This is a genomic window from Arthrobacter sp. StoSoilB22 (assembly GCF_019977315.1).
Taxonomy (GTDB): Bacteria; Actinomycetota; Actinomycetes; order Actinomycetales; family Micrococcaceae; genus Arthrobacter.
Genome location: NZ_AP024652.1, coordinates 1828899 through 1944241, shown reverse-complemented (window position 1 = coordinate 1944241; position 115343 = coordinate 1828899). Strand labels below are relative to the sequence as shown.

Here is a 115343-nt window from a genome sequence, read left to right as displayed (position 1 = left end):
TATTCGGCTGGCGCTGGAACTTCCTCGCAACCATCCCGGTCGCGGTTGTCTCACTCATCGTCGTCCTACTGACCCTTAAGCTGCCTGCCAGGCAAGGGGGATCCGTCGCCATCGATTACGCCGGGGCGCTGCTTATTTGCGCCGGAGTATCGGGACTACTCGTATGGGCCTCATTGGGAGGCTCCGGGTTCGAATGGATCTCCTGGACATCAGCCCTCCTGTCCGGGGGGGGTCGGCACTCATTCTGGTCCTCGCCCTACTCGTGGAAGCACGGGCGAAGGAACCGATCATTCCCCTGACACTGTTCCGGAACAAAGGATTCGTGCTCACCGTGATCGCAAGCCTCTCAGTAGGAATCGCGACCTACGGCACAGCAGTCTTCATGAGCCAGTACCTCCAGCTTGCCCGAGGTGCCTCCACCACAGAATCCGGCCTCATAGCACTCCCTCAGGTAATAGCACTAACAGTCAGTTCAACCGTTATCGGCGCCCTCATCAGCAAGTCGGGGAACTGGAAACCATGGATGGTTGGCGGCGCATCATCCCTTCTGATCGGAACCACACTTCTGGGGACGATCGGAACGGAAACACCAATGACCTTCCTTTGGGCCTACATGGCGCTGGTAAGCATAGGAATCGGATGCATCATGCAAAATCTCGTCCTCATGGCAGAGGCCAACGTCGACCCTCGCGAAGTCGGCGTGGCCACCGCCGGGGTGGCCTTCTTCCGGAGCCTCGGCGGCACCTTCGGAGTCACAGTGCTCGGAGCGGTCCTTACTTGGCAGGCGAAGTCCATCGTCCTCGACAACCGGGCACACCTGGATGCTGCTGGGATCAACGCAGCCGAGGTCGACATCACCCGTATCACCGACATCGGTTCCCTTGCAGAGCCCCCTCCGAGGAATCGTCCAAGAAGCGTACGCGGGCGGGGCCGCGAATGCCTTCATGTCCTCTGTCCCGCTGGCCATCTGCACCGTCCTCGCTATCATCTTTCTTCCGTCCAAGAAGCTGAGTGAGAAGACCCGAGGAGAACGCGTGGCGGAGATCGAAGCAAAGGCAGCCTCCCCGGAGACGACTGGCCCTGGTCCGTCAAACGGATCCCGCCGATAAGAAGGCCCATCGCCAGCAGCGGCGGCCTGCTGGATCAACCCCCAGAATCGGCGAAGCGTCACTCCCGGGATCTGGCAAAGACCAGTTGAGAACGCTCTAACTTCACCTGTCCGAGGGCAGGGCTGGCAAGCGAACTCTTCGATTGCGCTTGCGTCCGTCAATGCCCGGAAACGTTGAAAGAAGGAAACCGTTGAACGCTTCTGGCGTCCACGTTTGCGCAGCAGGACCCGTTGGCAAGGAAGGGTACGTGCCGCGCTGCGGAGAGAAGGTGATGAGGGAAGGCCGCTATATCCTCAAGGTCGAATCAGCACGGCAAGAGGTAACTTTCGCTTTAGATACCTTAAGCCCTTTAGAAAACATCAAAATGTGGGTCAGGCTTTGCAGCTGTTCACCCGGCCCAACCGATGCATGAATTGCCCTCATCCTAACCGGTTGACATTCGTTCTGGCAGGAATCGGCCTTTCGGACAGCCATCCAGGACCAGAACCATTCTGCCACCCCGACGCGACCCTGCGCCCGGGACGTGTCCACCGTGAGCTCCTCGCTGTGCCAGTCAAGGGATCGGACTGTTAAGCGCGTGCGGAACTGCCCTGTGCCGGACTTCTCGGGGAGGAACCGGATGAGTTCACGGCCATTCCCGTCGTAGGCTCCACCCCCGTTCTTGCCCGTCGAGGGTGAACGATGTGTGCAACTCGACGTCGATCAAAAGTTTCGTGCGCCGGCCCCCTCGAAGGTGAGCCTCAGCGGAATATTGACCGCGGCCGAGTCATGCAGCGCCCGATGGCTGATGCGCAGGAAACGTCAGCGACTTCGTGCGCCGAATTCGGTGCCACAGGTTCCGGCTCGGCACGGCCGGATATATACCTCCGAGAGGCACTCCTGCACTTTGTTTCAACGCCATCCTTCACCCGGAACAGAGTTGTGAGGGCGGCGTTAAGGAGATCCAAACGCCCCGCCCGTTTTGGCGTCAAGGAAGACTATTGGTCGGCGCTTGGGTCATAGCCGGGTTCGGCCTAGTCGTGGGCTGCGACGAGGTGTCTTCGTTGGGCTGCGATTGTTCGTCGGCGGCGGGGAGTTTGTCCCAGGTGTGAGCGGCGACTGCCATGGGTGAGGTGTTGCTCCAGAGGCTGTATCGGACGCTGCGGTCGTTTTTGGTGCCGCAGATCAGGTTGCCGACGGTCTCGTTGTGGAAACCACGACGGGGGACGTCATCGACCAGGGTGACGTAGAAAATTGAGCTGACCGGCGCAAGCCGGCCGGAAGCGGCCGGTCTTCAGCTCGATGACCATTTACCGGAGCCGTTCTGTGGTGAAGAGCAGGTTATGTAGGAGTCGTCTCCGTCGACGTTGAAGTGGAATTGCCAGCAGACGAAGGAGAAGCCCGGGCCAAGTTCGTGCAGGGTTTCGGTGACCCGGTGGTCAGGGCGTTTTCGAGTTTGCGTTCGGCAACCTCGCCGGAGAGCCCTAGGAATTCTCAGTTGTGGGGGTCTTTGGCCATCTCTAGTGCCAGCTCCGAGTCAGGGAACGCGAGCTGGCAGGTGAAGTTCGAAGTGCTCTGCGTGCGTTCCATCGAACGGTTTATCATCATGTTCAGCAGGGTGTTCCGCGACCATCCGCACTCACGGCTGCGGCGGCGTAACAGTCGCGTTCGTCGGCGGTGGTTGCTTCGTCGAAGATGGAGCGGATGTGTCCCCACACCAAATGTGCCACGGCTTGTGGCACATTTGCTCTGGCGTCCCAAGCACGCACTATTGCTGACATGTACTGCAGTTTCCTGGGCGAGAAGCCGTGCGTGTCGGGAAAAGCTGTTTACAAGATTCCCAACATCCGGCCCGGAAGTTCCCTCAAGTTGGCGCAGGTCTTCAATGTTGTATGCCAAGTCGAATGCAATGCTGAATAGTTCGTGCATCCGCCTGAACCAACTGTGGCCCCGGGCTGTTTGCGATATCCGCCCGGGGCCATGCGAATCTGTGTGTGTGGTTGGCCTAGAAGTCGTAGAGCTTCTCTGGGTTGTCCACCAGAATGCGTTTGCGTTCCTGCCGGGTCGGCACCCAGTTGGCGAACATGTCGAGCATGGCTGCATCGTCGGGCATCGGGACTTCTCCGCGGGATGCTGTGGGATGAGGCCAGTCACTTCCCCAGACCATGCGGTCTGGGGCGTACCGGGCGAATGCGGCGCCGATGGCCCCACGGTCGGCGTACGTGGGCGGCCCGTCCTGGGACTCGTGGTAGACCCCGGAGAGCTTGACCCACGTCTTGCCTCCATCAAGAAGTCTCGTGATGGCCTCAAAGGCGGGGTGGGATGTTCCTGCTGACCCAGGGATGCGGCCCATGTGGTCAATGACCAGGTCGGTAGGCAGATCGTTGATGCTTTTCAAGTTTTCGAGTATCCCTTCGGCGCTCATGTGGATTTGTACATGCCATCCCAGCGGGGCGATCCGGGCGGCCAAGGAGCGGATGAGTTCGGCTCCCGCGCCGCCTGGGCGGGTGAGGTTGAATCGGATGCCCCTGATGCCAGCCTGGTGCAGATCCTGGAGTTGGGCAGTGGAGAAGCTGTCGTCAATGACCGCGATCCCGCGGGCGCTGCGGAGGCCGAGCTGACCGATTGCCTCAAGAGTGCAGCGGTTGTCTGTGCCGTAGTTTGAGGGGGTCACCACTACGGTGCGCTTAGTTCCGGTTCGTTCTTGCAGGAGCCGGTAGTCTGCGACAGTTGCTCTCGGCGGTGGTGTGGCTCCCGGGAAGGGATATGGAAACCTGACCGGGTCGTAGATGTGCATATGCGCGTCCGTGGCCTGTCCGGGAACCTTGTATCGGGCCCGTCCTCTTCCGGCCGAAAACGGTGTTTCCCTGTCAGCGGATGCTTGCGCTGCCGTGGAGCCAAACGCCACTATTGCCGCTCCGGCCACGATGCCTTGGACGACGACACGGCGGGGCAACGGGGTTTTTGCTGCGGCTGTCCGCGGGGCGCGTTGGATCATGTTCTCTCTCCTTTGAGTAATGACTGGATAGTGCGCAGGCAGTGAAGGCGGTTCTGGCTATGGACGTGCTGAAACGGTCCCAATCGGGGCCGGGCCGTTGATGATGCAGCTGAAGCGATACGGCCGCCGATGTGGTCAGTCCACTCGCCAGCCTGCTTTGACCGCCATGACCGGGCAAGAGGCTTCAAGAAGGATGCGCTGAGCAGTGCTGCCCATGATGAGTTTGCCCACGGGCGTGCGCTGCGAATGCCGATGACGATCAGTTCGGCGTTGTGTCTTTCGGCTGCGTCGAGGACTTCGTCGGCGGGGTCCTGGCCTCGTACGGGTTGGAGAACCATGTGGTCGAGACCTCCGCTGGCGAGGCGCTCTTCGACATCGTCCACTTCTTCCGGGCTTGCGTAGTTTCGGTCCACTAGAGTCGTGCCCCGTGAGGAGTTGACGACAACCAGCAGGCTGCCTGACTTTTTGGCCTCCGCGATGGCGTAGTCCAGGGCTGCGGCGCCTTCCTGGGTAGGGACGTATCCGGCGACGATGGTCATGGAGCTCCTTTGTATATGCGGCGGCGTGACGAGGGTTAACCGTGATGAGCGTTAACAAGGACAGGGGATGCCTCAGGCTGACTGGCCGGGCATCCCCTGTTGCGTTATGGGGTGTGGAGATAGAGGGTGATGAGATCGGTGTCCAGGTGCAGGGTGCGCAGGCCGGTGCCTGCCGTGACCAGCCAGATGATGGATCCATCCGGTGACACAGCATCGACGCGGGCGTACACCAAGGGTTCGGTTTCGCTCACGACTTCAACCCACGACCCTTCGGCCAACTGTGCCCAGTCCCTGACGATCCGTCCGGTCGGCAGGATCCCTCCCGGGGCGGTAGCGGGTACGACTGTTGCCACCGTCAGAATCCTTGGTAGGTGTGTTGGGTGTGTTTGACCTGAGGGGGTGCGGCGAAGTGGGGCCCGACGAGTTCGCGCCATTGCTGGAAATCTGCGGATTCCCGGAAACCCACGGTGTGGTCCTCCAGTGTTTCCCAGCCGACGGTGAGGGTGTATTCGTTGGGGGTTTCGATGGTCCGTTCCAAGCGCCAGCTGAGAGCACCCTTGGCTTTCTGGAATAGCGGCACGGCTTTGGCGGCCGCAGCTTCAAAGTCTGCTTCGAAGCCTGGGGTGATGGTGAGGGTGGCGATTTCGTGGATCACGCGTGGACTCCTTCCATGACGGGTGGCTGGTTGGCTTGTTCTTCGTCGATGCGGGTTCGGTCGGTGGTTCCGGCCATGGTGCGGGTGGCGTCGATGGAGGCGTAGGTCCAGAGGATTTTCATCTCCTCGGTCTCGGATGCGTTCCTGAACCGGTGGACGATGTTCGCTGGCACGAAGGTGGTGTCGTAGGTCTCCAGGTAGTGTTCCGTGCCGTCGATGTCGACGTAGGCGGTGCCTTCGATGACGGCAACGGATTCAACGCAGTTGTGGGAGTGGTGGCCGATTGCGGCGCCGGGAGCGAACGTGGTGATGCCGTTCAGGAACGTGGTGGAGCCCAAGTGTGCCCCGACCAGGGGAACAGTGGAGGCGCCGTTTCCGCGGTCTTTGCGGGGCAGTTCCTTGGGGCGGAGGATCACGGCGTCCACAGAGGAAAGGGCTGTTGGTATGCGGGTCATTGCTGTCCTTAGTTGGTGGCGGGGCCGGTCCAGAAGGTTTTCATATTGGTAAATTCGCGGATGCCGTAGGAACCGAGTTCGCGGCCGTAACCGGACTTCTTGATCCCGCCAAAGGGCAGCCGGGGGTCTGAGGCGACCATGCCGTTGATGAACACGGCACCGGCGTCGATCTTTGGGAGCAGTTCCGCCGCGGCGGCGGCGGTGTCCTGGGTCCACAGCGCGGCGCCGAGGCCGTACTCGGACTGGTTCGCCAGGGTGATGGCTTCCTCGGTGGAGGAGACCCGGATGATCGCGGCAACGGGACCGAAGGTTTCCTCATCAAACGCTGCCTGGCCGGGCTTGACATGATCAATGATGGTCGGCTCGTAGTAGTAACCGGGTCCGTCCACGACGTTCCCGCCCAGCACGAGCTGGCCACCGCCGGCCAAGGTGCGGGTGACCTGGTCGTGGAGTTCGGTGCGCAGATTTTCTCTTGCCATCGGGCCTATGGTTGTCGCCGGGTCTGTGGGATCCCCCACGATCAGGGCCTTGGTGTTGGCGGTGAACTCGGCCACGAATTCATCGGCGATTTTCTCGTCGACGATGAACCGCTTGGCGTTCACGCAGGACTGGCCGTTGTTCGTGAACCGGGCTTTGACAGCCGTTTTTGCTGCTGCTCTGACGTCGGCGTCGGCCAGGACAATGAACGGGTCCGAGCCGCCGAGTTCCAGGACCTGCTTTTTCAGGGCGGCACCGGCCTGGGATGCCACGATGGAACCAACCTGCGTCGAACCGGTCAACGTCACGGCCGCTATGCGGTCATCGGCGATCAGGGCGGCAACTTCGGAGGATTCGATCAGCACGGTAGCGAACAGCCCCTCGGGGAGTCCGGCCTGTTCCATGATGTCCTGAACGGCAAGGGCTGCCTGCGGGACGTTGTTGGCGTGCTTCAAGATCGCGCCGTTACCGGCGGCAACGGCAGGGAGCACGAAGCGGAAGAACTGCCAGAAGGGATAGTTCCACGGCATGATCGCCAGCACCACCCCAAGGGGATCGAAAACAACGCCGGAGGAAGCGGCGGAAGAGGCGATCTGTTCCGGTGCCAGGTGCGCGGGCGCGGTTTCGGCGTAGTACTCGGCCGTGAGCGCACACTTCTCGATCTCGGCCTCGGCTTCGGTGATCGGTTTGCCCATTTCCAGGGTGATCAGGGCGGCGTATTCAGCCTTGTTTTCACGCAGGACCTTGGCCGTGTTCCGCAGAACCTGGACCCTGTCTTCCACGGGAACGAGGCGCCACTGGCTCTGCGCTGCAACGGCAGCGTCGAGCTTGGCCTGAACCTCAGCTGTGGTGTGAGCGGGGAAAGTGGCCGTGGTTTCACCGGTCACCGGGTTAATCGTGGAGATCATGTTGTTCTTTTCCTTCGATTAGGTATCGCGCGCCAGCGGTTAGGCGGTTGCCTGTGCGACGCGTTCCCGGGGCAGGGTAGCAATGACTTCGTCCGCGAATTCGCGGGTACCGAGGGAGCCACCGATGTCGCCGGTGCGGGTCAGCGGGTTGGCCAGGACCGTTTCGACAGCGGTTTCGATGTCTGCTGCGGCGGCGATGAGTGCTTGGTTGTTGTCGCGACGTCCTCGCCAGTCCAGGAGCATGGCTGCCGACAGGATCAGGGAGGTCGGGTTGGCGATGCCCTTGTTGGCAATGTCGGGGGCCGAGCCGTGCTGGGCCTGAGCCACACCAATGTTGTCGCCGGCGTTCAGTGACCCACCAAGACCGAGGCTTCCGGAGAGTTCGGATGCTTCGTCGGAGAGGATGTCACCGAACATGTTGGTGGTGACGATGACATCAAAATCGTGGGGCTTGCGGATCAGTAACGCTGCTGCTGCGTCGACAATCAGTTCTTCGAGCTCGACGTCAGGGAACTCAGCTGCAACCTTGCGGACTTCGCGGAGGAACAGGCCGTCGGAAAGCTTGACGACGTTGGCCTTGTGGACGGCCGTGACTTTCTTGTTCCGGCCCTGCGCGATTTCGAAGGCGGCACGGGCCACACGTTCAGAGGCCTTGGCGGTGATCTTGCGGACGCTCAGGGCCATGTTCTCGTCAGGCATGAATTCTCCGGTACCGGCGAACATGTTGCGGTCGGAGTAGAAGCCCTCGGTGTTCTCACGCACGATGATCAAGTCCATCGGGGTGCGCAGTATACTCAGGCCATCGCGGGAGCGGCAGGGACGGACGTTGGCAAAGAGTTCGAACTGGATGCGCAACTCGGCTGAGGGGTTGAATCCGCCCTCCTGCTTGGTGGGGTATTCGTAGTGGGAGACCGGCCCCAGGATGACGCCGTCCACCTGCGGGATACGTTCCATGACCGCGTCCGGGAGGGTGGTGCCCCGCTCTGCGAGGCTCTTAAGTCCGATGTCCATTTGTTCGAATTCCAGTCCGAGGTTGTGGATCTGGTCCACCGTATTGAGGACGTCGAGGGTGGTTTCGGTGATTTCGGGGCCGATGCCGTCGCCGGGGAGTACGAGGATCTTCATGGTGGTGCCTTTCGGGAAGTGCGTGGTCGGGAAGTCTATTGAGGGCGTTAGTGAATGATGCTGATGAGGATCAGTGCGCCGGCTACGGTGAGCCCGCCGCCGATGCGGGTTGCGATTTGGGCGAAGGGCATCAGACGCATGCGGTTGCTGGCGGTCAGGATGGCGATGTCGCCCGCCCCTCCCATGCCGCTGTGCGTGCTGGTGACAATGGCTGACTCAACCGGGTGCAGCTTGACCCAGCGCGCGGCGAGGAATCCGCCGCCGACCATGGCCGTCACGGTGGTCACAATGGTGATCAGGTTGGCCGGGGCGAAACCTGCTACCAGGCTCTGCCATGGGGTCAGAATGAGGCTGAAAGTGAACAAGATGGGGAATGCCACAGCGGTGAGGGCGAACTTGTAGACGACCTTGGAGCCGGCCTGGATACGAGGTGAAACACCGTGAGCCAAGGCGAGCAGCACAGCTGCGAAGAGCATGACCACAGGTGCTGGCCAGTCGAACAGTTCGAAGGCCAGAACGCCGAGGAGGTAGAGGCAGACGGCGGTGATGCCGGCAGCTGCTATCGCCTTAAGGTCCAGACCAGCGGGCTTTTCCTCTTCCGTTTCGTCAAGCATGTCGCTGCTGCCGGGCTGGAGTTGGCCGTTGCCGGTCAAATGCGGGAACTTCTTGCCGATCAGGGACAAGATGCCCGCCAGCAGAACGGCGGTCAGGTTTCCGACCATGATCGGGGGCAGGACACGGGCCAACGCTTCGCCTTGGTCCATGCCGAGGATCTGGGAGTAGCCGATGGTCAGCGGGATCGCTCCTTCACCGACGCCGCCGGCCATGATCGGGACAACGGTGAAGAAGAAGGTGTCATGCAGGCCCAGCCCGAGGAGGGTCCCCATGGCGGTTCCGCAGACGATGGCCAGGACACTGCCGGCCAGGAGCGGGACGAAGATCTTCAGGAAGCCCTTGATCAGGATGCGGCGATCCATGCTGAGGATCGAGCCGACGATGACGGCGGCTATAAAGAGGTTCAGGACCTTGCTGGAGGAGAAGAAGTCGCCAACGGCTTTCTTCATTGGTTCCGGCACCAGGCCCAGGTAGCCCAGCAGCGAGGGAATGAAGGTCACCAAGATGGCGGCTCCGCCGATCTGCCGGACCAGAGGCAGCCTATTACCAATCTCTCCAAGAGTGAAGGCAAAGACGGCGGAGATGGCGATGACCATGGCCAGTTCCCCGGTGACGCCCTTGGTCGCGGTAAAGGCAATCAGCAGGATGATCAGGAGGAGGTAAACCGGCAGCGGAATGATGCCGACGTCGGTGTCCATGAGCTTCCACCAGAAGGCACGGCCCTTGGGAACGATGCCGCTTTTGGTTTGTGGTGGTTGGGATTCAGTGCGGGTCTTTTGGGTAGACATCGTCGTCCTCGGAATAGTTTTGGGGTTAGAAGTCGAAAAGCGTGGAGGGGTTGTCCACGAGGATTTGGCGTGCAGTCTGTTCGGACTTGAGCCAGGACACAAAGCCGGTGGTTTCGGCGATGTCGTCGATGTCCCGGAAGGGCTCGACGGCGTCCGGTCCCCGGCGTTTTCGGTCTGCGCCGCCGCCGGTGTGTGGCCAGTCGGAGGCCCAGACGAGGCGCTCAGGCCGGGCTTTAACCAGGGCTTGCACAATCTCGGGGATGGCCGGTGATCCTGTCCCGATGGCGGCGATCCTATACGGTGCTGAGAGCTTCACCCATATATGGGGCAGGCCCAACAGCTCGATGACCTGCTCAGCGCCGGAGGCTCTCCCGTCCTCGGCGACTTTGATACCGCCGAAGTGGTCCAGGATGACCGGTACAGGCGAGGCGGCAATGATGTCGGATGCTCCAGCCAGCGACGAAGCGCTGCAGAAGATTTCCACGGCCATGCCGTACGGCGCAGCCCGGGCAATGAGCGCCCTCAACGGATCGCGGATGTCCGCTTTGCCGCCGTCGGGGTTCGATTTAACGTTCAGCCGCAGCCCTCGGACGCCGGCTGCATGGAGTACATCGAGTTCACCGTTTGAGGTTTCCGGTCCCACGACAGCCACGGCCCGTGCGCGGTCGGCTCCGTGGAGTTTCAAGGCCGCCAACAGGGCCGAGTTATCAGTGCCGTAAACACTGGGCTGGACGAAGACGAAGCGGTCAAGCCCAATGCTGTCACCGTAGGCCTGAACGGCTTCAAGATCGGCCTCGGCCGGGGTGTAGTCGCGATCGTCGGCGTAGGCAAACCACTTTGGATCGAAGACATGCACGTGAGTGTCGATCGACCCCTCAGGCACTACGCGATGGATCACATCGGACATTGGAACTCTCCTCACTGCTTTGTGTGGCGAACGTCGGTGACGTACATAACAACCGTAAAGTGTATTTTGGTTTTTTGCAAGCACAAAAAACCTAGTTTCGGTTTTTAGGTGCGTAAAATGCCAATAAGGGGTCGAAGGGATGCCTCTCCCGGTACCGTTGGTGTTGGATCGGACGCAAGCGAAGGGAACCGCACGTGACAACGACTGTCGCCGGGAGCACGGAACTGACATCCATGATCGAAACCGAGATCCGCACGTACCTGCGGGACGAGCGCCCGGCACTTGGCCACCGGATCACCGAGCGCTTCCTTGCCGAGCGCCTCCGGGTTTCCCGCTCCCCCATCCGGAAGGCCCTTCAGGGCCTGCTGGCCGAAGGGACCCTGGCGCGGACCGAGGGAGGCGGCTACGTCGTTGCCAGGTCCGGGCCTGACGTTGCCCTCGCCGGCACGACCGACGCCGGCGATGACGACAGCGCCTACATGCAGATTGCCGAGGACCGGCTGAACGGTGCCTTGCCGGAGAGGGTCACGGAGAACGGGCTCATGCGCCGCTACAGCCTGACACGAGCCCAGGTCGGGCAGTTGCTCAGGAGGATCTCTGCAGAAGGCTGGATTGCCCCGCTCCCAGGCTATGGGTGGGAATTCCTCCCGGTTCTAACATCTGTCAAGTCATACCGGGACAGCTATCACTTCCGGCTCGTCGTGGAACCGGCTGCCATCCTGGAGGATACGTTCGTCCTTGACCGCGAGGGCATCGGCCAGCGTATGGCAGAACAGCAGGAACTCGTTGATGGCAGGATCTGGACCATCTCCGGCGCTGAATTGTTCGACCTGAACACCCGCTTCCACGAGACCGTCGCCCAATGCAGCAACAATGACTTCTTCATTGAAGGCCTCGCCCGCATCAACCGCCTGCGCCGCCTCATTGAATACCGCCAGGCACTGGTTCCCGAGCGCGCCATCCTGCGATGCGCGGAACACGTGGAGCTCGCACGGTTGTTGCTGGCTGGCGAACTGCGGGCCGCCTCGGATCACCTCCGGGCCCATCTCTCAACGGTCGGCAGCGAGAAAACCCGCCAGGTCCCCCGGGGCTGATCGGTCGCGCAGCAGCGCATTGCGACATCGATCCCACCGAGGCGTTGGCTGATAAAACCCCTCTCCTCCGCGGTTCCACGCTTCCGCGATACTAAGCCCGGACACTCCGGCCTATCTTCCGCCGCATACAGCCCTCAATGGTCTTTTTATAGGGAAAAAACCAAATTCTGGTTTTTTATCTTGTGAAAAACCAGAATGGTTGGCATGCTTGTGTCGTCCATCACGGACATGACAGAAGAAAGCGGAAAATCAATGAAGATCACTCCCCCTCGCCGTCGGCTCCTTGCCGGTTCCGGTGCAGCCATTGCCGCTGCGATCATGCTGACCGGATGCGGCCCGGCGGCAACCAACCCCAACCAAAACACCGCGAGCTCAGTCGCCCAGGAGCTCACCATCGACGCCCCCTCGGGCCCAGGCAGCGGATACGACCAGACGGCCCGCGCTCTCGAGAAGTCACTTAAGTCCGAGAACCTCAGCAAGAAGATCGAGGTCCGCAACACCCAAGGCGCCGGTGGCACCGTTGCCTTGTCGAACTTCACCCAGAAAACCGGGACCAAAGACCTCATGCTCGGCGGCCTGTCCCTGGTTGGGGCCACCATCACCAACTCTGCCCCGAACAAGCTCAGTGACCTCACCCCGATTGCCCGGCTTATCGGTGAATACGAAGTCATCGTTGTCCCGGCGGAGTCCCCCCATAAGTCCCTCAACGACTTCCTCACCGCGCTCAAGTCCAACCCGGGCGCAAATCCGATCGCAATCGGCAACCAGGGCGGAATCGACCACATCTGGGGCGGAAAACTGGTCCAGAATGCCGGCGTAAGGCCGACTGAAGTCAACTTCGTCACCTTCTCCGGCGGCGGCGAAGCACTCGTTGCCCTGCTCGGCAACAAAGTTTCTGCCGGAATCGCTGGCTACGGCGAGTTCGCCGACCAAGTCGAGGCAGGCAAGTTGCGGATCCTGGCCGTTTCTTCGGACAAACCCCTCGATCTGGCACCCGATGCCCCCACCGTGGTTGACGCAGGCTACGCTGACGCAGTTTTGGTCAATTGGCGCGGTATCTTCGCGCCCCCCGGTGTCAGCGACGCTGATCGTAAGGCCCTGTCCGACGTTTTCGCCAAGCTGTCCCAGAGCAGCACCTGGAAGGAAACGCTGAAGACCAACGGCTGGTCCGATCAATTCCTTGACAGCGACAAGTTCGCTGCAGACCTAGAGGAACAGCAGACCAGCACCCAGGAAATCCTGACCACGCTGGGACTGAAATGACCATCAGCGTCAAGAACAAGGGTGAGCTCGTCTTCGCCGGGCTCACCCTTGCCACGGGCATCTTCATTCTGGTCGGGACCACCTTCATCAATGAACCAGTGGCAGCAAGCAACGTAGGGCCGCGGTTCATGCCGTACGCCATAGGCACCCTGCTAACAATCGCATCGGCCTTCGTCGTCATCGATGTGCTCCGAGGCAATAGTGCCTCACCGGAGGAAGGCGAACTGGTAGATCCAACCCTTCCCATGAACAAACGCCGCGTTGCCATGCTGCTGGCTTCCGTCCTTGCCTTCGCCGTACTGCTGGAACCTGCCGGTTACGTCATCGCCTGCGCATTGTCGTTCTTCGGCATTGCCGTTACCCTCGGTGCCCGGCTCAGCTGGCGCGTCGGCGTCGCCTCGATCGCGCTCTCCTTTGCCATCTATCTCCTGTTCACACGACCTCTGGGCATCTTCCTGCCTCCGGGTGTGCTGGCCGGGATCCTTTAAGGAAGTTTCCCCATGGAAGGAATCAACGGGCTCATTCAGGGCTTTGCCGTCGCGGCGACGCCCGAGAACCTACTCTTCGCCCTGCTGGGCGTCATCGCCGGCACTTTTGTCGGTGTTCTGCCCGGCATCGGCCCGGCCCTCACCATCGCCCTGCTGCTGCCGGTCACGTACAACATGCCGCCGTCGGCCGCATTCATCCTCTTCGCAGGTATTTACTACGGCGCCATGTACGGCGGATCCACCACATCTATCCTGTTGAACGCACCCGGAGAATCCGGGTCCATGATGACGGCCATCGAAGGCAACAAGATGGCCCGTGCGGGCAGGGCGGCTGCCGCGCTGGCCACGGCCGCCATCGGATCCTTCGTCGCAGGCACCCTCGCCACTTTGGCGCTGGCATTCTGTGCCCCATATGTGGTGGATATCGCCATCGGCTTGGGCTCGGCGGATTATCTGGCCCTCATGGTGGTCGCATTCATGACCGTCGGAGCGTTGCTCGGGTCTTCCGCCGCACGTGGCTTCACCAGCGTTGGGATCGGCCTGGTCATTGGCATCATCGGCCTCGACGCCCAATCCGGGTCGGCACGCTTCACCTTTGGCGTTCCCCTGCTGCTCGACGGCATCGACACAGTCGTCTTGATCGTTGCTCTCTTCGCCATGGGCGAGGCGATCTTCCTTGCCGCGAAAATGCGCAAAAGTAAACCCAAGTTCATGGAACTCAAGGGGCGTGCCACCATGACACGCGAAGACTGGCGCCGCTCTTGGCCGGCCTGGCTGCGCGGCACCGTCATCGGGTGGCCTCTGGGCGCCATTCCCGTGGGGGGCTCCGAGATCCCCACCTTCATGTCCTACGCCCTTGAAAAGAAGCTCACCAAGCATCCCGAGCAGTTCGGCAAAGGCGCCATCGAAGGCGTCGCCGGACCGGAAGCGACCAACAACGCCAACGCCGCTGGCTCCCTCATGCCATTGCTCACCTTGGGACTTCCGACGTCGGCAACCGCCGCAGTCATCCTGGTCGCCTTCCAGCAGTACGGGCTGCAGCCCGGTCCCCTGCTGCTGGAAAAGGAACCGCAGCTCGTGTGGGGTCTGGTGGCAGCGTTGCTGATCGGCAACGTCATGCTGCTCCTGCTCAACCTGCCACTGGTTGGCCTGTGGGCCAAGGTCCTCCTGATCCCCACGCCGTACCTGTACGCCGGCATCGCCACGTTCGCGCTGCTCGGCGCCTACAGCATCAACGGATCAGTATTCGATGTCTACATCATGCTGATCATCGGCATCCTCGGATATTTCCTACGGCAGTATGGTTTTCCGATTGCCCCGCTCATCATCGGGGCGATCCTGGGACCGTTGGCCGAAACCCAACTCCGCAGGGCCATGTCCATAGCCGATGGCGATTTCACCCAGCTGGTCTCCTCGCCGTTCTCCATCGTCGCCTACTCGCTGGTGATCTTGGTAGCCATCGTCCCGCAGGTCATCAAGCGATGGGAACGCCGCACTGCCAAGGAAGTCGGCGTTCTGAACGAATTCGAAAAGGCATCGACCACCACCGAAAAGGTATAGGCGCCTATTGACCCGCGAAACACAGCCTCAAGGGGCGGCCACGGAGGTCGTCCCTTGAGGCTTTCGTCTCTTGGGCCCAAGTAACAATGCGCCGACATCTCGTAGGAAGCCTGGGCTGCCGGGCGGTCGCCGGGCTGGTTCCCAACGAAGAGTAGCCAGCACATGGTCAAGCGACTACAGGAGAATTAGGGAAGGGACTGCCCCCGGTTCTGTTGACTCCTTGACCTAGCGAGCTTGTGCTCGTGGAAGGTGTTGACCATGCCCACAGCTTATGGGGCGGAGTTCCGCCAGGACGTTATTGATGTGGCCCGCAAGGGCGAAGCGCCACTGACTACCCGCTGTGCCCTGAGTTGAGCCTCCCGCACCAGCCCCTTGAGGGTAGAGAGTGCAGCTGCGTAATCTTCGGGGAGGTCCGGCTCGATCTGGGTCATGAATCAACCCTAATCGCCACCACTGACGCTTACATTTCAATTGTCCAGACAGTGTCTGGACAATTGCCTTCCGGTCATGGGGCCCTCAAATGTGCCACAGCCTGTGGCGTATCTGGGAGGTCCATCTCGTTTGCTCTACTCGCCTGTCGAACATGAACGGCGGTGCCGGTAACAGTGCCGCAGCTCCGGCATAGCTGAATGCTGACGGATACGCAGGACTAATAACGCGGAAGGAAAGAGCGTCCGGTCCAGACCCGCTTGGCTTAATGTCCTAGCGGCTCATGCCTTTTTGAAGGAACTTTGTCTGTCCGCCGGCTCCGCGTGTTGTGCGGGCTTTAGGGGTTCGCCCTGGTGCGTTGGCTACAGCCGCGCTGGGTGGTGTGCCTTGGTCTTGGTCGGCGGCCAGTCTTGCTTGGACTGCTTCTTTGTCGGCGATGCCGTCAAAGCTTGCTGCGAGTTCTTGTCGGCGCTCGGCTGAGTCGTACGTGATGCCGGCCTCGTCGCGGAGCGCTTCGGGGCGCTGGTTCTCTTCGGTGACGTCCTGTTGGCGGTGGCGGTCTTCGCGTTCGGCTTCGGCGAGCAGGCCGGTTGCTTGGGTGTTTTCTTCGCGGGCGGTGCTGCGTTCTTTGTCGGCTTGTTCGCGGTCGTGTTCGGCGTTGGCCAGCGCCGTGGCCACGGATGCTTCGTCGGCGCTGAGGTTGTTCACGTCGAGGCCGTAGCGCTTCTGAATCTGCTCCTTGATGGTGTGGGCGGCGTCGCGGGCGGCGGGGTCGTGGTTTTTCCAGGCTGTTGCTGTTTCGTGGACTCTTTCGATGTCCCGGCCGGTGGCGGTGTCCCACCAACGCTCGTCCTTGACGGGGGCCAGTTGTGCGCGGGCTGCTGCCCGTTGGGCGTCGAAGCGTGCCTGCAGTTCCCGGGCTTGTTGTTCTTCGGCTGCCTGGGCGCGGCGGAGTGTTTGTTCGCGTGCCCTGGCGAGTTGTTCGCCGAGGCGGCCGGCGACGGTCAGCCCGACACGGGTGATGCCAGCAAAAGGCGACTGCATCGCCACCACGTAGATGACCCCGCGGACAATCACGAGCTCCCCCCAAACGACCGCACCACCAATCGCATCACACCTCTGGCACCCAAGGCCAGCTGAGCACGAAATCATGCTGAGCGAGAGTGCTGATCACATGAACTGGTGTGAACAAGCAGAGCTCCGGACAGCGAACAGATGGAAATCCTGGAAACGGCGCCAACCCTGTAGACCGCCTTCTGACAGAGCTGCGATCGCAGTCCTCCGAACTGGAACGCTTGCATACCATCTACGCGGAACTGGAGACCAGGAACGGCCTCCTGCACAACGAAGTCCTGCGCCTGAAGCGAGCCCAGCGAACGAACGTCCAAGACCTCGCCCGTGTGGCAGCCGTTTTGCTACAAATTTCGCGCGCTAAAGGTATTGCCCTCGACCCAGTGACACTCGACATTCTGCGACGGCGCGGCTGGCTCCCATCGAGAAACCGCACGGGAGCGCGGCCATGACTATGTCGATCGCCAGGCTCTCCGTACGATCAGGGCTCAAATACCTGTTCAAGTCCACGATGTTGGACGACTTCTCCCCTACTCCCCCAGACACCATCAGCTATTACATGAAGACCGGAACACCACAGGGTCGGTGGCTGGGCAGCGGACTACGCGGCATTGCCCGCACATCAGGAGATAAAGTCACCGAATCCGATGCACGTGCCATCTTCCAAGACGCAACCCACCCCGACAGCAAGGAACCGCCAGGGAGACCCCACGGGCAGCCGCCGATCAGCCATGAAGGCAGCAGTCAAAAAGCAACCACGCACGCCGTCGCCGGCTTCGACCTCACGTTCAGCGTCCCCAAGTCCGTCTCCACGCTATGGGCACTCAGCCCGCGTTACCTTCAGGAGCAGATTCTGCAGACCCACCACGAGGCAGTGGAAGCAACGCTGGCGTGGATGGAAGAGCATGTCATCAACACGAGGACCAGCCGAAACGGAGTGGCACACATCGGCACCAAAGGAGTCATCACCGCAGCATTCGACCATTGGGAATCCCGCGCCGGCGACCCTCAGCTCCACACCCACCTTGTCATCGCCAACCGAGTCCAGCGCATAACGGACGGCGCCTGGGTCACCCTTGACTCTCGTTCCCTCTACAAGGCCGTCGTCGCCGCCAGCGAACATTACAACGGACTCCTCTTCGATGCTCTGCACACCAGCCTCGGCACAGAAACCGACATCCGAGCCCCATCGCAAAACACTCACAACCCAAGCCAGCAACTCACTGGCATCGCTGAAGCCCTTGTCCGCGAATTCTCCAACCGCTCAAGGCTCATCGACATCGAAACCGACCGCCTGGTCAAACAGTGGACCACCGACCACGGAGCTCGCCCGACAGCGACGACCACCGTCAAACTGCGCCAACAAGCAACCCTCTCGACTCGCACTCCCAAGAACGCCTCGCCCTCGCCTCTGCGACTGCTTTCCACACAGTGGCGCGACAGAGCAACGGCCAAAGGTTTTGATCCCGAGTCCGTCGTAGCTTCCACCATTCGGCGTTCCCGCTCACGTCCGTTCCGTATTGGCGACTTCGCCCCGTATTGGATTGCCGCCGTCGGGCTCGTCACCCGACAGCGTGTGGCGGCCAAGCGCTCAACCTGGAATCGCTGGAACCTGATCGCCGAGGGTGAGCGTGTTTGCGCAGAGATCCGCTACGCCTCCCCCGACGACCGCAACGCACTGATCGATGCCGTGGCCACCGCGGCGGAGCGCCAGTCCGTGCCACTCAATCAGTATCGGTACTGCGTCCCGGCGGATGCCGCTGATGATCTGCGATTCGCCGGGCGCAGCGTCTTCGACTTCCACGGGTCGCGCCTCTACACGGATGAGTCCATGCTTGCCTTTTGAGGATGAAGTCATGGTGGCTAAGAACGACGACGAGGGGCCAGCCGTCCCTGTCGACCTCACGTTCCAGACACTCACCTCATACAGGAACGGCGAAGGGTCACCCCTGCACAATGACCAACTGGCGGCCGCGTCGGATGTCCTTTTGAGCTCGTGCATGCTTGACGCCATCGTCGGGCCGGCCGGGACCGGAAAGACGACGACCCTTGGCGCGGTCAAAGCAGCGTGGGAGGCAACGTATGGGAAGGGCAGTGTTGTTGGTTTGGCGCCGGCTGCTGCGAGCGCCGAGGTTCTTGGCTCGGAGCTGCGGATGGTTACCGAGAACGTCGCTAAGTGGCTGCATGAATCCGTTGGGTCTGGTGCGGCCGAGCGGGCAGAGCGGTTCTTCCGAGCGGACGATCGATTCCGTGTGGCAGCGGCCACCAGGGGCCCAATCGTTAGCCGCCTTCAACAAGAGGTCGCTCGGCTATCCGCTGAACAGACCCAATGGCAGTTTCGTCCCAATCAGCTGGTGATCATCGATGAAGCCTCCATGGTCTCAACGCTCCAGCTCGCTGCCCTGATCCGCCAAGCCAAGGACGCCGGTGCAAAGATCCTCTTGGTAGGAGATCCCGCCCAGCTCGATTCCATCGATGCCGGCGGTGTGCTTGGTTGGCTTGATCGGCAAGGGAAAGCAGCCCGGTTGAGCACGATCTGGCGTTTCAAGGATCCTTGGGAACGGTCAGCCTCCCTCGGGCTGCGTGAGGGTCGTCCGTCTGTGCTTGCAGAGTATGAGGACCACGGTCGCATCAGGCATGGCCACTATTCGGACATGGTCGACCGTGCCTACTCGGCGTGGCACTCGGATGTCCTGGCTGGCCGGGTCTCGGTCTTGATAGCTCCTGATAACGAGACCGTCCAAATGCTCAATGAACGGGCCCAAGCTGACCGGGTCAGTCTGGGTGACGTGGACGCGGAACGTACCTTGGTCCTTAGGGGCGGGCTTAGAGCCGGGCGTGGCGACGTCGTTATTGCCCGTCGGAATGACAGATCCATTCGCGACGATCGAGGTGAGTTCCTTCGCAATGGGACGCTCCTCGAAGTCACGGACGTCGATAGGTCCCCCGGTGCTCTGCGGGCGATACGTAAAGACAGCGGAGCAGCCCTACTCTTGCCGAGCACGTACGTTGAGGCGTCCCTGAAGCTGGGCTACGCCACCACAGCCCATCGCAGTCAAGGCCTCACAGTAGACACCGGCCACACCGTCGTGACTCCCGGCCGCCTCACGCGCGAGCTGCTCTATGTCAGCATGACCCGGGGCCGGCACTCGAACACAGCCTATGTGAGCGAGAACGACCCGGACGAGGACGAGATCCTGGACCCGAGTGCCCGTTCTAGCTGGCGGGTGATCCTCGGCGAGGTCCTTGCTGCGGAAGGTGCGGAACGAACGGCTCACGAGATTCAGGACTTCGAACGGCAGCACGCCGACAGCTTGGAGCGGCTGAGCCGCGAATACGATTACCTGGCTCAAATCGCTGCGGGCTTGGAACTCGCAAAGGCTATCGACGGTCTCATGCCCGGCCGCTCTGAGGAGATGCGCGACTCTCCAGCTTGGGGCGCCGCCGTCGCTGCCTGGCGGCGAGCCAGCAACATAAATAGGCCAAGAGCCCTGCGGGTCTTGAGCGAGAGTTTGAGCTCTGAGGCCAGCGGACAGGACCTGACCGCCGTTATCCACGCCCGGCTTCGCAGGTTCTGCCCGGCGATGCCCCAAAAGCCCATCGATCCGTTGACTGAGCAGCTGACGACAGACCGACCAGACCTCGCAGAGTTGCTGGACCAAGTACGACGGCGGATTGGGAACCGTGCGGAACGCGTCGCCAACGCGGCGCTACTTGATGAGCCTGAATGGACCACAGAATTGCGCCAGGACATCGGGGCGGGCGCAGACCCTTTCAAGTGGGCCGCGTTGACTCGAGAGGTGGCACTGTATAGGGATCGATGGTGTGTCAATACAACTCTGCCCCTCGGTCCGACTCCGGCGGACTGGGAATGGGAACAGCGAGCGCAGTGGAGCCACCTACGGCAAGAAATCACCCATGCTGCCACATCAGAGCCAGGGCTAACAGATGTCGCCAACTTGTATGGGTTCGACTCCCCAATAAGCCTGACAAGCGCGGGGTTGCAGCTTTAAACTGGATGTTGGAGCAAGTATGCAGATGAACCCAGCCCTCAAGCCGAGAGTAGCAACACCCGCTCTTATCATTGCGAGCGCAATGACGCTGGCTATTGCCCCAATTCTGGCCGCCCTGGCCCCTACGGTTACCGGTACCTATTGGCTGCTGCTGACCGTCGCTGCCATAAGTGTCCTCCTCATTGTCGTCTGGAGTCGGCGCCTTCACGGCCTACAGCGGTGGCAATCGGAAACCGACGCTCAATGGAAGCGTCTCGAGGGTTTAAAAGGGGGCAGCGGCACTACGACTGAAATCACGATCCTAACCGTCGACGCCCCTCAGCCGACAGGCGCCTGGGTCACTATCAGGTGGAACCGTTTCGACTACATCCAGCCAGCCTGGATCGAAGCGCTTCCCGAGCCCATCTGGCCGGGTTCTGTCCTGCTGATTCGACCAGATCCCACCCAAGTGCGGCCGGGAGCTCCGTGGCCCGAGACTTACCGGATCAGCGGCGACCATGTCCTGGCGTGGGCACCTGTCCGAGGACACCGGCCGCACTGAGGTACCACAACTGCTATCTACCTCATACTCAAATGTTCTTTCGCCTCTAGTGAACGAACACTTGCACAGGAAAGACAGCGGCATTACCGACCTTACGCTTGTGCGATGACGACTTCGACCCAAAGCACGCGTCCCTCATCGGCGGCCGAGCTAGCAACCAATGCTGAGAACTACAAAACGTCCTTTGTTGGTGTTCAGCTCGCAATGGTCGCCCTAATGCACCCAGCAGGCTTCATGGAGCGGGTCATGGATGAGATCACGCCTGAACTATCAACGAGTCCACTCACGGTCGTGAGGGCTGACGGTTCAACGGCCAGTTCCGAGAACATCAATTACTGGCTGAAGCGGGCACGTAACGACAATGGAAGAGGCTTGGGGCTGGGAGGAGACGTACTACCCTTCACCGCAATGTTTATCGTCACCAGGCTGGCAGACGACCTCGATCAGCTCGGGCTGAGGGACAGTTCGTCACCCATACTTGAGTTCCTCAGGCACCTTCGAAATGCAGCGGCCCATGGCAACAGATGGCACTTCGTAGGTCACGAGCCGAAGTTCCCGGCAAATCTCCGAAGCATCGAGCTGGACAGTTCCATGCATGGTACAACCGCGCTCTATAGCGGCACAGTGGGGCCCGGCGATTTCTTTGACCTTTTGGATGACGTGCGAGACGAGCTGCGTAAGCGACCCTAAGGGCGGCTTTATCAGTTTCTCGCCCCACGGACATGGTTTTCGATTACTGCTTTAGGGTCCAGGATCTATCGAAAGCGGTCATCATCGCAAAGCCGGCGCCTGCACCCATCCATGGTGGCGATTGAGCAGCATCGACAGCAGTCGCCACGAGCCTGGGCTAGGCGCGCAAACACTTCTAGCCTTTGCGTCTTCGGTGTCGAGGGTCGTTTGAGGGCATTCCCGATTCGGCATCACCCTACAGCGGCCGCCCCCGCCAGGACTCCTGGTCCACCCGCTTGACCTGTCCAGCCGGGAACCACTCCACGTGATAAACGCGTCCGTCATCCACCCACTCAACCAGCCCAAACGTCCGCGTGTATTTGATCGCTCGACCATAGATCTCCCCCACGCGAACCAGAGGCTGACCACCGGGCTCAAGCTCGATGATCTTGCCGTCGTCAGGCTTGGGGTGCCTATTGTCGGCGTCTATCTGGGCCACCATGCGGGCGAAAGCTATGGAGTCTTGCTTTGGTCTCATTCAAACAAGATTAGAACATATGTTCGAATGCGGATCCCGCACACAAAGAAGAACCCACGCCTCCCAAGAGAGACGTGGGTCTGAAACTGCGAAGACACGTCATACCGTCATGTCATTCACCTGAGCTCCGCCTAAAGGGGACGCCACCACTGGACCCTTCGTGGTGACGTTGTAGGCGGGCCAGCCAGTCGCCGTCGTGGCTTGTGGCCCGGTCGCCTCGACAGTCGCCTCGGGCTCGACCACCGAGCGGGCAGAGCGCTGGTACGTCGCCGTGCCAACGCGAAGGTCGGGACCGATCGTGTCAGCAATAATCCGCCGAGCTTCACGGCGCTCCCCGTCCTTGTCGTAGGAACGGAACTCAAGCTCTCCCGACACAGTCACAGGGTCACCCTTCTTCAGGGAAGTAGAAGCGTTCTCCCCGAGCATCCGGAACGCTGACACGTTGTGAAAGACCGGCTCGCCATCCCGCCAAGTGCCATCCGGGTTCGGAATCCGCTGGTTCACGGCGACACGGAGTTTCGCGTGCGGAGTTCCGGATTCCCCGATGGTCAGTTCGGGATCTGCGACCAGGTTTCCCGCGATGGTGATGGGGATCTTTGTATTCATGATGGGTTACCTTCCTTAGTCGACGGGCCTCTCCCGACGGACATCTGCGGGTTCAGGGACCAGCAATTTCAGGACCGTTCAATGACGCGATCGGTCCAGGGAAGCCGGCATAGGTTGGACTGGCCACAACTGACGGGTCAGCACTGGCGACAGCGAACTTTCCTCCGAAACCCGGAGGATCCGAGGCAGCCAGGATCCCCTTCGTTGCCGCAGTCACCCGCCCCAGCACCGACTTTGCGATATCGACTCGCGACGTCGGCACCCAGCCTTCCGAGGAGTCGTGCTTCAATTCCTTCTCCGCTGTGATCACAGCATCGGCCCAGCCAGATAGGACGCTGACTGCGGCCCACGATCGATCCCGTGGGCCCGCAGAACGGATGCGAACCACTATGAATAGCGCTTGCTGACCTCAAAGACACCCTTTTTCTCATTCTCATCGAACTTACTTACGATGTTCGCCTTTTTCAGGCGGGCGAGAACGGCTGCCATGCCAACGAAGGCGTCGATTTTGGGACGTTCCCGCCCCGGTCTGCTCAAGTGGCTGTAAGGCACACCGAGCGCATCAAGCGTGCTCTGTATCAGATCCAGTTCCATGGTGCTAGCTTGAGCACCGAGTAGTTTGATGATCGGTTGGGCACAGCTTGCATCCCCCTTCTCTGCCATCAATCGGATCGCGTCGGGAGTTGGTACGCGGCCGTTCGCTGACGCCCATACCGCAATGGCGGTCGCCCCCTTGGGGCCAAGCATTGGCGCAAAGGTTTCCAGTTCCTTTAATAGGACGTCCTTCACTTCATCGGGCACTGCACCGGAGGCCAACCGGAACAGGTCCTTCATGCTCAGCGTTAGCTGCGTCATATACTTTGGGAACTCTGTCGAGACCGAAATCAAGTCCGCCTTGGTCGACCAGTTGCCAGATCCGAGAGCCCGGTACGCCTCTGCGTCATCGAGAACCAACCCATTCTCGACCAAGATAGGCAAGATTCTGCGAGCATCCTCGTTGAGGCTAGCAACCGACACGGAGCCAGGATCGAGCCCCAGCGAGTCTACGATTTGGATTTTGACGGTGTCACGGAGCCCTTCTGCATTCAATAGATTGACTGCCAGCGCTACGAGCGGCGTTGAGTCATCCACGCCGACGTTTATGGCCCCAGCGACCCGAAGCCAACTCGCCAGGTCCGAGTCCACATCGTGTTCGTCGATGTAGGCAGCGACGTTGCGCGCAGTAAGCTGCAACCGCTGCGCTGCGGCAAGGGCAGGCCAAAGGGGAGCGTCGATCTGACTGAGATCGCCGAGCATACAACCGGCGCTAGCGCCTCGTGCCACATCTTCGAGGATGTCAACATCCGCTTTTGCAACGTCCAAGAGTATGTCCACAAAGCGATCAGGGTCCGCAATGGTGTGTAAGTCCGCGGCTTGTTCGAGGGCACTTACGTAGTCACGCAGGTGAGCCACGACGTGTTTGTATACCTCTGACTCCCGACCGTCCTTGATTCTATCTAGCGAAATTTCGGCCCGGTCTCCCATGACGGTCACAAGGTTCGTTAGTGTAATGGGATACACGCTCCGCTTCGAAAGTTCAGTGCGTAACGGTTCTGCGACCACGGTGAGATCACTAATACGGATACCCATGCGGAGAAGAGTCTCCGCAATGGACACTGCTTTTTCTGCACTCTGCGGCTTCGTAATTGAAGGCAGGCCGGGAAGTGCCTGGGCGAGCGAATTGCGTTGATCCTCGTTCACTATGTATGTCAACTTCGGGCGCACGCCACTTAGCGCGGCATCTAGCAAAACCTGAATGTCTATTTCTGCATCAAGCCCGAGAAGGAAGTCGAAAATTTCTGGCCACTCGCCACTCAAGCGCTCAATTAGTGCCCTCGGAGAGTTCCCGGATGTGATGTAAGCGTCCAGAAAGGAGCGGTCGCCCTCGGCAGTTGCAGCCAGCCGCCGGATCGGGTCATCGAGTTTATTGGCGTCCTCCGCGAGTAGGTAGTCGAACAGCTCAATGTTATAGATGGCCTGGCCTCCGAGTAGTCGATCAGCTTCCTCGTCCAGCACCGCCCTAATATCGTCAGTGTTGATTTCTTCACCAGTACCAAAATGGTATTCCATGTCCGTTGAGTCGGGCTGCACAGCCTTGATTATAAAGTTCATTGCAGACGCGCTAATCGCCTGGCCTGGGAACTGAGTGACGTACAGCGTAAAGTTCTCGTCAATAAGGCCCTCTCGCAGCAGTTCGAGTACCAATTCAGCTTGGTCGAACAGTTCTTCTGCCACATCAGCGACAGAGCGCTCCGCTCCGCCATAAGTGAAAATCCTTTGAGACTGCCCCATCGCATAAGTCATCGATGCATGCTGAGCAGAGCGGTGGTCGGCGACAGCCTGGGAGATATCCCGGTTGGCGTCTTCCTCGGCCTCGCTAGTCCATGCGTTTGGCGACAACTCCTCTCCCATCAGTGTCCGCACCTTGTCGAACGACAGCGTCTCCCCTTGATAGCCGGCTCGATAATGAACCACCAAATTCCCACGGTTTTCGAGATACGCGCCCCAAAAACCGACGGTCACTAAGTCACTCCAGCCGTACGTAACTTGCCCGACCACGACTTGAGAGCTCTTCGTGTCGACACTCTGCACAGTTCGTGCCAGCAGCACGCTCTGAAGTCTCGCCCCCAGTTGAGGGCTGCGGGGCCCGATGGGATCGATCCGACGCAAGCGAGCTCTCGCACTCCGCTCTGCGGCCCGCGCCGCGGCCGTTTGCTGCGTAACCCACTCGCGGTATGCACTGTAAAGAGTATCGAGACGACTCGTGCCATCCCGAATTTTCTCATAATCAGCGAGGTATATGTTCTTGTAAACGATAGAGGAAAATAGACGATCGGCAGTTAGCTCTTTCAGTCCACCCTCCGTCAGGATTCGACGCCGAAAAACCTCATACTCGTTACAGATGTTCTTGATTAACCGCATGTCCGTTACGTGGGCACCCACGATGTTTGTAACCGCTTTGCCCGGTCTTTGTTGCTCACCTATCGCTTCCAGTTCTTGCCGAATCAGATCGCGCGACGTTCTATGCGAGATGAAAGGGACCATTGGAACGACCAAATCAAAAAACTTGGTGCGGTTCGTAGCCATCAATCGACGCGTCTCGCCTTCGTCCGACGAGCTAGCACGGCCATCATTTCCGGGAGCTTCGTCCTCCTCAGCTTCGGCGTCGAGCTGTTCGAAGATGCTATCGCGAATCGCGTACACGAACCGGATCGGCGCCGCGCCTGTCTGTTCCGCATGGTTTAAGAGCATGTTAAGCTCACGAAGAGTCTCGAATATGTGCGGGTCTTTAAAGCGATCGAGGTCCTCGAATATCACCACCGCTGTCTTGGAGGTCTGGAAGAAATAGACGATTTCGTCGAGGTACTCATCGAAATAGGATGAGGACGAGTCGGTAAGTGTTACTTTGGTCGGACCGGCAGACAATTCCGTGACTCTGATACGTTGCTGCAGAATACGCTGAACCCATACGGCAGCCCACACAGTGAGTGCGAATACGATGAGCAAGCTCAGCCACTGCATCGTGCCTGCAAGGTGGCTCCACAATGTGTTCGTCCAGGTCCAGGCCTCAGGCGGCAACGCATCCCTGACTTTGTTCGGTACTTGCGCTAGAAGTGCGGTTCCCGTTGCGACCAAGCCAACTCCGACTGCTCCGCGCATGGCTCGGCCCACATGGAACGTGTCGAGTCGGTTATAGCGCGAGGCTGGCATATCAGACGGTTTCCGCCTGTATAGGAGCTGCTTGACGATCTCTTTCTGAATCAGATTCGTCTTCTCGCGCTCTTCGTCACCGTCCGTCGGTATGCGACCATCACCGATGCCCAGACTCGGAATCGATAGATTAATGACCGTGATATCGTCCTCGACAAGCACACGCTGCGTCTCCCCGAGCACGCTGCTTTTACCACTGCCGTAGTGACCTGTGAGAGCAAGATTTCGCGGCGCATCCAGACCAGACCTGATTAGTTCCCTCTTCAAGATTTCGACGTACTCGAAGTGCTGCTCGGGGACGTACGCGGGACTCAGAGATCGAAGCTTTGCCGGATCCCTCGTACTTACTTCTTCTAACGCGTGGTCCCGGTCTTTTTGCGAGTTTCGCGGGAACCAGCCCGCGATGAAGGCGACAATCCTGTGAAGTGTCTGTTGAATTTTAGGCACTGTCTGTTGAATTTTGGCGGTCACCATCAAGGATCCTTGTTCTCAAGCGACCGACCGAAGTGCTGCGCCATAGTATTACTTGCTGTTTCTTCCCATGATCCGGCATTCTTGCTCAACGTGGCGGCTTCGACACGACGCCTACAAGAAGCGCAAACATATCGTTCACCTGCCGGATCGTGCTAACTACCCAGCCAAAGGGCCAGCTCTGGTCCTATTCCCAGGCTTGACGCGGCGGCATAGAGTCATTCCCCCAAGAGGTCGAAATAGGCGCCACCCGGATTCCAATTAATTGGATGAAGCAAAGTGCCAGCGGACGGATTGAGCGCGCTGTACATCATTCCATTGCCTGCATAGATTCCCACATGCCCCCAGTTGTAGGGACCTTGGGGGTTCTGAACGACAAGGTCTCCGATCTGTGGGCTGTCCGTCATTCGTCCAACCCGCCACTGCTCTACACGCGGCAATTCGATCCCAACTTGGCGGTAGATCCACTGAACGAAACCGGAGCAATCCCACGCCTTAAACGCCGTCCCACCCCAGACATAGGCACCGCCCACACCGGTCTGTGTGAAGTGCAAAATGTCTTGTCGGATTTGAGACAAGCCTTCTGCTGAGACAGGATCTGAACTGCCGCTGTCCCGCGCGCTGCACGTCCGGACCGTTGTGACGCCCTGGAGCAGGTCAACGATGGCTGTCGCTTGTGGCTCCCATCGAGCATAGAGCTCTGGAAACGCTGAAACTTGGACTGCTTGGGCTGCTTGCCCTTTGCTCATGGCGGACCGGCGGGCAATTAGCCATCACACTGACCGGCGCTGTGTATGAATTGCTGCTACTGACTGTCTGGTCAACGACCTTGAGCTGAACCGTGCAGACGTGAAGCCCCGACCAGGGAGCCGGGCGTTCACGAACTTTTACGAGTTCGTTGTCGCATGCCATGGATTCGAACGTTGCCACCCTTTAGGCACCTTGGCCCGCAAGCGAAGCGAACGACCCTGCGTTTATGCCCGTCGCCTCAAACTCCTGGACCAGGACGGCCAACGGATTCGATCCGTCAGGGAGGACGGACCACCAACCCCGAATTCGAGCGTAAACATCCTGCTGGCAAGCTAAGCTAGATGTCCGTCAATAAAAGCACACCTACCCCGGTTCTATGCCCATTGGCCTACTACCGATTTCATCAGATGTCGACAATGGCAATGGTTCCGTATTCTGCGGCCGGTCCCGATCAGAGGTCGAAACCGGACGATTTACTCGATCGTCTACGTCCCAAAACGTCAAGCAAATACTCGGCAATGGTCACAGTGCTATTCAAGGCCAGGCGAGCATGCGCTTCCGTGGCGATGCTCTCCGTCGTCCGACCATGACCCGTGCCGATCTCATTTCGCAGTTCAGCGACACACTGGACCGTTGTCGACAGCGTCCGGAAGAGCTTTTGGAGCGTCTGGCTGGCTTTGCTGCTGCCCGGGACGCTATCTGCGCCGATCTTCAGGACCTCCCCGACCTTCCTGTATAGATCTGGCACCTCGTCCTTACGCGGATAATCAATGCCCTCCTGATCCAGGATTAGCTTGAAAAGGCTTTCCAAGAGCTCCTTGCATGAAGAAATGGCACTAGCAGGATCGCTACTTATGCCCTTCTTGATCCGGCCCAAATGCTCATGCAGAACACCAGCATCGGTTAACACTTCAGTCTGAGTAACAACTTGGGGAGCGTCACCATGGAAGCTACTTCGCGGTTTTATCTTGTAAACCGGCATTCCTCTCGCCTCGCCATCAACCGCAAAGCGTAGTTGGTCCTTCTGGAGGTAACCGTTGTATATGTGAACGAGCTTCGTCGCATCCTCTTCTCCCCGCACCAATGGATGAACGGTCAACTCAAGAAACTGGATGAAGAGTTCATCGCTTGCCCATCGAAGACCAAAGCGAGGATCTGTGAACAAGTAGTCGTCCCCCCAGTCATAATTGCGTTCGCGATGCTGCTGGATGTCGTGGTATGCGTTGCCAAAGCGAGAATCTGTACTCCGAATCGAGTTCAGATCAAAAATCCGACTGAGAAAGTCAGCTTCGCCTAACCATCCCGACCACGGCATCGATTCCAACACAAAGGAGTCAATAATCCTACGCCGCGTCGTGTCTGTGATTCTGTTCGTCAACCTGCATCTGCCTCTCATGTTTTCGACGGCCTTCGGAGGCCCAGGATCAAATTTAGCCAGCCATGGCAGGATGATGACGTTCTTGGCATCGACCGAGCCCAGCAGTCCGCTATATGCGTCGGGTCACGCGCCGAAGTGCCGCAAAAAGACAAACACCTGTTCCGCCGCTACAAACGTCGCAAGCACCTTGCTCCTTGAGACTTTGCGCGCCCCATTCCCTGCCATTACTTCGCCGGCCACGGCCGCTATGACCCGCTGACCAGCAAACGCGACATTGTTGCCGGATCTAGGACACAAAGGCGTGGTCATCTGCGGGACCTCGTAGCCCATTTAAGAGCAGTAATGCCGCTTTTCGTGGCCTCTTGGGTGCGAAGAGTGTCTGACGGGGCGATCAGCTGACGCCTCACGCCATGGATTGTTTCTCAATTGGACGACGGCAGAAGGGTTGAAGGCGGGATCAGCTCTGTGGCTATGGACTGAAATCCAGACTCAGATCGGTCGAAAACGACTTGCGGAAGTGGGCTTCCATTGTGCTCGTAGTCGTGCTCGGTCCCCGGCTCGGCTATCATTCTGCTGACCTGCCAAAGTGAACGGACCACGCAGATCCCGGCCTGGGCAACAGCGAGGCAAAGTGAGGGGTCAGCATTGTCAGTTCTGAGAGCCCAGCCGTGAGCCCCTCCTTGACCTTTCGTACGAATTTTGGAGAGGTAGGTGATGGATACGGCATTGATCAGATCGTATCCGCGATTGAGTTCGGCAACCGTGGGCGCAGCTGGGTCTTCTAGATCCTGGACCAACGTCCACTTGACATCGTTTCGGGCGATCGCGGCCATCCCGTGTTTCGTCTGGTTATGGCTTTGAGCGGCGTTGTAACCGTCTTGGTCGAAAAGTTCGGCAAAGAACATAAGCCACTGTGCGACGAAGCGAGCATGCGCAAGAGCCTGCTCCTTCCCAACGGCCTTTGCCAGCTGGTCATAGTGCGGTATTGCTACCCTCACAGCCGTCTGGGCTGCTTCGGAACCGCTAAGCAGCGATTTGACCTTCCTTCTGAAAACAACATTTGCCGGGAGCTCCGCCAACGGGATCCACGGCGACTGGCCCATCTGCAACTCGCTGAGCATGACGAAGAGACGCAGTGCAGTCTCCATCACGTGATGCATCAGTGAATGGGCCTCAAGCGCCACCAGCGCCTCACTAGAAACACCGTCATCAGGGTTGTCGTCCTGCGAAAAGGGCATCTCAGCCAGCAATGATCGGAAGCGGCTGAAAAGTGACCCGGGATCATCATTCGCAACCGGGTCATCGCTTCCTTGATTGTCAGCCAATCTGATGATGCTCCACAGCCGGCTTTCAAAATGACGGGCTGGGTTTATATGAAAGAAGTGCAAGTTCAAGTCCGATTGAACGGACTGTATTCTGCTCTCAATCGTCTCGCCGTCCGCAAGGGGATGCCCGACTTGCATAAGACCGTATCGTTGCATAGTTATCCCCGACCCCATCCTTGTAAGATTCCATCCATAGCGTATCCATAACGTTTAGAAGTAGCGGACGCAGCGCCGCAGCCCGCACAGTCCACGTCGCCCTGATTGATGGACGGACCTGGGTTATGTTATGCCGTCAGGGGAAAATAGAGCAATCTAGAGCTTGTAGCAATCTTCATGCTCAAGCTCACTCTGCTTATCAATAAGCGCATTCTGGTGTCGCAGATTCGTCGGCTGTTGACAGCGAATTCAGCGGCATCCTGGATGTTGGGCGAACTTTGCGGTCGTTGCCGATTAGCAATGATCTTCCCGCGGCGCTGGTGCTAAGCATTTTGTGAACGATCTCCACGCACTTCTCACTGACCGCCGAATGTAGTCGAAGAGTGCGTGGCCCCAACCCTCGCCAGTTGTGGTAGTCGATGACGGCCCGTCGTTATAGAGCTGAAGAGGCTGACCCCACTGCCTCGGACTTGATCAGAAGTGCCCATTCATTCGACGAACCGGATGGTTGAAGCTCCATTGCCCAACAAGGCTTTGGCTCTCGCTGTCATACGAATCCCGATCGTCCTCAGCTCGGTTGAGGGTCACATCCACCCGTAAAGGCCTCACGCTGTGGAGAACCTCAAGCTCGATCTCGAACCGCACATTATCTGCTCTTTCAAACGGCGTGGCTCCAGCAGGGTGGATGTCAGCAACCTCTACGTCGACGGAGACAGCACCGGGGCCATTGACTGTAACCCCGTCATACTGAACGGTCACAGGCGTGAGGTTTCTCGACGGCTCGGCCGAAGTGCCCTCCCGACTCTGTCGAACTCTTAGGGCGAACGAATTGTCGCCCACGACAATGCGTCCACGCATGCCGTGCGCCGGAAAGCTCACCAGGTCCTTTCCGTTGTGTTCGACGTAAATCCTCACTGAGCCAAATGTGTAAATCTCTTGCTGGTGACCAGTGCCGTCGTTGTGAGGGAGCGGAATCGACCTGTCGGTGGCGGGTAGATACTTTTCCATTGTGAGGACAGCTTCTAAGACCACAGCCCGCGGAACAGTGATCGACGGAATCAAGAGACGAAGAAGCTCATCGCGTCGTGCAGTCCTTGTGCCTGTGCCTTCCCGCATAGGAACCTCGAGACTGGGCTTCGCGCTGCCCGTCTTTACTACGTAAGGGGCACGGTCTGACGCGAAGGCAACTGCAATGACATGCTCAGCCCCCTCGCCGACTGCTACCGATAGGTGCCGAATCATTTCTGGAGGTAGTTGATCAAACTTGGGCGTCATCTGCCCCCACCAGTCGAGAATGTCCGTCCCCGAAACGTCGTGCAGAAGGCCCGTCTTCTCATCGATTCCGATGATGTAGATGACGGGGTCGCCACCGGCACGATTTAGACTTCCGGCCAACTGACGGGCTTTGTTGTCTTCGGGCCACTCTCTCTTGCATTCGACTAGGTCATGTTCTACGAGCTGACCCGCTCGTATGCGGTCGACAGCGGAAATTACCCTTGCTTCGAGGTCTATAGAGCGCATGGACTAACGCTATCCGACGACCGAGAATGATCGAATTGGACATCCACGCATGGTCAAAATCGTGCCGTAATCTTTAGTCGTTAGCGCGGAGCTAGGGCCTCTCCGCCAGGTGACTAAAATTCCAACCAGTCTGCAACTTCAGCTCCAAAGGATTCAAACCTGCCCACCGAGAAAGCCCACGCGTCTGCACACAATCAATCAAAGTCAATTGGCCCCACATCGTTGGCGTTCAGTGCGGAATTGACCATCCGCATGAGGTCGACTCGTGCCGCCTCGATACTTGACCGCAGGCGCACAACCTCAATGTAGTCTCCCTCTTGCTCTGCCTTGACTGCAGGAGTGACCGCTCGCCTTAAGGCACGCAATGTCCTGCGGACGTGGCTCATGTGAGATCGCACGCCGGGCACTGACGAAGCGGGCAGGCTGCGAAGTACGAATCGTACGTCTCGGGTACTGAGTTGTCCGGTGGAAAGGAATTCCTCAACATCCTTTATCGCTTGGAGCTGCTCTCCGTGCGACCATTCAGAGTCTGACGAATGTATGAAGGCCGGCCGGTCGAAAACAACCCGAAGCTGACGCATATACTCGTCACTCAGGCTCGGGACTGCCCCCGGTTTTGTTGACTCCTTGATCTAGCGAGCTTGTGCTCGTGGAAGGATGTTGACCATGCCCACGGCTTATGGGGCGGAGTTCCGCCAGGGTGTTATTGATGTGGCCCGCAAGGGCGAAGCGCCGCTGGCGCAGATTGCGAAGGATTTCGGGCTGTCGGTCACGACATTGAAGCGTTGGATTGCCATTGCCGAACGTAAAGAATCCGGAGCCGGACCGGCAGTGAGTGAGTCGGCCGAGGTGCGGGAGTTGAAGAAGCGTAACCGCTTGTTGGAGCAGGAGAACGAGATTCTGCGCCGGGCGGCTGCCTATCTGGCCAGGGACATCAACCCAAAATGACTCTTCTATGGGTTCTGTCAAGCCATGGTGGTTTGGAGTTGGCGGAAGATGGAGCGGCAGACGTAGCGTTTGAGGTTCCGGCGGATCTCGCGGTTTGATTTCCCTGTTGCCCGGCTGCGGGTCACGTAGTTCTTGGTTTCGGTGTCGAAGCTCATGCGGGTGCGGACGATGACGTCGAAGGCGCGGTTGAGTTGGCGGTCTCCGGAGCGGTTGAGCCGATGTCTGGTGGTGTTGCCGGAGGATGCAGGGCGTGGGGCGACACCTCCGAGGGCGGCGAAGGCTGCTTCTGAACGGATCCGGCCGTGATGGGAGCAGGCGCAAATGATGATCGCTCCTGTTACAGGACCGACTCCGGGTGTGGTTTGGAGTCCTGGAGCCAGTTCTTCGGTGAGCTGGGCCAGAGCCTTGTGATTTTCGGCGAGCTGGATGGTGAGGTCTTTGACGGCTAGGGCCAGGCGTTTGGCTTCGGCGCGGGCGATTCGGATCACGGGTTCGGTGCTGTTTGAGGTCCGCCAGGCTGCGATGGCGGTGATCTGGGTGTCCCGCAGGGATGACCGGGCGTCGATTCCGAGGTCGGTGCCGCGGAGCAGGGCGGTGAGGGCGTTGCGGTTGGCGGTGCGTTGGTGATCGAGCAGGGACCGGGAGGCAAGCAGAATCCTGATTGCGGTGCGGGTTCCTGCAGCGCGCGGCTCCATCACCTGACCCCGGGGTCGCCCCAAGACTGAACGTGCGGCGGCTTCGGCGTCGATGGGATCCGATTTGCCGGTGAGGGCCCGTGAGGAGCGGGTGGGTGGCCTGACTTCGCCAACCTCGATGCCGACCGCCAGCAGTGCTTGTGTGAGCCGGGCACCGTAGGAGGACGTACCCTCGACCGCTGCGAAGACCCTCTCCCCGCCTGTGCGCCGCCGGATCCAGTTGATCGCACGGTCCATTCCCGCGGAGGTAGCCGGGAAGACCGCAGTGTCGACCACTGCGCCTGTGGGGGCATGAACCACGGTGAAAGTGTGGGTGCGGGCGTGGGTGTCGACTCCGACGACGAAATCGAATTCTTCGGCGATGATCGCCATTGTGCGTTCTCCTTACATGTGAACCGGACAGGTGGCAGGGGCCTGCAGGGTTGCTTCGGAGACGCATCTGTAACGGGTCACACCCAAGGGTGGACAGTCTTCTGATCAGGTCATCCGTGGCGGGGCAGACCGGTGCCCGGAGAATAGCGCGGACGCGTCATTTTCAAGACACCGCATACGCGGGTCGGATATACCCTGAGTCACACGCCGTCCTCCGGAACCAGCCTGCCAGCCAGCCTCCGGCCGGCACAGGACCATTACAGATCTACCCGCTGGTCACGGACCTTGCCGCCCACGGTGTTCCAGTGGCGGTGACCTGCAGGGTGTTGAAAAACAGCCAAGCAAGGCTACTACCGCTGGAGAACCAACCCGGTGACAGAACGGGACTGGATCGATGCGCACCTGGTCAACGCCGCCTTGGACATCCACGCCGACGACCCGGCCTTCGGGTACCGGTTCATCGCCGACGAACTTTCCGAGAAGGGCATCGCGGCGGGCGAGAACAGGGTCCAGCGCCTGTGCAGTGACCACGGTATCTGGTCGGTGGTCTCGAAGAAGCGTGGCCTGAACCGCAGACCCGGGCCACCGGTTCATGACGACCTGGTCGAGCGGAACTTCACCGCTGCGGCACCGAACGAGCTATGGCTGACGGACATCACCGAACATCCCACCGCCGAGGGCAAGCTCTACCTCTGCGCCGTGAAGGACGTCTATTCCGGCAGGATCGTCGGCTACTCGATGGACTCGCGGATGAAGTCCTCGCTTGCCGTGGCCGCACTGGAGAACGCGGTGCGGGCACGCAAACCTGCAGGGACAGTGGTGCATTCGGATCGCGGGTCCCAGTTCCGGTCGCGCCGGTTCGTCGAATCACTCCGGCGCCACGGGCTCACCGGATCGATGGGCAGGGTCGGTGCGTGCGCGGATAATGCCGCGATGGAATCGTTCTTCTCGCTGCTGCAAAAGAACATCCTGGACCGGCAGCGGTGGCTCACCCGGCAAGACCTCCGACTGGCCATTACGACTTGGATCGAGAGAACCTACCACCGCCGGCGTCGGCAAAGACGGCTGGGAAAACTCACGCCCATCGAATATGAAACAATCAACCGGACCGCGCTCACAGCGGCCTAAGACCCCGAGTCAACAAAAGCCGGGGCAGTCCCACACCCTCTGTAGTCCTGGTCGACGCATGCCCCAACCGACGCGAAATCGAGAAGATTGGCACACCGTCGTGAATCAACCACGAGGCATGGGTGTGCCGTAGGTCGTGAATGCGCGGATTCTTACGCAGGCCGCGATCCTGGGCTGCTTTCACCGCTGGCATCCAATAGTGATGCCAGAATAGCTTGTGCACGATCCGCTCCCCTTTGGGCGTCGTGAACAGCAGGTCGCTACTCGGCCGACCAGCCACCAAAGGAATCAAGAGGTCCACAAGAGCAGGGTTCAGCCCGATAGTCCGCTTGCCGGCGCCGGTCTTCGTCGGACCAATGTAGAACTGGTTCTTCCCGTCCCGCTTCCACGCCTTATTGATCCGAGCTGTCGCTGGCTTCCCCAACAAGTCAATGTCAGCCACCGTTAGGGCTGTAGCTTCACCAAAGCGCGTCCCTGTCATCACCAGGAAATTGGTGAAGTCCCGGTACCGCTCCCCCATGCCGTCCATGATCAGGCCGAACTCCGCATGGGTGAGGAACATCATCTCGTCCTCGGCCTTTTCTACGCTCGGCAACTGCACCCCGCGGCAAGGATTCCGCGTGATGTATCCCAGCATCTCCGCTGTGTTCATCGACGCAGAGATCAGACCGTGCACATTCTTGATCGTTTTCGGAGAGCGGCCCTTGGCCACCATCGACTTCACCCAGTAGGCAATCAGCCGATAGTCGAGCTTGTCCACCGGAACGTGGCCGATGACCTTCTTCACATGCAGATCGAGCATGGTCTGATACGTCTTCACCGTGCCACTCGACGGCCGGATCAGCAGGTCGATATGTTCCTGGATAACCTCAGCGACGGTGGGTACACGCTTCGCGTTGGTAAGGATTGCATGCTGGGCTATTTCGAAGTTTTGCCCATTGGCGTCGAGCAGTCGTTTGACCGTTTCTGCTTCGGATTCAGTGCCGACTGTAAGGCCCTGGGCCTTGCCCGTCTTGGGTTCCCGCCAGCGAACCATGAAGGACTTGGAACCGTCCTTTTTACTGCGTGTGGAGATGCTAGCCATGCATAAAACGCTACGCCGCTGTACACACTTTTAGGGGTTTTGTACACAGTCAGGGGCCATATAGGCCCCTGACCTGCGACAACACAGTGCCCGAGGTGGGACTCGAACCCACACACCTTTCGATACTGCATTTTGAGTGCAGCGCGTCTGCCAATTCCGCCACTCGGGCGCGGATATGCGGGGAAGTCAGCTGCTCTCATCTATGTGAGCAACGCGATCCTTTCCCAGCACGCGAAATTACTATACATGCAGATAGGCTGATTCAAAGAACCGGGCACGCCGATGCAACAAAACCAGCCATCAATGAGTCCACACTAAGATGGACATGAACCCGCCGAACCTTTTCAAGGAGATCCCGTGACCGAACAGACGGAGTCCACGTCCACAGCCCAGCCGGCCCGACGCGTTGTCGTTGCCGAGGATGAGACCCTCATCCGCCTGGACATTATCGAGATTTTGAAGGGCGAGGGGTACGACGTCGTCGGCGAGGCAGACAACGGCGAGAAAGCTGTGCAGCTGGCCGAGGAACTCAAGCCTGACCTTGTCCTCATGGACGTCAAGATGCCTGTCATGGACGGTATTTCGGCTGCTGAGAAGATCGTCAAGGCACGCATTGCACCTGTTGTCCTTCTGACTGCTTTCAGCCAGAAGGAACTGGTGGAGCGCGCACGCGACGCCGGCGCCATGGCGTACGTCGTCAAGCCGTTCTCCCCCGCGGACCTGATCCCGGCCATCGAGATCGCACTGTCCCGCCATGAGGAGATCAAGGCGCTTGAGAACGAGGTTTCCGACCTCCAGGAGCAGTTCGCTACGCGCAAGCTTGTAGAGCGCGCCAAGAGCCTCCTGACCACCAAGATGGGCTTGACGGAGCCGGAAGCTTTCCGCTGGATCCAGAAGACCTCCATGGACCGTCGCCTCAGCATGCGTGAGGTTGCCGAAACCATCATCAACCAGGTCAACTAACACAAAGCAACGCACGACGGCGGCCGCTCACCTCACGCGAGGTGAGCGGCCGCCGTCGTAATCGCCATAGACAAACAGAAAGCGGGCCCCGCCATAAGGCGGGGCCCGCTTTCAGCAACCGAGGACTTACGCCTTGGTCTTGGACTTCTTCTCAGGCCACGGGCCAACGGGTTCCTTGCGGGAGCCGTCGTCGGTCTTGGAGGTGTCGGCGAGGTCGCCTACCTTGTGGACCTTCAGCGAGTTGGTGGAACCGGCCTGTCCGGGAGGGGAACCGGCAGCGATGACAACCAGGTCGCCTTCGTCCACGAGGTCCATTTCCAGCAGGCTCTTGTCCACCTGTGCGGTCATCTCGTCGGTGTGGCCCACGGAGGGCACCAGGACCGGCTGGATGCCCCAAGTGAGGGCCAGCTGGTTCCAGACGTGCTCAACGGGTGTGAACGCGAAGACCGGCTTGACGGGGCGCAGGCGCGAGAGGCGTCGTGCCGAGTCGCCGGACTGGGTGAAAGTACAGATGTACTTGGCGTCCAGCTGGTCGGCGATTTCGACGGCGGCACGGGTGATGGCGCCACCGCGGGTCTTGGGCTTGGTGCCCAGCGGGGGGACGCGCTCAAGACCGTGGACCTCGGTGGATTCGATGATCCGCGCCATGACCTTGACGGTCTCAATGGGGTACTGGCCCACGGAGGTTTCGCCGGAGAGCATGACTGCGTCGGCGCCGTCGAGAACTGCGTTGGCGCAGTCGGAAGCCTCGGCGCGGGTCGGGCGCGGGTTGTCGATCATGGATTCGAGGACCTGGGTGGCCACGATGACCGGCTTGGCCCAGCGACGTGCCAGTTCGATGGCGCGCTTCTGGACGATCGGGACCTCTTCGAGCGGCAGCTCGACGCCGAGGTCGCCACGGGCAACCATGATGGCATCGAACGCGTCGATGATTTCGTGGAGCTGCTCTACTGCCTGTGGCTTTTCGATCTTGGCGATCACCGGCACGCGGCGGCCTTCTTCGTCCATGATCTCGTGAACGCGCTTGATGTCTGAGGCATCACGGACGAACGAGAGGGCGATCAGGTCTGCGCCGCGCTTGAGGGCCCAACGGAGGTCGTCCTCGTCCTTTTCGCTCAAGGCGGGGACGTTGACGGCTACACCGGGCAGGTTGATGCCCTTGTTGTTGGAAACCTTGCCGCCAACCGTCACGGTGGCAACAACCTTCACGTCGTCAACCTCGATGGCACGCAGTGCCACCTTGCCGTCGTCAATGAGCAGGGCATCGCCTACGTTGACGTCCTCGGTGAGGCTCTTGAGCGTGGTGGAGCAGATGTCCTTGGTACCGGGGACGTCCTCGGTGGTGATGGTGAAGGTATCGCCGACAGCCAGTTCGTGGGGGCCGTCGACAAAGCGGCCCAGGCGGATCTTGGGTCCCTGGAGGTCAGCCATGATGGCAACCGGCTTGCCCAGCTGTGCCGCAGCCTTGCGGACGTTCTCGTAGGTGTTGTCGTGCACGGAGTAGTCGCCGTGGCTCATGTTCATGCGAGCAACGTCGACGCCGGCCTCCAGCACCGCGAGGGTGTTCTCGAAGCTGGAGATAGCCGGGCCGAAAGTTGCCACAATTTTCGCGCGTCTCATATACCTACCCTAAGTAGTCATGCTGATTGAGTAAAAGAAACGTTCCTGCCGGCGCTATAAGACCGCTATCGCCCGGTCGGTGGGGGCGACCGGTGCCGGGAGAATGGTGCTTCCCATCAGGAACCTGTCCACTGCGGCCGCGCAAGCACGGCCTTCCGCAATGGCCCACACAATCAGTGACTGGCCACGTCCGGCATCGCCGGCAACAAACACTCCCTCGGTGTTCGTCATGTAGTAGCCGTCGCGGGCAACGTTGCCCCGACTGTCGAACTCTGCGCTGACCTGCTCAGTGATACCTGCCGGCTCAGCACCGGTAAAGCCCAGGCTCAAGAACACAAGGTCAGCTGGAATGATGCGTTCTGTACCGGCTTTGGGCAGGCGCTTGCCGTCCACAAACTCGGTTTCAGCAACTTTAACGCCGGTGAGTTTGCCGTTTTCGCCAACGAACTCAACGGTTGATGCAAGGTAGGTACGCTCTCCACCTTCTTCGTGGGCGCTGGCGACCTCGAACAGGGTGGGGAACGTCGGCCACGGCTGGTGGGCGGCTCGTTCGGCCGGCGGCTGCTGGCCGATGGCGAGCGTGGTCACCGATGCTGCCTGATGGCGGTGTGCGGTGCCGATGCAGTCAGCACCGGTATCGCCACCACCCAGGATGACAACGTGCTTGCCACGGGCGTCGATGTGGTTTTCGGGGCTCTCCCCCGCGACGACTCGGTTAGAAGGGACCAGGTAGTCCATGGCGAAGTGCACGCCGTCAAGGTCGCGGCCCGGGATGGGGAGGTCGCGCGGGACGGTGGCCCCGGTTGCGACCACCACGGCGTCATACCGGCGGCGCAGCTGCTCCCACGTGACATCCGTACCAACGGCAACGCCGGTCCGGAAGCGGGTGCCTTCGGCCTTCATCTGCTCAAGGCGGCGGTCAACCTGTTCCTTCTCCATCTTGAAGTCGGGGATGCCGTAGCGGAGCAAGCCGCCAATCTTGTCGTCGCGTTCGTACACAGCAACGGTGTGGCCCACACGGGTCAGCTGCTGCGCCACAGCCAGGCCTGCAGGGCCGGAACCCACCACAGCCACCGTCTTGCCGGTGAGGCGAGTCGGCGGAAGGGGCTGGACCCAGTCGTTATCGAAGGCTTGGTCGATGATGGAGACCTCGACCTGCTTGATGGTCACGGCAGGCTGGTTGATGCCCAGCACACAGGACGCTTCGCAGGGTGCAGGGCACAGGCGGCCGGTGAACTCCGGGAAGTTGTTGGTGGCGTGAAGGCGCTCAATCGCTTCTTCACCCTTGTCCCGCCACACGAGGTCGTTCCACTCGGGAATGAGGTTACCCAGCGGGCAGCCCTGGTGGCAGAACGGAACACCGCAGTCCATGCAGCGGCCGGCCTGGCTCTTCAGGACGCCCTTTTCCTGGGCTTCGTACACTTCTTTCCAGTCCATGATGCGGACGGGAACGGGACGGCGTGGCTGCGTCTCGCGCTGCCGGACTTTCAGAAATCCGCGTGGATCAGCCACCGGTTACCTCCAGGATTCGAGACCATACTTCTTCGCCATCGGGGTCAAGGCCCTCTTCGATGGCGTCAAGACGGGTTTGCAGGACTGCGGCGTAATCGCGCGGCAGCACTTTGGTGATGCGGGCGGCGGTGTCGTCGAAGTTTTCGAGCAGACGGCCGGCCAGGACGGATTCGGTTTCTTCAAGGTGCTTGGTGAGCAGACCATGGACAATGTCGCGGTCCTCGGCATCGAGCTCCAGGAGCTGAAGTTCACCGGTATCGAGGGCCATCTTGTTGACGCGCTCAGGCTGCAGGTCCAGCACGTAGGCGGTTCCACCGGACATGCCGGCACCGAAGTTACGGCCCGTGCGGCCGATAATCAGCGTCTGGCCACCGGTCATGTATTCGCAACCGTGATCGCCAATGCCTTCGACGACGGCGGTGGCACCGGAGTTACGCACCAGGAAGCGTTCACCAACCTGGCCCCGCAGGAACATTTCACCGCTGGTAGCGCCGTAACCTATGACGTTGCCGGCAATGACATTCCGCTCTGCCTGGAACACGTTGGTGCGGTCCGGGCGGACGATGATTCGGCCGCCGGAGAGACCCTTGCCAACGTAGTCGTTGGAATCGCCGAACATACGCAGGGTAATGCCCGCGGGGAGGAACGCTCCGAGTGACTGGCCTGCGGTGCCGTTGAGCGTGACGTCGATGGTGTCGGTCGCCAGGACATCGATGCCGAAGGTCTTGGTCACCACGTGGCCGAGCATCGTTCCCACGGAACGGTCCGTGTTGATGACGTCCAGGGTGATCTTGACGGGCATGCGGTCGCTGAGCGCTTCCTGGGCCATGGTGATCAGCCGCTGGTCGAAGTGCTTGTCCAGCTCGTGGTTCTGGCCGGTCATGTTGCGCAGCGGCACGTCGTCGTCGAACTCCAACCCGTGCAGGATGGGGTCCAGGTCCAGCCCTTCGGCCTTCCAGTGGTTGATCGCTTCGCGGGTATCCAGGACCTCGGCGTGGCCAATGGCCTCTTCCAGGCTGCGGAAACCAAGCTCGGCAAGGATTTCGCGGACTTCTTCTGCAAGGAACTCGAAAAAGTTGACCACGAACTCGGGCTTGCCGTTGAACCGGGAGCGAAGCTCGGGGTTCTGCGTGGCAACACCAACAGGACAGGTATCCAGGTGGCAGACGCGCATCATGATGCAGCCCGAAACCACCAACGGAGCAGTCGCGAAGCCATACTCTTCGCCGCCCAGAAGGGCCGCAATGACAACGTCGCGGCCGGTCTTGAGCTGCCCGTCAACCTGAACCACCACGCGGTCGCGGAGACCGTTGAGCATCAAGGTCTGCTGGGTCTCGGCGAGGCCAAGTTCCCACGGCACGCCCGCGTGCTTGAGCGAGTTCAGCGGCGAGGCGCCGGTACCGCCGTCGTGACCTGAAACAAGCACGACGTCGGCCTTCGCCTTGGTGACGCCGGACGCCACCGTGCCGATCCCGACTTCCGAAACCAGCTTGACGTGAACACGGGCCGAAGGGTTGGCGCGCTTGGCATCGTAGATGAGCTGCGCGAGGTCTTCGATCGAGTAGATGTCGTGGTGCGGGGGCGGCGAAATGAGTCCAACGCCGGGAGTGGAGTGCCGTGTCCGGGCTACCCAGGGGTAGACCTTCTGCGCCATCAGCTGGCCGCCTTCGCCGGGCTTTGCACCCTGGGCCATCTTGATCTGGATGTCCTCGGCGTTGGTCAGGTACAAGCTGGTGACGCCGAAGCGACCAGAGGCAATCTGCTTGATGGCCGAGCGCCGCTCAGGATCCAGCAGGCGATCAACGTCCTCGCCACCCTCGCCCGTGTTGGACTTGCCACCCAAACGGTTCATGGCGATAGCAAGTGTCTCGTGGGCTTCCTGCGAGATGGAGCCATAGCTCATGGCACCCGTGGAGAAACGCTTGACGATGCTGGAGACAGGCTCCACTTCCTCCAGCGGAACTGCCGGACGGACACCGTCCTTGAACTTGAGGAGCCCGCGGAGGGTCATCAGGTTCTCGGACTGATCGTCAATGCCCTTGGTGTAGGACTTGAAGATGTCGTAGCGGCGTTCGCGGGTGGCGTGCTGCAGGCGGAAAACCGTCTCCGGGTTGAAGAGGTGCGGTTCGCCGTCGCGGCGCCACTGGTACTCGCCGCCGCCCAGCAACGGCTGGTGCGGGTGCTCGATGCCACCTTCGGGGTACGCCATCTGGTGACGTGCCGAAACTTCGGCTGCGATGACATCCAGGCCGACGCCGCCCAGCTGGGAGTGCGTACCTGAGAAGAATTCGTCCACGAGTTCCTGGGACAGGCCCAGTGCTTCGAAGGTCTGGGCGCCCGTGTAGGAAGCCACAGTGGAAATGCCCATCTTGGACATAATCTTCAAGACGCCCTTGCCCAGGCCCTTGATGAGGTTGTAGACACCATCTTCGGCGGTGACGCCAGTGACGTCACCATTGGAGATCAGCTGCTCCACCGATTCCATGGCCAGGTACGGGTTGACGGCGGATGCGCCGTAACCGATGAGAACTGCCACATGGTGTGTCTCGCGAACGTCTCCGGCCTCAACGACCAGGGCGGTCTTGGTGCGGTTCGCGCTGCGGAGCAGGTGGTGGTGAACGGCGCTGACCAGCAGGAGCGAAGGAATCGGGGCCCATTGCGCGTTCGAGTCGCGGTCGGACAGCACAACGTACTGCACGCCGCGGTTGATCGCGCCGGAAACCTGTTCGCAGATCTCCGTCAGACGTGCACGCAGTGCCGCTTCTCCACCCTCGGGGCGGTAAAGGCCACGAACCTTCATGGCGATGCGATCGCCGTCGGGGGTTTCGATGTTCGCGATCTTGGCAAGCTGATCGTTGTTGATCACCGGGAACGGCAGCGAGATCTGCGGCTGTCGGACCTGCTTGCCATCCAGGAGGTTGCCGTTGGGACCAATGGCACATTTCAGCGAGGTGACCAGCTCTTCGCGGATAGCATCCAGCGGCGGGTTGGTGACCTGAGCGAAGGACTGCACGAAGTAGTCGAACAACAGGCGCGGGCGCTTGGAGAGCACAGCCACCGGGGTGTCCGAGCCCATGGCACCCAAGGGCTCGGCGCCGGTGCGGGACATAGGTCCGAGCAGGATCTTCAACTCTTCGGTGGTGTAGCCAAAGGTCCGCTGACGGATGTTCACCGAAGCGGCCGTGTGGACCACGTGCTCACGCTCGGGAAGCTCGTTGATGTCGATCAGGTTGTCCTTGAGCCAATCAGCCCAGGGGTTGGCCCCGGCAATTTCAGCCTTGACCTCGGTGTCGTCAATGATGCGTCCGGCTTCGGTGTCCACCAGGAACATCTTGCCCGGGGCTACGCGGCCCTTCTTGACCACGTTGGAAGGCTCAACCTCAATGACACCAACTTCGGAAGCGAAGATGATGAGGCCGTCTTCGGTGATCCAGTACCGTCCCGGGCGCAGGCCGTTGCGGTCCAGTGTGGCGCCAACAAGGCTGCCGTCGGTGAATGACACAGCGGCAGGACCGTCCCACGGCTCCATGAGCAAGGAGTGGTACTCGTAGAACGCACGGCGCGCGGGATCCATGGTGGCGTGGTTCTCCCATGCCTCCGGGATCATCATCATGATCGAGTGCGTGATCGGACGGCCGGAGAGCCAGAGGAGCTCGGCCACCTCATCGAAGGAAGCAGAGTCCGAGGCGCCCGGGGTACAAATCGGGTAAAGCTCCTCGGGCACCGAACCCAGCAGGGGGCTGGCCAACTGCGACTGGCGGGCACGCATCCAGTTGCGGTTGCCCTTGACCGTGTTGATCTCACCGTTGTGGGCGATGGTGCGGAACGGCTGCGCCAACGGCCAGGACGGGAACGTGTTGGTGGAGAAGCGTGAGTGGACGATCGCAAGCTTCGTCTTGAACCGCTTGTCCGAAAGGTCCGGGTAGAACGGCTCCAGCTGTGCGGTGGTCAGCATGCCCTTGTACACAATGGTGCGCGAGGACAGCGACGGGAAGTAGACACCGAACTTGTTCTGGGCGCGCTTTCGGATACGCCAGGCACGGGAGTCCAGTTCATTGGGCTCAAGGCTTTCACCGGTGGCCGAAGCGAAGAACGGCTGCGAGAAGTACGGCATGCAGGCCCGCGCCATGGCTCCGACCAGGTCTGCAACCACCGGGACCTCACGCCATCCGAGGACTGTGAGCCCCTCATCAGCGGCGAGGGCTTCGATACCGGCTTTGGCGTTGTCAGCTTCACGGGACTCAGCTGGAAGGAAGGCGGTGCCCACCACATACTGGCCCGGAGCAGGCAGTTCGAATTCGGTGACGGCCCGGAAGAACTCGTCCGGGACCTGCATCAGCAAGCCCGCACCGTCGCCGGTACCTTCGTCGGCGCCCACGGCGCCGCGGTGTTCGAGATTGCGGAGGGCGGTCAGCGCCGCTTCCACGATGTCGTATCCCGGTTCCCCGCGGAGCGTGGCAATAATAGCCAGGCCGCAGGCGTCCTTCTCCTTATCAGGGTTGTAAAGACCCTGAGCCTCCGGGAGCGCGGCAAAGCGCTTGAACGGAGACATGGCACCCTGAGGTTCGATATTTTCGGACCAACCGGGGTTATGAAGATGGGTCATGGGAGACGTCCTTCCTCGAGATCGTGCGTATGGAAGGGACAACGTTGGCCCCACCTTGCCTGCCCTGTGACGGGCACAACAAAGCGCTAGTAATTGGAATTGTAGGCCAGCCGATCCAGCGCAACGAACAGTTACGCAGACCTCTGGCCCCGGCTTGACCAGTGAACATCGGTATGCTGCGATCCGGTTTCCGGGGTGCCACGACGCTGTGGACTGGGCCCTACGAGCGGTGACTCTGTTGCCCCTTTACCGAACGCGACTACTTGGTGTCGTCTGCCTTCGGCGTGGATCCGGGGGCCTTCCTTGCGGCAGTAGCAGCAGATGTGGAACCGGTGCCGGACGTGATGTCCTTTCCCGCCTCCCCTGCTGATTCCTGCGGCTCGTCAACGTGGCCCGGATCGCTTTGGTTATCTGGGAGATTACCACGCGAACCAGTATCTGAGACAGATGCGTCCACATCATGACTGGTGACGCTGGTCACCGCAGCCGGCTCCTTTTCCGCCGTTTTTTCGGGCTCGCGGCCCGGCAAATAAGGTGTATCGGGCACCGGCCGGCCCTTACGGCCCAGGACGAAGAAGACCGCCAGAGCGGCGATAAAGACAAAGATGCTGGTCCACACATTAAGCCTGGTGGTAATCCCGAAAAGGCTGATCTGCTCAGCATCGTCAATGCGCAGCGCTTCAATCCACACGCGGCCCAAGGTGTAGTACACGGCGTACAACCAGAAGAGCCGACCCCACCGGAAATTGAACTTCCTGTCCAGCAGCAGAAGGATGGCGACACCCACCAGGTTCCACAGCATCTCGTAAAGGAACGTCGGGTGGAACAGAGTGCCCGCAGCCATGTCCGGCGGGAAGTTGGCATTGGCGGGGTCAATCTCGAGTCCCCACGGCAACGTGGTGGGCGCGCCGAAAAGTTCCTGGTTGAACCAGTTTCCCAAGCGTCCGATGGCCTGGGCCAGGAGCAGCCCCGGAGCTGCTGCATCCAGGAATGCCGTCAACTTAACGCCTGCCCGTCGGCAACCGATCCATGCACCTACCGCACCGAGGATCACAGCACCCCAAATGCCCAAACCACCCCGCTGGATCTGCGGAATCAGCGAGAGGTCCCCTGTGCCGTCAAACCCGGGCCCGAAGTAAGCGTCGGGGGAAGAGAAGACATGGTAGAGGCGGCCACCGATAATGCCGAAGGGGATCGCCCAGATGGCGATGTCCCACAGACTGCCCTCAGGCGCCCCGCGGCGCTTCCAACGTGCCGAGGTCAGCCACAAGCCAACGATGATGCCCGCCAGGATGCAGAGGGCGTATGCGTGGATGCGCAACGTCCCCCACGGTAGCGGAATGTCGAAACCGGACCACGATGGGCTCGGGATACTCAAGGGGACCATTGCCGCAGCGTGGAGGACGGTCTGCATTCGCTTCGCTGTTTCCTTTTTCTAGGCTTCTGCAGCTGCGCGGCCCAGGCCGGCGCTGAGGTTCTTGGTGAGTTGTCCGACGGCGTCCACGCCGCCGTCGCGGAGGGCCGCCACCAAAGCGGTGCCGACGATCACCCCGTCCGCATAGGCAGCGATTTCACGCACGTGATCCGGGTTGGAGACGCCCAATCCGACACAAACACGCTCGGCGCCGGCCTCGTGGGCACGAGCCACCACGCTTTCTGCACTACTGCTGACGGAGGTTCGTGTTCCGGTAACGCCCATGATGGAGACAGCGTAGACGAATCCACGGCTTGCCTTGACCGTCATGTCCAGTCGCTCCGGAGTGGAAGAGGGCGCCACAAGGAACACCCTGTCCAGGCCGTACTTGTTGGAGGCTTCGATCCACTCATGAGCCTCGTCAGGAACCAGGTCAGGGGTAATGAGCCCTGCTCCCCCGGCTTCGGCCAGGCGGCGGGCGAACTCGTCCACGCCCATGCGCATGACCGGGTTCCAATACGTCATGACCAAAACTGCTGCATCGGTGGCGGCAGTAATGCCTGCAACCACGTCAAAGACGTCTGCGACGCGGAATCCGTTGGAGATCGCTTCAGTGGTAGCGGCTTGGATCACGGGACCGTCCATCACGGGATCGGAGTACGGAATGCCGATTTCGATGAGGTCAGCACCGTTCCGGGCCAAGGCTATGCCGGCCTCGATGCTCTCCTTGACCGTGGGGTAGCCGGCGGGAAGGTACCCCACCAACGCGGCCCGGCCTTCTGCTTTGGCCCGGTCAATGACGGCGGCGGATTTGCTGGCGAATTCTTCAGTCATCAGTTCTGGTCCTCGTTGACATCCACGGCTGCTTCGTTGGTGCGCTCGGTGGGCCCCTTAGGCTTCCGCGTGGACAGTGTGGTGCCCTTGACGTGCCCTTCCTCGTCCAACATGTTGAACCAGGCGGCAGCAGTCTCCACATCCTTATCGCCACGCCCGGACAGGTTCACGATCACTGTCACGTCCGAGGGATTTTCCTTGCCCTCCGTGAGACGCTGGCCGATCTTGATGGCACCGGCCAATGCGTGGGAGGACTCGATAGCCGGGATGATGCCTTCAGTCCGGCACAGGAGGCTGAACGCATCCATGGCTTCGGTGTCCGTCACGGCCTCGTAGGTGACACGCCCGATGTCAGCAAGGTAGGAGTGCTCCGGGCCGACGCTCGGGTAATCCAGCCCGGCAGAAATGGAGTGTGACTCAATGGTCTGACCGTCTTCATCCTGCATCAGGTACGAGCGGGCGCCGTGAAGTACGCCCGGGCGGCCCAGCGAGATGGCTGCAGCGTGGCGGCCTGTCTCCACTCCTTCGCCGCCGGCTTCAAAGCCGTAGATCTTCACTGATGCGTCGTCAAGGAATGCGTGGAAGAGGCCTATTGCATTGGATCCTCCACCGATACATGCAGCGATGGCGTCGGGAAGCTTCCCGGTTTGCTCCAGGATCTGGCTGCGCGCCTCTTCACCGATGACTTCGTGGAAGTAGCGGACCATGGCAGGGAAAGGATGCGCTCCGGCGGCGGTACCCAGCAGGTAGTGGGTGTGCTCCACGTTGGAGACCCAATCCCGAAGGGCATCGTTGATGGCGTCCTTGAGTGTCTGCGAACCGTTGGTCACGGGAACCACTGTGGCGCCCAGGAGCTGCATGCGCGCCACGTTCAAGGCCTGCCGGCGGCAATCCTCGGCACCCATGTAGACCACGCACTCAAGGCCCAGCAGTGCTGCGGCGGTTGCGCTGGCCACGCCGTGCTGGCCTGCGCCGGTCTCGGCGATGACGCGGGTCTTGCCCATCCGCTTTGCGAGCAGTGCCTGGCCCAGGACGTTGTTGATCTTGTGGGAGCCGGTGTGGTTGAGGTCCTCGCGTTTGAGGAAGATGCGCGCCCCGCCTGCGTGCTCCGAGAAGCGCTTGGCCTCGGTCAGCAAAGACGGCCTGCCGGAGTAGTTCTTGTTGAGGTCCTTGAGCTGGGCGATGAAATCAGGATCAGCTTTGGCCTTCTCAAAGGTGTCCTGAACTTCGTCAAGGGCGGCAATGAGCGACTCGGGCATCCAGCGTCCGCCATAGCTGCCAAAGTAGGGCCCCGATGCATTCCGCAGCGAAGGGCCACCTTGGAGGAATGCATCCGCTGCATTCTCGTCTGAGCCGGCTGTTGGCGCGTCGACCATCAGTCTCACCGTCCTGTTCCAGTTAGTTCTTTGGTAGTTCCACGTGCCACAAGGCAGCCGCAGGCTGATGCCCGGGCTGCCTTGCAACTATTCGCCGTGATTCAGGTGCTGCCTCAGTTCCTGACGGCGATTGCGGCAGCTCCCGCTGCCTTGAATTCAGTGATGCGTTCGCGCGGTGTGGAGTCGCTGACCAGCGCCTCCCCCACCAGGATGGCGTTGGCGCCGCCCGCGGCGTAATGAGAGACGTCCTCGGGACCCCTGACGCCGGATTCGGCCACGATGACGGACTCAGCCGGAATCAAACCGGCCAATGATCCGAAAACGGAACGGTCGACGTCGAGCGTTTTGAGGTTGCGCACATTGATGCCAATGATCTTGGCCTGCGCCGCGACAGCTCGCTCGATTTCCTCTTCGGTGTGCGTCTCCACCAGGACGTTCATGCCGAGCTCGTGGCTCAGAGCACTGAAGTCAGCAAGCTCCGAGTCGGACAGCGCCGCAACGATCAACAGGATGAGATCGGCACCGTGTGCACGGGCTTCCCAGATCTGGTACTCGTCAACGGTGAAGTCCTTGCGCAGCAACGGCGTTTCGACGGCGGCACGTACGGCGTCGAGGTCCGCCAGGGAGCCGCCGAAGCGGCGCTGTTCGGTGAGGACGCTGATCACGGAAGCCCCGCCGTCGGCATACTGCGCCGCAAGCGACGCGGGATCGGCGATGGACGCGAGATCACCTTTGGAAGGGCTGCGACGCTTGATTTCGGCGATGACTTTGAGGTCGTTGCGGATGGATGACGGGCCACCCAAGGCGGCCCATGCATCACGGGCCGGAGCAGCGCTAGCGGCGCGCTCCTTCAGCTCCGCGAGGGACACGAGACCACGCCGGGCCTCCATGTCCTCCTTGACGCCAACAATGATGTCATCAAGAACGGTCACGATTAGTGACCGTTGTTCTGCAGCTTGCTGCCGCCAACTCCGTAGCCTGCCTTGCGCATGACGAAGCCCACGATCAGGCCGATAACCATGACCACCAGTCCGCCGACGAAGATCGGGGTGTTGGCGATGACAAATGCGATGGAAGAAATCAGGGCGCCCACCAGCATCACAAGTACGCAGGTCCAGGCAGCCGGGCTGTTTCCGTGGCCAATGGCGTCAGCGTGGCTGGCCATCTTGGATTCAGCTTGGTTTGCGGACACTGTGGTTTTGCTCATGTGAAATCTCCTCAGGATGAATACTGCTTACATTCTGCCATTTATTGACGACGGCCGGGACATCGCCGGACGTCATCGCAGGTGTGGTCGGCTTTGTTGCGCCGGGGAACCCGAAAGTCCGAGGCGACTGCCTACGTGGGGTCTTCTCCGCGCGAGAGGCTGTCCCAGCTGTCGATCTCGTCAACGGGTTCGTTGCTGCTCTTCTTACTTCTCGTCCCGGCGTCATATTTGGTCCGTGAGGTCCAGTGACGAGCCGCAAGCGGCAAGAGAACAGCGCAGACCGCCAGAAGGGAACCGGCAATGATGGCAAGCACGGGGAACACAGTAACTGCTGCATCGGCCTGCCCGCCCGATACTCCCGTGGCTGCAGCTATGGAACCTTGCGCGGCTCCCAACGGATCCAGCATGACGGTCACTGCCGCGAGGATGATCCCCGCAGCTGACAAAACAATGAGGACTGCAATGATCCAGCGCGCTATCTTTCCGGCGATGGATGCAGCCAAGCCGCCCGCCAGAGCGACGACAGCCAGTGCTGTGACCGCGGTAGCCGCTTTGCTTCCTTGGACATGGAGGTCACTGTTGGAGGCACCAGTGGGGTCCAGCCGGACCTCGATCCAGGTCTGAGTGGTGGCTCCAAAAACGGCCAGCGCAAGGATGGTGGTGGCCAGAACCAGAGTGGATTTTCGCGCCCACCGCGGAGACTGCCTCACAGAAGGTGCTGAAGATGCCGCGCTCATGAAGCCGACGTCCCGGTGTCGGATTCATCTGCGCTCCGCACAGACCTTGCGGAAATGTTCTGCAACGAACCGGCCGTGTGCACCGCACGGAGAGGTGCGGCAGCTTTGTTCACCGTTTCAAGGGCTTCCGAAGGCTTGTGCGAATCGGCCACGATCCCACCGCCGGCCTGGACGTAGGCGCGCCCCTCACGGAGCAGTGCGGACCGGATGGCAATGGCCATGTCCATGTCTCCGGCGAAGTCCAAGTAGCCCACCACGCCGCCGTAGATGCCACGCCGGTGCGGTTCGAGTTCGTCCAGCAGCCTGAGCGCACGCGGCTTGGGAGCACCAGAAAGAGTGCCCGCCGGAAAAGTCGCTTTGAGGACGTCGTAGGCCTTTGCGTGCGGGGCGAGCTCGCCTACCACGGTGGACACCAGGTGCATGATGTGGCTGAACCGCTCCACTTCCATGAACTGCGTAACGTCCACGGTTCCGGCCACACAGACCTTGGAGAGGTCGTTGCGTGAGAGATCCACCAGCATCAGGTGCTCTGCGCGCTCTTTCTGGTCTGCCAGAAGCTCAGTAGCCAATGCCTTGTCGGCCTCCACCGTCTTGCCACGGGGGCGCGAGCCGGCGATGGGGTGGGTAATGACTTCCTGTCCGGTCACCGTGACCAAGGCCTCCGGTGAGGAGCCCACAATCGAGTACTCGCGGCCGTCCGCGTCCTCCAGGCTGAAGAGGTACATATACGGGCTGGGGTTGGTGTTGCGCAGGACGCGATAAACATCCAGGGGGTCCGCGGCGCATTCCATTTCGAATCGCCGCGAGATCACTACCTGGAAAACCTCACCGTCAACAATGGCTTCCTTGCCGCGGTCGATTGCTTCCAGGTATTTGGCCTCGTCCCAGCGTTCCTGGACGCTCGAGGCGAAGTCCAGGGCAGCCGTTTCAAGCACGGACACGGGCTGGGCAACCGGTGTGCTGATCTGCTCCAGCAGCGCCTTCACCCGGGCTACGGCGTCGTGCCAGGCATCATCCACCCGCTCGGAGCTGTCATCGAAATTAATGGCGTTGGCAATCAGGAGGACGGTGCCGTCCATATTGTCGTGCACCGCCATGTCGGTGACCAGGTTCAGTGCCATCTCGGGCAGCTGCAGATCATCTTCGGGCGGGGACGTCAGCCGCTCCCAATGGCGCACAGCTTCCCACCCGAGGAAGCCCACCAAACCGGACGTGAACGGCGGCAACCCATCAAAGCGGTCAGTTTGGAGTGCCGCGACGGTGTCCCGCACAGCGTCAACGGGGTTACCCGAGACAGGAACTCCCACGGGTGGCTCACCAATCCAGTGCGCCTGGCCGTCTTTGGTGGTCAGCGTGGCACGGGACTTGGAACCGATGAAGGAGTAGCGCGACCACGCGCCGCCAACCGCAGCGGATTCCAAGAGGAAGGTTCCCGGTTGCCCCTTGGCCAGCTTTCGGTACAGGCCAATGGGAGTCTCGGCATCCGCCAAGACCTTGAGTCGGACAGGGATGACACGGCTGTGGACGGCGAGTTCGCGGAACTCTTCCAGGCCCGGGCTGATGATTCCAAGGTCCTGCATGGCTATGTTTTCCGCCTTATTGTCTGAGGTGGTGCGTCAGTGGAAAGTGGTGGGTGCCTTAGTCGCGGTGGCCCGTAACAACTGTGAAGTCGCGACCATCGAAGCAGGTCCGGGTTCCGGTGTGGCAGGCTGCGCCGATCTGGTCCACGCGGATCAGGAGGGCATCGCCGTCGCAGTCAAGGGCGACAGACTTCACGAACTGTACGTGTCCGGAGGTGTCGCCCTTACGCCAGTACTCCTGACGGGAGCGGGAGTAGAACGTGACCCTGCCGGAGGTCATGGTGCGGTGGAGAGCCTCATCATCCATCCAGCCGAGCATGAGGACCTCATGGGTGTCGTGCTGCTGCACGATAGCTGCGACGAGGCCGGAAGAATCCCGTTTCAGGGCGCTGGCGATCTCCTGCGGCAAAGGGCTCGCGGGCTCGCTTGAGGGCTCCGCGGCAGGAGTTGGGCTGGGGGCGGACTGCTCTGACATCAGATCAAGTCTAGTGCCTTTGGCGGGAGCCGGATTCTGCGGCGGTTCCACTGCGCAAGAGTGCTCCGATCGTGCTAGTTTCACAAGTGATGCATTTCGTCGATCCTTCCCGAGAAGTACTGGCCGAAACCCTTCTGGCGGCCGGACCTGACTCCCCCACGCTCTGCGAAGGGTGGCAGACGCGGGATCTTGCTGCGCATTTGTATCTGCGCGAACGGAAGATTGCAGTGGGTTTGGGCCTGCTGATTCCCAGTTTGGGCAAGGCCTCGGAGAAGGCCACCTCCAAACTCGCTGCCAAGCTCCAGAGCCCTGAAGCCTATGCGGACCTCATCAAGACGTTCCGCGCCGGCCCTCCGGCCCTCTCCCCCTTGAAGATCAAAGCCTTGGATGAGACGTCCAATCTCATTGAGTACTTTGTTCACACCGAGGACATTCGCCGCGCCGGCGACCGTTGGGCACCCCGGGCACTCGACGAAGCCTATTCGGATGCCCTCTGGGACGACCTCATCAAGCGCGCTGCCTTCCTTTACCGCGGTGTAGACCTCGGTATTGTGCTTGTGCGACCCACCGGTCCCCGACACGTAGCCAAGCGAGCCCCCGTTTCAGTAGCAATCGTCGGCGAGCCCGGCGAACTGCTTATGCACGCTCATGGACGTACCAGCCAGGCGCTCGTCACCTTCGAAGGCCAGCCGGACGCCGTCGCGCTCTTGCAGTCAGCCGACATCGGCCTCTAAATGCGCAATGGAGGGTCACCTGCACGGTGACCCTCCATTGCCTTTTAAGCTCTACTGATCAGCGAACCTCGAAGCCTGCCTCACGAATCGCGGTCTTCACCTGGGCGATCATGTCATCCGGGCCAAAGTGGAACACCGAGGCCGCCAGCACGGCGTCCGCGCCAGCCTCCACGGCGGGCGGGAAATGGGCAGGCACGCCGGCCCCGCCCGAAGCAATGATGGGGATGTTCACCGCAGCACGGACCAAGCGGATCAGTTCAAGGTCGAAGCCGTCCTTCGTGCCATCGGCGTCGATCGAGTTGAGCAGGATCTCTCCCACGCCCCTGTCGGCGGCTTCCTTGGCCCAGGCGATCGCATCGATTCCGGTACCGGTGCGGCCACCGTGGGTGGTCACTTCAAAACCGGACGACGTCGGGACGTCACCGTCACGGGTACGGCGCGCGTCCACCGAGAGCACCAGGACCTGCGAGCCGAAGTGACGGGTGATTTCATCGATCACATCGGGGCGGGCGACAGCCGCGGTGTTGATGGACGCCTTGTCCGCACCGAAGCGCAGGAGCTTGTCCACCTCTGCCACGCCACGAACACCACCACCCACGGTCAAGGGAATGAAGACTTCCTCAGCCGTGCGGCGGACCACGTCGAACGTGGTTTCGCGGTTGCCGGACGACGCAGTGACGTCCAGGAACGTCAATTCGTCGGCCCCGCCGTTATCGTACCGGTGCGCGAGTTCCACTGGATCTCCGGCATCTCGGAGTCCTTCAAAATTGACGCCCTTGACCACCCGGCCTGCATCGACATCCAGGCATGGGATGACGCGTACGGCTACAGCCATGTGCTGCTCCTAAGTTCTACTGGGCTTGCTGTCCGTGGATCAGATGCGGCAAGCGTGGATGCTGCTGACCAGGATGGCGCGTGCTCCGAGGTCGTAGAGCTCGTCCATGATGCGGTTGGTTTCCTTCTTGGGAACCATGGACCGCACAGCAACCCACTCCGAATCCCGCAGCGGTGAGACCGTGGGCGATTCCAGGCCGGGAGTCAGTGCAGCCGCGTCCTCCACCAGGTCTTTGCGGATGTCGTAATCCATCAGGACGTACTGGCGGGCTACGAGGACTCCCTGGAGTCGACGGATGAGAATCTCGATTTCCTTGGCTGTCCCGTTGGCGGCTCCGCCCGAACCGGACCGGCGGATCAGCACGGCCTCGGACTTCAGGATGGGATCGCCAAAGATCTCCATGCCGGCAGCTTTGAGCGTGTTACCTGTTTCAACGACGTCGGCGATTGCGTCCGCGACGCCCAGACGCACGGAAGACTCAACGGCTCCGTCCAGCCGGACCACGGTGGCGTTCACGCCGCGCTCGGAAAGGTAATCGCGCAAAAGTCCGTCGTAACTGGTTGCCAGGCGCTTGCCTTCGAGCTGCTCGACGCCGGTGAAGTCACCTACCGGTCCAGCGAACCGGAACGTGGACGGCGCGAAGCCCAAAGGAAGCAGTTCTTCGGCTTCCACTTTTGCGTCCAGCAACAGGTCGCGGCCGGTGATGCCGACGTCCAGGGTTCCCTGGCCGACGTAAACGGCGATGTCGCGGGGACGGAGGAAGAAGAACTCAATGTCATTGTCGGGATCAACCATGACCAGTTCGCGGGTGTCGCGGCGCTGGCGGTAACCAGCCTCGGACAACATTGCCGAGGCGGCTTCGGACAGGGATCCCTTGTTGGGGACTGCTACACGGAGCATTGGGAGACTTTCTTTTTGGAATGGAGGTTTTCAGGCACCTTGGCCACGCAGGGGGCTCCGCAACAGGCAAGCGGAGTGGCGTGGCTAGAGATGCTTGTAAACGTCTTCCAGGCTGAGGCCCTTGGCGAGCATGAGGACCTGCAGGTGGTACAGCAACTGGGAGATTTCCTCAGCGGCGGCTTCGTCCGATTCGTACTCCGCGGCCATCCAGACTTCGGCGGCCTCTTCGACCACCTTTTTACCGATGCCATGGATTCCGGAGTCCAGTTCGGCAACCGTGCGCGAACCTGCCGGGCGGGTCGCTGCTTTCTCACTCAGTTCTGCGAACAGCGTCTCGAAATTCTTCACGCCCTCCAGACTACTTGCTCAGGGGCAACCACCGCTTGTTGGGGCGTTGCATGACGAAGGGGATGTGAGTGAAGACACACTCACATCCCCTTCGATCCAGGCGTTTAGCTGTACTGCTTGAGTGTCACAGCCGTGGCCAAGGCAGCGGTCACTGCTTCGTGTCCCTTGTCCTCCTTGGAACCCGGAAGGCCGGCACGGTCGATGCCCTGCTGCTCGGTGTCGCAAGTGAGGACGCCGAAGCCAACAGGCACTCCGGTGCGGACGCTGACGTCGGTGAGGCCCGACGTCGCGGCCTGGCAGACGTAGTCGAAGTGTGGGGTCCCGCCGCGGATCACTACGCCGAGGGCTACCACAGCGTCGAAGTGGGGCGCGAGCCTGGCCGCGGCAACCGGAAGTTCAAAGCTGCCCGGAACCCGCAGGAGCGTGGGTTCGGCGATGCCGGCTTCCTTGGCTGCGCGGAGGGCACCGTCAACCAGCCCGTCCATGATCTGTGTGTGCCAGCTCGCGGCCACAATGGCCAACTTCAGCTGTGAGGTTTCCTCGGGGTTGAGGGTGGTGAGGTCGATAGTTGGTGCGCCGTGGCCGCTCATAGTTGCTGGGGATCCGTTCAGTCTTGGTTGTTGTCAAAGGGCAGGGATGCCGGCGTCTTGCCGTTGCTGACGGGCTGGACGTCCAGCGCCAGTCGGTGGTCCATCCGGTCTTTCTTGGTCTGCAGGTAGCGGAGGTTCTGTTCGCGGGAGGGAACCTCGGTGGGCACCATCTCCACCACCGTGACACCGGCTTGGGCGAGGCGGTTCTGCTTATCGGGGTTGTTGCTCAGCAACCTGACCTCGTGCAGTCCCATTTCCGCTAGGATCTGGCCCGCGGCAGTGTAGGAGCGCGCATCTACAGGCAGGCCGAGCTGTTCGTTGGCTTCCACTGTGTCAAAGCCGGCTTCCTGCAGCGCATATGCCTTGATTTTGTTGGCCAACCCGATGCCCCGGCCCTCTTGGCCGCGCAGGTACAGCAAGGTCCCGCCCTCTGCTTGGATGAGCTCCAGGGCAAAGGCCAACTGTTCTCCGCAGTCGCAGCGGTAGGAACCAAACACATCACCGGTGAGGCACTCCGAATGCAGCCTTACCAATGGTGCACGGCCGCCCTTGGGCGGGTTGGGGGAACTCACGGCGAGGTGCTCGTGGCCGGTCTCATGGTCAGTCCACGCCTGTGCCACAAAGTCACCAAAAGCCGTAGGCAATTGCACGATCGGCCCACCACTGACGGGGTGCGTCCCGGGGCCGGTGTGGTCGCTGCTGCGTGTGGTCGATGCGGTCATCGCTTCTCCTCGTCCTCCTGTGAAACATGTGCTTTCCGGGACTCTACCGCCTCAACATACGACACCAGGTCCTCGATGGAGATGAGGGGGCATCCATGTTCAGCGGCAAAATCACGGAGACTGTCCAGCCGCATCATTTCACCGTCGTCATGTACCAACTCTGCGATCACACCCACCGGAGCGAGCCCGGCAAGCCGACACAGGTCCACGGCAGCTTCCGTGTGACCTGGGCGTTCACGCACTCCCCCGTTAACCGCACGCAGCGGGAAAATATGCCCGGGGCGTGTGATCGATGCCGGAGTGCTGTTTGGATCCGCCAAAATTCGGGCAGTCAAAGCGCGGTCAGTAGCTGAGATTCCGGTGCTGACTCCGATCGCAGCATCGCAGGAAACGGTGTAGGCGGTTCCCTTTGCGTCCTCGTTGATCTCCACCATAGGCGGCAGGATCAGGGCGTCCGCGCGCTCTGAATCCAAGGGAACACAGATGACTCCGGATGAATAACGGATGGTCCAGCCCATGAGCGCCGGCGTTGCGTGCTCGGCGGCGAAAATGATGTCGCCTTCGTTTTCCCGGTCTTCGTTGTCCACCACGATCACGGCCCTGCCGGCGGCCATGGCGGCGATGGCGGATTCGACAGGATCCAGGCCGGTACGTCCCGTTCCGGCCGGAGTTGTTTTGGCGGGAGCGCTCATCAGTTGCCTCCCTGCCGGGGCGCGAAGGACAGGAGGCGTTCGGTGTACTTGGCCAACACATCAACTTCGATGTTCACCCGGCCACCCACCGCTTTGGCGCCCAAGCCGGTTTCCTCCAGCGTAGTGGGAATCAGACCTACTTCAAACCACGGCGCCGTTTCTGCGGCGGGGCTGACCGCGGTCACGGTCAATGAAACACCGTCGACGGCGATCGAACCCTTTTCGGCGATGTACCGTGCCAGCGTGGCCGGCACTCCAAACCTCAGCCGGTCCCAGTTCCCCAGCGGCTCGCGTTCCAGCAGTTCACCTACACCGTCCACATGGCCTTGGACAACGTGCCCGTCCAGCCGTCCGCCGGCCGGAACGCAGCGTTCCAGGTTTACGGCATCTCCCGCCGTCAGCTCGCCAATGGTTGTCCGGACGAGGGTCTCCCCCATGACGTCCACGCTGAAGTCCTGGCCCTCGATCTGCGTGGCGGTCAGGCACACCCCGTTGACGGCAATGGAGCCACCCAAGGGCAAGCCGTCTGCCGTGGTAGGCGCTTTCAGCCTCAATGTTGCGCTGGCATCGCCATCATGCTCAATGCCAAGCACAGTGCCTTGCTCGGCAACGATTCCCGTAAACATCAGTTTCCTCCTGTGAGATGTTCCGCAGCTTCTCCGTGAAGAACCACATTTTTCTGCGAAACCGAATTCTTGATAGTGCTGGCGGCGCCCCGTGGTGACCGCAGGTGTAGCCGAAGGTCGTTGCCCAGAATCCGGACAGCGCCGCCACCGGCGTCGTCCCAGGACCAGTGCTGGGCGTCCGCAAGTGTGGTGATACCGAGGTCGTGAAGTGCCGGGGTACCGGATCCGAGCAACGTGGGAGCGAGGTAGACGATCAGTTCGTCCACCAGGTCCGCGGCAAGGAAAGTGCTCAAAATGGAGGAGCCTCCTTCCACCATGAGGTGGCGGACCCCCTGTTCGAACAGCAGGCCCAAGGCTTCCGCCGGATCGCGCGTGGGCAGGTGAAGGAAACGCCCGTCGGTTCCCCGGACTGCAGCATCTTCAGGGACTTCCCGCAAACCCATGACTGCACGGAGGGGCTGGTGGGCCGAGAGCCCGCCCTCCGGTGTCCGCGCCGTCAATCGCGGGTTGTCGATCAGCACCGTCCCGGTTCCTACCAGGATCGCGTCGATCAGACCCCGCAGTCCGTGGTTGTCAGCAAGCGACTCCGGACAGGAGATCCATTGGCTGGTGCCGTCCACAGCGGCAATTCTGCTGTCCAGGGTCTGGGCTATATGCAAGGTGACGAAGGGACGCTTCGCCGCAACGGCGTCGAACCAGTCACGGTTCAGGTCCAGTGCCCTGCTACCTTCCAGTCCGGACCTGACGTCAATGCCGGCGGCAGTGAGCGTGCGCGCACCCCCCGCGGCGGGGTCATGGGGATCGTCGACGGCGTAGATCACCCTTGCGATGCCTGCGTCAATGATGGCCTGGGCGCAGGGCCCGGTTCTGCCCACATGGTTGCAGGGCTCCAACGTGACAACCATGGTGGTTCCTGCAGTCTCGACGCCGTTCTTCCGGGCTTCGGAGATCGCGTCGGCTTCGGCATGGGCCGTTCCGGCCCCTCGGTGATAACCGGTTGCCAGTTGCTTTCCCTCCGGACTGAGGATGACCGCCCCTACCAACGGGTTGGCTCCCCGCGGTCCGGCAAGTGCAGCTTTTAATGCGGCTTCCATGGCCGCATTTTCTGCTGCCGTGTAAAACGTATTGGCTAAGCTCACTGGAGGGCCCCCGCGGACACAGCAGCGACTACGGGCTCGGCGTCGCGGCCGGCACGTTCGCGCTTTTCGGCCCGCCACCACACGAAGAACCCGGTGAGGGTAAAGAAGCCGTAGAACAGGTACATCACCGCGCTGGCGTAATAGCCTGCGCTGAACAGCAGCGGCACTCCCACAATGTCAACGGCCACCCAAATCAACCAAAATTCAGTCCATCCACGTGCCATGCCGTAGGTTGCCAGCAGGGACCCCATGAAGGTCCATGCGTCTGCCCAGACGGGCGGATAGGAGCCAAGGGCGTCGAACACGGGCGTCAGTGCAGCCGTGCCCGCCACCATCGCACCAATCAGCGCGAAGCGGACCTTGTTACTGGCCCAACCGGGGACAATTGCACGCCCTTGGGTACCCGACTGCCGGCCTTGCTGCCACCGGTACCAGCCATAAACAGCCACTGCGATGAACATGATCTGGCGGGCGGCCTGTCCCCACAGCGTGGCCGGTGCTGCGGCACCGAATACGTTGCCCAGGAAGACCGTGAGCAAGAGGATGTTACCCACGATGCCGATTGGCCAAGCCCAGACTTTTCGGCGCATACCGCCGAGGGCGCTGAGTAGCCCAAAGATGTTTCCAAGCACTTCGCGTAAGACAAGAGCAGATCCTCCAACGGGGATCTGTGCTTCGAAGAGCCATCGCAGAAAGTCCATGCCGTTCCTTCCCAGTAAGCCGCGATGACTCCGGGGGTGTACGACAGCGCAATGCCGGGCGTCGCGAAAGGGACGCCCAAGGCATGACTGTACGTGCTTCTCCCATCCAGACTTTAACTGTCGGTACTGGAATTTCACCAGTTCAACCGTCTGCCACCGAACGTCCAATTTCTTGGACTCCAGTGGCTCGCGGGTCGCGGACTATAACCGCCGGTTCGGACTTACACCGACCCCGGAGCACGTATGTGTGTTGTTATTCTGCCACAACTACAAAGATGTCCGGGCTATTCCCGGGCCATTTTCGTAACATGTGGTGACGGTCGTCAGCCGTTTGTCCAAGCAGCGGCTTGACCTGCTGCACGAAGCTTCTCGATCGCCTCCGCGGGATCTGGATGCCCGTACACGGCCGAGCCTGCAACAAAGACGTTCGCGCCGGCTTCAGCCGCGCGCGCAATGGTCTCCTCAGTGATACCACCGTCCACCTGGATGGCGACGCCGATCCCCGACCCCTCAATCGCTGCCCGCGCACGCCGGATCTTGGGCAACGTAATGTCCAGGAATGCCTGACCCCCGAATCCGGGCTCCACGGTCATGATCAACAGCATGTCCAGTTCGCTGAGCATGTCCAGGTAAGGCTCCACGGGTGAAGCGGGACGTAAGGCCATGCCGGCCTTGGACCCCCTGGCGCGCAGTTCGCGGGCCAGCTTGACCGGCGCCATGGCAGCTTCGGCGTGGAACGTCACCGACGCGACGCCGGCGTCCGCGTAGGCAGGCGCCCAGCGGTCGGCGTCGGAGATCATCAAGTGTGCGTCCAGCGGAACCGGGCTGACTGCTTGGATCCTTTGCACCACGGGCAGGCCCAGCGTCAGGTTGGGAACAAAATGGTTGTCCATAACGTCCACGTGGACGGCATCGGCATTGCTGATCCGTTGCAGTTCCGCCTCAAGGTTGACGAAATCCGCTGACAGGATGCTCGGGTTGATACAGCACTGAGACAAAGCAGCCCCTTCGGGTGGGTGGGAATGGGAAACCGGGTTACGGCAGCTACGGCTTTTTGCGGATGAGTGCCATAAACATGGCATCCGTTTGGTGAACGTGCGGCCATAGCTGGGCCGTGAGGTCATGACCTGCACCAAGATTTCCGGTAAGGCTGACATCGTCCAACGCCTGCCCGGCGTCCAGCAGTTCAAGGTCCTCACGCTTGGCAAGCACGTCCGTAACAACGGCCGTGGTCTCGGCCGGATGCGGCGAGCACGTCACATACGCCACCACGCCACCGGGCCTGACGGCATCAAGCGCGGACTTCAACAGGTCACGCTGCAACGGACCCAGGTCACCGATGTCCGCGGGAGAGCGGCGCCACCGGGATTCCGGCCGCCTTCGCAGGGCACCAAGTCCACTGCAAGGTACGTCCACCAACACGCGGTCAAAAGTTTCGGGCTGCTCCGCACCCACTTCGCGGCCGTCGCCGGTCCGCACTGTCCACGCCTCATGCGGCACAGCCGAGAGTGCCTGCTGAACAAGTTTGGCCCGGTGCGGTGCCGGCTCATTGGCCAGGAGGGTAGCGCCGTCGCGGTGCGCCAAGGCAGCAAGGAGCGCAGCCTTGCCACCGGGCCCCGCGCACAAGTCCAACCACCGTTCACTCTGTGCAGGAGAATTGCCCAGCTCAACTCCAGCCAAAGCACGGGCAACCAGCTGGGATCCCACGTCCTGGACGCGCGTAGTACCGCGGCGGACCGATTCAAAACGGCCCAAGTCCCCGCCGGCTGAAAGAGCTGAATCTTCCACCAGCTCACCTGCAGTAGCTCCATGATCGAAAGCCTCATCCAGGTTTCCAAGACCGGGCAACGCCACCAGGTTAACCACCGGGGCCGCGTTATCGGCCTCCAAGAGCGCATCAATCTCGGATTTGGGGCGACCGTGGTTCACCAGGGATTGGCGGAGTGCACGGACAATCCATTCCGGGTGGGCGTGGCGCAGGGCAGCAATTTTGGTCTCGTCGGATTCGTCATCCAGCACGATCTCCAGCCACTCGCCCATGGTGTGGGCAGTGACCTTGCGAAGTACGGCGTTGATGAGGGCCGATGGTCCGGCTCCGATGACGGCGCGTGCCAGGCCGACGGTCTGATCCAGCGCTGCGTGCGCCGGAACACGCATGGAGAGCAGCTGGTGGGCGCCGATTCGCAGCGCATCCAGGATGGCCGGATCCAGTTGCTCCAAGGGACGGTCCACGCAACGGGCCAGGATGGCATCGTAGGTACCCTGCCCGCGCAAAGCCCCGTAGCTCAATTCAGTGGCGAAGCCAGCATCGCGCCGGTCCAGGCGGTGCTCGCGGATACGTGCCGGCAGCACCAAGTTTGCATAGGCGTCTTCGGAGGCAACCGCCCGAAGAACTTCAAAGGCCACGAGCCGGGCTGGATCAGCGCGACGTGTGCGTTGCGAAGGAGCGTTATTGGTAAAACCCCTTTGCGGTCCCCTGTTCCGTTCCCGGCCCTGCGCGTTGCGTTTGCTTTCGCTGCGGGCGCCACGGTTACCCTGTGAGTCCCGGTTGCCCGCCCCGCCGCCGTCCCGGCTCCCGCTGTTGTTGGGGCCTCGCCGGCCGGACTCGCTCATTCGAATACCACTCTCTCGGGTGTTGCCAGGCCGCGCGCCCAATCGGCAGGCGACATCATTTTCTTACCGGCCGGTTGGATCCGGCCAAGCTCCACTGCATGGGAACCGGTACCTACCAGAACCGACTTGCCGTCCACCTTGATGCTCCCCGGCGGAAGATCCTTGATATCGGGCCGGAGAGTCACGGGTTCAAGTTTGACCCTCTGGCCGTCCAAGGTTGTCCATGCTCCGGGTTCAGGGGTAACTCCTCGCACCCGGCGGTTCAAGGCAAGGGCCGGCTGCTGCCAGTCGAGACGACCGTCGTCGAGCGTCAGCTTGGGGGCGAGGGAGATCTCCCCGGTCTGCGGCTGAGGAGCAGCCTGCCCGGTATCAATGGCGGAAAGGGTCTGGCTCAGCAGTACCGCGCCACTGATGGACAGGCGCTCGAGCAGATCACCCGCGGTATCTTCAGGACGAACTGTTTCTGTGAGTGTGCCAAATACAGGCCCGGTATCCAGGCCTTCTTCAAGCTGGAAAGTAGCCGCCCCGGTGACGTCATCGCCCGCGATGATGGATCTTTGCACGGGCGCCGCACCGCGCCATGCAGGGAGGAGCGAGAAGTGCAGGTTGACCCAGCCGTGGGTGGGTACACCCAGCGCGGCCTTGGGAACAATGCCGCCGTAAGCAACGATTGCGGCGACGTCGGGAGCGAATTCCGCGATTCTCTGTGTGGTTTCCGCGTCGACCTTTGCCGCTCGAATGACCTCGATACCAAGTTCCATGGCTCGTGCAGCAACCGGCGAAGGCGTCAGAACGCGCTTGCGGCCCACGGGCGCATCAGGCCGGGTGAGGACCGCAACGATCTGGAAGCCAGCCTTAACCAAGGCATCCAACGACGGCACAGCCACAGCGGGCGTTCCTGCGAAGAGGACCCTCACTCGGGAGCTCCGAAACTACCGCCGCCGAAACTGGAGCCCACGGAGTTGGCGCGTTGGGAGGTTGTTTGCTCCGTGATGGCGTGATAGTTGGCGTTCCGGATGGCACGGAGGGCGGCCTTTCGGTCGTCTCCTTCCAACCTGTCGGTATAGAGGACGCCGTCAAGGTGATCTGTCTCGTGTTGGAAACAACGGGCCAACATGCCCTCCGCCTCCACCGACACCGGATTCCCGTTCAAGTCCACGCCAGTAGCCCTGGTAGCCCGGTAACGGCGCACGGGAAAGCCCAAACCGGGAATGGAGAGGCAACCCTCTACTTCGTCCGGCTGGAAATCCTCACTGTTTTCCAGGACCGGATTGATGATGTGTCCTTCCACTCCCCCAATGCGGTAGGTAAACACACGCTGGCTTACCCCCACCTGAGGAGCGGCGAGGCCGGCACCTTCAACGTCTTCCATGGTTTCGGTCATATCAGCTACCAGCTTGGCGAGCTCCGGACCGAAATCGGTGACGGGGTCAGCTACGGTGCGCAGCACCGGATCCCCGATGATTCGGATACTCAAAATTGCCATCTGCTGTCAGTCCTCACGATCGTCAAACCAGGCTCCGGTTGTTACGGGGCCTAGGCCAGTTTAGTTGAGGTCATGTTGCTGCAGGTGCGGCGCCTGCTGAAGCGAAGACGGGCGGAGCAATAGGGAGCAACGGCTGTCCGGCCGCGACAACGTCCGCTGACATCTCCCACACGCGCCGCAAGGCGCAGAACTTCCACCAGTGGTGCTTGAGGATGTCCGGATTGGCCCGTTGCGGCCTGACTTCGGTCTCGCCGATAGCTACTGCCAGCAACATGGGGTTATCGCCGTACTTCCACGGCTCCCATTCACCTGCAACAGGATCCACCAGACTTTCCTCTGCCTTCATCCCGGCCGCGAGCTGCATGACCACTTTGTCATCCAGGGCTTTGACCGTACCGTCGCGGGTAGTGCCTTTGGTTTTGTAGTCAATCAGGCAGATGCGGCCGTTGATCCGGGCCACGAGGTCCAACGTTCCGGCATAACCCACCGTTTTGTTCCACACCGTGATCTCGGGCGCGAGGGGCTCTACCCGGTAGAGTTCCCACCACTCATCAAAGCGGGCAGCAAAGGCCTGTTCTCCATGGGCGGCGAGGTCTTCCCGGCATTCTTCCAGACGGTGCGGCCGCCCCATGGCCCGCAAAGCCACCTGTTCGCAGTATGTATGAACACGATCCCCGCGTGCTGCAGCTGCATCCCGATAAACCTCAGCGGCCTTGGAGGCTTTGTTGATGGCCTGACGAATCCTGGCAGGACTTCCGAGGATGGCCGGAAGCTCAGGATCTGCAGCCAGGCTGCTTGCGCCCATGTAACTGAACCAACCGTCCAAAGCATGCGCCTGTTGTCCGATCACTGTGGTGATGGACGGCACAGAAAATTGCTCAGTGGTGGAGCGGGCGTACATCCGGCCGTAGTCAGTAGCGTGGGCAAGCAGTGGAGCAGTCATATAAAGACTGTGTCACAGAGGACCGACAGAATTCATCCGCGGAAAGATCACGGCAAGCTGCTCTGGAGGCAGCCTGGCCAGCTTGCCGGCGAGGATCGGCGCGGTCACTGAGAGATCTACAAGGCGGGAGGCAGTTTCCGTGACGGCCGGGAGCGGTTCCGGCTCTTCTTGTTCGCGCATGCTGATGGGTGTCGGGTGCACGTGAATCGTGACGCAGAAACCCGAAATCAGGCAGCCCGCGAGTTGCACTGGAAAACAAGCTGAACAAGGAAAAACCCCGTCCGGACCGACTCAGTCAGTCCAAACGGGGTTTAACCATTGCATACAGGCTGTGGGCGATACTGGGTTCGAACCAGTGACCTCTTCGGTGTGAACGAAGCGCGCTACCACTGCGCCAATCGCCCGGGTGCATAGAAAACACTAACGGACCATCGCCGGAATGCAAAACGGATCCTGATGTTCAGACCGCCCTCGAACTACAACAGTGAAATTACAGCGGTGAGATTCGCCTAAATCCGCGTGAATACAAGGATCCAGCCGCCACTGCGATTAAAAGCAAGCTACCGATTTGGAGTTTGCAGGAACCTCCTATAGAGTTTTTACTCGTCGGAAAGCGACGGAATGCCTGCAAGGCTGCCCGCCGATAACGACACTGCGGACGTAGCTCAGCTGGTAGAGCACCACCTTGCCAAGGTGGATGTCGCGAGTTCGAATCTCGTCGTCCGCTCGCAAGGCACTGTCAAGGCAAGACTTCTTCGGAAATCTGCTTACACGGTGGGTTGGCCGAGAGGCGAGGCAGCGGCCTGCAAAGCCGTATACACGGGTTCGAATCCCGTACCCACCTCGGTGAAAACCATGTCTTCCAGCAGCTGGCTGGATGCATGGGCGATTGGCGCAGCGGTAGCGCGCTTCCCTGACACGGAAGAGGTCACTGGTTCGATCCCAGTATCGCCCACCAGAACAAGGAAACTTGTTTGTTGTTGAAGGCCGGGCATCAACCCGGCAAGCAGCATGTGCGGACGTAGCTCAGCTGGTAGAGCACCACCTTGCCAAGGTGGATGTCGCGAGTTCGAATCTCGTCGTCCGCTCTCCTATTGAAGGACCCGGTAACGGGCGATTGGCGCAGCGGTAGCGCGCTTCCCTGACACGGAAGAGGTCACTGGTTCGATCCCAGTATCGCCCACCAAAACAAGGCAACTTGTTTGTTGTTGACAGCCAGGCTTATACCCGGCAGGCAGCATGTGCGGACGTAGCTCAGCTGGTAGAGCACCACCTTGCCAAGGTGGATGTCGCGAGTTCGAATCTCGTCGTCCGCTCCAGAATAAAGAAAGCAGCTCCCAGGAGCTGCTTTTTTTATGCCCGGATTTTGCGGATATCCAATTCATTAATGGAAGTAACCGATACCCCTCAGAAGAAGTCGCTTTATCTAATGTGATTCGGCTCGCATAATGTACTGCGAGCTCATCACCGTTCCACGCCCACCGGCAGGAGTACCCCCATGAACCAACAGACGGCTTCACAGTCCGTCCTGAGGCGCAAGCCGATCGACGACATCGAGGAAGAAAACAAACACAGCGGGCTTTTCAAAAGTCTTGGCCTCTGGCAGCTGACAGCCATTGGCGTCGGCGGAATTATCGGCGTCGGCATCTTCTCGCTGGCCGGGCTGGTAGCCCATGGCAGCGAGAGCAACCCCGGCGTTGGCCCTGCCGTGCTCTTCTCGTTCCTCATCGCCGGCCTCGCTTCCGGCGCAGCAGCACTGTCCTACGCCGAGTTTGCCGGCATGATCCCCCGCGCCGGCTCGGCCTACACCTACGGCTATGTAGCTCTGGGAGAGATCATCGGCTGGTTCATCGGCTGGGACCTCCTGCTGGAGTACATCGCCATTGTGGCTGTGGTGGCTATCGGCATTTCCGGCTACTTCGATGCTTTCCTTTCAGGCATCGGAATCCATATGCCCACCTGGATGACGTCCACGGCCGACGAGGGCAAGGGCGGAATCATCAACCTTCCGGCCATCCTTGTCTGCCTCCTGGTCACCTGGATCCTGAGCCGTGGCACCAAGGCGTTTGGCCGGTTTGAACTGGTAGCAGTTGCCATCAAGGTCATCCTGATTCTGTTCATTATCGGGCTGGGTATTTTCTACATCAACACCGAGAACTACAACCCATTCATGCCCAGCGGCTTTGGGCCCGTCCTGGCCGGTGCCGCCACCGTCTTCTTCGCCGTCTTCGGCTATGACGCCATGAGCACAGCTGCGGAAGAGGCCAAGGACGGCAAAAAGCACATGCCCAAGGCCATCATCCTGTCGCTGATCGTCGCAATGCTTCTGTACGTTGCCGCAACCCTCGTACTTACCGGCATGCAGAACTACAAGGACATTGATCCCACGGCCGGCTTCGCATCTGCATTCACCGGCGTCGGATTGCCTGTGATCGCCACTATCATTTCGGTATTCGCGGTCCTGTCCATCCTCACCGTGATGCTGACCTTCCTGCTGGGTGTCACCCGTGTATGGTTCTCCATGAGCCGTGACGGCCTGCTCCCGGGCTGGTTCGCCAAGACTGACAAGCACGGAACCCCGCAGCGCGTCACATGGATCGCCGGTGTTGCCTCGGCATTCCTCGCCGGAGTCTTCCCCATCAAGGAAGTTGCCGATCTCACCAACATCGGCATTCTGGCTGCCTTCGTGGTGGTCTGCATTTCCGTGATCGTGTTCCGCTACACCAAGCCCAACGCCCCGCGCACCTTCCGCCTGCCGTTCATGCCGGCAGTCCCCGCCTTCGGCGTCCTGGCATCGGCGTTCCTCATGTTCCAGCTCCACTGGGAAACCTGGGTCCGGTTCGGCGCATGGCTGGTCATCGGCTTGATCATCTACTTCGCCTATGGCCGCAGGCACTCCCTCATGAACCCGAACAGCCCGCGCCACAAGGTTGAAAGTAAGCCGTTGGCGTAGTTCGTCCACAGGCCTCCGCAGAACCCTTGGCACCCCGCAGAACTGGTGTTAGGGTCGGACGCGGAGGAGCGAACTGGCTCCGCGATGGAAGGGAGGTGCCCGTGGGTTTAATTGACGACCTGAAGGGCAAGGCTCAGGGTCTCATTCAAGGCAACGAAGAAGCCATCAAGAATGGCATCGAAAAGGCCGGGGATTTTGTGGATCAGAAGACGGGCGGTAAGTACGCCGGTCACGTCGACAAAGTCCAGAATGCCGCTTCCGACTTCGTGGCCAAGAACGACGGTCAGCCTGGACAGGCTCCCGTCACGGATGAGCCGAAGCAGCCGTAGCTGCCTGAGCCGCCGTACCAGATACGTCAAGGGGGCACCGGTCCCGCCGAGAGGCGCCACCGGTGCCCTTGGCGTTTAAGCGGCGCCCTTGGCGTCTAAGCGATGCCCCTAGCGTTGGGCGTTTCCCAGGCGGCAGCCACGAAACCGGTCGGGAGACTTCCACCAGGTCAGGTACTTTGGACCTTATGCCTTCAGCTTCAACCCGTGCCGTCCAAAGCCGCGCCCCTAAGGAGACGCTGGGCCCGCCTGTCACCGCAGGTGTTGTCACCGCTTTAGTCGGTTTCACGTCCTCGTTCGCAGTGGTCATTGCGGGTTTGAAGGCCGTAGGCGCCAATCAAGCGCAAGCATCCAGCGGCCTGCTGGCGCTGACCCTCACCTTTGGACTGGGTATCTTGTGGTTGTCGTGGCGGTCCCGGATGCCGGTAACACTCGCGTGGTCCACACCAGGTGCCGCGCTGCTCGCCTCTGCCGGAATGGTCGACGGCGGGTGGCCGGCTGCTGTGGGTGCGTTCCTGATGGTGGGGGTACTGATTCTCCTCACGGGACTGTTGCCCGTCTTGGGGAGGATCATGGCAAAGATCCCTACGGCTTTGGCGCAGGCGATGCTCGCCGGCGTGCTGCTGCCCTTGTGCCTTGCACCCTTCAAATCTTTGGGATCAGCGCCCCTGTTCATCGCGCCGGTGGTGTTGTGCTGGGTGATCCTGATGAAATTCGCACCACGGTGGTCGGTTCCGGCATCGCTGCTGGTGGCCCTGGCTGTCATCGGCATCCACATCTCAACCACCGGTGTTCAGGTATCCGGAGGCAGTCTTCTACCAAGATTGGAGTGGACCACGCCTGCATTTACCGTCGGAGCCGCGGTAGGACTGGCGCTCCCGCTCTTCATCGTGACCATGGCGTCGCAGAACATTCCCGGCGTCGCGGTCCTCAAATCCTTTGGGTACACCACGCCGTGGCGGCCGTCCATGCTCGTGACGGGAGCTGGAACGATCGCCGGAGCACCCTTCGGTGGCCATGCGATCAACCTGGCCGCCCTCAGCGCAGCCCTGGCTGCTGGTGAAGAGGCCGGAAAGGACCATGGCAGGCGCTGGATCGCCGCGTTCGTCTCAGGCATCGCTTATCTGGTGCTGGCCGCTGCCTCCGCCGCCCTGGTCACCCTGGTGGCTGCCGCCCCGCCCGGACTCCTGGAAACCGTTGCAGGGCTCGCTCTTTTGGGAACGCTGGCTTCGTCCATCTCATCAGCACTGGCGGTAGCCGAGGAACGCATCCCGGCCTGCATCACTTTCCTGCTGGCAGCCTCAGGGTTGAGCGTTGCCGGGATCGGCGCTGCTTTCTGGGCCTTGGCAGGCGGCATAGCGGTTCGCTGGCTGCTGAAGAGCCGCGAACCTGTTCAGAAGGGTTGAATCGCGCAGCAGGCCTGAATCAGGCAGGCTCGTGGTTTTGGGCTTCGCGTGCCAAAGCCGTCAGCCTGGACACGGCACGGAAATACTTCTTCATGTAACCACCGGTCATCATCTCTTCGGTGAAGAGTTGGTCGAACGGTACCCCACTGGCCAGGATCGGCACATCTTTGTCGTAGAGCCTGTCCGCCAGTACCACGAAGCGGAGCGCAACAGCCTGTTCGGTGATTGTTTCGACGTCGCTCCACACCACGGCCTCCACGCCGGAAATGAGCTGGCGGTAGCGGCTGGGGTGGACTGCGGCCAGGTGGTTGACGAGCGTACGGAAATCATCAACGGCCACGGTCTTTCCGTCGAACTCGGCACGCATCCGGTGCTTGAGCTCTTCGGTCTTGAGCGGCGCGGGGGCCGCGGGCAAGCCTCGGTGACGGAAGTCTTCGCCGTCGATTCTGACTACGTCAAACTGATCCGCAAGAACCTGTATTTCGCGCTGGAAGTCCACGGCAGCGAAGCGTCCCTCCCCCAGTGATCCGGGGAGGGTGTTGGACGTCGCTGCCAGCTTCACGCCGGCGTCGGCCAGTTCACGCATCAGCCTGGACATGAGCACGGTGTCGCCCGGATCATCAAGTTCGAATTCGTCGATGCACACCAGCTTGTAGCTGCTGAGGGCTTCCACTGTCTTGCGGAAGGACAGCGCACCCACAAGGTTGGTGTATTCCACGAACGTACCGAACGCCTTGGGCCCCGGCGACCTGTGCCAGAGAGAAGCCAGAAGGTGTGTCTTTCCCACGCCAAAGCCGCCGTCAAGGTAGATTCCTGCCCTCGCTGCCGGGGCCTTCTTGGCGAACAACTTCTTGAAAAGCCCGCCACCGTCCTCGGATCCCACGGCGTCGGCGAATCCGGAAAGCAGCTTCACCGCGTTAGCCTGGCTCGGTTGGGACGGATCCGGCCGGTAGCTGTCGAACGATACCTCTCCAAATCGAGGAGACGGGTAGAAACCCTTGAGGAGTTCTTCCACAGAGACTGCCGGTGTGCGGGCAGCCAGTTGTTCGATCTTTACCACGGTGGTCCGTTCCTTCGGTGTTGGGTCCCCAGCAAGAATACCGGCATCGGACACTGGCCAAACCGTCACGTGACCAAGCCCATGTTTCACCGTGTGACCGCTGGGAAGCATTCCTGGCTGCCCGTGGTTAGTGTTGGAGCACGCCCGGCCGGCACCTGCACCACCTCCCACGGCCTGGCTCCGACCGTTGTCAGTGAAAGGCCATCACCATGTCCTACCCAGTTGAACAGAACGATAAGTTTGCAGCATACGCAAACCCTGAACGCCTCGTGTCCACTGAGTGGCTCGCGGCAGCCATCGCCGACGGCGCCATTTCCGACGGCAAGCTTGTTGTTGTCGAGTCCGACGAAGACGTTCTCCTCTACGAAACAGGCCACATCCCGGGCGCCGTCAAAATCGATTGGCACACGGACCTGAATGACGAGGTCACCCGCGACTACGTTGATGGCGCCGCTTTTGCCGCCCTCGCTGCTTCCAAGGGCATCTCCCGCGACAGCACCGTGGTCATCTACGGCGACAAGTCCAACTGGTGGGCTGCCTACGCACTCTGGGTCTTTACGTTGTTCGGCCACGAGGACGTCCGCCTTCTTGATGGCGGCCGGGACAAGTGGATCGCCGAAGGCCGCGAAGTGACCACCGACGTTCCCCAGCCCGCCGCTGGTGAATACCCGGAGGTGGAGCGCAACGATGCTCCCATCCGGGCATTCAAGGAAGATGTCCTGGCACACCTGGGCAACCCCCTCATTGATGTCCGCTCCCCTGAGGAATACACGGGACAGCGCACGCACATGCCGGCATACCCGGAGGAGGGCGCCCTGCGCGGCGGCCACATTCCCACGGCCGCATCCATCCCTTGGGCACGCGCCGCGGCTGAAGACGGAACCTACCGGAGCCGCGAAGAACTGGAGGCCCTGTACCTTGGCGAGGCTGGCCTGGAGGCCGGGGATGACGTGGTGGCTTACTGCCGGATCGGCGAACGTTCCAGCCACACGTGGTTCGCGCTGAAATACTTGCTGGGATTCGACTCCGTCCGTAACTACGACGGCTCCTGGACTGAGTGGGGCAATGCTGTGCGGGTTCCCATCGTCAAGGGTGCTGAGCGTGGCTCGGTACCTTCCTCCTTGGTCCGCAACTAGCCACCTCTGCAATTGATCCTCGGTGAAGGCATCCGTAGTGTTCCGGCACACACGATGCATTGCCCCTTGTTGTGCGTAAGCTGGAAGTGATGAGTACCAACACATTGCCCACCGCCCTGGCGGAAATCGTCGATGACTTCCAGGCGCTGACGGAGCCTGACCGCCTGCAACTCCTTCTCGAATTTTCGAGGGGCTTGCCGGACCTTCCGGAGCGCTTGAAGGACCACCCTGAGCTACTGGAACAGGTTGTGGAGTGCCAGTCACCGTTGTTTCTCACTATCGAGTCCGAGAAAAACCCCGACGGCGGCGCCCGCGCCTACCGGCTCTTCTTCAAAGCTCCTCAGGAAGCACCCACAACCAGGGGCTTCGCAGGGGTTCTGCACGAGGGCTTGGATGGATTGACGGCTGAGGAAATTCTTGCCGTTCCCGACGATATGCCTGAGTTGCTGGGCCTGACCCGGGCCATCACTCCCCTGCGTATGCGGGGAATGACCGCCATGCTGGGGCGCATCAAGCGGAAAGTAGCAGCCGCCAGCCGGTTGGAAAGCTGACCGGCTGGAAATCTGAGGGACACAACCACGCGATGGCCAAGAAAACGGCTTCACAGGGAACGCCGGCAACTGCAGCACTTGCAGCGGCCGGCGTTCCGTATGTGCTGCACCCCTACGCCCACGATCCCGGGACAGCCAGTTACGGTCTGGAGGCCGCTGAAGTTCTGGGCATCGATCCGGACCGGGTTTTCAAGACTCTCATGGTCGAGGTTGAGGGCCGCTTGGCAGTGGCCATCGTTCCGGTATCCGGGAATCTGGACTTGAAGGCGGTAGCTGCAGCTCTCGGTTCCAAGAAGGCCGTCATGGCGGACCCTCGCACGGCGGAACGACGCACGGGATATGTTCTGGGAGGCATCTCGCCACTGGGGCAGCGGCAGAGCTCTCCCACGGTGGTTGACGAGTCCGCCTTGGCTTTCACCACCGTCCTCGTCTCAGGAGGCCGCCGCGGACTGGATATTGAGCTGGGCCCGGCGGACCTGATCCGGCTCACCGAGGCCATCACCGCTCCCATTGGCACCAGCGAGAAACATCGAGGCTGACCCCACACCGCCAAAAGCCCGCCCCTGAGCCGGACTATCCAGTGGCGCCGGGCTGTCCCGGGTTGTTCCGGGGAGCCAGTTGCCTCTGCAGCCACGCCCGGACCAGGCGCTCCCACCGTTCGGGATCGACGTTCCACTCCTTGGTGTGCCGGGCGCCGTCGAAGGGTTCAAACGTGACCATCTCGGGGTTCTTTTCCGCGAGAATGGCGGACGGGCCAAAGGGCACGTAGTCGTCGTCCACGCTATGGATCAGCAGGGTGGGAGTCCGCAGCTCAACTGCGCGGGCTTCCCAGTCCATGGCTTTCAAGTCCACAGGTGCCGATAGCCCGGTCAGCCTGCGCCCCAGGGGGTGGCTTAGCATCATCTGCCCGTAGCGGCCCACGTTGTAGGGAATTTTGTTCATCTCAGCGTGATGGGCCATCACGTTGACCCAATTAATGACCGGCGCGTCCAGCACCAGGGCACGGATGAGGTGACGGTGCTTGGACAGGTCCGCTGTTTGCAGGCTGATGGCCCCACCCATGGACCAGCCGAACAGAACGATCTCCTGGGCACCCCGGTCCAGCGCGTACTCGATGGCGGCCTCAACGTCGCGCCATTCCGTAGAGCCCAAGCCATACCGCCCGTCCGGCGCGGAAGGAGCCAGGCCGTCGTTGCGGTAGGAGATCAGCAGGCTGTCCATGCCGAGTTCGCGCGCGGTGCGGACGGCACGGAGGCCCTCAAGGCGCGTTGCTCCGCGACCATGGACCATGATGGCGCAGACCGGCGCCGCTGCCGACGCTTCGGCGCGGATCAGCCAGGCAGGTGCCGCCCCGCCGTCGATCTCTATGTCCACATCCTCGGCCGCCAGACCGACCGCGGCAGGATCCGGATACGTAGCCCCGCTCCACCATGCACGGCGCGCCTCCGAGATGTTGCCGCTGTAAACTTCCTCAACCTCGCGCAGCACGGTCTGTTCGGCGGGCGAATAGGACACGATCCGGCCTATCCTGGCGTGGCCTTTGCCACCGGAGAAGAACAGGCTGAACACGCCGTCAATAGTGCTGTCCGGCGTGGCGGCCAGGATAACCTGTTGTCCTTTGTCGCCTTGCCCCTTGTCGCCACGGATCACGGCCAGGACTTCCTGGTCTTCGTGCCGGGCGGCAGGGGTGATGACGCGGCGGGCGAAGTACACCGCGAGCGCCGAGGACCCCGCCCCCACCAGGCTGGCGAGGGTGCCGCCCGCCAGGAAGCCGGCGATGGCCCATTTGGTGCGGAGAGAAAGTTTCTTGTCTGCAGCGTCGCTCGCTGGCGGGGTAGTCGATGCCATGGTTCCATTGTTGCTGGTCCCCGGCGCGGCGTGGTGCAGGTGTGGGTAGCGCGGCGTTCCGTGAGGGGATTGATTCGCGCGAGTCAGCGTTGCAAAGTCTGCGGTCTGCGGTTCGCCGGGACTACGCTGTAGTCATGAGTGATCCCATCGTCATCCTGACTGAAGAGCCCCTCGGCCCCGACGACCGCGTTAATATCGCCAAACTGCTCGACGGCGGTGATGCGCCTCTTATTGTCTTGGTTCCCTCCAATACTGAACGGCACCTTCTGGTGGATTTCCTGGAAAATCTGTCGCTGCTGGATATTGCCAAGGCGTTCCGGGAGCTCACTGCGCAGCACCCGGATCCTGAGGCTGAACGTGCGGAGGCCTCCGAGACACTGGCAGCATCGCTTGCGGCGCTGGCGGGCTTGGGTGGAGGCGTTACCGGCGAGGTCGTCGACGGCGGTGCCGTGGCCGGCTTGGTGGCAAAAGTCCGGGCGGTGGATGCTGCCCAGGCTGTGGTCATTACCCGGCCCCATGCGATTGCGGACACGTTCCACACTGACTGGGCCAATAAGGCACAGGACCAGCTGGGCCTTCCGGTCCTGCACTTGTATGCGGGCTCGGGATTTATCGGCGACTCGTAAGCGTTGCATTAGACATGAACACTCCTGAGAACACCAGCAACACAACTTCCGCGCCCGAGGGGGCTGCCGTTCCCGTGGAAAAGAGCGATGCCCAGTGGCGCGAGGAGTTGACGCCCGAAGAGTACCGGGTGCTTCGGCAGGCAGGCACCGAGCGGCCGTACACGGGTGAGTACTGGGATACCCACACCGAAGGGGTCTACCAGTGTCGCGCCTGTGGCAGCCGGTTGTTTACCAGCCGGGAGAAGTTTGATTCCCATTGCGGCTGGCCGTCGTTCTGGGCCCCACTGGCAGAGGGCACCGTCCGGTATCTTCACGACCGCACCATGGGTATGGATCGGGTGGAAGTGCGCTGCGCTAATTGTGATTCACACTTGGGACACGTTTTCGAGGGTGAGGGCTATGGAACGCCTACGGACCAGCGATTCTGCATCAACTCCGTCTCGTTGCGTCTGGTGACGCCGGAAGAGAACTAGGCCTCAACCGGCCCCGACCCACCCAATGGCCAAGAGTTTCTTACGCTCAAGCCATTCTTGGATTAGCAACGCTTCCCGCTTGCTACGCTCGGCCCAGAAGCAATTACCTCTTCGAAAGGGCCGAGCTCCATGACCACTATCACCACCGTTATCGCCCAGCGCGTCACCGCCGACGACGCTGAGTGGATGTCCTTGAAGGCAGCAGCCACCGCCCTTCAGGCGCTCCAGGAACAGGACGGCTCCATCGCCGATTCCGCAGTGCACCCCGAGGCGGCAAGCCTGGTGTCCACTATTACAGACTCCATCTCGGCCCTGGCACCGCATTTCCCTCACGATGCCCGCTACCTGGAGCTCCTGGTGGAAGACTTCGGCCGCTGGGTTCAAGGAGGCTTCGGGGTACCGGACTTCCTGGACTCCCTTCAGGCGTTCCAGCCCCAGGAGCAGCGCGTTGACGGCCTGCAACACCTGGTTGTTTTCCCCATGTACACACAGAACGGCAGCACCAACAGGTTGGTCGAAGCAGTCCTGATCGAGGTCATCTGGCCCGAGTTCATTGGCGGCCTGGAAGCAGGCGAATACTCCAACAGGCTCTTCGTCCCCATCCGCTTTGTGGACTTCACTCCGGGCTACGACACCAACTCGGCCGTGCTCTTCCCGGAGACGGTGGCAGTCCGTGAGACGCCTACGTTCACGTGGGGTGCCATCTTCGCCGATCGTGAAGCCGCCCGGTTCCGCCGCGTACTCAAGGCCGCTGCGGCAACCACGTCCTTGGAACTTCCCGAGGACGCAGCGGAGCTGATCGAGGATCAGGAACTGACCCAGCGTACGTTCGTCATGTGGGACCTGATCCACGACCGCACCCATATGCGCGGCGACCTCCCCTTCGATCCGTTCATGATCAAGCAGCGCATGCCGTTCTTCCTGTACTCCCTCGAGGAGCTGCGCTGCGACCTGACCGCGTTCCGTGAATCCGTGCGCATTGAAAAGGACGAAGAGGCCGATCCCGATGCCCGCAAGCATGCGAAGCTGGTCCAGTATGCAGTGATCTTCGACCGCATCTTCCGGTTTGCCATCACCGGCAGCCGTGTGCGCAACTACGACGGCCTGGGCGGCCAGCTCCTTTTCGCTTGGATGCACCAGCACCACGTTCTCCACTGGACGGACAGCAAACTCTCCATCGACTGGGACGAAGCTGCCGCGGTGGTGGTGGAACTCGGTGCCAAAATCGAAGAGCTGTACTGGCGCTCCATCGACCGCCCGAAGGCTGCCCACTGGCTTGCGGCATACGAGCTCATTTCGAGCACTGTGACTCCCCACCCGGCGTCCGTATGGGCCAAGGGTCCGGAAGCACTTCCTTTGGATGGCCCGCCCCGCGGCCTCACGGACCAGGTGCTGGACGACGAATTCCCCCTGTCCATGTTCTATGAAGCACTGGAGAAGAAAATGCGCCCCATCATTGACTCCACCACGGGCATCACGGGCGCGACTGCGGCCTGATGACCACACTGACTATCCTTGTGACCGGCGGAAGCAGCGCTTCCGGCATCGCCGTGACGCGCGCTTTGGGGGCCGCCGGTCACAGGGTGCTCACTGTGGGCTCGGACGAAGCCCGGATCAAGGCCGCTGCCGCCCAAGCAGGCAATGCGGCGCTACCTTTGGTCTGCGATCTCGCCAACCTGGAGTCCGTAAGGGACCTCGCGGCCACTCTCACCGGGCTCGGTGTTGAAGGCGTCGACGGCGTCATCCACTTGGTGGGCGGTTGGCGCGGAGCAAAGGGCATCGAAGACCAAACCGACGAGGATTGGGAGGCCATGGAGCGCAGCGCTGTAACCACGCTGCGGAACGTCTCCCGGGTCTTCTACAGCCAACTAGAAGCATCTGCACACGGCCGGCTGGCCATAGTGTCATCAACCACCGCAGCTTCCCCCACAGCTGCGGCCGCAAGCTACGCTGCGGCAAAGGCAGCCGCGGAAGCCTGGACCCTTGCCATAGCCGACGGCTTCGGGCGGGCGCAAAGCGGCAACACCGGAAACACTGGTGCTCCCACCGAGCAGCACAGCACCGAGCAGCACAGTACCGAGCAGCACAGTGCAGCGGTGATTCTTGTGGTGAAAGCCCTCGTTGACGCCGCCATGCGGCAGGCCCATCCCGAAAGGCGGTTCCCGGGCTTCACTGATGTTGAAGAATTGGCGACTGCCGCCGTCGGACTCTTTGAACAACCGGCCGCAGCCCTCAACGGCCAGCGCATCCTGCTGGCCACATAGAATCCTGCCGGCCCAAATAGACTTGAAAGCGTGAATGAACAAGTGACGAGCACAACAGAGGCAATCCACGGCGCCACGGACACCCCGGGCCCGGTTCAACTGCATGAACCTGCTCAACTGCATGATCCGGTTCAACTGCATGATCCTGCTGTTCGCGGATTCGCATCCGACAACTATTCCGGCGTGCACCCGGAGATCCTCGCAGCGCTGGCAACCGCCAACGGCGGACATCAGGTCTCCTACGGCGAGGATGTGTACACGGCACGGCTGCAGGAGGTGCTGGAGCAGCAGTTCGGCCCCGGCATCGAGACGTTCCCGGTCTTCAACGGCACCGGTGCCAACGTCCTTGCCCTGCAATCCCTCCTCCCCCGTTGGGGTGCAGTGATCTGCGCCTCCACAGCGCACATCAACATGGATGAAAACGGTGCACCGGAGCGGGTGGGCGGCATCAAGCTCCTGCAGGTTCCCACCGGCGACGGCAAACTCACTCCTGAGCTGATCGACCGTGAGGCCTGGGGCTGGGGCGACGAACACCGCGCCCAGCCGCTGGTGGTCTCCATCACCCAAACCACTGAACTCGGGACCTGCTATACGCCGGATGAAGTGCGGGCCATCGCCGACCATGCGCACTCGAAGGGCATGAAGCTTCACATGGACGGTGCCCGGCTGGCGAACGCTGCCGCCCACCTGGATGTCCCCCTTCGCGCTTTCACCCGCGATGCCGGCGTGGACATCCTCTCTTTCGGCGGCACCAAGAACGGCCTGCTTTTCGGCGAAGTGGTGGTGGCACTGAACCCGGAAGCCGCCGACGGATTGAAGTTCCTGCGCAAAATGAACATGCAGCTGGCCTCGAAGATGCGCTTCATCTCAGCCCAGTTCATCGCCCTCCTGGAGGATGGCCTGTGGTTGCGTTCCGCCGCCCACGCCAACGCCATGGCCGCCCGCCTGAGGACAGCCGTTGAGGAAATCGACGGCGTGGAGCCAACCCAGGCAACACAGTCCAACGGGGTCTTCGCCATACTTCCCGAAGGCGTGGCGGACAAGCTGCGGGAGTCCTTCGCCTTCTACGACTGGGACGCTGCCCGCCGCGAAGTGCGGTGGATGTGTTCGTTCGACACCACGGAGGCGGACATCGATGCCTTCGTAGCGGCGATCCGACGCGAGCTGGCCTAACACATAACACCTGCAACCCGGGGCGGCGAGCCTGCACAGATTCGCCGTCCCGGACGCATAATCTGCGATGGTGAACGCCCTCGCACAGGTTCCCTCGGAGTTTCTCTTCGCCTTGGGATCACTACGAAAAGCACAATGCCGTAGCGAGCTGCGGCTTGACGAGATCCCCGCTCCTGCCCGGCTGGCTCCCTACGCAGTTGCACTGGGAGCTGAGGTATTCAGCCCTACTGCCGCCACCCGCCGGGTTCCCGTGCACGGACCAGCAGCCAAGGCCTTCGCTGCGAGCCAGGGCACCAGCCCCTCAAGCGAAGAGGACGACGAACTCGCTACCGGCCGCTTCATCCTCCTCTACGACCCCGACGGTTCCGCCGTTTGGGAAGGGGAGTTCCGCATCGTCACGTACATTCGGGCCCAAATGGACGCTGAGATGGGAAACGACTCCATGCTTGGCTCCGTTGCCTGGACGTGGCTGGTGGACGCCTTGGAGAACCACGCCGCGCCCTACCGCGCTGCCGGTGGCACGGCGACAAGAATTCTTTCCGAAAGCTTCGGCACCCTGGCTGAGCGGCCGGACACCATAGACATTGAACTGCGGGCATCCTGGACACCCGCCAGCCAGGATGTCCAAGCCCACCTCGAAGCCTGGTCCGACATGGTCTGCACCTTCGCGGGCTTGCCACCCCTGCCACCAGGGGTCACCGGATTGCCCAACAGGAGACTCAATTGACTGTGACAAACGCATCATCGGGTACCCCCAATGGACCGGCAACGCCCTGCTGCGGCCGGAATCGGTAAGCTTAAGCCACCATGACCCCTGAATATCCGGAAAACACCACGGCCGGCGATCCGGTTGCTGATCCCACCACCCACATCAAGGTAGACGGCTTCGACAGCCACGTCCCTGAAATTATCGATCTCGATACTCCCCGCGAAGGGGTACCCGTGGTCATCGACACCCTGTCAGGGCTGGAGCGGTGCGCAGCCGCCATCGCGGCCGGAACGGGTCCTGCCGGAGTGGACGCGGAACGCGCATCCGGGTTCCGTTACGGCCAGCGGGCTTTCCTGGTACAGATCCGGCGCGAAGGTGCCGGAACCTGGCTCATAGATCCAGAGCCCTTCGAGAACCTGAACATCATCAATGACGCCCTCCGCGGCGTCGAATGGATCCTGCACGCGGCGTCCCAGGATCTCCCTTGCCTCTCGGAGCTGGGCATGTGGCCTGACAAACTCTTCGATACCGAACTAGCCGCCCGCCTTGCGGGACTCCCCCGGGTTGGACTTGCCGCAGTTATTGAACAACTCCTCGGCTTTGGCCTGGCCAAGGAACACTCCGCGGCCGATTGGTCCACGCGCCCCTTGCCGGAGCCCTGGCTGCGTTACGCAGCCCTCGACGTCGAAGTCCTCGCGGAGCTCCGGGAGGAACTCATCGAGTTACTGGAAGCCGACGGCAAGCTCGAATACGCCGAACAGGAGTTCGCAGGAATACTTGCCGCTGGCCTGTCGGCCCCGCGCGTGGATCCTTGGCGGAAAACCTCCGGTCTCCACCAGATACGCGACCGCAGGCAACTGGCCGCTGTCCGTGAATTGTGGCTGGAGCGGGACCAACTGGCGCGCAAACGCGACGTAGCGCCCGGCCGCCTCATCCCGGACTCCGCACTGGTGGCCGCAGCCAAGGCCATGCCCACCACGGTGCCTCAACTGCTGGCCACCAAGGGCTTCCACGGACGCTCAGCTCAAAGGGAAGCCCCACGCTGGCTGCGCTGCATCACCAATGCCCGGACACTCACTGACCTCCCGCCCCTCCACCTGCCCACCAACGCTCCGCCCCCACCCAGGGTCTGGGTGGATCGGGATCCCGAGGCTGCGGCTCGTCTTGCCACCGCCAGGCCGGCCCTTCAGGCCAAGGCCGATGAGCTGAAGCTGCCGGTGGAGAACCTGCTGACACCGGATTATTTGCGGCGGGTCACCTGGCGTCCTCCGGCCGACATCTCCCTGGAATCCGTCGCTGAGGAACTGCGGTCCCTGGGCGCCCGGGAATGGCAGATCTCCTTCGCGGCTCCCATACTCACTGAAGCGTGCTTGAACCCCGCCCCGCTTCCCGCCAAAGAGAGCAAGGCCAAGGAAGCCAAAGCGCCCACGGACGCGCACTCTTCCGGCAATGCCGGCTAAGCTCCTTCCCGATGTGAGGCCTGCCCCCGCGAACCGTGGTTCGTGGCGGCAGGCCTTTCGCGTCCCAAGGACACGGACCCGGGCGGACCTTGCATGCTAAGTTACCCACGAGTAACATTGCATCAATGCCAGCCGAAGGGCCCGCGATGCGGGATTCGGCGCCATGTCTCAACGAGGAGTTAATACATGAGTCCATCCCGCAGTGCTCAGAGAAACGTCCGCGATGTCGTCTTCGTCGATGGCGTGCGTACACCCTTCGGCAAAGCCGGCGAGAAAGGCATCTACGCGGGTACCCGCGCCGATGACCTCGTGGTGAAGTGCATCCGCGAGCTGATGCGACGCAATCCCTCTCTTCCCGCGGACCGGATCGACGAGGTCGCCATCGCCGCCACCACCCAGACCGGGGACCAGGGCCTCACCATCGGCCGCACAGCGGCACTCTTGGCCGGACTCCCCCGCTCAGTACCCGGATTCGCCATCGACCGCATGTGCGCAGGTGCCATGACGGCAGTAACGACGACGGCGAGCGGCATCGGCTTCGGCGCTTACGACGTCGTCATCGCAGGCGGCGTGGAGCACATGGGCAACCACCCCATGGGCGCAGGCGCCGATCCCAATCCTCGGTTCATGTCCGAGCGCCTGGTGGATCCCGCGGCGCTGAACATGGGTAACACCGCGGAGAACCTGCATGACCGCTTCCCGGCCATCACCAAAGACCGCACAGACGCCTACGCCGCCGCCTCCCAGGCCAAGCTCGCCGCCGCGTACTCCAATGAGCAGATCCAGCAAGACCTCGTCCCCGTAGCCACCATGAAGCCCGGCCAGGGCTGGGCCCTGCACACCACGGACGAACCACCCCGTCCGGGCACCACCGCTGCGGACCTGGCCGAATTGCGCACGCCCTTCCGCGCCCACGGCCGGGTCACCGCAGGCAATGCCGCTGGCTTGAACGACGGCGCTACAGCGGCTGTTCTTGCTTCCGCCGACGCCGCTGAGGAACTGGGGCTCCCGGTCAAAATGCGCCTCGTCTCTTACGCCTTCGCCGGTGTTGAACCCGAGGTCATGGGCATCGGTCCGGTACCGGCCACCGAAAAGGCGCTGAAAAACGCAGGACTTGGCATCGAGGACATTGGGCTCTTCGAAATCAACGAAGCCTTCGCCGTCCAGGTCCTGAGCTTCCTGGACCACTTCGGCATCGCCGATGACGACCCCCGGGTCAACCGCTATGGCGGGGCGATCGCCGTCGGACATCCACTTGCTTCCTCGGGCGTCCGTTTGATGAACCAGCTCGCTCGGCAGTTTGAGGAAGACCACTCGGTTCGCTATGGCATCACCACCATGTGCATCGGATTGGGCATGGGTGCCACCGTCATCTGGGAAAACCCCCACCACGCCGCATACCAATCTTTCACTGCTGACCAGGCCACCACGGCCATCACCGAAGGAGCCGCCGCATGAGCGCCGCCGAATTCCAGAAACTCGCCGCTCTCTTCCCCGATGAAGTGGTGACCCACTCCTACGTGCAGGACATCTCCCTCCCGGGCGGTGCCGGCACCTTCGCACTGATCACCTTGGACAACGGCTTGGACCACTCCAAGCCCACAACTCTGGGGCCCAACACGTTGGTGGAACTCGGAGGGGTGTTGGACAACCTCAAGGAGCGGGCCTCACGGGGAGAAATCGTTGGCGTCGGCGTCACGGGCAAGCCCTACTTCCTGGTGGCCGGGGCAGACCTCTCAGCCGTTAAGACTCTCAAGGAACGCGAGCACGGGCTTTGGATGGCACAGCTTGGCCATGCCGTCTACAGCACCCTCGCGAACCTGGGCGTTCCTAGCTTTGCCTTCATCAACGGGCTGGCTTTGGGCGGTGGCTTGGAGATCGCCCTGCAGTCCACCTACCGAACCGTCTCGACGGGTGCCGGCGCCCTGGCCCTGCCGGAAGCATTCATTGGCCTGGTGCCCGGATGGGGCGGCGTCTACATCCTGCCGCGCCTGATCGGCCCGGAGAATGCCGTCAAGGTCATGATCGAGAACCCCCTCAGCAACAACCGGACTCTCACCGGCCCGCAGGCGTTCGAGCTCGGCGTGGCCGATGCCATGTTCGAACCCGCCGATTTCGTGGAACAGTCGTTGGCGTGGGCGGCACGGGTTATCTCCGGCGACGTCACGCCGGAGAGGAAGAACGCCGTTGATGCCGCCGATGACGCAGTCTCCGGCCGGTGGGCTGCGGCGGTCACCGCGGGACGAGCCTTTGTGGAGTCCAAGACCTCCAACGCCTCTCCCGCCCCGGCCAAGGTCCTGGACGTCATGGAGGCCAACCGCACCATGACCCAAGCCGAGTCGGCTGAACTCGAGTGCGAGACCCTCGCGGGGCTCATGCAAACCGACGAGTTCCGCTCCACGGTGTACGCGTTCCTGGACCTCGTCCAGAAACGCTCCAAGCGTCCTGCAGGCGCGCCTGACCGTAAGCTTGCCCGCCCGGTCACCAAAATCGGCGTGGTGGGTGCAGGGCTCATGGCCAGCCAGCTGGCACTGCTGTTCGCCCGGCAGCTGAAAGTTCCCGTCGTTATGACGGACATTGATCAGGCACGGGTGGACAAGGGCGTCGCCTACGTCCACGCCGAAGTCGACAAGATGCTGGCCAAGAAGCGGATCAAGCCCGACGCCGCCAACAGGACCAAGGCGCTCATTACCGGATCCGTCTCCAAGGAAGCCTTTGCCGACGCCGACTTCGTGATCGAGGCCGTCTTCGAAGAACTGCACATCAAGAAGCAGGTCTTCGCCGAGGTTGAAGCCATTGTTTCTCCCGAATGCATTCTGGCCACCAACACTTCATCGTTGTCGGTGACAGCCATGGCAGAGGATCTGAAGCACCCGGAACGCCTGGTGGGCTTCCACTTCTTCAACCCCGTAGCCGTCATGCCACTCCTGGAGATCGTTAGGGCGCCCAAGACCGACGACGCTGTCCTGGCCACGGCATTCGAACTGGCTAAGGGGCTCAAGAAGACTGCCGTGCTGGTCAAGGATGCTGCCGCCTTCGTCGTCAACCGCATCCTGCTCCGCCTCATGGGGGAAGTCATCGCCGCGTTCGACGAAGGCACCCCGGCAGAGGTGGCTGACAGTGCACTGCGTCCCATGGGCCTGCCAATGTCGCCGTTCACCCTGAGCGCCATGGTCGGCCTGCCGGTGGCACAACACGTCCAGGAGTCCTTGCATGCCGCGTTCGGCGAGCGGTTCCCGGTCTCGCAAAACCTGCAGAAACTCATCGACAACGGCGTGAAGAGCCTCTGGGCTCCGGGACCGGATGGAACCCCTGTCATCCCTGCCGAGACGCTGGCCCTCATGTCCTTCGGCGACACCCCGTCCACTGGCGAGGAAGTTCTGCGGCGTACGCAGGACGCTCTGGCCGAAGAAATCGGGCTCATGCTGGAAGAAGGCGTCGTAGCGGGCCCTGAGGACATTGACCTTTGCGTCATTATGGGCGCCGGATGGCCAATGTTCCTGGGCGGCATCACGCCGTACCTGGATAGGGTGGGCGCTTCCGAGCGGGTGAACGGCAAGCGATTCCTTGCCCCCGGCGTCGCATCAGCACCTGCCTGATCCGTCCCTCTCTCACATCCCGCGCCTTAAACCGGAACGCTCTCCCACTTGCCTCAAGCAAGTGAGAGAGCGTTCCGGTTTAAGGGCTGTTTTGTGAGAAAGGGACGCCTGTAGCTGGGCGGGATGGCAGAGCGAGCTAGAAGAGTGCAACCTTCGGCGCCCGCGGGAAGATCTCGTCCAACTCCGCGCGATCCTCCTGGTCAGGTACCCAGCGCACGGCCTCGGCGTTTTCGCGGATCTGCTCCGGACGGGTGGCGCCTGCGATCACGCTGCTGACCCCGGGCTGGGCAGCCAACCAGGAGAAGGCCAACTGAAGCTCGCTGATATCCCGTTCCTTGGCAAACTGGCCGAAGCGGCCCAACTGCTCCCAATCGGCGTCGTGCACCAGGTTGGTGCGCGTGTGGCTCAACCGGGAACCTTCAGGGGCCTTGCCCGCTGAGTATTTTCCGGTGAGAAGCCCGTTAGCCAAAGGGAAGTATGGAAGGACGCCCAAGGAGAAAGCTCCTGCCGCCGGGAGCACTTCGAGTTCGGCACGGCGGTCCAGGAGGTTGTAGTGGTTCTGAGTGGAAATGAAACGGACGCCACCTGACTGCCGCCCCACATATTCGGCTTCAGCGATCTGCCATCCGGCAAAATTGGAATGGCCGATGTACCGCACCTTGCCGCTGGACACCAGGTCATCCAAGGCGCCCAGCGTCTCTTCAATGGGCGTCCGCGGGTCCGGGGTGTGGAACTGGTAGAGATCGATCCAGTCTGTGTCCAAGCGTCGCAGGGAAGCTTCCACGGCTTTGACGATGTAACGGCGCGAGCCTCGGGCATCGAAGTCGTTGCCGTTGACTCCACGCATGTCCATGCCGAACTTGGTGCCGATGACCACGTCATCACGGCGCCCCTTCAGCGCCTTGCCCAGCATGACTTCGCTCAGCCCCGGCTCCCGACCGTAAACATCGGCGACGTCAAAGAAAGTGACCCCGGCATCGAGTGCGGCGTGGACAACAGCGTCCGTGCCTTCCTGGGACTCGGTGGGAGTATTGGCGCGGCCCAGGTTGTTGCAGCCCAGCCCTACAGCTGAGACAGTGAGTCCGGAATGGCCAAGGCGTCGGTATTCAGTCATGAATTCAGCCTAATACGCGTCCCGGCGCTGATTGTCACCCAAGGCAACAAACTCCTCGGCAGAACAGTTAGCCGGTTCCGTAAGAGATCCCGGATTCCTCCATGGCATCCTCAAGCTGCGCTACAGCCACCGGCCCCATCCCGTGGAGCTTGGACAGCCCGGCCTCGCCGAACTCGGCCAACTGCTCCAACGTCTCTATCCCCTCATGCGCTAGCGCCCGTCTGGCCGGAGCGGCCAGCCCTTTGGGCAGGGGCGTATGTCCGGGCCAGTTGCTCTTGGACGCCATGGGGATACCTCCTGGTGCGTTGGGGTGCTACTTAGAGAGTAAAGCCCACACCCTGCTTGGGCGAGTGCTTCACACGGAATGCCGTGGGGTCACTGTGGGGAGCTGCCGCAACCGTGAGCTTGGTGAAGTCCAGGTCCTCACCACGGACGCAGATTTTGATGGCGTTCACGGCCTTGTTGACGTCCGGGCAAAGGCAGAAGATGTTCAGGTGGCCGTTGCCGATTTCCGAACGGTCCACTACTCCCAGCCCGCGCCACGCCAATTCACCGGTGAGGGCAGCTTTGGCTTTACGCTCAAGGTGACGGTCGCGTTCAGTGCCGTCCTTTGACTTCAACGCAATCTGGGCAACTACCCAAAACTGTTCAGACTCAGGGATCTCGGCATAGCCGTCTTCCTCGCATTGCGCAGCAAAGGCAGCCATCAGGCCATCCACGGCAGATTCGTCGTCAACGTCTGCCTCGTCGGTCTTGCTCTGGTGACCCACTACACCGTGATTAACAACGAACTGCTGGTCTTCGTCGTCATACCAGGCCTCACGGAAGTGAAGTACTCCGTCGTCGTCGCGCTTGTACGCGCGGATAATGCCGCTCATGCTCGTCCTTTCCTGAACCACTCGGCGCTGGTGCTGGTGGCTCCGTTGACGTCGAAAGGCGCTTTCATGGTGTCCACTGCCTCAAAGAGCGCTGCGCATTCTGTGAGCATTGAGTCCACCGTCTGTTGCGGATAGCCCATGGCCATCCGATGATGCTCAAATTCGTCCTCATCGTCTACGAACACCCCATGCTTAGTGGAACGGATCACGTCCAGATCCATATCAATCATGTGAAATTCCCAAACGCCCGGCTTGATGGGATTCCAGTCATGACCGGTGGCCAGGTCAACATAGATCCTGAAGTCCCCCGGATAACTGTCGTCGTAGAAGGTTGCCACAAACTCGCCTGCCCGCGGGACCAGCAACAAGGCGTCCGATGCTGTGTAGAAAGCTGCTCCCGGGCGGGCACAGAACTCCCCTGCCCCCTGAAATATCCACCAACCGTGGATGTCTTCACCAAGGTAACGTCCAGGCACCACCCAGTGGGCCTTGCCGTCCCATTTCCTGTTCCTCGACACCACGAGGTCACCGGGCTGCACTGCGCCCGGCGCGCGCTCGTCCGTCACAGCGTTGGCAGGCTGCCGGTGGTGGGGTGCTCCTGGCCCGGGAGAGGCCTGGCGAAGGGGACCTTCGTCCCCAAAACCTGGGCTACGACGTCGTGCGTTATCTTCTGAGCCGTCAGGCCAACGCGCTCCAGGACCTGGCTGCGGGAGCCGTGCACCAGGAACTCCACCGGCAGGCCCACTTCGTTCAGCGCGGTGTCCACGCCAGCGGCGCGCATTTCCTGTCGGATACGGGACCCCACGCCACCTGCGCGGACGCCGTCTTCTATGCAGATCACCAGGCGGTGACGGGCAGCAAGGGCAATGATGGATTTACGGACGGGAAGGACCCACCGCGGATCCACCACCGTGGAACTGATGCCTTGGGCGCCCAGTCGGGAAGCAACATCCAGAGCGAGTTCGGACATAGCGCCGACGCTGACAATCAGGACATCGTTCTCGGTGGAGCCTTCCGGACGCCGTGCGAGGATGTCCACGCCGTCGTGAAGCCTGTCTATCGCTTCAATTTCGGAACCAACGCTGCCCTTCGAGAATCGGACCACTGTGGGGGCATCGTTGATGGCGACTGCTTCACGCAGTTCTTCGCGGAGCCTGGTGGCGTCACGGGGAGCCGCCAAATGGAGACCGGGCACGATCTGAACCATCGCCATGTCCCACATGCCGTGGTGGCTGGGGCCATCCGGGCCGGTCACGCCGGCGCGGTCCAGGACGATGGTCACACCAGCTTTATGCAGTGCAACATCCATCAGGAGTTGATCAAAGGCGCGATTCAGGAACGTAGCGTAAACCGCCACCACGGGGTGAAGCCCACCGAAGGCCATTCCAGCGGCGGACGTCAGCGCGTGCTGCTCGGCAATACCGACATCGATCACCCGTTCGGGGTGGCGCTCAGCAAACTTGTGCAATCCCACGGGGATCAGCATGGCGCCGGTAATACCGACGATATCCGGGCGCTCATCCGCGATATCCGCGATCTCTTCAGCGAAAACGGAGGTCCAGGACCTTGCTCCCGGCATTTCCGTGGGCTCACCCGTTTCGGGGTCAATGATGCCTACCGCGTGGAACTGGTCTGCTTCATTGGCCAAAGCCGGCGCATAGCCGTGGCCCTTCTCCGTCATGGCATGCACAATGACGGGTCCACCGTAGGCCTTTGCGGTGTTGAGCGCATGTTCCATGGCTTGGAGGTTGTGTCCGTCAACCGGGCCGATGTACTTCATGCCAAGGTCCTCGAACATACCCTGCGGGGCCCACCAGTCCTTGATGCCCTTCTTCATGGCATGCAGGCTCTTATAGGTGAACTGACCCGCCGGGCCGCCGTCCTGGAGCTTCTTCTTCCACCAGTCCAGCATGCGCTCGTAAGCCGGCGTGGTGCGCAGGGAATCAATGGTGGGACGCAGCGAGGCAAGGTAATCGGCAAAACCGCCAACAGTGGGAGCATACGAGCGTCCGTTGTCATTGACCACGATCACCACGCGGCGCCGTTTGTCGGCGGCAATGTTGTTGATGGCTTCCCACGCCATGCCACCGGTCAGCGCGCCATCGCCAACGACGGCGACGACGAACCGGTCGCCTTCACCGGTCAGCTGGCGGGCACGCGAGATGCCGTCAGCCCAGGACAGTGAGGAAGATGCGTGTGAACTTTCCACGATGTCGTGCTCGGACTCGGCACGGTCAGGGTAGCCGGATAGCCCTCCCTGCTGGCGGAGCGTGGTGAAGTCCTGACGTCCTGTGAGCAGCTTGTGCACATAGGACTGGTGCCCCGTATCGAAGACGATGCTGTCCCGCGGTGACTCAAAGTTCCGGTGCACGGCGAGGGTGAGCTCTACGACGCCCAGATTGGGCCCGAGGTGTCCACCCGTCGCGGCTACGTTGGTGATCAGGAACGCCCTGATTTCGCCGGCCAGTTGTTCCAGCTCGGTGCCGGATAATGTGGCCAGGTCCCGTGGATCCTTGACGGTTTCCAAAAGTCCCAACGGCCCTCCTTAGGGTGAATGACGTGCTTGTTAACTCTAGCGCGTGCCCGGGCAAGCATGGTGCGCCTCGGCTTCAAGCCTTGGCATTGTTCTCCCGATCCGGTCCCCTGACTGATGCCCGGGACGCCAACAGCCCCGGCTGGTCGGGCGACCAGCCGGGGCTGTCCGGCTACTGAATCAGCTGGGAACCAGCCGCTTCCTTATGCCGAGATCTGGCGCAGAACGTACTGCAGGATGCCGCCGTTGCGGTAGTAGTCCGCTTCACCCGGGGTATCGATGCGCAGAACGGCGTCGAAGGACTTGGCGGTACCGTCTTCAGCCGTGGCCGTGACCTTGAGCGTCTTCGGCGTGGTGCCGTTGTTGAGCTCGGTGACGCCTTCCACCGCGAAGGTTTCGGTGCCCGTCAGGCCCAGCGTTGCTGCCGACTCGCCGGCCGGGTACTGCAACGGAAGGACTCCCATGCCGATGAGGTTGGAGCGGTGGATGCGCTCGTAGCTCTCAGCGACGACGGCCTTGACGCCCAGAAGCGCCGTACCCTTGGCTGCCCAGTCACGGGACGAGCCGGAGCCGTATTCCTTGCCGGCCAGGACAACCAGGGGCGTTCCTGCTGCCTGGTAGTTCTGTGCTGCGTCGTAGACGTAAGCCTGGGGCGCACCTTCCTGGCTGAAGTCGCGGGTGAAGCCACCCTCAACGTTGTCCAGGAGCTGGTTCTTGATGCGGATGTTGGCAAATGTACCGCGAATCATGACTTCGTGGTTGCCACGGCGTGAGCCGTAGGAGTTGAAGTCCTTGCGCTCCACACCGTTGGCCAGAAGGTACTGGCCCGCAGGAGTGTCCGACTTGAAGGAACCGGCCGGGGAGATGTGGTCCGTGGTGACGGAATCGCCAAGCTTCAGGAGCACGCGGGCGCCCGAAATGTCCTTGACGGGATCCGGCTGGGCCTTCATGCCTTCGAAGTATGGGGGCTTCCGCACGTAAGTGGAGTCCTCGGCCCAAGCGAAGGTGTCGCCTGCGGGGGTGTCCAGTGCCTTCCAGCGGTCGTCGCCGTCAAAGACGCCCTCGTAACCCTTGGCGAACATTGCCTCGTCAATGGAGGAGTCAATGACTTCCTGCACCTCGGTGGGGTTCGGCCAGATGTCCTTGAGGAAGACCTCGTTGCCCTCGGAGTCCGTGCCAAGGGCATCGGTTTCGAAGTCGAAGTCCATGCTTCCTGCCAGGGCGTAAGCGATGACCAGCGGCGGCGAAGCCAGGTAGTTCATCTTCACGTCCGGGTTGATGCGGCCTTCGAAGTTGCGGTTGCCGGAGAGGACGGCAGTGACGGAGAGGTCGTTGGCCTGGATTGCCTCGGAGATTTCCGGCTCAAGCGGGCCGGAGTTACCGATGCAGGTTGCGCAGCCATAGCCCACAATGTAGAAGCCGAGCTTCTCCAGGTAGGGGGTCAGGCCGGACTTCTCGTAGTAGTCAGTGACAACCTTTGAGCCCGGTGCCACAGAGGTCTTGACCCACGGCTTGGAGGTCAGGCCCTTGTCCACGGCGTTGCGTGCAAGGAGGGCCGCAGCCAGCATGACGGACGGGTTGGACGTGTTGGTGCAGGACGTGATCGAAGCGATCGACACTGCGCCGTGGTCCAGCTCGAACTCGCGGCCATCGGCGGTCTTGACCTTGACCGGCGACGACGGGCGGCCGTGGGCACCGTTGGCGGCAGAGTAAACGCGGTCCGTTTCCGTGGTGTGCGAATCGGCGTGCGTGAAGGACGGTGCATCCGAAGCCGGGAACGATTCGTCCAGGGACTCGTCAACGCTGCCGTCTTCAATGGCGACGTAGTTGTGGATGTCCTTGCGGAACTGCTCCTTGGCATCCGTGAGCTCAATGCGGTCCTGGGGACGCTTGGGGCCGGAGATGGAAGGAACAACGGTGGACAGGTCCAGCTCCAGGAACTCGGAGAAGCGCAGTTCGCGGGAAGGATCGTGCCAGAGGCCCTGTTCCTTGCTGTAGGCCTCAACCAAGGCAACATTTGCTTCGGAGCGGCCGGTCAGGCGCAGGTAGTCCAGGGTGACGTCGTCGATCGGGAACATCGCAGCCGTGGAACCGAACTCGGGGCTCATATTGCCGATGGTGGCGCGGTTGGCCAGCGGCACGGCGGCAACGCCTTCGCCGTAGAACTCAACGAACTTGCCAACAACACCGTGCTTGCGCAGCATTTCGGTGATGGTCAGCACGACGTCGGTAGCGGTGGCGCCGGCGGGGATGCTGCCCTTGAGCTTGAAGCCCACGACGCGGGGAATCAGCATGGAGACGGGCTGGCCGAGCATTGCAGCCTCGGCTTCGATGCCGCCAACGCCCCAACCCAGGATGCCCAGGCCGTTGACCATGGTGGTGTGCGAGTCGGTGCCAACACAGGTGTCGGGGTAGGCGCGGACAACGCCGTCTACCTCGCGGGTCATGACCGTGCGTGCCAGGTATTCGATGTTGACCTGGTGGACGATGCCGGTTCCCGGGGGGACAACCTTGAAGTCGTCGAACGCGGTCTGGCCCCAGCGAAGGAACTGGTAGCGCTCACCGTTGCGCTGGTATTCGATCTCCATGTTGCGCTCCAGTGCGCCGGAGTTACCGAAGGCATCGATCTGGACGGAGTGGTCGATCACCATTTCTGCAGGCGCCAACGGGTTGACGCGCTTGGGGTCACCGCCGAGCTCCTTGACTGCTTCACGCATGGTAGCCAGGTCAACGACGCAGGGAACGCCGGTGAAGTCCTGCATGATGACGCGGGCGGGGGTGAACTGGATTTCCGTGTCGGGCTCCGCATTGGGATCCCAACCGGCCAGCGCGCGGACATGGTCAGCCGTTATATTGGCGCCATCCTCAGTCCGCAGGAGGTTTTCAAGCAATACCTTAAGGCTGAACGGAAGGCTGTCTGCGCCCTCTACGGAGTTCAACCGGAAAATTTCATAGTCGGTGCCGGCTACATTCAGTACGCCTTTGGAACCGAAGCTGTCCACAGTGCTCATGGCAGGACTCCTCTCGCAACAGTTTCATCTTTGTCGCGTGGTTGGCCGCTAGCCAGTTAGGCGCACCTTACTTAGCCGGGCGGCATCTCTCTTGGTCACCCCGGTCAGCGGCTTTGATTTCCGTTGACCGGGGCTACTACTGCCATCGTAATGGCATACTTCGGTGTTGCGTCACTGATCAGGTGCCTCCGGGGAAACAGCCAGTTTCACCAATGGCACCACGGAACGCGGACTGCGCCGCAGTTACGGTCCGGGGACGATCAATCCCACCGTTTCCAGGTGATGGGTGTTCGGGTAAAGGTCGAAGGCCCGCAGCGACTCAAGCCGCCAGCCGCCTTGATGGAAGTAACCCAGATCACGCGCAAAGGATGCGGGATCGCATGACACATAGGCGATTGCGCGGGGTCCGGTGGCCATCAATTGCTTGACCACGGCCTTGCCCGCCCCTGCACGCGGTGGATCCAGCACCAGCGAGTCGAAGCTGCGGGCGCGTTGGTGCAGCACCTTCTCCACACGCCCCTGCACGATTTCCACCTGGGATTGACCATGCAGGTTTTTTCGGGCGTCACGGCTGGTGCCCGGCGCGCCTTCAACGGACAGTACCGAACCGGTCACTCCGACGGCGTCCGCCAAAGGTGCCGTAAACAGGCCGGCGCCGGCGTAGAGGTCGGCCACCGTCGCACCGGGCTGTAAGTACCCACCGCGGGAAAGATAGCCCGCTACAGCGTCCACCAGCGTGTCCGGGGCGTCCTTGTGGATCTGCCAGAAACCCTCACCGGTTACACGGTACTCATGGCCTGCTGCGGTTTCCTGCACCCAGGTCCTCCCCCGAAGCTGCAGGACTTCGCCCTTGCCGGGATCGAAACTGGCAACCGAGACATCGTGCGGCAGCTGCGAAAGGATGCTGTGCAATCTCTTGGGGCTGGTGGACTCTTCCGGGGCCAGCAGGATCAGGGGCCGCGAACCGTTGGCGGGCACGGCAACTTCCACACGGGCGATGCCGGACAGGTCAAGGTCCCACAGCTTCAGCTCATTGACGCCCGCAAGCGCCAACGGCATCTCCTTGATGGGAAGCACCACATCTGAACGGTGTGCGTGCATGCCCAACCGGCCTTTGGGAGTCACCGCGAAGCTGGCCCGCGTCCGCCAGCCGAGTCCGCCGTCGTGGTTTTCTCCCACGGCTTCCACCTCGGTGGCGAGGTCCAGGCCGGCAAGGCGCTTGAGCTGCTCCGCCAGCACTTCGGCTTTCAGTGCACGCTGGCGCTGCAAGGAAATGTGTCCAAGCTCCGCGCCGCCCACCGGCGGTGTCCCGCGGCTCCAGGAACTCAGCGAATCCGCCTGCTTCCAGAAGTGCGGAACGCGGTCGGGTGAGGCTTCAAGGACCTCGACGACGTCGGCACGCCAGAAGCGCGACGAGTCACCGGAGTCGGTCAACCGGATCCGGACTTTCTCTCCCGGGATGCCGTGCCGGACGAAGATGACGCGGCGTTCGTGCCGGGCGACGAAGTGCCCTCCATGGGCGATGGGGCCGATGTCCACCACCAGTTCAGCACCGGGCGTGGCCTGGTCCGCGGAATGGTGGTCACCGGTGTGATGGTGTTGGGGGGAATTGCTGTGGGAGGTCATTTAGGTATCCTGCAAGGCCTTTGCTTCTTCGGACGATTTCAACTGCCACGGGACGCTGGCAACCATGACTCCAGGTTCAAAGTGGAGCCTCGTCTTGATTCTGAGTGCTGTTTGGTTATGGACGAGTTGCTCCCACCATTTGCCCACCACATATTCGGGGATGTACACCACGATCAGGTCCCGCGGTGAGTCCCGGCGCATGTTCTTGATGTAGTCCATGATGGGCGTCACGGTTTCACGGTAGGGACTGGCCAGGACGGTCAGGGGAACCGGAATTTCCAGCTTCTCCCAATCGCGGACGGTCTGGGCCGTTTCTTCGGCGCTGATGTCCACGGTCACGGCGTCCAGGCGCGAAGGCCTCGACGCCCGCGCATAGGCCAGTGCGCGAAGGACCGGCTTGCGGACATGTGAGACCAGGAGAACAGCGTGGACCCTGGTGGGCAATGCACGGGGCGAGGAGTCCTCATCCACCGCCAACTCCCTGGCCACGTTGTCATAGTGCGCGCGGATGCTCCACATAATGAGGAAGAGGACGAACATGGCGAGCAAGGCTATCCAGGCGCCTTGCTCGAACTTGGTGATGAGGACAATGACAAGGACCAGGGCCGTCATCCCGAAGCCCAGCATATTGATGGTCCGGGACTTGATGATGCGACGCCGGACAGCTTTGTCCCGCGCGAGTTTCAGTTCACGGCCCCAGTGCCTGATCATTCCCAGTTGACTTGCGGTGAAGGAGATGAAGACGCCCACAATGTAGAGCTGGATCAGCTTGGTGACATCGGCGTTGAAGGCGAGAATCAGGACCAGAGCCCCCGCTGCCAGCGCAAGGACACCATTACTGAAAGCAAGCCTGTCGCCTCGAGTACGCAGCTGCCTGGGCAGGTAGCCGTCCTGGGCCAGAATCGAACCCAGCACGGGGAAGCCGTTGAACGCCGTGTTGGAAGCAAACACCAGGATGACGCCGGTGGCAGCAACTACTACGTAGAAGAGGATGGAGCCGGAGCCGAAAATGGTGTCGGCTATCTGGCTGATGGCCGGAGTCTGGATGTAGCCCTCAGGCAGCGGCTTGCCGTCCACCAGGAACTCGCGGGCCGGGTCAAGGACAATGTGCACCTTGGTGGCGTTGGCCAAGTAGAGGATGCCTGCCAGCATGGAAGCGGCTATGACGCCCAGCAGGAGCAGGGTTGTTGCCGCATTCTTGCTCTTGGGCTTCTGGAAATTGGGCACCCCGTTGCTGATGGCTTCAACACCTGTCAGAGCAGCGGCTCCCGAGGAGAAGGCACGCAGAAGCAGGAAGGCTCCGGCCAGCCCCACCAGGCCCTCATCAAATCCAGGCTCGGGAACAATGGTGAAATTGGCCGAAGGCGCCTCTCCCAACGTGCCGGTGGCGGCCTGGAAGATGCCCACGGCGGTCATCCCAAGAATGGATGCCATGAAGATGTACGTCGGTACTGCGAACAGCGTCCCGGCCTCCTTGACACCGCGGAGGTTGACCAGCGCGAGGATGATCACGCCTACAGTGGCTATCAGCGCCTGCTGGCCATGCAGTGCCGGGATGGCCGTGGTGAGGTACGTCGCCGCCGAGGACATGGACACGGCAACCGTGAGCACGTAGTCCACCAGCAAGGCAGAAGCCACGGTCAACCCGGCATACTTGCCGAGGTTGACGTTGGCAATCTCATAGTCGCCGCCCCCGGAGGGATAGGCGTGGACGTTCTGACGATAGGAAGCCACAACTGTGAGCAACACCACCATGACCGCAAGGCCAACCAGCGGAGAGAAAGCCACGGCACTGACGCCGGCAAGGGCGAGCGTCAGCAGGATTTCGTCCGGGGCGTAAGCCACTGAGGACAGGGCATCCGAGGCGAAGATCGGCAAAGCGATGCGTTTGGGCAACAACGTGTGGGACAGGCGGTCATTCCTGACCGGCCGGCCCACCAACACCCGCTTGGCGGCATTCAGAATTGTCAGCACTCCGCAAAGCTACTCTGAATCCCCAGGGATGTCATGACGGTTGTCACCGGCATACCCCCGCTGCACCGGTAAAGTCATACCGAGCGGGACGGACTACACACATAAGGAGACACGGTGGCTCACTTCGTGATCATGGGTTGCGGCCGTGTTGGCGCAACCTTGGCACACACTTTGGAGGATGCCGGTCACTCCGTGGCCATCATCGACCAGGACGAGCGGGCCTTCCGCCGATTGCGCAACACTTTCACGGGGCGCAAGGTCACCGGTGTCGGCTTCGACCGTGACACCCTCAAGCAGGCCGGCGTCGAAGAGGCATACGCTTTCGCTGCTGTCTCCAGCGGCGACAATTCAAACATCCTGGCCACGCGCGTTGCCCGTGAGACCTTCCATGTCTCCCATGTGGTGGCACGAATCTACGACCCCGGCCGCGCCGAAATCTACCAGCGGCTTGGGATCCCCACAGTGGCAGCCGTGCGCTGGAGTGCCGACCAGGTTCTCCGGCGGATACTTCCGGAGCAGCACCTGGCCGGCGACTACCGCGAACCTTCGGGCCGCTTGGTGCTGGCCGAAGTGGATCTGCACGATGCATGGATCGGACACAGCATGGATTCCATCGAGTCCGCGGCCGGAATCCGCATCGCTTTCCTCACCAGGTTCGGCGAGGGCCTGTTGCCCCAGGCCGGGACCGCATATCAGGAAGGTGATACCGTCCACGCGATGGTGAGCCTTGACAGAACATCCGAGATCAGCCGAATTCTCGCCAAAGCACCCGCCAAGGAGTCTTAGTGAAAGTTGTCATTGTTGGCGCGGGCAGCGTCGGCTCGTCCATTGCACGTGAGCTCCTGGCTCACAAGCACGAGATTCTCCTGATTGATTTGAAGCCTGAAGTGATTGGGCGCAGCGGGCTGCGAGGGGCACGCTGGCTGGTGGGCGATGCCTGCGAACTCAGCACCCTGCAGGACGCGAAACTTGAGGATGCGGACGTGGTGGTTTCTGCCACCGGCGACGACAAAGTGAATCTGGTGGTGTCCTTGCTCGCCAAGACCGAGTTCGGAGTAGGCCGCACCGTGGGGCGCGTGAACAATCCCAAGAACGACTGGATGTTCAATGACTCCTGGGGGGTGGACGTTGCCGTCAACACACCGCAGCTTATGACAGCGTTGGTGGAAGAAGCGGTGGAAATCGGCGACATCGTGCGCCTGTTGACCCTCCAGACGGGCGTGGCCTCGATCGTGGAATTCACCGTTCCTCACGACTCCCACGTCATTGGCAGCACAGTGGGGGGCATTGAGTGGCCCGAAGACGCCACCCTGGTTGCCATCCTGCGTGATCAAGCACCCATTACGCCCACGCGTGATGATGTTCTGGACGGCGGTGACGAGCTCTTTTTCGTCACCACCATCGCAGCTGAGGACGGCTTGCGGGCTCTGTTGTCACCAGCGTCCGATGACGCCAAGGAACCCCGCGAGGGAACGTCAGAACCGGCAGATCAGTCCGCTGAGGACGACGGCTTCGACGGCTGAGGTGCCGGCTTGGTAACCAACCAGGCCACCCAAAGGCCCAGGATGTACAGCGGGGCGCCCATCAGAAGCCTGGTGGTAGCCAACGCTGTCAGTCCGGCTTCGCCCATGAAGTACAAGGGAACCTGAACCACCAAGCGCAGGGTCAGCACCGCAACCACAATCCACGTGCCCAAGGAGTAGGCCCGGAGCCGCTCCGGATCCTTGCGCCACTCCAGTCCTTCATTGCGCACGAAGCCGAAGAGAAGTCCGGCTACCGGCCACTTGAAGACGATGGACAGCACCATGGCCGCGATGTAAGCGATGTTGGTGAAGAAGCCGAGCACGTAGAAGTCCTCGGCCTTGCCTGTGGTGTTCGCCAGCCAGGCAGAAATGCCCACCCCCACCACTCCCGCCAATGCCTGCGTTAACGGACGGCGCTGGATCAAACGAACCACTGTGAAGACGGCGGCTGCAGCCAACGCTGCGATGAGGGCCGGAGTGAGGTCGCGCGTGACGGTAAAAGCCACAAGGAACACCAAACCCGGAAGGATGCTTTCGGCAATGCCCTGCACGCCGCCGGCGGACTTGAGCATATCCACGTGGCCGGCGCTGTTACGGTGGAGTCCGGCCTTCTGGGCATACCCTGCAGCGAGGTCGGACACAGTGGGCCCTTCCGCACCGGACTGTGGGGCGTCCGCCTGCGGTTCATCGTTTACGTGGGACGAAACGTTCTCGCCGGGCGTCTGACGCCCTGCGTCCTTCGGTTCGGAACCGTTGGCCACGGTCATAGGTGCTCCTGACGGGAAAGTATTTCGTAGCGGGGATTGAACATGGCCGGAAGGCCATCAACCTGAGTGACCATGCCCTTCAAGCGGAGTTCCACGCCGGCTTCAATGCCTGGAACCCGGGTCCTGCCCAGCCAAATCACACGGAGGCGCTCATAGGGCTTCCGGACTCCGCCGGCTCCCATGTTCGGCACACCTCCGCCGGGCCGCACGGAATCAACCACCACGGCAGAGAAGAATGGCTGCTCGCTGGGCGGCTGGTGCGTGACGGACTCAATGAAGCCCGTGCACACTGCGCGGCCCCGGACAGGGAGATCACGTACTCCCTGCCCTTCGGGACCTTGGCCGGCAACCCCATAGCGGCCCGATGCTTCAGCCAATCTGGGTGATCTCCGGCCCTCGCTCCGGTTGCCGCATGGCGGGGTCCGCGGGGGGAACCGCACCTTGGGGGGCGCCGGCCTGGCCCGGCACTGCAGCATCCTTGGGCAGGCGCAGCTGCAGCAGTTCGCGCGGTGGCATCGGGTTATCACCGCGGACCACAACAACCTTACGGAAGAGCTCTTCCAGTCCTGCTGCGGCATCACGTTCGAGGGCGGCCTGTCCGCCCAAGACACCGCGCAGGAACCATCGCGGCCCATCCACACCCATGAAACGGGCTGCCCGGAAACCTCTGCTGCCGTCTGCCGCTTCAGCGGGAAGTTTGGCTACCAGCTCCGTGCCGAAACTTCCGGAAACTTCTTCGGTTTCCCCGCCTTGGCTCGCTACGGACTGGGTGATCTGTTCACGGATCTCATCCCAAAGTCCCTCGGAACGCGGCGCAGCAAAGGCCTGAAGCTGCAAGCTGGAACCGTTGAGGTCCATGGTCACCGCAACCACGCGTTGCGTGGCTTCCTCGACCTCAAGCCGCAGCTGGAGACCCTCGGCTGGTGCGATCAGCAGTGCACCGAGGTCCACGTAGCCATCGCGGTTCTCGATTTCGTCGATGTCCAAGGGACCCTTGCCGAGCCGGAAATCTCCGGGGGTGCCGGACCCGCCTGGCTCGGAAGTTGATGCCCCGGTACCGGACTCCTCGACGGTGCCGGTGGTTTCCGGCTTCTCGTCCTTGGACTTTTTGCCGCGCCCAAAAAGCATTGGGTTTTCTCCTTAGTAGTGGTCTATCCCCAAGTAAACCGCAACCACGTTAGACCTCACTAAACCGCTCCAATGCGTCAGGCGTGGGAGGCCGGTAAACGAGGTTCAGTAGTTTCTCAGGCCTTCGGTGCGTTGAAGCCGCCCGTGGACCCAAAGCCGCCGGTTCCCCGAACGGAATCCGATAGTTGGTCAACAGCAATGAACTGCGCGTATTCAACGCGCTGAACCACCATTTGTGCAATTCTATCGCCGCGTTTGAGGTCAATGGCAGTGTTTTGGTCGGTGTTCAGGAGCGTGACAGCGATTTCGCCACGGTAGCCGGCGTCCACAGTACCGGGGGCATTGACCACCGTCAGTCCGTGCTTGGTGGCCAGCCCGGAGCGGGGATGGATCAGGGCGACATATCCGTTCGGCAACGCAATGGAGACACCAGTTGGAACGAGTTTCCGCTCACCGGGGGCGAGATGCACATCTTCGCGGGCGCGGAGATCGGCACCCGCGTCTCCAGGGTGCGCATAGGAGGGAGCTTCCAAGCCGGCGTCGAGCATTTTCAACTGCACCTCCAAAGTGGGGGCGCCGTACGCTGCGGAGGTTTCGCTGCTGTCCGCAACTGCGGAAGCGGCGTCTGAACTGAATACTGCGGTCTCGTTGCTCACAGTGGTTCATTCTACCGGGACCCGGTTCACCCGAGTCGTTCAGCCCGGCGGGCCTGGGTGGCGGGGCCGGGCAGCGGGGCCGGGCAGGCTGGGGCCATCCATGGAGGAGGGCGGAGCCCGGGGCCGATGCCCGATAAGCTGGATCCATGCCTACGCCTGACCAGTCCTCCCCCGTTCCTGCCCGGAACACCCCTTCGGCCTCCGAGGTCCTGTACACCGAGAAGCTATGGCCGTCCGTCTGGATCTGGGTTGTGGTTGTTGGATTGTCCGGCGCGGGCGTCCTGATGTTTGGGCCCATCAGCGCCGCCACTGGCATCATCGCCGCTTTGGTCCTGCTGGCGATCATGACCATCATGTTGGTGCTTTCCACGCCCACCATCACGGTCACTGCCGACACCGTACGGGTTGGGCGGGCGAGCATAGACCGCGCATTCGTAGGTTCTGTCCAGGCGTTCAGAAAAGAGGAGGCCACTGCTGAACGTGGCCCGCGCCTGAACGGACTGGCTTATATGTGCTTCCGCGGCTGGATTGACGCCGTGGTCAAGATTGAGATCACCGACCCCGCAGACCGCACTCCTTACTGGCTGGCGTCCTCGCGTCGTCCGGATGAACTCGTTGCAGCATTGACCGCTTCCCGGAGCTAGCTCTCACACTCCTTGCAGTATTGGTGCCCGCCCCTTTCCGCGGCGATCTGGGACTTGTGCTTGACCAGGAAACAGTTGAAGCACGTAAATTCGTCAGGCTGCGGCGGCATGACCTGGATGAGGAGTTCTTCACCGGAGAGATCCGCCCCCGGCAACTCAAAGCCATCGGCGAGGTCGGTCTCGTCCACATCCACCGCCGAGGACTGCTTCCCCGACTGACGGGTCTTGAGTTCTTCCAGGGAATCCTCGCTGACATCTTCCTCGGTTTTTCGAGGGGCATCATAGTCCGTGGCCATGGTCCTTTTTGTCCTCCATACCTGTTCCGGGTGGAATACCGGATCGCAGGAACTCCCTGCCACCGGATTAAGGGTTCAAACGCCGGAAGCCCCGGATTTGTGCCCGATCTCGGCCAGATTGTCCTCCCCCTGGCCCTCAATGTCCATAGGCCCTCTTTCTTGGGTGCCCGTTGGCCCACAGCCCTCCGGACGTAACCTGTTTTCTGCGGAATATCACGGCACGCCCTTTGTCCTAGTAGGAAAAGACCCCCGCGGGTGGCAGAGTTTCGAATGTCAGTTATGCCATGTGGTGGAGGGTGTTATGCAGGATCTACGACTGGTAGGCGTCCACGACGACGGCGGGCATCTGCTCTTGAGCGGGCCCGGTGGTGCGATGTTCCAGCTTCCGATCGACGAAGCCTTAAGGGCCGCGGCGAGCCGCACCCCTGCCCAGGTGGCCGCACGCGCGTCCAACACAGCTATTGCCATGTCGCCCCGCGACATCCAGGCCAGGATCCGCAGCGGTGCCACGGCTACCGAGGTGGCCGAGCTTTCCGGCCTCCCCCTTGCCAACGTCCAACGCTACGAGGGCCCTGTGCTTGCCGAGCGTGAGTACGTGGTGCGCCAGGCCCGCAATATCGAAGTCGCCTCCCCTGCTCCCGGACATGACATCTACCGCTCGGCGTTTGGCGACACCCCGGCCACTCTGGGCGACATGGTTGACTACAGGCTCTCGGCGCACGGTATTGATTCCTCTACGGTGGACTGGGATTCATGGCGACGTCCGGACGGCACCTGGACGGTGGTCGCACGCTTCGAAACTGTTCCCGGCGCTCACGGAAGCATCGGCGAGGAACCGCCGGCCATGTGGACCTTCAGCCCCCAACGCAAATCGCTGCAGAACGCCAACCGTTGGGCCCAGCAGCTCAGCGAACTTGAGCCCATGGACGGTCCGGTCCCCGCCCGGCGGCTTGCTGCCGTCTCGGACAGGCCGTTCGACTTCGAGACCGACGCCGAAACTGCGGCGCGTGCGTCCGCGAAGGAATCAGACAGCCTTTTGGAAATGCTCCGTTCACGGCGCGGCCAACGCCTGGGCGTGGACGAAGACGGCGACGACGCCTTGGCCGTACTGCTGAGCAACGTTCCCGCAGCCCACCCCCGGCCCGGTGAAGAAGTGGACCAGGCAGCCGCGGATACCAGCCTCGCAGACGCTGAGCCCCTGGCCACCGGCGTGGAAGAGCCCACCCGTAAAGACGGCCGCCCTTCGATGTTGTCCCGGCTCAGCCTTGCTCCGCGGCACGTCGAGTCCCACGACGACGATGACTCCCTCAAGCTCCACAATGGGGTCAGCACCGACACCCGTGAAATAACGGTGGTAGCCAGTCCGCTGCGGCCGGTGACGCCGCTGACGGGGCGGAAGCCCGCAGGGCTGGACGAACTTCTGGGTGGCGGCGGCACCCCGCAACCACACGCGGAAGACCAGTCCGCCGGCGCACCCTCTGCCCGGGACCTCCATCAGGACGTGGCGCCGCCGGAGGAACAGGTAGATGCGGAAGCGCGCAAGGACGTTGATGCACCTGCCGAACGGCAGCCGTCCCGCCCCAAGCGTTCCAGCATCCCGAGCTGGGACGAGATCGTCTTCGGGGCCCGCGGCGACTAGCTCCAGGAGCTGGTGGACACGCCGGTTGGTAGGAACCTTGCCAGGCTGTTTCCTGGCCGGTCGAATCGCTTAGCTCTGCCGAAGGGCCCCTGCGCCGGGCCAGAGGCAGGCATCAATGTCGAACGGCAGTGTCTGGTCCGCCCCGGCCATCACATTGGCGCCATGGGCCGTTACACGCCGCATGTAGTGGCGACGGCACAAAGTCTCGTACCCCACCACCTGTGCGGGCAGCGTCTCCATCGGTAGTGCCTCCTGGACGTGCACCGTCTCCGTATGCGCAGCGTCGCCACTGTTTTGCGGCGCGACGTCGCCCACCATCACCTGGTCACCCTCCACCACCATAATGCCGTCCACGGTGCGGGCGTTTTGCGTTGCACGGCGGCCGCACCAGCACAGAGCTTCAACCTGGAGTACTTGGACTTTGTCGGCCAGTTCAATGAGCCGCTGAGAGCCTGGGAACAAGCGGGTGCGGAAGTCTGAGGTGATGCCGAAAGCGAAGACGTCCACGTCCATCTCATCTACAACCCTTGCCAGTTGCTCCACTTGGAGCGGCGAGTAGAACTGGGCCTCGTCACAGATGAGGTAGTCCACGCGGAGCCCGGTGGTTCGCCGGGCTACCACTTCGTCCCAGAAGTCGGTGCCGTCCACAACTTCCACGGCATCGGTTTGAAGGCCAAGCCTGCTGGAGATTGTTGAATCACCGGCGCGGTCGTTACAGCTGAACCGAACGCCTCCGCGTCCCCGCGCCCGGTGGTTGTGGTCCATTTGGAGGGCAAGCGTGGACTTGCCGCAGTCCATGGTGCCCGAGAAGAAGACCAGCTCAGCCACGTTTGCCCTTTCTACCTGCAGCTGTGAAGCACAGCAACGGTACTTCGCGTTCGGCTTTGGTCAGGGATCCGTGTTGCCCCACCACTTCCATCGAGGACGGGCGTGCCCTTCGCGTGTCGTAAAGGGCCAGGGTGTCCCGCGCCGCGATCATGACGTCGCCAATCCGGGGAGCGACCTCGGGCCGTACCGGGCCGAACAACCCTGCGTTAACGGCCTGCTCCCGTGTAAAGGCCCAGATCCTTTCACCAAAGCGCGAACGCCAGGCCGCGATCAGGGATTCCCGATGGGCCGGGGTGGTGTCCGGTTCAAGGTAGAGATGCACCATGCGGGGTTCCCCGGCAGTATGGCGGACTCCGGCCACCAGGGCGTCGTCAGCGGAGTAGTCGATCCTCTGGGATTCAGGGACGTCCAGCATGCCGTGGTCACCGGTTACCAGGATGGTGGTGCCGGCTGGCAGGGTGGCTGAGAGCCTCTTGACGGTGGAGTCGAGTTCTTCGAGTTGGTGCTCCCAGCGGTCCGACTGGCAGCCGTAGCGGTGACCTGCTTTGTCCAGCTCGTTGGCGTAGAAGTACATCAGGGAACGTCCACCGCCGGACATTGCCTCGGCGGCCGCGGCGGTCCGGGCATGGAGCGTGGTGCCACCAACAAAGCGGCTGCCGCGGAGCGCTGCCTGGGTCATCGGGGAATTCCCGAACTGCGGCAGGCTGACGGTTACAACGTCCAGTTCTCCGGCCAGCCGTTCGAAGACCGTCGTGTGAGGCTGCCACTGTGCAGGATCCACGTTGGAATCCCAGTTACCCAAGAGGTTGACTACTTTGTCCTGGGCGGGATCGAGGACGTCGTACCCCACCATGCCGTGCTGCCCTGCCGGTAAGCCGGTGCCGAGGCTCGCCAAGGACGCCGCCGTAGTGCTGGGGAAGGCGGCGTCGATCCACGTGGGGATGTTGCCTTGTCCCGCAGCCATAACCGTGCGAAGGAAAGGCGTGTGTGAGGACTTCTGCTTCAAGAGGTTGCGGCCGAGGCCATCGGCAAGGACCACGCAAACACGCTGCGCTGATGGCAGCTGTAAGTGGTTGGTAAATCCGGACACGCCCAGGGATGCGGCAGAGCTGGTGAGGACTTCTGCAATGGATTTGCTGCCGAAAAGCGGGGGCGATGGGAGGTCAACGGCCGGAGCGCCGATCATGGAGGTATTTACCGGGTTCTGTGCGGTTTCCTTCAACGCTGGTGTCCGCGGCTGAGGCGGTTGCTGAAGACGCCCGAGCGCGGCCTTGGTGCCGGGATGCCGGCATGTTGGGCCGGTGACGGGTTGCCCGTATTGACCGCACGCAGTGCACGGGCAAAGATCTTGGCGTCCTGAACTGCCTGGAGCCCGTCTGCCTCTGCGCTGATCCGCAGGACGATGTCTTCCTGGGCGATGGTTCCGCTGTAACCGTGATCGGCTTCGCACTGGGGATCCCCGCAACTTGCCGGCCCCATGTCCAGGCGTTGGCCGCCCGACCAGGCAATGGACAACGTCATTTCACGGACAGGATCAGAGGGCTTGTAGTCCTGGGGTTGGGCATACATGTAGCTGAGGACCACTGAGCGGATCTGTGCCACCGGCACCGACTCCGTGGAAACCTGGGCAACGATCTGCTCTCCGGCTTCATCCAGCTGCTGGTCGTCCACGTGGGTAATCACCAGCATGTCTTCGGTGAGAACCAGCACAGTGATGTGCCTACGGACCTCGGCCCGATCAAAATGGGTCTCCAGGTGGACCAAGTGGGAGAGGCACTCCCGGCCGTCCAGGGCGTCATCAACGACGTCGGCCACCAACCGCGGGTAGAAAGCTGCCTGCTGCAGCGCCTGGTCCAGGCTCTGTCCCTGCGAGCTGTGATGGTGGGCGGTGTGGGGCCCGGCATTGGACGGGCGGGATTGAGGCGTCGGAGACTGGGTGCTCATTCCCCCATTTTCACAGATCGCTTGGTGAGTACCTAACTGTGCGGCGCGCTCCTGTGGCTAACTCCGCATCGCGCGGCGGGCACTGTCAGTGCGCTGCGCTGCGTTGCCGATCCACACATCCGCCCCCAGGATGGTGGCCCCGGTGGGACCCGCCAGGACGGGGTTGAACTCCACCAGAGCGATCCCGGGGTGGTCGTCCTTGAGCTTGGCAAGCCGGGCCGCGATGTCCTCCAGTGCTGCCACATCTACGGCAGGAAGTCCTTGGTACCCAAAGAGCTTCCTGGACGCCCGGGGTGAACGGATGACGTCATGGAGGTCGGCAGCGGCCAGCGGCGGCACCCGATGCGCCCAGTCATCGAGCAGGTTGACGGCATCGCCGGCCAGCCCAAAGGACAATACCGGCCCCAGGAGGGGGTCTTCCATGGCTCGGAAGGTGCAGGCCTGCCCAACCGGCGCCATTGCCTGGACTTCGAGCGACGGCGATCCGTAAGGCTCCAAGGCGCGGCGCATTTGGGCGACGTTCTGCCGCAGGGATTCGGCGTCCTGAATATCCAGTCGCACACCGCCGAGATCCAGTCGGTGCCTCAGCGCCGGGTCGGTGGTTTTGAGGACCACCGGCCAGCCCACAGTTTCCGCGGCCTGCACGGCCTCATCAGCGGTTCCAAATCCGAGCGTCGGCACCACATGGATTCCGTAGCCTGACAGCAGTGCCGCGGCAGCACCGGCGTCGAGCTTCCTGATCTTCTCGCCGGTAACACCGGCCAACATCGAGGTCAGCATGTCCTTGGTGCCGTCGACGTCGCAGTCCTCGGGCTCCACAAAGAGCCCTTGGTCCCGGTCGCGCCACTGCGCGTACCGCACGATCGCCGCAAGGGCGGCCACGGCGGCACCGGCATTGGAGTAGCACGGCAGCACGGGGGTACCTGCAGCGCCCACCATGCCCTCAACCTGCACGGAGGGATCCAGAATCCCGGTAAACGCCGCAACGACGGGCTTGCCGGCCTCGGCAGCACACTCGGCAAAAACGCCGGCGAGCGACTCCACGGTCAGCCCGCGCGCCGGGAGAAGTGCGGCCACCACAGCATGCACGGACTCGTCCGCGAGGCTTTCCTTAAGGCTGGTCCTCAATGCCGGAAGTGCCACAGACATTCCGGCATCGAGGTCGATGTCCGTCACCTGCTTGATCACCTCCAGCCCGTACGGCCCGGCGGTATCGGCAACCACTTTGGCCAGCGCCACGGAATTGGAGTAGACGGCTACACCCGGTCCCTTGGGCAGCGCCTGCGAGGACGCTATTTGGGCGATATCCATGAGTTGTTCGATCGTCTCAACACGGATCACGCCAGCCTGGCGCATCATCGCGTCCACTGCCGCTGCCGGCGCCTGGGTGGTGCGGACCTCGTGCCCGGGAGGCAGGCTCAGGCCCGTGACGTCGGACTTGGCGACGATCACGGGTTTACTGCGCGACAACCTTCGGGCCAGTCGGGAGAACTTGCGGGGATTGCCGATGGACTCAAGATAGAGGCCAACGGCGGAAGTATCGGCGTCGTCTTCCCAATACTGCATGGCATCGTTGCCGGATACATCCGCGCGGTTTCCAGCCGACATGAACGAGGACAATCCGAGCCGGCGGCGGCTGGCAGCCGCGTAAACCGCCACACCCACGGCAGCGGACTGGCTGAACAAGCCCAGGCTGCCCCTGGGCGGCATGGTGGGGGCCATGGAAGCGTTCAGGGACACCGCCGGGTGCGTATTGAGGATGCCGAGGGACTCGGGCCCAATGACGCGCATCCCGTTTGCCCTGGCCCGCCGTACCAACTCATGTTGACGCGCGAGTCCCCGCTCGCCGTCGTCGGCAAATCCGGCCGTGGCCACCACGATCCCCTTGACGCCGGCGGCGGCGCAGTCGTCCACCACCTTGGGTACTTCTTCATAGGGAACAGCGATGATGGCCAGCTGCACCGGTCCCGGGATCTCGGACAACTTTCCGAAGGAGACCATTCCGGCGAGTTCGAACGCTTCCGGGTTGACGGCGTAGACCGGCCCCTTGAAGCCGCCTTCAATGATGTGTTCCAGAAGTTGGTAGCCCACGGTCCCCCACTTGCGGCTGGCACCGATGACGGCCACCGACGACGGCGACAAGAGGTCGCGCACGCTGCGCGCCTCCGCGCGGTGTTCGCGTGACTCCATGACGGCCCGCGATTTCTCCGTGGGATCGATATTGAATTCAACACTCACCACGCCGTCGTCGAATTGGCGTTTGACGTCATAGCCGGCGTCGGCGAAGACCATCAGCATCTTCCGGTTGTCCGGCAGGACTTCCGCCGTGAAGCGGCGAATGCCGTTTTCCCGGGCAGCAACGGCCAGGTGTTCCAGGAGGATGGACCCGATCCCGCGCCCTTGATGGGCGTCGGAAATGTTGAAGGCCACCTCGGCCTCTGTTGGATCGTCAAGACGGTCGTAGCGGCCGATCCCCATGATTTCGCCGCCGATGGTAATGACGAACGCGACGCGGTTGATGTGGTCCACTTCCGTGAAACGCCGGACTTCCTTACCGGAGAGCTTGGGTTTGAATGAGAAAAACCGCATATAGATGGATGCCTGCGACTGGCCGGCATGGAACGCCTGCAAAGCGTCCGCATCTTCAGGTCGTATTGGGCGAAGGTGGGCTGTCCCGCCGTCGCGCAGCACGACATCAGCTTCCCAATATTCCGGATAAATGCCGACGCCGGGCTGATCCACCATAGGCTTAGCCTAGCTAAAACATCCGCAGTACAACTTTCGAGGATTTACCGACCCCATGGCCCGCAGCCAAAAATCAGCACGCACAGCCGAACTCCTCGGCGATTTCACCGAGAATATCGTGGACATCGACGTCACGTCAGAGATGGAAGGCTCCTTCCTGGAGTACGCCTACTCGGTGATTTATTCGCGTGCTCTCCCGGACGCCCGCGACGGACTGAAGCCTGTTCAACGGCGCATCCTGTACATGATGTCCGACATGGGCCTCCGCCCGGATCGCGGACACGTCAAGAGCGCGCGCGTGGTGGGCGAGGTCATGGGCAAGCTCCACCCGCACGGCGACACCGCGATCTATGACGCCATGGTGCGCATGGCGCAGGATTTTTCCCTCCGCCTTCCGCTGATTGATGGCCACGGCAACTTCGGATCGCTCGACGACGGACCGGCAGCACCGCGTTATACAGAGGCACGGTTGGCGGCAGCCGCCCTGACCATGACAGACCACTTGGACGAAGACGTAGTGGACTTCGTCCCCAACTACGACAACCAGCTGACGCAGCCCGATGTCCTCCCTGCCGCTTTCCCTAACCTGCTGGTTAACGGCACCACTGGCATCGCAGTGGGCATGGCGACGAACATGCCTCCACACAACCTTGTTGAGGTAATTGCCGCTGCACGCCACCTGATCGCCAGCCCCGACGCCACGTTGGATGACATCATGAGGTTCATCCCGGGGCCCGACCTTCCCACCGGTGGCCGGATCGTGGGCTTGGATGGAATCCGCGACGCCTACGCCACAGGTCGCGGATCCTTCAAGACCCGCGCCAAGGTGGAGGTGGAGCAGCTTTCGGCCCGACGCACCGGGCTGGTAGTGACCGAACTGCCCTACATGGTGGGTCCGGAGAAGGTGATCGAGAAGATCAAGGACGCCGTCAACGCCAAGAAGCTCACGGGCATCAGCGATGTGGTTGACCTCACGGACCGTAATCATGGCCTACGCCTGGTCATCGAACTGAAGAACGGCTTCAATCCCAACGCCGTACTGCAGCAGCTGTACCGCTACTCGCCCATGGAAGATTCCTTCGGCATCAACAATGTCACCCTGGTGGACGGCCAGCCGCAGACGCTGGGCCTGCTGCAGTTGCTGCAGGTGTACGTCGAACACCGCCTCAATGTGGTGCGCCGCCGTACCTCCTTCCGCCTTGGCAAGAAGAAGGATCGTCTCCACCTGGTGGAGGGCTTGCTGATCGCAATCGTGGACATCGACGAGGTCATCCAGATCATTCGTTCCTCCGACGAAGCCTCAGCAGCGCGTGAACGCCTCATGTCCATCTACGACCTCACCGAGATCCAGGCCAATTACATCCTGGAACTGCGCCTGCGGCAGTTGACCAAATACTCACGTCTTGAACTGGAGAAGGAGCAGGACGAACTCCGCCGCGAGATCGAGGCACTGGAAGCCATCCTTGCCTCTGATGCGTTGCTCCGCGATCTCGTCTCCGGCGAGTTGGCCGTGATAGCGGACAAGTACGGCACACCCCGGCGCACTGTGCTCCTGGAGTCGGAAGCAGTCTCACCCACCGTTGCCGCAGCATTGGCAGCATCAGCACCCGGCCCCAAGGGCAAAGCCGCAGCCCTGCCCTTGGAAATCCCCGACGACCCCTGCTGGGCCTTACTCAGTGCCTCGGGCCAAATCGCCAGGACTTCCAACCAGGAACCGCTGGCCGAAGCGGGCCCCCGGACCAAGCATGATGTGTTCCGCTCGGTGGTGAAGACCAGCGCCCGGGGCGAAATCGGTGCAGTCACATCGCAGGGGCGCATGCTACGGCTCCAAGTGATGGACATGCCCGCGTTGCCGCCGGTCTCAGGCCTGCCCAACCTGGCAGGCGGCGTTCCGGCCAAGGACTTCATCACGTTGCTTAAGGGCGAAACCCTGGTGGCGTTCGTGCCTCTGGACGCCGTCCTGGCCATTGGCACGGTTCAGGGCGTCGTGAAGCGTGTTCAGCCGGATTATCCCCTGAACCGTGAAGACTGGGAGATCATCGCCCTGAAGGACAAAGACTCGGTCCTGGCGGTGGAACCGGCGCAGGAAGAGAACGTCGATCTGGTGTTCGTGACACGGCAGGGACAGTTGCTTCGATTCAGTGCATCGAACGTTCGCCCGCAGGGACGCACAGCCGGTGGCATGGCCGGCATCAAGCTGGCTGCCGGCGACGAAGTGATCCACTTCGGTACCGTTCGCGCGGACGATCCTGCCGCCGTCGTGGTGACTATTGCCGGAACCACCGGCGCCCTTCCCGGCACGGCCCCCGGAACCGCGAAGGTAACCGCTTTTGAGGAGTATCCCGCGAAAGGCCGGGCCACCGGCGGCGTCCGGGTCCACCGCTTCCTCAAGGGCGAAGACACCCTGCTTCTGGCCTGGGCCGGGCACGGTCCGGCCAAGGCTTCATCCGCCGCAGGCGTGGCCCGGGCACTCCCCCACGAGCATGGTCGCAGGGATGGATCCGGCGTCCCGCTCTCCCAGCCCGTGGAAGCAATCGGCCCGAGCATGGCATGGGCTGACGCAGCAGAATAACCGGAGGGACTCTCCGCCAGGCGCAACAAAACTGCCAGGCGCAACAAATCTGCCAGGCACATCAAAGGCCGGGGGTCATGAAACCCCCGGCCTTTGCGATGCCGTGGCGTTAGGGCCACCGCGTGGGCTAGCCGCTTTGGTTAAGGCTCAGTATGTTTCCCTCGCTGTCCAGGAACCAGGCCGCGGCGCTACCGTCGGGCATGGTGGCCACTCCGTCCTCGGTCTTTAAACCGGGGAAGTCGTAGTCTTCAAACACAACTCCCTTGCCCCGGAGCTCCTGCACGGCGGCTTTTAGGTCACTGACCATCCAGCCGATCTGGGTGTTCTTGGCAGTCCCTGCATTCGGTGTCTGATAGATGAAGAATCCCGTTCCGTCGCCGCATTTGTACTGAAGGTTGTCCTCATCATCCGGATTTTCGGGTTCCAGACCGAGTTTTTCGCTGTAATACGCGCGTGCCCGGGCTATGTCGTGTGCCGGTAGGACGGCACCAACCTGCTGATCCTTGAGCATTGCTTTCTCTTTCCGGCTCTCCCCCCTGAACGAACTTTACTCCCGGGAGAGTCCATCCGTAATCCAAAAATGACACCAACTTTCCCGGCCTGTTCGAAGGTGTTTGCCGGGCGGCTTAGACTAGCCGCATGCCGATCATCCCTGATGAAAAAGACTGGACCTGGGTGCTCTCTGAGCCCTGCCCCGAGTGCGGCTTCGACCCCGTAACGGTGACTCCTTCCACGGTGCCCGGCACCGTCCTGAACATGCTCCCGCGGTGGCGGGCCGTGCTGCGCAGGGAGGACGTGGCCACCCGCCCCAATGACCACACCTGGTCCAACCTTGAGTACGCATGCCACGTCCGCGACGTCTTCAGCCTGTTCGACCAGCGCCTGAACCTCATGCTCACCGAGGATGACGCCCGGTTCGCCAACTGGGACCAGGACCAGGCCGCGATAGATGGCGAGTACGGCTCGGCGGACCCACGGACGGTGGCCGATCAACTCGAAGCCGAGGGGAAGGAGATTGCGGAATCCTTCGCCAGAGTCACCGAGGATGACTGGCAGCGGACCGGAACGCGCAGCAATGGATCCTCATTTACCGTGCTGACGTTCTCCCAGTATTTCCTCCACGATGTTGTTCACCATCTTCATGATGTGGACGGCTAGGAAGCTAGAGCATTTTCTCCCACGTCATGCTGCGGTTCACGGGCGTGTAGCCCATGCCCAGGTAGAGTTCCAGCGCCCCGGTGGGATTGGCTGAGTCCACGTCCAGTGATGCCACCTCCATTCCGGCTGAGGCGTAGCGCTGCATGGCATCGGCGAGCAGTGCTTGGGCTATGCCCCGGCCCCGGTAGGCACGCCGCACGCCAAGGAGCTCGGTGTAGCCTTCCTTGAAGCCGCGCTCCGCAGCAGAGTCGGGATCGAAGCTGGTGAGCTGATAGCCGGCCACCTCGCCGGTGGACGAATCAATGACCACTGCACTGAGATCGGGCCGGGCAGTGGGTTCCTCGATGGTGAAGCGCCACGATTCTTCGTCCCGTGGCTCGCTCCCCCAATGATCCCTGAACGCGTCGTTGTGGGCCTGGCGTACGGGTTCAAAAAGCGAAGAGTCCAGCGTCCTAAGCTCAAGCCCTGCTCTCAGGGCGGCCCGGGGCAGCTCGTCCGAAAGAGGCCGGTGCATTTCGTTGAACCAGCGCACAGCACCGTAGCCATGGCCCATCAGAAGCTTCGCCTGGTGCTCGTGCTGTTCCTCGGTCTGGATCCGGAGGCGGGGCGGCGCACTGGTGTGACCGGCCGCCTCATCGGCGTGAAACCTGTTGCGCACTTGTCCTTCCTGCCACATCAGGATTGCGGAGCCGATCCCCCGTTGCTGCCATTCCGGGTCAACGCACGCCATGCCGGTGGCTTTGTCCCCGTCCGGGTTCTTGGCGATGCGTCCATAGGCACGGGCTACTCCGCCTGCGTCCAGGCCCAGGAGCGTGCTTGTCTCAGCCGGGTTCTTGGAGGACTCCATGACGTGGAGCAGGTCGCCACGCTTTTCGTACCAAACGGGATGTTCGACGGCGGCCGTACGGGCGATCAGGTCCGCCCAGTTATCGAGGTCCTCCATAGTGGCTGGCCGCCAGCTCAGACCGGTGGCAACGGCATCAGGCAGGGCTTGGCTTGAGGATTCAAACGGCATGCCAACAGGCTACTGAGGAGTAGGCCTTCCCACCAGTTCCGCCGCGCCCTGCGCCGTGAGTCCGTCACTTTGCTCCGCGGAAACCTGACCCCCAGGCAATTCCAGCCGCGAGTCTGAGGGATCAATGTCCTCAGGATTGTGGGTAACCAGCACAACGGTGACGTCCTTGAGTCCGTTGCGCAGGATGGCCATCATTTCCCGCGCCGAGCCCGCATCCAAATGCGCAGTCGGTTCGTCAAGCAGCAGCACGGAGGCTCCGGTCAGGAGTGTCCTGGCCATGGCCAGGCGCTGGCGTTCACCGCCGCTGAGGAAAGAGCCGCCTGGTCCGATCCGGGCGTCGAGTCCGTCCGGCAACGCTTCAACCACGGAATCAAGCCCGACGTCGGCCAGTGCCTTGTGCATTTCGGCCTCGCTGGGCTTTGCGGCAGCCGGCCGGCTCAGGAGGAGGTTGCCTCGGATTGTGGAGTCGAACAGGTGTGCTTCCTGGGGGCACCATGCCGCCGTGCCGGAAAGCTTCACAGTGCCTTCCGCCAGGGGTAGGAATCCCAGTAGCACCGAAAGCAGGGTGGACTTACCGGCCCCGGAGGGGCCGGTCACGGCAAGCCAACGGCCGGGTTCTGCCTCAGCGTTGACGCCGGCGAACACTTTCGGGCCACCTGGCCACGCCGCCGAGGCGCCCTTCAGCTCCAGTCCAGCCTTATCCGGACGATCAGGCAGTTGCCGCGTGCCGCCGTCGTGTTCTTTCGCAAGGTTCGCTTCTGCAGGGTCGGTGGTGCCAGGGGTATCCAAAGCACCGGATGATGCCACCCGGTCCAGGACGGCCGCGAGCGCCGGGGCTTGGCGCACAGCTGAGACGATTCCACCGAAGGGTTCCACCAGGGCCAGTTGCATCAGGACAATGACGGCCGCGAGTTCGGGAGCAATAGTGCCATTGAGCACGGCGGGTGCGCTCAGGGCTCCGGCCCAGAGGGCGGCCAGAGAGCACGCAAGGACGATCACGGCCTGCCCGAGTCCTTCGGCCCACGCAGAGCGCTGGGCAGAGAGGGTGGCGCTGCGGTCCTTGGCACGCAGTGCTTCAAGGACCGGCTCCCCCACCCCGTTGGCGTTGAGTTCGGCACGGGCGTCAAGGGCGGCAGCCACTCCCCGCAGCACCACTGACCGCAGCTTTTGTTCGGCACTGGCGGCGTTCCTGTCAGCCAGGACGGCCAGGATCGGCGCTGCGAGCAGGCCTGCCACGGCGGCCACAACAATCGCCGGCAATGCATCGGGTAAAACGATGGAAGTGGCGAGGATGGCCGCAGCTCCGACTCCGACGGCGGTCACGGGCGGTAGGACAACCCGGGGAAGAAGGTCCCGGAGGGTGTCTACGTCGTCCACGATTGAGCCCAACACGTTGCCGCCTTGGAGGAGGCGCCGGAGGGAAAGGGCCCTGCGGCTTAGCGATGCCCAGAGTGCGCCGCGGAGGCGGGTCATGGCGGCGAAGACTGCATCATGGGTCAAAAGCCGCTCGCAGTAGCGCAGAACGGCCCTTCCGATGCCGAAGAACCTCACTCCGACGATCGCGCCGAGCAGGTAGAGAATGGGCGGCTGCTCGCTGGCCCGGATGATGAGCCATCCGGACAGGCCGGACAACGCGACTGCGAAGAGGGCGGCCAGGACGGCCACCGCGCCGGCGGCGGCGAACTTCCAGCGCACGGGTTTCAGGGCCCGGAGAAGAGCCCCCAGGCTGCTGGTGGAGGGAGGTGTTGGGAGGTCTTGGTGTTGGGCGGCGCCCTTCGGGGGGACCACAACTGCCCCTGCGCTTGCAGCATCTCCGCTCGGACTGATCGTTCCGGGAACTGAGGACGCTGAGTGTTGGTTCTGATGCCGGCTTCCTACCGGTACCACGTGGTCGGCGAGCGCCCGGGTGGCGGCGTCGTGGGCCACCAGGATCACGGTCACGTTGCCGCGGACCGCCTCTATGGCGCGGCGGACCACGCTTGCCGAGTATTGGTCCAGATGGGCGGTTGGTTCGTCGAGCAGCAGGGTGGTAGCCCCGGCTTCCACCCGTGCCAATCCACGGGCAAGTGCTATTCGGCGCAGTTCGCCTGGGCTCAGTTCCGCGGGATGCTTGGCCGCCAGGTGGCCGGCTGAGGCTTGCCGGAGAACACGGGTGGCTGCCTCGGCTGTGTTCCCCGCATATCCGTGCAGATAGAGCTCAATTTCCTGCTGCACCGTTTTGTTGGTCATGACCGGGTGTTGCGGAACCCACGCGATTGTCCCTGGCGACGCACCGTTGACCGTCCCGGTAACCTCCGCGCCTGGCCCTGGACCGATAAGCCCGGCAAGGACGCCCAGGACTGTGCTCTTCCCGGAGCCGCTGACGCCGTCGAGGGCTGTGACACGTCCCGGCTCCGCTGTGAAGCTGAGGGGCCCGACGGCGGCAGCGGACCGTCCGTTGTAGGTCACCGACAAGTCGGTCACCACCACGCCCGCCGGGGCTGCGTCGGACGTCCTCCCATGCTGGAGGTGCTCATGCGAGGGAGCGTCCAGCACGGCATTGGTGGTCTCAAGGGCCGCCCTGCCGTCATCGCTGGCGTGGTGGGCGGTGCCAAGCTCCCGGAGGGGAAGGTAGCAGTCCGGCGCCAGGATCAAGGCCAGGAGTCCGGCT

102 protein-coding genes, 8 tRNA genes, 3 pseudogenes and 1 riboswitch (2 of these 114 cut by a window edge) are annotated in these 115343 nt (G+C 61.7%); of the genes and pseudogenes, 41 read left to right on the top strand and 72 right to left on the bottom strand.

The features are described from left to right. Nucleotides 1–299: the final stretch of an MFS transporter gene (locus LDN70_RS09165; RefSeq protein WP_286198879.1), read on the top strand. The gene continues 412 nt to the left of window position 1, outside the view; the window shows 299 of its 711 coding nt (coding positions 413–711); the start codon falls outside the window, past its left edge; its stop codon occupies nt 297–299. Nucleotides 300–331: 32 nt separating this feature from the next. Further along, nucleotides 332–1015 carry an MFS transporter gene (locus LDN70_RS09160; protein ID WP_353618911.1) on the top strand — a complete coding sequence of 228 codons (684 nt, stop codon included), beginning with the start codon at nt 332–334 and terminating at the stop codon, nt 1013–1015. 1683 nt (nt 1016–2698) lie between these two features. On the opposite strand, the gene LDN70_RS09155 is transcribed toward LDN70_RS09160, so the two are convergent. The 10 genes and pseudogenes from LDN70_RS09155 to LDN70_RS09110 form a co-directional block, all read right to left on the bottom strand. Beyond that, nucleotides 2699–2869 (bottom strand): hypothetical protein, encoded by a 171-nt coding sequence (locus LDN70_RS09155; protein WP_286198878.1) that lies wholly within the window; start codon nt 2867–2869, stop codon nt 2699–2701. Between the two features lie 224 nt (nt 2870–3093). Beyond that, nucleotides 3094–4086, bottom strand: coding sequence for an amidohydrolase family protein (locus tag LDN70_RS09150; RefSeq protein WP_223942362.1), 993 nt, complete (start codon nt 4084–4086; stop codon nt 3094–3096). A gap of 135 nt (nt 4087–4221) precedes the next feature. After that, nucleotides 4222–4625 (bottom strand): annotated as a pseudogene (locus LDN70_RS09145) (universal stress protein). 104 nt (nt 4626–4729) lie between these two features. After that, complete coding sequence (locus LDN70_RS09140) at nt 4730–4978, bottom strand: hypothetical protein (RefSeq protein ID WP_223942361.1); 249 nt, start codon at nt 4976–4978, stop codon at nt 4730–4732. Nucleotides 4979–4980: 2 nt separating this feature from the next. Beyond that, nucleotides 4981–5280 carry an antibiotic biosynthesis monooxygenase family protein gene (locus LDN70_RS09135; protein WP_223942360.1) on the bottom strand — a complete coding sequence of 100 codons (300 nt, stop codon included), beginning with the start codon at nt 5278–5280 and terminating at the stop codon, nt 4981–4983. After that, the gene (locus LDN70_RS09130; protein ID WP_223942359.1) at nt 5277–5735 is read right to left on the bottom strand and encodes a cupin domain-containing protein; all 459 of its coding nucleotides are present in this window, start codon (nt 5733–5735) and stop codon (nt 5277–5279) included. Before LDN70_RS09130 ends, LDN70_RS09135 begins: the two co-directional genes overlap by 4 nt. Nucleotides 5736–5743: 8 nt before the next feature. Further along, nucleotides 5744–7120: an NAD-dependent succinate-semialdehyde dehydrogenase gene (locus tag LDN70_RS09125; RefSeq protein ID WP_223942358.1), complete on the bottom strand. Its 1377-nt coding sequence runs from the start codon at nt 7118–7120 to the stop codon at nt 5744–5746. 39 nt (nt 7121–7159) lie between these two features. After that, nucleotides 7160–8245 carry an isocitrate/isopropylmalate dehydrogenase family protein gene (locus tag LDN70_RS09120; protein WP_223942357.1) on the bottom strand — a complete coding sequence of 362 codons (1086 nt, stop codon included), beginning with the start codon at nt 8243–8245 and terminating at the stop codon, nt 7160–7162. A gap of 47 nt (nt 8246–8292) precedes the next feature. Further along, on the bottom strand, nt 8293–9648 hold the full coding sequence (locus LDN70_RS09115; protein ID WP_223942356.1) for a 2-hydroxycarboxylate transporter family protein: 1356 nt from the start codon (nt 9646–9648) through the stop codon (nt 8293–8295). A gap of 25 nt (nt 9649–9673) precedes the next feature. Beyond that, nucleotides 9674–10555: an amidohydrolase family protein gene (locus tag LDN70_RS09110; protein ID WP_223942355.1), complete on the bottom strand. Its 882-nt coding sequence runs from the start codon at nt 10553–10555 to the stop codon at nt 9674–9676. Between the two features lie 194 nt (nt 10556–10749). Between LDN70_RS09110 and LDN70_RS09105 the strand changes: the two genes are divergently transcribed. The 4 genes from LDN70_RS09105 to LDN70_RS09090 all read left to right on the top strand — a co-directional run bounded on the left by LDN70_RS09105 (nt 10750) and on the right by LDN70_RS09090 (nt 14960). Further along, nucleotides 10750–11649: a GntR family transcriptional regulator gene (locus LDN70_RS09105; protein ID WP_223942354.1), complete on the top strand. Its 900-nt coding sequence runs from the start codon at nt 10750–10752 to the stop codon at nt 11647–11649. A gap of 204 nt (nt 11650–11853) precedes the next feature. Continuing rightward, nucleotides 11854–12912: a tripartite tricarboxylate transporter substrate binding protein gene (locus LDN70_RS09100; protein WP_223942353.1), complete on the top strand. Its 1059-nt coding sequence runs from the start codon at nt 11854–11856 to the stop codon at nt 12910–12912. Beyond that, entirely contained in the window at nt 12909–13400 is a 492-nt protein-coding gene (locus LDN70_RS09095; RefSeq protein ID WP_223942352.1) for a tripartite tricarboxylate transporter TctB family protein, read from the top strand. Before LDN70_RS09100 ends, LDN70_RS09095 begins: the two co-directional genes overlap by 4 nt. 12 nt (nt 13401–13412) lie before the next feature. After that, complete coding sequence (locus tag LDN70_RS09090; RefSeq protein ID WP_223942351.1) at nt 13413–14960, top strand: tripartite tricarboxylate transporter permease; 1548 nt, start codon at nt 13413–13415, stop codon at nt 14958–14960. Between the two features lie 269 nt (nt 14961–15229). On the opposite strand, the gene LDN70_RS09085 is transcribed toward LDN70_RS09090, so the two are convergent. Beyond that, on the bottom strand, nt 15230–15391 hold the full coding sequence (locus LDN70_RS09085; RefSeq protein WP_223942350.1) for a hypothetical protein: 162 nt from the start codon (nt 15389–15391) through the stop codon (nt 15230–15232). A gap of 271 nt (nt 15392–15662) precedes the next feature. Continuing rightward, nucleotides 15663–16466 (bottom strand): hypothetical protein, encoded by an 804-nt coding sequence (locus LDN70_RS09080; RefSeq protein WP_223942349.1) that lies wholly within the window; start codon nt 16464–16466, stop codon nt 15663–15665. Nucleotides 16467–16908: 442 nt separating this feature from the next. On the opposite strand from LDN70_RS09080, the gene mobF reads away from it, so the two are divergent. From mobF to LDN70_RS09065, 3 genes are all read left to right on the top strand, one after another. Beyond that, a complete protein-coding gene (gene mobF / locus LDN70_RS09075) occupies nt 16909–18306 on the top strand; it encodes a MobF family relaxase (RefSeq protein WP_223942348.1) in 1398 nt (465 codons plus the stop codon). A 10-nt stretch (nt 18307–18316) separates the two neighbouring features. Continuing rightward, on the top strand, nt 18317–20473 hold the full coding sequence (locus tag LDN70_RS09070) for an ATP-dependent DNA helicase (protein ID WP_223942347.1): 2157 nt from the start codon (nt 18317–18319) through the stop codon (nt 20471–20473). 646 nt (nt 20474–21119) lie between these two features. Further along, the gene (locus LDN70_RS09065; RefSeq protein WP_223942346.1) at nt 21120–21704 is read left to right on the top strand and encodes a hypothetical protein; all 585 of its coding nucleotides are present in this window, start codon (nt 21120–21122) and stop codon (nt 21702–21704) included. Between the two features lie 235 nt (nt 21705–21939). Here the strand turns inward: LDN70_RS09065 and LDN70_RS09060 are convergent, their stop codons facing one another. From LDN70_RS09060 to LDN70_RS09025, 8 genes are all read right to left on the bottom strand, one after another. Beyond that, a complete protein-coding gene (locus tag LDN70_RS09060) occupies nt 21940–22221 on the bottom strand; it encodes a hypothetical protein (protein WP_223942345.1) in 282 nt (93 codons plus the stop codon). Nucleotides 22222–22320: 99 nt separating this feature from the next. Next, nucleotides 22321–22827 (bottom strand): single-stranded DNA-binding protein, encoded by a 507-nt coding sequence (locus LDN70_RS09055; RefSeq protein WP_223942344.1) that lies wholly within the window; start codon nt 22825–22827, stop codon nt 22321–22323. Between the two features lie 52 nt (nt 22828–22879). After that, on the bottom strand, nt 22880–23137 hold the full coding sequence (locus tag LDN70_RS09050) for a hypothetical protein (protein ID WP_223942343.1): 258 nt from the start codon (nt 23135–23137) through the stop codon (nt 22880–22882). 77 nt (nt 23138–23214) lie between these two features. Then, nucleotides 23215–27051 (bottom strand): YobI family P-loop NTPase, encoded by a 3837-nt coding sequence (locus LDN70_RS09045; RefSeq protein WP_223942342.1) that lies wholly within the window; start codon nt 27049–27051, stop codon nt 23215–23217. Between the two features lie 215 nt (nt 27052–27266). Then, nucleotides 27267–27797, bottom strand: a complete 531-nt coding sequence (locus LDN70_RS09040) for a C40 family peptidase (protein ID WP_223942341.1) — start codon at nt 27795–27797, stop codon at nt 27267–27269. Nucleotides 27798–28249: 452 nt separating this feature from the next. After that, the gene (locus tag LDN70_RS09035; protein WP_223942340.1) at nt 28250–29194 is read right to left on the bottom strand and encodes an abortive infection family protein; all 945 of its coding nucleotides are present in this window, start codon (nt 29192–29194) and stop codon (nt 28250–28252) included. 404 nt (nt 29195–29598) lie between these two features. Continuing rightward, nucleotides 29599–30657, bottom strand: coding sequence for a hypothetical protein (locus LDN70_RS09030; RefSeq protein WP_223942339.1), 1059 nt, complete (start codon nt 30655–30657; stop codon nt 29599–29601). Between the two features lie 474 nt (nt 30658–31131). Continuing rightward, complete coding sequence (locus LDN70_RS09025; RefSeq protein WP_223942338.1) at nt 31132–32178, bottom strand: hypothetical protein; 1047 nt, start codon at nt 32176–32178, stop codon at nt 31132–31134. A 666-nt stretch (nt 32179–32844) separates the two neighbouring features. Here LDN70_RS09025 and LDN70_RS09020 point away from each other — a divergent pair. Next, nucleotides 32845–33123 (top strand): annotated as a pseudogene (locus LDN70_RS09020) (transposase); the annotation flags it as partial. A 20-nt stretch (nt 33124–33143) separates the two neighbouring features. Here LDN70_RS09020 and LDN70_RS09015 read toward each other — a convergent pair. Beyond that, entirely contained in the window at nt 33144–34193 is a 1050-nt protein-coding gene (locus tag LDN70_RS09015; protein ID WP_223942337.1) for an IS110 family RNA-guided transposase, read from the bottom strand. A gap of 254 nt (nt 34194–34447) precedes the next feature. Here LDN70_RS09015 and LDN70_RS09010 point away from each other — a divergent pair. Further along, nucleotides 34448–35321, top strand: a pseudogene (locus LDN70_RS09010) (IS3 family transposase); the annotation flags it as partial. Here LDN70_RS09010 and LDN70_RS09005 read toward each other — a convergent pair. Beyond that, nucleotides 35308–36405, bottom strand: coding sequence for a tyrosine-type recombinase/integrase (locus LDN70_RS09005; protein ID WP_223942336.1), 1098 nt, complete (start codon nt 36403–36405; stop codon nt 35308–35310). The pseudogene LDN70_RS09010 and the gene LDN70_RS09005 sit on opposite strands and share 14 nt — an antisense overlap. Before the next feature lie 87 nt (nt 36406–36492). Beyond that, nucleotides 36493–36574: transfer RNA gene (locus LDN70_RS09000), tRNA-Leu, on the bottom strand. A 188-nt stretch (nt 36575–36762) separates the two neighbouring features. Here LDN70_RS09000 and LDN70_RS08995 point away from each other — a divergent pair. Then, nucleotides 36763–37368, top strand: coding sequence for an ANTAR domain-containing response regulator (locus tag LDN70_RS08995; protein ID WP_011774540.1), 606 nt, complete (start codon nt 36763–36765; stop codon nt 37366–37368). Between the two features lie 126 nt (nt 37369–37494). Here the strand turns inward: LDN70_RS08995 and pyk are convergent, their stop codons facing one another. The 11 genes from pyk to hisI form a co-directional block, all read right to left on the bottom strand. After that, nucleotides 37495–38988 (bottom strand): pyruvate kinase, encoded by a 1494-nt coding sequence (pyk, locus tag LDN70_RS08990; RefSeq protein ID WP_142939414.1) that lies wholly within the window; start codon nt 38986–38988, stop codon nt 37495–37497. 54 nt (nt 38989–39042) lie between these two features. Next, on the bottom strand, nt 39043–40500 hold the full coding sequence (locus LDN70_RS08985; protein ID WP_223942335.1) for a glutamate synthase subunit beta: 1458 nt from the start codon (nt 40498–40500) through the stop codon (nt 39043–39045). Beyond that, nucleotides 40493–45106 carry a glutamate synthase large subunit gene (gltB, locus tag LDN70_RS08980; RefSeq protein ID WP_223942334.1) on the bottom strand — a complete coding sequence of 1538 codons (4614 nt, stop codon included), beginning with the start codon at nt 45104–45106 and terminating at the stop codon, nt 40493–40495. The genes LDN70_RS08985 and gltB overlap by 8 nt, the downstream gene beginning before the upstream one ends. Before the next feature lie 259 nt (nt 45107–45365). Beyond that, the gene (lgt, locus tag LDN70_RS08975; RefSeq protein WP_166842029.1) at nt 45366–46520 is read right to left on the bottom strand and encodes a prolipoprotein diacylglyceryl transferase; all 1155 of its coding nucleotides are present in this window, start codon (nt 46518–46520) and stop codon (nt 45366–45368) included. 21 nt (nt 46521–46541) lie between these two features. Next, complete coding sequence (gene trpA / locus LDN70_RS08970; RefSeq protein ID WP_166842028.1) at nt 46542–47354, bottom strand: tryptophan synthase subunit alpha; 813 nt, start codon at nt 47352–47354, stop codon at nt 46542–46544. Then, on the bottom strand, nt 47354–48730 hold the full coding sequence (gene trpB / locus LDN70_RS08965) for a tryptophan synthase subunit beta (protein WP_166842027.1): 1377 nt from the start codon (nt 48728–48730) through the stop codon (nt 47354–47356). Before trpB ends, trpA begins: the two co-directional genes overlap by 1 nt. A 113-nt stretch (nt 48731–48843) precedes the next feature. Continuing rightward, nucleotides 48844–49662 carry an indole-3-glycerol phosphate synthase TrpC gene (gene trpC / locus LDN70_RS08960; protein ID WP_223942333.1) on the bottom strand — a complete coding sequence of 273 codons (819 nt, stop codon included), beginning with the start codon at nt 49660–49662 and terminating at the stop codon, nt 48844–48846. Nucleotides 49663–49664: 2 nt separating this feature from the next. Continuing rightward, nucleotides 49665–49937 (bottom strand): HGxxPAAW family protein, encoded by a 273-nt coding sequence (locus LDN70_RS08955; protein ID WP_142939421.1) that lies wholly within the window; start codon nt 49935–49937, stop codon nt 49665–49667. A gap of 131 nt (nt 49938–50068) precedes the next feature. After that, nucleotides 50069–50674 (bottom strand): Trp biosynthesis-associated membrane protein, encoded by a 606-nt coding sequence (locus LDN70_RS08950; protein WP_223942332.1) that lies wholly within the window; start codon nt 50672–50674, stop codon nt 50069–50071. Continuing rightward, nucleotides 50671–52254: an anthranilate synthase component I gene (locus LDN70_RS08945; RefSeq protein WP_166842026.1), complete on the bottom strand. Its 1584-nt coding sequence runs from the start codon at nt 52252–52254 to the stop codon at nt 50671–50673. The genes LDN70_RS08950 and LDN70_RS08945 overlap by 4 nt, the downstream gene beginning before the upstream one ends. Before the next feature lie 58 nt (nt 52255–52312). Continuing rightward, a complete protein-coding gene (gene hisI / locus LDN70_RS08940) occupies nt 52313–52729 on the bottom strand; it encodes a phosphoribosyl-AMP cyclohydrolase (protein WP_166842025.1) in 417 nt (138 codons plus the stop codon). 89 nt (nt 52730–52818) lie between these two features. Here hisI and LDN70_RS08935 point away from each other — a divergent pair, with 89 nt between their 5' ends. Then, nucleotides 52819–53463 carry a TIGR03085 family metal-binding protein gene (locus tag LDN70_RS08935; RefSeq protein WP_223942616.1) on the top strand — a complete coding sequence of 215 codons (645 nt, stop codon included), beginning with the start codon at nt 52819–52821 and terminating at the stop codon, nt 53461–53463. Nucleotides 53464–53521: 58 nt separating this feature from the next. Here LDN70_RS08935 and hisF read toward each other — a convergent pair whose 3' ends face one another. The 16 genes from hisF to LDN70_RS08855 all read right to left on the bottom strand — a co-directional run bounded on the left by hisF (nt 53522) and on the right by LDN70_RS08855 (nt 65462). Next, nucleotides 53522–54298 carry an imidazole glycerol phosphate synthase subunit HisF gene (gene hisF / locus LDN70_RS08930; protein ID WP_166842024.1) on the bottom strand — a complete coding sequence of 259 codons (777 nt, stop codon included), beginning with the start codon at nt 54296–54298 and terminating at the stop codon, nt 53522–53524. Nucleotides 54299–54337: 39 nt separating this feature from the next. Beyond that, a complete protein-coding gene (hisG, locus tag LDN70_RS08925) occupies nt 54338–55198 on the bottom strand; it encodes an ATP phosphoribosyltransferase (RefSeq protein ID WP_142939426.1) in 861 nt (286 codons plus the stop codon). An 84-nt stretch (nt 55199–55282) separates the two neighbouring features. Further along, nucleotides 55283–55546 carry a phosphoribosyl-ATP diphosphatase gene (locus tag LDN70_RS08920; RefSeq protein ID WP_018778638.1) on the bottom strand — a complete coding sequence of 88 codons (264 nt, stop codon included), beginning with the start codon at nt 55544–55546 and terminating at the stop codon, nt 55283–55285. A 104-nt stretch (nt 55547–55650) separates the two neighbouring features. Then, nucleotides 55651–56136, bottom strand: coding sequence for a 6,7-dimethyl-8-ribityllumazine synthase (gene ribH / locus LDN70_RS08915; protein WP_223942331.1), 486 nt, complete (start codon nt 56134–56136; stop codon nt 55651–55653). A gap of 17 nt (nt 56137–56153) precedes the next feature. Further along, nucleotides 56154–56858 carry a GTP cyclohydrolase II gene (gene ribA / locus LDN70_RS08910; protein ID WP_223942330.1) on the bottom strand — a complete coding sequence of 235 codons (705 nt, stop codon included), beginning with the start codon at nt 56856–56858 and terminating at the stop codon, nt 56154–56156. Next, entirely contained in the window at nt 56855–57550 is a 696-nt protein-coding gene (ribB, locus tag LDN70_RS08905) for a 3,4-dihydroxy-2-butanone-4-phosphate synthase (RefSeq protein ID WP_166842022.1), read from the bottom strand. The genes ribA and ribB overlap by 4 nt, the downstream gene beginning before the upstream one ends. After that, the gene (locus LDN70_RS08900) at nt 57550–58176 is read right to left on the bottom strand and encodes a riboflavin synthase (protein ID WP_166842021.1); all 627 of its coding nucleotides are present in this window, start codon (nt 58174–58176) and stop codon (nt 57550–57552) included. The genes ribB and LDN70_RS08900 overlap by 1 nt, the downstream gene beginning before the upstream one ends. After that, nucleotides 58176–59270, bottom strand: coding sequence for a bifunctional diaminohydroxyphosphoribosylaminopyrimidine deaminase/5-amino-6-(5-phosphoribosylamino)uracil reductase RibD (ribD, locus tag LDN70_RS08895; protein ID WP_208096814.1), 1095 nt, complete (start codon nt 59268–59270; stop codon nt 58176–58178). The genes LDN70_RS08900 and ribD overlap by 1 nt, the downstream gene beginning before the upstream one ends. 41 nt (nt 59271–59311) lie before the next feature. Then, nucleotides 59312–60016, bottom strand: a complete 705-nt coding sequence (gene pnuC, locus LDN70_RS08890; RefSeq protein WP_166842019.1) for a nicotinamide riboside transporter PnuC — start codon at nt 60014–60016, stop codon at nt 59312–59314. Between the two features lie 89 nt (nt 60017–60105). Beyond that, nucleotides 60106–60261, bottom strand: a riboswitch (FMN riboswitch). Nucleotides 60262–60339: 78 nt separating this feature from the next. Next, on the bottom strand, nt 60340–61014 hold the full coding sequence (rpe, locus tag LDN70_RS08885) for a ribulose-phosphate 3-epimerase (RefSeq protein WP_142939433.1): 675 nt from the start codon (nt 61012–61014) through the stop codon (nt 60340–60342). 46 nt (nt 61015–61060) lie between these two features. Continuing rightward, nucleotides 61061–62629 (bottom strand): RsmB/NOP family class I SAM-dependent RNA methyltransferase, encoded by a 1569-nt coding sequence (locus tag LDN70_RS08880; protein ID WP_223942328.1) that lies wholly within the window; start codon nt 62627–62629, stop codon nt 61061–61063. Continuing rightward, nucleotides 62626–63546, bottom strand: a complete 921-nt coding sequence (gene fmt, locus LDN70_RS08875; RefSeq protein ID WP_223942327.1) for a methionyl-tRNA formyltransferase — start codon at nt 63544–63546, stop codon at nt 62626–62628. Before fmt ends, LDN70_RS08880 begins: the two co-directional genes overlap by 4 nt. Beyond that, nucleotides 63543–64115 carry a peptide deformylase gene (gene def / locus LDN70_RS08870; protein ID WP_142939436.1) on the bottom strand — a complete coding sequence of 191 codons (573 nt, stop codon included), beginning with the start codon at nt 64113–64115 and terminating at the stop codon, nt 63543–63545. The genes fmt and def overlap by 4 nt, the downstream gene beginning before the upstream one ends. A 70-nt stretch (nt 64116–64185) precedes the next feature. Continuing rightward, the gene (locus LDN70_RS08865) at nt 64186–65058 is read right to left on the bottom strand and encodes a cytochrome (protein WP_142939437.1); all 873 of its coding nucleotides are present in this window, start codon (nt 65056–65058) and stop codon (nt 64186–64188) included. Nucleotides 65059–65070: 12 nt separating this feature from the next. Beyond that, a complete protein-coding gene (locus tag LDN70_RS08860; RefSeq protein WP_223942326.1) occupies nt 65071–65238 on the bottom strand; it encodes a hypothetical protein in 168 nt (55 codons plus the stop codon). Between the two features lie 152 nt (nt 65239–65390). Next, a tRNA-Val gene (locus tag LDN70_RS08855) sits at nt 65391–65462 on the bottom strand. Nucleotides 65463–65712: 250 nt separating this feature from the next. Between LDN70_RS08855 and LDN70_RS08850 the strand changes: the two genes are divergently transcribed. The 9 genes from LDN70_RS08850 (at nt 65713) to LDN70_RS08810 (ending at nt 69743) form a co-directional block, all read left to right on the top strand. Then, a tRNA-Gly gene (locus LDN70_RS08850) sits at nt 65713–65785 on the top strand. Nucleotides 65786–65831: 46 nt separating this feature from the next. Continuing rightward, nucleotides 65832–65902: transfer RNA gene (locus tag LDN70_RS08845), tRNA-Cys, on the top strand. A 39-nt stretch (nt 65903–65941) separates the two neighbouring features. Beyond that, nucleotides 65942–66016, top strand: a tRNA-Val gene (locus LDN70_RS08840). A gap of 57 nt (nt 66017–66073) precedes the next feature. After that, nucleotides 66074–66146: transfer RNA gene (locus LDN70_RS08835), tRNA-Gly, on the top strand. Between the two features lie 23 nt (nt 66147–66169). Then, nucleotides 66170–66244: transfer RNA gene (locus LDN70_RS08830), tRNA-Val, on the top strand. Nucleotides 66245–66301: 57 nt separating this feature from the next. Beyond that, nucleotides 66302–66377 (top strand) — tRNA-Gly (locus LDN70_RS08825). A 179-nt stretch (nt 66378–66556) separates the two neighbouring features. Further along, nucleotides 66557–68011 carry an amino acid permease gene (locus tag LDN70_RS08820; RefSeq protein WP_166842016.1) on the top strand — a complete coding sequence of 485 codons (1455 nt, stop codon included), beginning with the start codon at nt 66557–66559 and terminating at the stop codon, nt 68009–68011. A gap of 95 nt (nt 68012–68106) precedes the next feature. After that, complete coding sequence (locus LDN70_RS08815; RefSeq protein ID WP_014921420.1) at nt 68107–68340, top strand: antitoxin; 234 nt, start codon at nt 68107–68109, stop codon at nt 68338–68340. Between the two features lie 185 nt (nt 68341–68525). Then, nucleotides 68526–69743, top strand: coding sequence for a benzoate/H(+) symporter BenE family transporter (locus tag LDN70_RS08810; protein ID WP_142939439.1), 1218 nt, complete (start codon nt 68526–68528; stop codon nt 69741–69743). Between the two features lie 19 nt (nt 69744–69762). Here the strand turns inward: LDN70_RS08810 and zapE are convergent, their stop codons facing one another. Further along, complete coding sequence (zapE, locus tag LDN70_RS08805) at nt 69763–70803, bottom strand: cell division protein ZapE (protein ID WP_142939458.1); 1041 nt, start codon at nt 70801–70803, stop codon at nt 69763–69765. Between the two features lie 209 nt (nt 70804–71012). Here zapE and LDN70_RS08800 point away from each other — a divergent pair, with 209 nt between their 5' ends. The 3 genes from LDN70_RS08800 to ybaK all read left to right on the top strand — a co-directional run bounded on the left by LDN70_RS08800 (nt 71013) and on the right by ybaK (nt 73029). After that, nucleotides 71013–71939: a sulfurtransferase gene (locus LDN70_RS08800; protein ID WP_223942325.1), complete on the top strand. Its 927-nt coding sequence runs from the start codon at nt 71013–71015 to the stop codon at nt 71937–71939. Nucleotides 71940–72028: 89 nt separating this feature from the next. After that, on the top strand, nt 72029–72490 hold the full coding sequence (locus LDN70_RS08795; RefSeq protein ID WP_187697232.1) for a SufE family protein: 462 nt from the start codon (nt 72029–72031) through the stop codon (nt 72488–72490). Nucleotides 72491–72522: 32 nt separating this feature from the next. Beyond that, nucleotides 72523–73029 carry a Cys-tRNA(Pro) deacylase gene (gene ybaK, locus LDN70_RS08790; protein ID WP_166842014.1) on the top strand — a complete coding sequence of 169 codons (507 nt, stop codon included), beginning with the start codon at nt 72523–72525 and terminating at the stop codon, nt 73027–73029. A gap of 34 nt (nt 73030–73063) precedes the next feature. Here ybaK and LDN70_RS08785 read toward each other — a convergent pair whose 3' ends face one another. After that, nucleotides 73064–74338, bottom strand: coding sequence for an alpha/beta hydrolase family protein (locus LDN70_RS08785; RefSeq protein ID WP_223942324.1), 1275 nt, complete (start codon nt 74336–74338; stop codon nt 73064–73066). A 134-nt stretch (nt 74339–74472) separates the two neighbouring features. Here LDN70_RS08785 and LDN70_RS08780 point away from each other — a divergent pair, with 134 nt between their 5' ends. The 9 genes from LDN70_RS08780 (at nt 74473) to LDN70_RS08740 (ending at nt 84642) form a co-directional block, all read left to right on the top strand. After that, nucleotides 74473–74964, top strand: coding sequence for a hypothetical protein (locus LDN70_RS08780; RefSeq protein ID WP_026005514.1), 492 nt, complete (start codon nt 74473–74475; stop codon nt 74962–74964). 14 nt (nt 74965–74978) lie between these two features. Further along, nucleotides 74979–75437, top strand: a complete 459-nt coding sequence (gene msrB / locus LDN70_RS08775) for a peptide-methionine (R)-S-oxide reductase MsrB (RefSeq protein WP_142939444.1) — start codon at nt 74979–74981, stop codon at nt 75435–75437. A gap of 129 nt (nt 75438–75566) precedes the next feature. Next, nucleotides 75567–76934 carry a DUF6421 family protein gene (locus LDN70_RS08770; protein ID WP_142939445.1) on the top strand — a complete coding sequence of 456 codons (1368 nt, stop codon included), beginning with the start codon at nt 75567–75569 and terminating at the stop codon, nt 76932–76934. Then, the gene (locus tag LDN70_RS08765; RefSeq protein WP_223942323.1) at nt 76934–77701 is read left to right on the top strand and encodes an SDR family NAD(P)-dependent oxidoreductase; all 768 of its coding nucleotides are present in this window, start codon (nt 76934–76936) and stop codon (nt 77699–77701) included. The genes LDN70_RS08770 and LDN70_RS08765 overlap by 1 nt, the downstream gene beginning before the upstream one ends. Before the next feature lie 30 nt (nt 77702–77731). After that, entirely contained in the window at nt 77732–78874 is a 1143-nt protein-coding gene (locus LDN70_RS08760) for a threonine aldolase family protein (protein WP_166842010.1), read from the top strand. A gap of 67 nt (nt 78875–78941) precedes the next feature. After that, nucleotides 78942–79601 (top strand): DUF3000 domain-containing protein, encoded by a 660-nt coding sequence (locus LDN70_RS08755; protein ID WP_142939448.1) that lies wholly within the window; start codon nt 78942–78944, stop codon nt 79599–79601. Between the two features lie 80 nt (nt 79602–79681). Then, on the top strand, nt 79682–81043 hold the full coding sequence (locus LDN70_RS08750; RefSeq protein ID WP_166842008.1) for an HRDC domain-containing protein: 1362 nt from the start codon (nt 79682–79684) through the stop codon (nt 81041–81043). Nucleotides 81044–81229: 186 nt separating this feature from the next. Beyond that, nucleotides 81230–82501: a thiolase family protein gene (locus LDN70_RS08745; protein WP_223942322.1), complete on the top strand. Its 1272-nt coding sequence runs from the start codon at nt 81230–81232 to the stop codon at nt 82499–82501. Further along, on the top strand, nt 82498–84642 hold the full coding sequence (locus LDN70_RS08740; protein ID WP_223942321.1) for a 3-hydroxyacyl-CoA dehydrogenase NAD-binding domain-containing protein: 2145 nt from the start codon (nt 82498–82500) through the stop codon (nt 84640–84642). The genes LDN70_RS08745 and LDN70_RS08740 overlap by 4 nt, the downstream gene beginning before the upstream one ends. A 136-nt stretch (nt 84643–84778) precedes the next feature. On the opposite strand, the gene LDN70_RS08735 is transcribed toward LDN70_RS08740, so the two are convergent. The 5 genes from LDN70_RS08735 to dxs all read right to left on the bottom strand — a co-directional run bounded on the left by LDN70_RS08735 (nt 84779) and on the right by dxs (nt 89170). After that, nucleotides 84779–85756, bottom strand: coding sequence for an aldo/keto reductase (locus tag LDN70_RS08735; protein WP_142939461.1), 978 nt, complete (start codon nt 85754–85756; stop codon nt 84779–84781). A gap of 67 nt (nt 85757–85823) precedes the next feature. Continuing rightward, a complete protein-coding gene (locus LDN70_RS08730; protein WP_062068055.1) occupies nt 85824–86042 on the bottom strand; it encodes a helix-hairpin-helix domain-containing protein in 219 nt (72 codons plus the stop codon). A 31-nt stretch (nt 86043–86073) separates the two neighbouring features. Beyond that, a complete protein-coding gene (locus LDN70_RS08725; protein WP_142939462.1) occupies nt 86074–86634 on the bottom strand; it encodes a hypothetical protein in 561 nt (186 codons plus the stop codon). Further along, nucleotides 86631–87200: a DUF402 domain-containing protein gene (locus tag LDN70_RS08720; RefSeq protein ID WP_223942320.1), complete on the bottom strand. Its 570-nt coding sequence runs from the start codon at nt 87198–87200 to the stop codon at nt 86631–86633. Before LDN70_RS08720 ends, LDN70_RS08725 begins: the two co-directional genes overlap by 4 nt. Continuing rightward, nucleotides 87197–89170, bottom strand: coding sequence for a 1-deoxy-D-xylulose-5-phosphate synthase (dxs, locus tag LDN70_RS08715; protein WP_142939464.1), 1974 nt, complete (start codon nt 89168–89170; stop codon nt 87197–87199). Before dxs ends, LDN70_RS08720 begins: the two co-directional genes overlap by 4 nt. 23 nt (nt 89171–89193) lie before the next feature. Here dxs and LDN70_RS08710 point away from each other — a divergent pair, with 23 nt between their 5' ends. Beyond that, nucleotides 89194–89346: a hypothetical protein gene (locus LDN70_RS08710; protein WP_223942319.1), complete on the top strand. Its 153-nt coding sequence runs from the start codon at nt 89194–89196 to the stop codon at nt 89344–89346. A 24-nt stretch (nt 89347–89370) separates the two neighbouring features. On the opposite strand, the gene acnA is transcribed toward LDN70_RS08710, so the two are convergent. From acnA to LDN70_RS08695, 3 genes are all read right to left on the bottom strand, one after another. Beyond that, nucleotides 89371–92178, bottom strand: a complete 2808-nt coding sequence (gene acnA, locus LDN70_RS08705) for an aconitate hydratase AcnA (RefSeq protein WP_142939465.1) — start codon at nt 92176–92178, stop codon at nt 89371–89373. A 243-nt stretch (nt 92179–92421) separates the two neighbouring features. After that, the gene (locus LDN70_RS08700; protein WP_223942318.1) at nt 92422–93804 is read right to left on the bottom strand and encodes a class I SAM-dependent RNA methyltransferase; all 1383 of its coding nucleotides are present in this window, start codon (nt 93802–93804) and stop codon (nt 92422–92424) included. Continuing rightward, complete coding sequence (locus LDN70_RS08695; RefSeq protein WP_166842776.1) at nt 93805–95778, bottom strand: APC family permease; 1974 nt, start codon at nt 95776–95778, stop codon at nt 93805–93807. It lies immediately after the preceding gene. 114 nt (nt 95779–95892) lie between these two features. Here LDN70_RS08695 and LDN70_RS08690 point away from each other — a divergent pair, with 114 nt between their 5' ends. After that, entirely contained in the window at nt 95893–96564 is a 672-nt protein-coding gene (locus tag LDN70_RS08690; protein WP_223942317.1) for a potassium channel family protein, read from the top strand. Next, nucleotides 96564–97301, top strand: a complete 738-nt coding sequence (locus tag LDN70_RS08685; protein ID WP_142939469.1) for a potassium channel family protein — start codon at nt 96564–96566, stop codon at nt 97299–97301. The genes LDN70_RS08690 and LDN70_RS08685 overlap by 1 nt, the downstream gene beginning before the upstream one ends. On the opposite strand, the gene LDN70_RS08680 is transcribed toward LDN70_RS08685, so the two are convergent. From LDN70_RS08680 to dut, 4 genes are all read right to left on the bottom strand, one after another. After that, complete coding sequence (locus LDN70_RS08680) at nt 97268–98068, bottom strand: DUF3159 domain-containing protein (protein WP_142939470.1); 801 nt, start codon at nt 98066–98068, stop codon at nt 97268–97270. The two genes, LDN70_RS08685 and LDN70_RS08680, sit on opposite strands and share 34 nt — an antisense overlap. Beyond that, nucleotides 98065–98445, bottom strand: coding sequence for a hypothetical protein (locus LDN70_RS08675; protein WP_223942316.1), 381 nt, complete (start codon nt 98443–98445; stop codon nt 98065–98067). Before LDN70_RS08675 ends, LDN70_RS08680 begins: the two co-directional genes overlap by 4 nt. Beyond that, nucleotides 98438–99196 (bottom strand): DUF3710 domain-containing protein, encoded by a 759-nt coding sequence (locus LDN70_RS08670; protein ID WP_223942315.1) that lies wholly within the window; start codon nt 99194–99196, stop codon nt 98438–98440. The genes LDN70_RS08675 and LDN70_RS08670 overlap by 8 nt, the downstream gene beginning before the upstream one ends. A gap of 116 nt (nt 99197–99312) precedes the next feature. Next, nucleotides 99313–99852 (bottom strand): dUTP diphosphatase, encoded by a 540-nt coding sequence (dut, locus tag LDN70_RS08665; RefSeq protein ID WP_223942314.1) that lies wholly within the window; start codon nt 99850–99852, stop codon nt 99313–99315. 146 nt (nt 99853–99998) lie between these two features. Here dut and LDN70_RS08660 point away from each other — a divergent pair, with 146 nt between their 5' ends. Next, a complete protein-coding gene (locus tag LDN70_RS08660; RefSeq protein WP_223942313.1) occupies nt 99999–100496 on the top strand; it encodes a DUF3093 domain-containing protein in 498 nt (165 codons plus the stop codon). On the opposite strand, the gene LDN70_RS08655 is transcribed toward LDN70_RS08660, so the two are convergent. Then, entirely contained in the window at nt 100493–100792 is a 300-nt protein-coding gene (locus LDN70_RS08655; protein WP_024820531.1) for a DUF4193 domain-containing protein, read from the bottom strand. The two genes, LDN70_RS08660 and LDN70_RS08655, sit on opposite strands and share 4 nt — an antisense overlap. A gap of 301 nt (nt 100793–101093) precedes the next feature. Between LDN70_RS08655 and sepH the strand changes: the two genes are divergently transcribed. Continuing rightward, nucleotides 101094–102431, top strand: a complete 1338-nt coding sequence (gene sepH / locus LDN70_RS08650) for a septation protein SepH (RefSeq protein WP_223942312.1) — start codon at nt 101094–101096, stop codon at nt 102429–102431. A gap of 69 nt (nt 102432–102500) precedes the next feature. Here the strand turns inward: sepH and LDN70_RS08645 are convergent, their stop codons facing one another. From LDN70_RS08645 to LDN70_RS08630, 4 genes are read right to left on the bottom strand one after another with little or no spacing between them, the layout of a single operon-like run. Next, complete coding sequence (locus LDN70_RS08645) at nt 102501–103259, bottom strand: thymidine kinase (protein WP_142939476.1); 759 nt, start codon at nt 103257–103259, stop codon at nt 102501–102503. Next, complete coding sequence (locus LDN70_RS08640; protein ID WP_223942311.1) at nt 103252–104481, bottom strand: alkaline phosphatase family protein; 1230 nt, start codon at nt 104479–104481, stop codon at nt 103252–103254. Before LDN70_RS08640 ends, LDN70_RS08645 begins: the two co-directional genes overlap by 8 nt. Next, nucleotides 104478–105203: a DUF5998 family protein gene (locus tag LDN70_RS08635; RefSeq protein ID WP_142939478.1), complete on the bottom strand. Its 726-nt coding sequence runs from the start codon at nt 105201–105203 to the stop codon at nt 104478–104480. Before LDN70_RS08635 ends, LDN70_RS08640 begins: the two co-directional genes overlap by 4 nt. A 57-nt stretch (nt 105204–105260) precedes the next feature. After that, complete coding sequence (locus LDN70_RS08630; protein WP_223942310.1) at nt 105261–107948, bottom strand: bifunctional acetate--CoA ligase family protein/GNAT family N-acetyltransferase; 2688 nt, start codon at nt 107946–107948, stop codon at nt 105261–105263. 55 nt (nt 107949–108003) lie between these two features. Between LDN70_RS08630 and LDN70_RS08625 the strand changes: the two genes are divergently transcribed. Next, nucleotides 108004–110520, top strand: coding sequence for a DNA gyrase/topoisomerase IV subunit A (locus LDN70_RS08625; RefSeq protein WP_223942309.1), 2517 nt, complete (start codon nt 108004–108006; stop codon nt 110518–110520). Between the two features lie 127 nt (nt 110521–110647). Here LDN70_RS08625 and LDN70_RS08620 read toward each other — a convergent pair whose 3' ends face one another. After that, complete coding sequence (locus tag LDN70_RS08620; RefSeq protein ID WP_142939481.1) at nt 110648–111031, bottom strand: VOC family protein; 384 nt, start codon at nt 111029–111031, stop codon at nt 110648–110650. Nucleotides 111032–111159: 128 nt separating this feature from the next. Here LDN70_RS08620 and LDN70_RS08615 point away from each other — a divergent pair, with 128 nt between their 5' ends. Further along, entirely contained in the window at nt 111160–111678 is a 519-nt protein-coding gene (locus tag LDN70_RS08615; RefSeq protein ID WP_223942308.1) for a DinB family protein, read from the top strand. A 4-nt stretch (nt 111679–111682) separates the two neighbouring features. Here LDN70_RS08615 and LDN70_RS08610 read toward each other — a convergent pair whose 3' ends face one another. Next, nucleotides 111683–112693 carry a GNAT family N-acetyltransferase gene (locus LDN70_RS08610; RefSeq protein ID WP_166842765.1) on the bottom strand — a complete coding sequence of 337 codons (1011 nt, stop codon included), beginning with the start codon at nt 112691–112693 and terminating at the stop codon, nt 111683–111685. A gap of 9 nt (nt 112694–112702) precedes the next feature. Continuing rightward, on the bottom strand, nt 112703–115343 hold the 3' portion of the coding sequence (gene cydD, locus LDN70_RS08605; RefSeq protein ID WP_223942307.1) for a thiol reductant ABC exporter subunit CydD. It continues 806 nt past the right edge of the window; 2641 of the gene's 3447 nt are visible here — the last part of the coding sequence; its start codon lies beyond the right edge, outside the window; the stop codon is at nt 112703–112705.

Excerpts from the sequence above, each read along its gene's own strand:
- LDN70_RS09090 (WP_223942351.1), top strand. The coding sequence starts at position 13,413 with ATGGAAGGAATCAACGGGCTCATTCAGGGCTTTGCCGTCGCGGCGACG.
- LDN70_RS09030 (WP_223942339.1), bottom strand. The coding sequence starts at position 30,657 with ATGCAACGATACGGTCTTATGCAAGTCGGGCATCCCCTTGCGGACGGC.
- LDN70_RS08635 (WP_142939478.1), bottom strand. The coding sequence starts at position 105,203 with ATGAGCACCCAGTCTCCGACGCCTCAATCCCGCCCGTCCAATGCCGGG.
- LDN70_RS08625 (WP_223942309.1), top strand. The coding sequence starts at position 108,004 with ATGGCCCGCAGCCAAAAATCAGCACGCACAGCCGAACTCCTCGGCGAT.
- hisF (WP_166842024.1), bottom strand. The coding sequence starts at position 54,298 with ATGGCTGTAGCCGTACGCGTCATCCCATGCCTGGATGTCGATGCAGGC.
- trpB (WP_166842027.1), bottom strand. The coding sequence starts at position 48,730 with ATGGTCGACGCGCCAACAGCCGGCTCAGACGAGAATGCAGCGGATGCA.
- LDN70_RS08860 (WP_223942326.1), bottom strand. The coding sequence starts at position 65,238 with ATGCGCGAACAAGAAGAGCCGGAACCGCTCCCGGCCGTCACGGAAACT.
- LDN70_RS09120 (WP_223942357.1), bottom strand. The coding sequence starts at position 8,245 with ATGAAGATCCTCGTACTCCCCGGCGACGGCATCGGCCCCGAAATCACC.
- LDN70_RS08765 (WP_223942323.1), top strand. The coding sequence starts at position 76,934 with ATGACCACACTGACTATCCTTGTGACCGGCGGAAGCAGCGCTTCCGGC.
- LDN70_RS08820 (WP_166842016.1), top strand. The coding sequence starts at position 66,557 with ATGAACCAACAGACGGCTTCACAGTCCGTCCTGAGGCGCAAGCCGATC.
- ribH (WP_223942331.1), bottom strand. The coding sequence starts at position 56,136 with ATGAGCGGCCACGGCGCACCAACTATCGACCTCACCACCCTCAACCCC.
- sepH (WP_223942312.1), top strand. The coding sequence starts at position 101,094 with ATGCAGGATCTACGACTGGTAGGCGTCCACGACGACGGCGGGCATCTG.
- def (WP_142939436.1), bottom strand. The coding sequence starts at position 64,115 with ATGGCAATTTTGAGTATCCGAATCATCGGGGATCCGGTGCTGCGCACC.
- LDN70_RS08610 (WP_166842765.1), bottom strand. The coding sequence starts at position 112,693 with ATGCCGTTTGAATCCTCAAGCCAAGCCCTGCCTGATGCCGTTGCCACC.
- ribB (WP_166842022.1), bottom strand. The coding sequence starts at position 57,550 with ATGAGCGCTCCCGCCAAAACAACTCCGGCCGGAACGGGACGTACCGGC.
- LDN70_RS09100 (WP_223942353.1), top strand. The coding sequence starts at position 11,854 with ATGCTTGTGTCGTCCATCACGGACATGACAGAAGAAAGCGGAAAATCA.
- LDN70_RS08780 (WP_026005514.1), top strand. The coding sequence starts at position 74,473 with ATGAGTGATCCCATCGTCATCCTGACTGAAGAGCCCCTCGGCCCCGAC.
- mobF (WP_223942348.1), top strand. The coding sequence starts at position 16,909 with ATGACTATGTCGATCGCCAGGCTCTCCGTACGATCAGGGCTCAAATAC.
- ribD (WP_208096814.1), bottom strand. The coding sequence starts at position 59,270 with ATGGAAGCCGCATTAAAAGCTGCACTTGCCGGACCGCGGGGAGCCAAC.
- ybaK (WP_166842014.1), top strand. The coding sequence starts at position 72,523 with ATGGCCAAGAAAACGGCTTCACAGGGAACGCCGGCAACTGCAGCACTT.
- hisI (WP_166842025.1), bottom strand. The coding sequence starts at position 52,729 with ATGTCAGAGCAGTCCGCCCCCAGCCCAACTCCTGCCGCGGAGCCCTCA.
- LDN70_RS09155 (WP_286198878.1), bottom strand. The coding sequence starts at position 2,869 with ATGTCAGCAATAGTGCGTGCTTGGGACGCCAGAGCAAATGTGCCACAA.
- LDN70_RS08670 (WP_223942315.1), bottom strand. The coding sequence starts at position 99,196 with ATGCTTTTTGGGCGCGGCAAAAAGTCCAAGGACGAGAAGCCGGAAACC.
- LDN70_RS08655 (WP_024820531.1), bottom strand. The coding sequence starts at position 100,792 with ATGGCCACGGACTATGATGCCCCTCGAAAAACCGAGGAAGATGTCAGC.
- LDN70_RS08620 (WP_142939481.1), bottom strand. The coding sequence starts at position 111,031 with ATGCTCAAGGATCAGCAGGTTGGTGCCGTCCTACCGGCACACGACATA.
- LDN70_RS08660 (WP_223942313.1), top strand. The coding sequence starts at position 99,999 with ATGCCTACGCCTGACCAGTCCTCCCCCGTTCCTGCCCGGAACACCCCT.
- LDN70_RS08750 (WP_166842008.1), top strand. The coding sequence starts at position 79,682 with ATGACCCCTGAATATCCGGAAAACACCACGGCCGGCGATCCGGTTGCT.
- LDN70_RS09035 (WP_223942340.1), bottom strand. The coding sequence starts at position 29,194 with ATGAGAGGCAGATGCAGGTTGACGAACAGAATCACAGACACGACGCGG.
- pyk (WP_142939414.1), bottom strand. The coding sequence starts at position 38,988 with ATGAGACGCGCGAAAATTGTGGCAACTTTCGGCCCGGCTATCTCCAGC.
- LDN70_RS08630 (WP_223942310.1), bottom strand. The coding sequence starts at position 107,948 with ATGGTGGATCAGCCCGGCGTCGGCATTTATCCGGAATATTGGGAAGCT.
- LDN70_RS09025 (WP_223942338.1), bottom strand. The coding sequence starts at position 32,178 with ATGCGCTCTATAGACCTCGAAGCAAGGGTAATTTCCGCTGTCGACCGC.
- LDN70_RS08735 (WP_142939461.1), bottom strand. The coding sequence starts at position 85,756 with ATGACTGAATACCGACGCCTTGGCCATTCCGGACTCACTGTCTCAGCT.
- LDN70_RS08740 (WP_223942321.1), top strand. The coding sequence starts at position 82,498 with ATGAGCGCCGCCGAATTCCAGAAACTCGCCGCTCTCTTCCCCGATGAA.
- trpA (WP_166842028.1), bottom strand. The coding sequence starts at position 47,354 with ATGACTGAAGAATTCGCCAGCAAATCCGCCGCCGTCATTGACCGGGCC.
- pnuC (WP_166842019.1), bottom strand. The coding sequence starts at position 60,016 with ATGGACTTTCTGCGATGGCTCTTCGAAGCACAGATCCCCGTTGGAGGA.
- LDN70_RS08680 (WP_142939470.1), bottom strand. The coding sequence starts at position 98,068 with ATGACCGTGGCCAACGGTTCCGAACCGAAGGACGCAGGGCGTCAGACG.
- msrB (WP_142939444.1), top strand. The coding sequence starts at position 74,979 with ATGAACACTCCTGAGAACACCAGCAACACAACTTCCGCGCCCGAGGGG.
- LDN70_RS09130 (WP_223942359.1), bottom strand. The coding sequence starts at position 5,735 with ATGACCCGCATACCAACAGCCCTTTCCTCTGTGGACGCCGTGATCCTC.
- LDN70_RS09125 (WP_223942358.1), bottom strand. The coding sequence starts at position 7,120 with ATGATCTCCACGATTAACCCGGTGACCGGTGAAACCACGGCCACTTTC.
- LDN70_RS08700 (WP_223942318.1), bottom strand. The coding sequence starts at position 93,804 with ATGACCTCCCACAGCAATTCCCCCCAACACCATCACACCGGTGACCAC.
- LDN70_RS08725 (WP_142939462.1), bottom strand. The coding sequence starts at position 86,634 with ATGAGCGGCATTATCCGCGCGTACAAGCGCGACGACGACGGAGTACTT.
- LDN70_RS08945 (WP_166842026.1), bottom strand. The coding sequence starts at position 52,254 with ATGCAGGACCTTGGAATCATCAGCCCGGGCCTGGAAGAGTTCCGCGAA.
- LDN70_RS09070 (WP_223942347.1), top strand. The coding sequence starts at position 18,317 with ATGGTGGCTAAGAACGACGACGAGGGGCCAGCCGTCCCTGTCGACCTC.
- LDN70_RS09065 (WP_223942346.1), top strand. The coding sequence starts at position 21,120 with ATGACGACTTCGACCCAAAGCACGCGTCCCTCATCGGCGGCCGAGCTA.
- hisG (WP_142939426.1), bottom strand. The coding sequence starts at position 55,198 with ATGCTCCGTGTAGCAGTCCCCAACAAGGGATCCCTGTCCGAAGCCGCC.
- LDN70_RS08810 (WP_142939439.1), top strand. The coding sequence starts at position 68,526 with ATGCCTTCAGCTTCAACCCGTGCCGTCCAAAGCCGCGCCCCTAAGGAG.
- gltB (WP_223942334.1), bottom strand. The coding sequence starts at position 45,106 with ATGACCCATCTTCATAACCCCGGTTGGTCCGAAAATATCGAACCTCAG.
- LDN70_RS09115 (WP_223942356.1), bottom strand. The coding sequence starts at position 9,648 with ATGTCTACCCAAAAGACCCGCACTGAATCCCAACCACCACAAACCAAA.
- acnA (WP_142939465.1), bottom strand. The coding sequence starts at position 92,178 with ATGAGCACTGTGGACAGCTTCGGTTCCAAAGGCGTACTGAATGTAGCC.
- LDN70_RS08795 (WP_187697232.1), top strand. The coding sequence starts at position 72,029 with ATGAGTACCAACACATTGCCCACCGCCCTGGCGGAAATCGTCGATGAC.
- lgt (WP_166842029.1), bottom strand. The coding sequence starts at position 46,520 with ATGCAGACCGTCCTCCACGCTGCGGCAATGGTCCCCTTGAGTATCCCG.
- LDN70_RS09015 (WP_223942337.1), bottom strand. The coding sequence starts at position 34,193 with ATGGCGATCATCGCCGAAGAATTCGATTTCGTCGTCGGAGTCGACACC.
- LDN70_RS09085 (WP_223942350.1), bottom strand. The coding sequence starts at position 15,391 with ATGACCCAGATCGAGCCGGACCTCCCCGAAGATTACGCAGCTGCACTC.
- LDN70_RS08935 (WP_223942616.1), top strand. The coding sequence starts at position 52,819 with ATGCATTTCGTCGATCCTTCCCGAGAAGTACTGGCCGAAACCCTTCTG.
- LDN70_RS08770 (WP_142939445.1), top strand. The coding sequence starts at position 75,567 with ATGACCACTATCACCACCGTTATCGCCCAGCGCGTCACCGCCGACGAC.
- LDN70_RS08865 (WP_142939437.1), bottom strand. The coding sequence starts at position 65,058 with ATGACTGCTCCACTGCTTGCCCACGCTACTGACTACGGCCGGATGTAC.
- LDN70_RS09095 (WP_223942352.1), top strand. The coding sequence starts at position 12,909 with ATGACCATCAGCGTCAAGAACAAGGGTGAGCTCGTCTTCGCCGGGCTC.
- LDN70_RS09005 (WP_223942336.1), bottom strand. The coding sequence starts at position 36,405 with ATGGCTAGCATCTCCACACGCAGTAAAAAGGACGGTTCCAAGTCCTTC.
- LDN70_RS08755 (WP_142939448.1), top strand. The coding sequence starts at position 78,942 with ATGGTGAACGCCCTCGCACAGGTTCCCTCGGAGTTTCTCTTCGCCTTG.
- LDN70_RS08800 (WP_223942325.1), top strand. The coding sequence starts at position 71,013 with ATGTCCTACCCAGTTGAACAGAACGATAAGTTTGCAGCATACGCAAAC.
- LDN70_RS09040 (WP_223942341.1), bottom strand. The coding sequence starts at position 27,797 with ATGAGCAAAGGGCAAGCAGCCCAAGCAGTCCAAGTTTCAGCGTTTCCA.
- LDN70_RS08785 (WP_223942324.1), bottom strand. The coding sequence starts at position 74,338 with ATGGCATCGACTACCCCGCCAGCGAGCGACGCTGCAGACAAGAAACTT.
- LDN70_RS08900 (WP_166842021.1), bottom strand. The coding sequence starts at position 58,176 with ATGTTTACGGGAATCGTTGCCGAGCAAGGCACTGTGCTTGGCATTGAG.
- LDN70_RS09060 (WP_223942345.1), bottom strand. The coding sequence starts at position 22,221 with ATGAGACCAAAGCAAGACTCCATAGCTTTCGCCCGCATGGTGGCCCAG.
- LDN70_RS08730 (WP_062068055.1), bottom strand. The coding sequence starts at position 86,042 with ATGGCGTCCAAGAGCAACTGGCCCGGACATACGCCCCTGCCCAAAGGG.
- LDN70_RS08745 (WP_223942322.1), top strand. The coding sequence starts at position 81,230 with ATGAGTCCATCCCGCAGTGCTCAGAGAAACGTCCGCGATGTCGTCTTC.
- LDN70_RS09045 (WP_223942342.1), bottom strand. The coding sequence starts at position 27,051 with ATGGTGACCGCCAAAATTCAACAGACAGTGCCTAAAATTCAACAGACA.
- LDN70_RS08955 (WP_142939421.1), bottom strand. The coding sequence starts at position 49,937 with ATGAGCAAAACCACAGTGTCCGCAAACCAAGCTGAATCCAAGATGGCC.
- ribA (WP_223942330.1), bottom strand. The coding sequence starts at position 56,858 with ATGACCGCATCGACCACACGCAGCAGCGACCACACCGGCCCCGGGACG.
- LDN70_RS09150 (WP_223942362.1), bottom strand. The coding sequence starts at position 4,086 with ATGATCCAACGCGCCCCGCGGACAGCCGCAGCAAAAACCCCGTTGCCC.
- LDN70_RS09110 (WP_223942355.1), bottom strand. The coding sequence starts at position 10,555 with ATGTCCGATGTGATCCATCGCGTAGTGCCTGAGGGGTCGATCGACACT.
- LDN70_RS08615 (WP_223942308.1), top strand. The coding sequence starts at position 111,160 with ATGCCGATCATCCCTGATGAAAAAGACTGGACCTGGGTGCTCTCTGAG.
- LDN70_RS08950 (WP_223942332.1), bottom strand. The coding sequence starts at position 50,674 with ATGAGCGCGGCATCTTCAGCACCTTCTGTGAGGCAGTCTCCGCGGTGG.
- LDN70_RS09055 (WP_223942344.1), bottom strand. The coding sequence starts at position 22,827 with ATGAATACAAAGATCCCCATCACCATCGCGGGAAACCTGGTCGCAGAT.
- LDN70_RS08880 (WP_223942328.1), bottom strand. The coding sequence starts at position 62,629 with ATGAGCGAGTCCGGCCGGCGAGGCCCCAACAACAGCGGGAGCCGGGAC.